Origin of the sequence: Paramagnetospirillum caucaseum, assembly GCF_000342045.1 — a bacterium.
In the GTDB taxonomy this organism is placed as follows: Bacteria; Pseudomonadota; Alphaproteobacteria; order Rhodospirillales; family Magnetospirillaceae; genus Phaeospirillum; species Phaeospirillum caucaseum.
Window position 1 is genome coordinate 1 of record NZ_AONQ01000004.1, and the last position, 111,963, is coordinate 111,963.

The following is a 111,963-nucleotide window of genomic DNA, read 5'->3' on the forward strand; positions in this document are numbered from 1 at the left end:
GGGGGCGTTGAAGAATGCGGCCTGGGCAGAATGCTGCCGGATCGAACCGGGGCAGGGCATAACCTGAATGATGCCGTTTTTGGATGATATCTGTTTAGTTTCATAGATTTACCTGGGAAAAGCCAGAAACCCCTCTGGTCCCTTCCTAATGGACAAGAACGGAATTAGTTAATGAGTTCGTATCTGTTTAAAAGAACTGTTCCAATTGAGAATGGTAGCTGAGGAGCGAAGCTGCGTATGACATTGAATTGCATCCTGCATTTAACTTGATTGAGATCAATGTAGATAATTCTAATTGTACACTTGATTGAATACGCATTGGTATAAACTACATCCCAATTTGGAGGAGCGAGGGGCGACATTGGATTATACCAATACAGCGTTACAGTAGTTCAATCCAACATCGCCAGCATCCGCTTGACTTGAACGGCTTGCCATTTTGCGCCGTTCGATGTTGGGATGCCTCGTTCATTCAGGGCCCTGGCAATGCCACTGAGACTGGAAACACCACTGGCCCGAATTGCAGCAACCTCAGGCATTAAATCCAGTCGCTTGGCCTTCTCCCGCTTCGCCTGGGCCGCCTTGGCCCGATCATCCTCGGACGGCACGTAGCCTCGGAAACCTCCGAGAACAGCACCACGGGCTTTGGCAGCGGCTAGGGCCGCCTTTGTCCGGGCGCTGATCCTTTCCGCCTCGTCCTCCGCTACCAGGGCCATGATGCCCACCGTAAGCCGGTTGGCGTCGGACATATCGCAGGCGACGAACTCCACACCTGCGTCCCGAAGGTTCAGCAGGAACGCGGCGTTACGGGCCAGCCTGTCCAGCTTGGCGATAACCAGGACTGCCTTGTGGAGGCGGCAGGCGGCCAGGGCAGCGGCAAGCTGCTGCCGGTCGGATTTCTTGCCGCTCTCGACTTCCGTGAACTCAGCCACTGGAGGCCAGCCCTTGGCAGCCAGGAAGGACCGAACAGCCTCCCGCTGGGCTTCCAGGCCCAAGCCAGACCTGCCCTGTTTGTCGGTGGATACCCGATAGTAGGCGACGTATCGCATAGCCTTACACACCTCTCAATGTTCGTTGAGTGATGTGTAATGCTCGCAGGCGGGTGCTGTCAACCTACCGCGCTGGTGCTGGGGACAGCTGGAGCAAGCCCCTCTTCTCGATCCCACTCATCCCGCGACATCGGCGGGCACCAGCCTTCGCACTGTTTGACATAGGCGGAATACCGCTCGTCTGCCGTTTCCCGCCTCTGCTTCTGCAAACGCTCCTGTTGCTCCAACCGCTCCAGAAACTCAGCCGTTTCCCGCTTCTGCCTTTTATCGCGGTTGTGGGCAAGCCAAAGCCCAACGCCAATGGCAGCAACCACTATGGCATTCAGGCGGGAGCTAAGAATAGCATCAGCGATTTGACGCAGTTGGCTCGCCACGAAGAGAATTCCGAAGCCGATGGCGAGATAGCGCAAACCCTTGCTCACTGGCGACCGTCACAAGGGAATTTCTCCTGCATCGCCTTGGAGAAGGTAATTGACCATAGATCGTGGAGAAATTCCGGATGCCGTTTGACGTACTGAACGAATATACGCACCTGCATCTCAGTAGTTGACCCGCCAACAACACAACCAAACTGCGCGGGGAATGAACTTGCCGCAAGGTTTTTATCGACACCAGAGGCGACAATGGAGCCTATGGCGGCAGCAAACCCTTCACTTAGGCCTGTAATTCTTGCTACGCATCCTTGTGCATCGACCCTGGCGCTCCAGACAGCAGGCGGCCACTGTTCGGATGCACTGTATGCATCGTCAAAGAACTTTTCGGCCTGGATACACTGGTCAAACACGCGCTTGGTGGAATAGAGCGGATAATCGGCTGCGACGGCAGAGGATGCGGCTAGCGCCAGCAGGGTGGCGGCAGGCAAGGCCAAACAACGCATGAGCATGAGAACTCCCCCCAGGACGGTGGACACGACAGGCGGAAAGCCGCTCGCCAAACTAGCAACAAATATCGTTTTACTACGCGCCAGATTGCGCAGTCAACGCGCTGGCTCTTGCCGAATGCGCAGCACTTTACTATTCAGTTGCGTAGAAAAGTGGCCCTGCAAATCTCCGCCCCATAAGGCAGGAGACGCCAAATGTCACATCCACCCGCCGCAATCGGCCAGAGACTTCGTAAGGTTCGGGATGACCTGGGACTTACGCAAGTCGAGATGGCAAGCCGGGTGAGAGTTGCGTCTCGCACTTGGCAAAGTTGGGAACGTGCAGAATACTACCCCACTGCCGAAGCACTTGGCTTCCTTGCCGAGCAAGGAGTTGATATCAATTGGATGCTCACTGGCAACATGACAGCGCCCACCCAGACCTCCACGCAAAATGCTGCATCATCAAGCATCGTGGTATCTGCCAAGGACCGTGCCCATGTTGATCCAGGTGAACTTGTCATAGACATTCTCACGCCACTACTGCGTCAAGCAGTGGAGGACGCGAAGAAGGTTGAAGACATTGATTGGTTGGGTACGGCGACGAAATTCGCCTTGCAATATTCCCTGAAGTACGCCGAGCGGCAGCGCCGATAGCCCTTGCCCCGATCAACCGCCTCGGAGCGCCACAGGCAGCCCCTTCCCCTGCGGGAGGCAACGGAATAGCTTTGCCCGTCTTACGGCCCGGAAATCGCCCTTGGCTTGGACGGCCTTAACGGCTATCAGTGGAACATGGAAGGGGAACACGACGCTCCCCTCCCGCCTAGGGTTTCCAAGGTTTCTGCGACTTTGCTAATGTGGTGGACGCTCCTGCCGGGCCCGCCAAATTCCTCCCGATGATGAATTCCGGCGCCGTCTTTAGCGCGGCGCCGAGAAATCGACCGGTACCGCCGGCCCGCCTGGTTCGGCGGGCATGGCGGGCCATACCGGGTCGTGGGCGGCCATGGGCGGGCTGGGCAATTCCCAATAGGCCCGCGTCTCTTCGAAACGGGCGACTGGCCCCAGGAAGCCCAGGCGGCCTTCCGGGGCGTCGCGGGTCAGCTCCAGGGCGCGGATGGTCTCGGGCGGCACGGTGATGCCGTCCGGCCTGGGGCTGATCCGGCCCAGGGACTGAATCCACATGGCGGTGCGCGACAGCGAGACCCGCACATGGTAGCTGCCGCCCTCGGCCGCCCGGCGCAGCAGCGCCACCGCCATGCCGTAGGCCGCCAGATAGCCGGTGACGTAGTCGTTGGGAATCACCGGGCTGACCCGGGGTCCGGCCAGCGATCCGTCGGCCACCGCCATGCCCGAGGCCGCCTGGGCCAGTTGCTCCCAGCCCCGCCGGTCCCGCCACGGGCCGCCGTCGCCATAGCAGCTGAGCGACATGCAGATGATGCCGGGCCGCAGGCGCGCCGCCTCCTCTACCGGGAAGCCCAGCCCGGCCACCGCGCCGGGGCGGTAGTTCTGGGCGAAGATGTCGGCCTCGGCCAGCAGGGCGCGCATGCGCGCGGCTTCGGGCTGGCGCTTCAGGTCCATTACGGTGGACAGCTTGCCGTGGCCGGTGTCCAGGATGAAGGCCGGGATGATCGGCCGGTCGGGCGGGCGGATGCGCAGCACGGTGGCGCCCTGCTCCGCCAGGGTGCGGGTGGCGGTCGGTCCGGCCAGCACGTCGGTGAGATCGACCACCCGGATGCCCGACAGCGGCCGGGCGGCGGGCCGGAACGGTTCGGGCGGGCTGTCGCCGACGCGCTCGACGGTCACCAGCGGCTGGGCGGCCAGCCAGGCTCCCTGGGGATGGGCCCGCCATTCCTCGGCGCTGCGGCCCACAGCGCCGCACAGGCCGCGTCCGGCGACGGCGTCCTCCAACTCGAAGGCGTCCCACTCGGCGATCCTGGCGCGGATGCGCTCCAGGGAATTGGGACAGTCCAGCAGGTCCAGCAGGCCGTTGCGCAGGTGCGGATAGCCGGCATGGAGGTGGATGGAGCGGCCATGGCGGCAGGGATGGAAATTGGTCAGCGGGTAGGCGAGGTCGGTATAGGGCACGGGATAGCCGCGCCGGGTCAGCAGCAGCACCGATTCCAGGGACAGCGCCGCCGCCCCGGCATCGACCTCGACGCCTTGGCGCCGGCCGCTGCGCCGGCGCCATATCTCGGCGATGGCGGCGCCGTGGGCGGCCAGGACGGCGGCGGCGGCATCCCCCACCCGGTGGGTGGTGGGAAAATAGGGGTCGCCGCCGGTCATGCGCACCGGGCCGCCCGGACGTTCCGCCAACCCGCCCAGCGCCAGCAGTTCGTCCAGGGCCTTGGCCGAGGGAGGGGCTGCCTGCACCGACATGACGTTGTTCTCCGCACGCTAGGCAACTAAGAATAACTCATACGCCGTTCGTACGTATCAGTTATATACACTCCTTACCCTATCGCTACTTTAGCAGAAATAGAAGGGCCTGATGCGGCCAGACATCCATCCGGCCGCATCCAATGGCTGTTTGCGGCGAGGGATGTTCTCAGGTTTTGACCGCAAGGTTCAGCAGGCGGCCCAGATTCCTGGGGTCGAAATCCTTGGGATAAAGGCCGCTGGCGCCGGCATTCATGGCGTTCTGGATGGCGTCGGCATCGTCGGAGGCGGTGAGCAGCAGCAGGGGAATGCGTGAGATATAGGCCTTTCCGCTGCAGCGCAGGGCCCCGGCCACGGCGGCGCCGTCCATGGGCTCCATCTCCAGGTCGCAGAACACCAGGTCGGGAACCGGGTCGCCGAAGGCCAGTTCCAGTCCTTTGAAACCGTCCGCCGCCTGCAGCACCCTGGCGGCGCCCAGGCCGGTCAGCAGCTCGGCCAGCCTTGTCCGGCTTTGCGGATCGGGGCCGATGATCAGGGCGGCCAGATCGGGCGAGGCCAGCCGTTCCGCCGCCGCCGGTTCCTTGGGGGCGGCCACCCAGTCGCGCATGCTGGTGTCATACTTCTTGACGTGGCCGATCAGCCAGGCCTTGAGCAATTCGTTGACCTCGGTCACCGAGGCTTGGTTCAGCGGCTTGGTCTTGGCGATGAAATAGGTCCTGGCGATCTCGCGGACCTGATCCAGCAGGGATTTGTGCTCGTGGTGGTGTCCCTGCTGGTGGGGGTAGAGGCATTGGCGCTGGATGCGCTCCTCGCGCGCGAAATGGTCCCTTCCGTAGGCCAGCAGGGATTTCAGGGTCTCGTGCAGGACCTGGGAGTTGTTCTCCGTCTTCGAATGCTCGAGGAATTCGTTGATGATCTCGATCAGGCGCTGGTGATCGGCATCAATCACCGGGTGGCCGATGCGCAGGTCGTCGGTCAATTCAAGCATCGGCTCTTCCCCCGGAACGCCATAATTCCATGGTCATATATAACACGCTCCGGGGTGGGAGCTAATAGGCATAGCCGATCTTCAGCATGGTGAGCCAGTTGTCGGCGCTGGACGCATTGCCCACCCGCTCGTTGCCGGTCCACTGATAGCGGCTTTCCAGGCCGACCATCAGCTGGCCCGCCGTGTAATAGGCGCTGGCCCCCAACTGGGCGGTCCACATGTCGGGGCTGGGTCCGCTATCGCTGTGGGTGAAGATCCAGCCGACGCCCGGACCACCGCCGACCCACAGATTCTCGACGATGGGGATCATGTAGTGGGGATTGAGCTCCAGGGTCTGAAGCTCCAGGCCGCCGTGGTCGAAGCGGTTGTAGCTGAACTGGTCGCGGATCTTGCCGTAGGGCAGCTGGAACAGCGGATCGTCGATGGCGACCTCGAAGCCGCTGGCCAGGCCAGAGCCGGCCGAGGAATCGGGAACCATGGCCCCCATCTTGAGGGCGACGGTGGTGTTGGCGGACCAGCCGGGCTGCGATGCGGCCGGGAAGGCCCATTCTCCGCCCCACGCGGGCAGGGCGAAGGCCGTCAGGGCGAGGGTGGCGGCGACGAGAAGGCGTTTGCGCATGGCGGACCTCCCTGCTGCGGGTGGAACGCGCTCCTATCCATGGAGTCTGGGCCTTGCCGGGGTCCGCTTCAATGACCGGCCTCACACAACCGCATTGCAGGAATAGCGGGAACCGCCGTTGCGCCGCCCGGCCGGTTCGGCCAATATCCGCCTCATGTCCGATCCCTTCGCCCTCGACGACGAGGCGCCGCCCGCGCCGCCTTCGCCCCGTGCCGCCGGCCCCCGTGCTTCCGAGCCCAGGCCGGTGCCGCCCGACGCCCCCTGGCTGAAGGGCCTCAACCCCGAGCAGTTCCAGGCGGTGACCGCCACCGACGGGCCGGTGCTGGTGCTGTCGGGGGCGGGAACCGGCAAGACCAAGGTGCTGACGTCGCGCCTCGCCCATATCCTGGCCTCCAATCTGGCCCAGCCCTGGCAGTGCCTGGCGGTGACCTTCACCAACCGCGCGGCGCGCGAGATGAAGGAGCGGGTGGGCCAACTGGTCGGCCCGGTGTCGGACGGCATCTGGCTGGGCACCTTCCACTCGCTCTGCCTGCGCATCCTGCGTTCCCACGCCGAGGCGGTGGGGTTGGGCGGCGACTTCACCGTGCTGGATTCCGACGACCAGACGCGGGTCCTGAAGCAGGTGATGGCCGAGGCCCACATCGATCCCAAGGCCACGCCGCCCCAGGGGCTGATGGCCGTCATCCAGCGCTGGAAGGACCGCGCCGTCACTCCCGACAAGGCCGCGTCCGAGGGCGGGGCCGACGGGCAGGCCAAGGCGCTGTACCGCGCCTACCAGGAGCGGCTGCGGGCGCTCAACGCCTGCGATTTCGGCGACCTGCTGCTGCATGTGCTGACCGTGTTCCTGTCCGATCCGCAGGCGCTGGCCCGCTGGCAGGGCCGCTTCCGCTACCTGCTGGTGGACGAGTACCAGGACACCAACGTCGCCCAGTATCTGTGGCTGCGCCTGCTGGCCCAGACCCACCGCAACATCTGCTGCGTCGGCGACGACGACCAGTCCATCTATTCCTGGCGCGGCGCCGAGGTCGGCAACATCCTGCGCTTCGAGAAGGACTTTCCCGGCGCCAGGGTGGTGCGGCTGGAAAGCAACTACCGCTCGACGCCCCACATCCTGGCGGCGGCCTCGGCGCTGATCGCCAACAACGAGGGACGGCTGGGCAAGACGCTGCGTCCGGGCCTTGTCCACGATGCCGAGGCCGTCGAGAAGATCCGCACTATGGCGGTGTGGGACGGCGAGGCCGAGGCGAGGCTGGTGGTCGAGGAGATCGAGACCCTGCAGCGACGGGGCGAAAGGCTGGCTTCCATGGCCATCCTGGTCCGCGCCGGCTTCCAGACCCGCGAGTTCGAGGAACGCCTGATCACCACCGGTATTCCCTACCGCGTCGTCGGCGGCCCGCGCTTCTACGAACGGCTGGAGATCCGCGACGCCATGGCCTATCTGCGCCTTGTGGTGTCGGCCGCCGACGGGCTGGCCTTCGAGCGCGTCGTCAACACGCCCAAGCGCGGCCTGGGCGAGGCGGCCGTCCAGACCATCCACATGGCGGCCCGCGCCGAGCGGGTGCCGCTGCTGGAGGCGGCCCGGCGGCTGGCCGGCACCGACGAACTGAAGCCCAAGCCGCGCCAGGCACTGGCCAAGTTCGTCGAGGATGTGGACCGCTGGCGCTCGTTGCTGGATTCCATGCCCCACGCCGAACTGGCCGCCACCATCTTGGATGAATCCGGCTATGTGGACATGTGGAAGGCCGACAAGTCGGCCGACGCGCCGGGGCGGGTGGAGAACCTGAAGGAATTGGTGGCGGCGCTGGAGGAATACGAGTCGCTGGCCAGCTTCCTCGAGCATGTCGCCCTGGTCATGGAGAACGATTCCTGCGCCGAGCAGGACAGCGTGGTGATCATGACCCTGCACGGCGCCAAGGGGCTGGAATTCGACTCGGTGTTCCTGCCCGGCTGGGAGGAGGAGGTCTTCCCCCATGTCCGGGCGCTCTCGGAATCCGGCACCAGCGGGCTGGAGGAGGAGCGGCGCCTGGCCTATGTCGGCCTGACGCGGGCCAGGAAGCGGGTGCTGGTCACCTTCGCCGCCAACCGCCGCATTTACAACCAGTGGAAGTCGCAGCTTCCCTCGCGCTTCGTCGAGGAACTGCCCGAGCCCCACGTGGAGCGTTCGGGCGAGCGCGGCCTTTACGGCGGCGGGCTGGGGGAATCCAAGGCGGCCTGGAACGATCCCGCCTGGAGCCGCGCCCGTTTCGGCCAGAACCGGCCGGCCGCTCCCACCAGTTGGAGCCAGCCCAAAGCGCGCGAGAGCGAAGGCGGCTTCACGGCGGGCGCCCGCGTCTTCCACGATAAGTTCGGCAACGGCACCGTGCTCGCCATCGACGGCAACAAGCTGGAAATCGCCTTCGACAAGGCGGGAACCAAGAAGGTGCTCGACAGTTTCGTTTCGGCGATTTGATAAGTATGAATGTGTCATGCCCGGACTTGACCCGGGCATCCATGGACCCCCGGATCAAGTCCGGGGGTGACGATGATGAAACCGAGGGATGTGGCAAACATCCACATGGAGATCAACCATGCCCCCCGTCTTCCCCGATATCTGGCGCCTGCGCCTCACCGTCTCCATGGAGACCCTTCCGGTGTTCGAGGAGGTGTTCGAGCGCCACGCCGAGGCGGTGACCATGTTCATGGAGGACCGCTCCGGCATTTCGGACGGTGAGTGCGACTGGTTCCTGGAAGGCTTCTCCCGCACGCCGCCCGAGCGGGCCGCCATCGTCGCCGCCCTGGCCGCCATGGCCGCCGCCAACGGCATCGATTCGCCGCCGCTGGAGATCGAGATGCTGCCCAACGTGGATTGGGTGCTGGAGAACCTGCGCGACTTCCCACCCATCGCCGCCGGGCGCTTCTTCGTTCACGGCTCCCATTGGGAGGGCAGGCCGCCGGTGGGCGCCATCGGCATCGAGATCGACGCCGGCACCGCCTTCGGCTCGGGCGAGCACGCCACCACGCGGGGCTGCCTGCTGGCGCTGGATTCCCTGGCCAAGAAGCACCGGCGCCGGCACGTGCTCGATCTGGGCTCGGGCTCGGGCATTCTCGGCATCGCGGCGGCCAAATGCTGGTCCGCTATGGTGGTGTGCACCGATATCGACCCCTCGGCGGTCAAGGTTCTGGCCGGCAACGCCGCCAATAACGGCGTCGCCCGCTATGTCACCGCCGTGGTCAGCGACGGCTACCGCAATCCGGTGGTGGGCCGCGGCAAGCCCTACGACCTGATCTTCTCCAACATCCTGGCGCGGCCGCTGTGCCGTTTCGCCCCCGACCTCGCCACCCATCTGGCTCCTGACGGGCTGGCGGTGCTGTCCGGCCTGCTGGAGCGGCAGGAACGCATGGTCATGGCCAATCACGAACGCCAGGGGCTGACGCTGAAGCGGCGGATCGTCATCGATGGCTGGGCGACCCTGATCATCGGGCGCTAGGATCGGGTCCATACCTTAGACCGTCAGACATAGTATGTATGACCTGAGAATCGGTCATACGACGACATACTTGTCCTGAATCGTTTCCCGTTTTGGGGAGGGGTTCATGGGTACGATTCATCTGTCGCTGAAGATGAGGATTTTCGCCGCCGTCGGGCTGGTGGGGCTGGCGGCGGTGGCCATGGCCCTGCTGGGCATCCGCTCCATGGCCACCTATCACCAGCATGTGGTGGAGATGCAGAGCGCTTCGCAGCGGGCGGTGATCGGCGAGAAGGTCAACGGCCTGATCAATGCGGTGGTGATGGATTCGCGCGGAATCTACATGAGCCGCGACGCCAAGGAGGCGGAGAAATTCGCCCCCGCCATCCTGAAGAACGTGGCGGAGATCAACCGGCTGATGGGCGAGTGGGCCACCCTGGTCCCCGAGGCCGAGCGCGCCGCCTTCAAGCCGGCCGCCGAGCACGCCGCCCAGTTCGCCGCCTTCCGCAGCGAACTGGTGCGCCTGGGGCGCGAGGTCGGCACTGTCGAGGCCCGCCTGTTCGGCGACAACGACGCCAACCGCGCCAACCGCCAGGCGCTGAACAAGCAGATCGAGACCCTGGCCGCCGCCAACGCCGCCAAGGTCACCCAGGTGGTCAAGGGCCTGGACGAGTTCTACGAAAGCCGGCTGCAGGCCATGATCTGGCTGGCGGTGCTGGGGCTGGCCGCCGGCATCGGCTGGGCGGCATGGACCGCCTTCAAGCGGGTGTCGCAGCCCATCAACCGCATCACCGCGACCATGCAGGACCTGGCCGGCGGCAATCTGTCGGTGGGCATCCCCTCGGTGGAGGCCCATGACGAGATCGGCGACATGGCGCGCGCCGTCCAGGTGTTCCGCGACGCCATGCGCGAGGCGGAAGCCCTGCGCGCCGCCCAGGAAGGCGAACGCGAGACCGCCTATGCCGAACGGGTCTCGGCGCTGCAGAACATGGCCGAGACGGTGGAACTGGAAACCCGCGCCGCCGTCGAGCAGGTGGCCAGTCAGACCGCGCTGATGGCCGACAATGCCGGCCAGATGGCCCATTCGGCCGGAGCGGTGGGCGGCAGCAGCCAAAGCGTCGCCTCCGCCGCTACCCAGGCGCTGACCAATGCCCAGACGGTGTCGGCCGCCGCCGAGCAGCTGTCAGCCTCGATCCGCGGCATCGGCGAGCAGATCGCCATCGCCGGCCGGGTGACCGGCGGCGCGGTGAATGCCGCCGGCAGGGCCCAGGACACCATCACCCGCCTGTCGGCGGCGGTGAACCGCATCGGCGAGGTCGCCAACCTGATCCAGAGCATCGCCAGCCAGACCAACCTGCTGGCCTTGAACGCCACCATCGAGGCGGCGCGGGCGGGCGAGGCCGGAAAAGGCTTCGCCGTGGTCGCCAACGAGGTCAAGAACCTCGCCAACCAGACCGCCAAGGCCACCGAGGAAATCTCGTCCCAGATCGGCGAGGTCCAGGCCAGCACCGCCGATGCCGTCGCCTCGGTGACCGAGATCACCGGGGCCATCAAGGAGGTGGAGGGCGTTTCGGTCAGTGTGGCCGGCGCCATCCGCCAGCAGGATTCCGCCACCCAGGAGATCGCCCGCAATATCGCCCAGACCACCCAGGCCGCCCAGGAGGTGGCCGAACGCATCGCCGAGGTCTCGGCGGAAGCGGGCATCACCGGCGAGCGCGCCGCCCGGGTCAACGACATCTCGCTGGACGTGGCCCGCTCCATCGAAAGCCTGAAATCCGTGCTGATCCGGGTGGTGCGCACCGCCACCAAGGAGGTGGACCGCCGCAACGTGCCGCGCTACGCCCTGGGGGTGAAGGGCTCGGTCGATCTGGACGGCCAGGAGGTCCCGGTGGTGTTCGACGAGGTTTCCGAGCAGGGATTGACCATCCAGGGCGACGTCTGCCCGGTGGGCAAGGGCATGCGGGTCAATGTGCGCATCGAGGGCTGCTCGATGGCGCTCGCCATGGTCGGCCGCGAATGCGAGAACGGCCGCCTGCACGGCAATCTCGAACTGACCCCGGAGGTGGAGGACCGCTGGCAGCAGGAGTTCCAGCGCCTGATCGCCGGCCGCCGCCCCATCCGCGACGCCGCATGAGCGGGGCGGTGAAGCGTCATGCTTCGCCCTGCTCCGCCACAATTCGTTGCGTCCCGTCGAAATGTTGGACAGGGCTGCTCTTGATGAGTATCAAGGACGTGGGGAGTAGGGCGTTGACCTGATGTATTCCGGGGGGAAATGGACAACGTGAAGATCAAGGCCAGGATCAGCATCACCCGCGTGGTGTTTCTGCTGTCCCTGACGGCCACCGTGCTGGCGCTGGGCGTGGTCGTCCTCATTTCCGGCCATGTGCGCGAGAAGTCGGTGCACGACCTTGCCCGCGACGAGGCGCGGCAGACCTCGACCCTGGTGTTCGAGACCCTGTACGCCGCCATGCGCAAGGGCTGGAGCAAGGACGAGATCGGCGACGTGATCACCCGCCTGCAGGCGGCGCTGCCCGACCTGTCCATCCATGTGATCCGCGGCCGTCCGGTGATCGAGCAGTACGGCGAGTACGCCAACGACGCCGCCATCGTCCGCCACGACCCGCTGCTGCAGGAGGTGTTCGCCTCCGGCAAGGAAACCCTGCTGCCCAGCCCCACCGGCATCCGCTACCTCTATCCCCTGGTGGTCAAGGAGGAGTGTCTGGCCTGCCATACGGTGGCCAAGGTGGGCGACATCAACGGCGTCATCGACATCGTCTATCCGGTGCATGCGCTGAAGGTGTCCCTGGACTACGTGCTGAACACGGTGTTGGCTTATTTCTTCGCCATCCTGCTGCTGCTGTCGGCGGCGCTGTACTTCAAGCTGAAGATCTTCGTGGCGCGCCCCATCACCAACATGGTGGGGCTGATGCAGGAGATCATCCAGCACACCGACCTGTCCCGGCGGGTGGAGACCAACGGCATCATCGCCGAGGTGGCCGACCTCTCCGACTACTTCAACAAGCTGCTGCGCACGGTGGAGGACTACCAGCACCGGCTGGAGGACCTGTCCATCCGCGACCCGCTGACCCGGCTGTACAACCGGCGCAAGTTCGACGAGTTTCTTGACCACGAGATCGACCGCGCCCAGCGGCACGGCCATCCGTTCTGCGTCGCCCAGATCGATCTCGACGATTTCAAGAACATCAACGACACCTTCGGCCATCCCATCGGCGATCTGGCGCTGAAGGAACTGGCCAGCGTGCTGTACCGCGAGGTGCGGCGCACCGACGTGGTGGCGCGGGTGGGCGCCGACGAGTTCTCGGTGCTGCTGCCCGAAACCACCATGGAGGAGGGCATCGCCGCCGCCGAGAAGCTGCGCCAGGCGGTGGCCGATTGCCAACTGGGCCTGCCGGTGGGCGGCGTGCGCATCACCGCCTCGGTCGGGCTGGTGAGCTATCCCGACAATGCCGACGACGCCCAGAAACTGGCCATCGCCGCCGACGTGGCCATCTACAAGGCCAAGCGCTCGGGCAAGAACCAGGTGGCGGTGATCGGCGAGGGCGAGGACGCCACGGTGGCCATCTTCAGCCAGGGCGAGATGGTGCGCAGCGCCCTGGCCGAGGGGCGGCTGGTGCCGTTCTACCAGCCCATCGTCGCCGCCCAGGACGGCTCCGTCGCCGCCTACGAGGTGCTGGCCCGCGTGGTGGACGGCGATCAGGCGGTCTGTGCCGGCGACTTCATCGAATCCGCCGAGGAACTGGGGCTGGCCGGCGAGATCGACGCCGCGGTGTTCGACGGCGCCCTGGCCGCCATGGCGGCGGGCAAGCTGGGCGACGCCAAGATCTTCGTCAACCTGTCGGCCAAGAGCCTGACCGACCGCGAGCGCATGATGGCCATCCCCCGCCGTCTGGCCGAGGCCGGGGTGGCCGCCGACCGGGTGGTGCTGGAGATCACCGAGCGGGAAGCCCTGCCCCATTTCGGCGACATCGTCGCCATGATCAACGAGTTGCGCAGCACGGGGCTGGGCTTCGCGCTGGACGATTTCGGCTCGGGCTTCTCGTCGTTCCTCTATCTCAAGTACATCACCGTCGATTACGTCAAGATCGAGGGCAGCTTCATCCGCCATGTGGTCACCGACGAGCGCGACCGCATCATGGTCGAGCACATCCACTCCATGGCGCGGCGCTTCGGCATGATCACCATCGCCGAGTTCGTCGAGGACGAGGCCACCATGGTGCTGTTGCGCAAGATGGGGATAAATCTCTGCCAGGGCTTCCACATCGCGGTGCCCAAGCCCATCGACAGGCTGTGATGACGGCGGCCACGCCCGACGACCTGTTCGCCCTGTTCGACCGCCTGGACATCCGGGCGGTCACCCACCGGCATGACCCGGCCTTCACGGTGGAGGAAGGGCACCGGGTCTGGGGTTCGATCCCCGGCGTCCACTGCAAGAACCTGTTCCTCAAGGACGGCAAGGGGTGGCTGTGGCTGGTGGTGGCCCCCGCCGACCGGCGCATCGATCTCAAGACCCTGCCGGGGCGGATCGGTTCGGCGCGACTGTCCTTCGGTTCGGCGGCGCTGCTGGCCGAGGTGCTGGGCATCGAGCCAGGCTCGGTGACCCCCTTCGCGGTGATCAACGATCCCGGTCACCGGGTCACGGTGGTCCTCGATGCCGGGATGATGGCCGAGGAGCGGATCAACTATCATCCGCTGCGCAACGACATGACCTCGACGCTGAGTCCGGCGGAGTTGCTCCGCTTCCTCGGCCATACCGGCCATATGCCTCTGCTGGTCGAACTATAGCCGGGGTATTGCCCCGCCTCCCCGGTTTGCGCTATTTCCTTTGCGGGAACTAGGTATTTCGACAGGGGATGTGTCCGAAAATGGCGATGACCTCCTTGCTGCGCGTCGCGACGGCTGTGGTGCTGGCACTGGGGGTGGTCCTGGCGCCCGCCGCCGGCCGGGCCGCCGATGTGGAACTGGGGCGCAAGACCGTGCAGGCCGCGGTGGACGAGGGGATCTCCACCTTCGTCGGCCAGAAGCGCCCGCTGTCCGAGCGCAGCCGTCTGCTGGACGACCTGCTGCGCCGCTACGTCGATCCGCCCATGCTGTCGGCCAGTATTCTCGGGCGCTATTGGGGCAAGATCAGCGCCGCCGAGCAGGTCGCCTTTTCCGAGCTGTTCGTCCGCTATCTGGTGACGTCCTACGTGGGCATCCTGGGCCGCGCCGAACCGGGCACCACCCTCAAGATCAATGACGGGCTGGACCTGGGCGGCAAGGTCAAGGTGCTGTCCACCGCCTCGCTGCCCTCCCAGCCGGGCGAGCCCATCCCGGTGGAGTGGGAGGTGGCGACCACCGCCGAGGGCAAGCCGGTGATCATGGACCTGACCGCCCAGGGCGTCAGCCTGATCCGCGCCATGAAGGACGATTTCGCCTCGGTGCTGCGCTCGTCGGGCGGCAAGATCGAGCCGCTGATGGAGGCCCTGCGGCGCAAGATCGAATCCAACGAAAAGGTCAACGCCGCCCAGGCGGGGTGAGGGGGCGCCGCTTCAAGATCCCAGATAGACCAGCCTCTCGCCTTCCTTGAAGTCGCCCGAGGCGGCCAGGTCCTTGAAGAAGTCGGCCACGGCGCGGGCCGGGCCGGTCAGAGCGTTGATGGGGCCGGGCTTCAGCCCCAGGCCGTGAGCCTTGAGCAGGCGCGGCTCGACCTCCTTGGTGGCGAAGAACAGCGCCACGTCGTCGCCCTTGGGCGCCGCCATCAGGGTCAGGCGGGCGGCGTCGGCGTACTGGACCAGGAACAGGCCGGGGGCCAGGCGGGCGGCGCGGGCCTTGCCGGTGGGACCGTCCTTGGTGGCCACGTCGTATTGCTTTTCCGCCGCGTTCCAGGTCACCCGTACCTCTACCCCGTCGGGGCGGCGGTAGCGGCCGTCCTTGACGCCGTCCACCCGGATGGAGGCCGCGGCCGGAACGGTGTCGCCTTCCACCTGATAGCAGGCGGGCAGGAGCAGCAGGAGCAGCAAGGCGGCGAGACGGCGCATGGATAATCCTTCCGGCGGAATTCGTCAGGACCCTATCACCGCCGGGTGGCGTGTGAAATTGACCTCGGCCAAGTACTTGTTCCGCTCTGGACGAATCGCTAAAGTCCCGCCCTTGTATCCCCGGAGGAAGTCATGTCCGAGCGTATCCTGATCGTCGATTTCGGCTCGCAGGTGACCCAGCTGATCGCGCGCCGCGTGCGCGAGGCCGGCGTCTATTGCGAAATCCACCCCTTCAACCGGGTGAGCGTCGACAGCATCCGTGCGTTCGGCCCCAAGGGGGTGATCCTGTCGGGTGGCCCGGCCTCGGTGGCCGATTTCGGCTCTCCCCGTGCGCCGGACGGCCTGTTCGAGATGGGTCTGCCCATCCTGGGGATCTGCTACGGCCAGCAGACCATGTGCGAGCAGTTGGGCGGCAAGGTGGAGCCCGGCGACCACCGCGAGTTCGGCCGCGCCATGCTGAAGGTCTCCGGCGAGCCCTGCGCCCTGTTCGACGGCATCGCCGTCAAGGGCGACGAGGTTCAGGTGTGGATGAGCCACGGCGACCGGGTGACGGCCATTCCCGCCGGCTTCAAGGTGGTGGCTACCTCCGAGGGCGCGCCCTTCGCCGCCATCGCCAACGCCGACAAGCGCTTCTATGGCGTGCAGTTCCATCCCGAGGTGGTGCATACTCCCATCGGCAAGCAATTGCTGTCCAATTTCGTCCACAAGATCGTCGGCTGCGCCGGTGACTGGACCATGAAGGCCTTCCGTGCCCAGGAAATCGCCAAGGTGCGCGAGCAGGTCGGCAAGGGCAGGGTGATCTGCGGCCTGTCGGGCGGCGTTGATTCCTCGGTGGTGGCGGCCCTGCTGCACGAAGCCATCGGCGACCAGCTGACCTGCGTCTTCGTCGATACCGGCTTCATGCGCTCGGGCGAATCCGAGCAGGTGGTCAGCGTCTTCCGCGACCGCTTCAACATCAAGCTGGTGCACAAGGACGCCTCGGCGCTGTTCCTGGACAAGCTGGCCGGCCTCACCGACCCCGAGAGGAAGCGCAAGATCATCGGCGCCACCTTCATCGACGTGTTCGAGGAGGAGGCCCGCGCCGTGGGCGGCGCCGATTTCCTGGCCCAGGGCACGCTCTACCCCGACGTGATCGAGAGCGTCAGCTTCACCGGCGGCCCCAGCGTGACCATCAAGAGCCACCACAACGTGGGCGGCCTGCCCGAGCGCATGAACATGAAGCTGGTCGAGCCGTTGCGCGAGCTGTTCAAGGATGAGGTCCGGGCCCTGGGCCGCGAGCTGGGCCTGCCCGCCGACATGGTCGGCCGCCATCCCTTCCCCGGCCCCGGCCTGGCCATCCGCATCCCCGGCCAGCCGCTGACGCGGGAGAATCTGGACATCCTCAGGAAGGCCGATGCCATCTATCTCGAGGAAATCCGCAAGGCCGGCCTCTACGACGAGATCTGGCAGGCCTTCGCCGTGCTGCTTCCGGTCCGTACCGTCGGCGTCATGGGTGATTCGCGCTCCTACGACTACGCCTGCGCGCTCCGTGCCGTGACCTCCACCGACGGCATGACGGCCGACTTCTATCCCTTCGACATGGCTTTCATCGGAAGGGTGGCGAATCGGATCATCAACGAGGTCAAAGGCATCAACCGGGTGACTTACGACGTCACCAGCAAGCCGCCGGGGACGATTGAGTGGGAATGAGGCCGCCGGTCACTGGATGACCGCCCGGCTGCGTTCCACTTCGGCGACCAGCCGGTCGAAGCCGTGGCCGGTGCCTTCCCGCCGCGGCGCTATGTCGGGCTCGCCCCGCAGGAACACCGCCTGCTCCGTATAGAGCATCGCCGTCCCGGCCGGCGACGGGGTGAACTCCACCGTCACCATGGAGCTGGAAACCAGTTCTCCGTCGGTGCGCATGGTGAAGGCGTAGACGATGTGCCGCGCCGCGACGATGTCGAGGTAATGGGCGCGGAACTCGTGCACGCGGCCGTCCGGTGCCCGCAACCGGCTGATTTCGCCGCCGCCGTTGCGGAAGTCCAGGGATGCCTCCTCCTGCCGCCAATCGGGGTGGCAACTCGTCCACCGCCGCTTCAGTTCCGGCTCGGAGAAGAAGCGGAAGGCATGGGCGGGGCTGCCGGGCAGCGTGCGTTCGATGATGAAGGATGTGTGGCTGTACGGGCTCATGGTGCGGACGGTCCTTGCTCCGGCTCCTCGGTCATCAGCTGTTCAAGGCGGTCGAAGGCCTGTTCCAGCAGGCGCTTATGGCCGGCCAGCCAGTCGTCGATGGATCGCAGCGCCTGCGGCCGGACCTGGAAGGTCCGCACACGCCCGGCCTTTTGCGACGTCACCAGCCCGACGGCCTCGAGAATCTTCAGATGCTTCACGGCGGAGGGCATGCCCATGCCGCCGGCCTGGGCAAGATCCTTCACCGACGCCGGGCCCCGCGCCAGCCGGTCGACCATGCCGAGGCGGCGGGGGTCGGACAGCGCCTGGAAAAGCTGATTAAGCGTCTCGCCATTGGTTTCCATATATGGAAACTAACCCCGGGAGTGGCGGAGAGGCAAGGGAAAAGTTTCCGATCTGGGAAACTTTTGTCGCTGGCCGGCTCTTCCGGTTGTGGCGGCGGCGGAAAGGGAAGGCGGATGTGATCCAAGGTGATGTGCGCCCATCATCTTTCGTCAATATTATCGTTTGATGAATGAGGGCTCCACCCGATTGTCCTTATCCTTATTCCAGGTACAATTCCCTATATTCGTCACCAGGGATTCGGATAATGGGGATGCAGGATAACGGGCGGTGCGCCTTCGACAGGCTGATCGGTCTGGCCGGTGAAGCCGAACTGGCCGAGCATGCCCTGTCGGTCCTGCGCAATGCCGGCTCCTGCAGTGCCTTGCTGTCCTGCCCGCGCCGCCTGGGCTGCTCCTGGATGGCCATGATCCTGGCGACCCGGCTGTCCGAGGCGGCCATCGCCGCCGCCGAGCACGACCGGGTCTTGGCTCTGTCGGCTTAGGCTTCGGCCCCGGCGCATGATCGCCCCGCCAATCCCGCATGGAAGTTGTGGTTGAGAATCGCTCTCGCCCCCCCTATCATCGCCGTATGACGAATTGTGACCTGCCCACGGCCTGTCAAAGCAAGTTCGCGGCGACATCCAATTGCATCGAGTGTGGGATCTGGGTGGACGCCCTGGTCATTTTGGGCGATATCGCCCACTGCCCCGAGGATGCCACCTGTTCCCACCATGACGCCTGTGCGCGCGAGGTGGAACGGTGCGCCGGCGATCTGCACCAGGGGGCTCCGGTCCGCTCCCGGCTGGTGGACAGGTTGCGTCACCTGATCTCGCCGGTAACGGCCTTTCGTTAGTTTCCGATGATCCTGGGATTTCGATGGGTGCATGGAGGTGGACATGCAGGGAGACGATTTGTCCGGTCATAATGACGGGGGGCAGGCCTGCGCCGGCCATGGCGGCGCCAGCGGCCTGCCCTGTGCCGGCTGTCCCGAGGCGGTGGCCTCGGTGAGCCGCGGCGTCCACGGCAGCGACCTCAGCCGTTCCGACCATGACAATTGCTGGGTGGTGCGCATCGGCCACCTGGAGAAGCTGCGCAGCGACGATCCCTGCCTAGCCTGTTCCTTCTTCCGCAACCGGGCGCAATTGCTGGCCGGATAGAGCGGCGTGCGCCAACAGGCCCCATATCCCCATGGCGGATGGGGCTTTTCCTTGCGTCCCGGCGGCAAAGGCGTAAATTGCCGCCGTTTCATTGGAGTCGGGAAGGCGCGGCGATGATTCCTCGGCATGCGGTCATCCGGTGGGGCGATCCCCTGTTGCTGGGGGTCGGCTTCGTCGATCACGACCATTGCGAGGCGGTGGAGATGATCAACCGCCTGGCCGCCGCGGCTCCGTCCGAGCGCCTTGACCTGGCCCGGGCCTTCGCCCGCCACTGCGCCGGCCATTTCGCCCGTGAAGAGGCGATGATGGTGAAGACCGGGTTCTTCGCCCTCGACCCGCACCGCGACGAGCACCGGCGGGTGATCGCCCAACTGGACGAGGTGATCGGCGCCCTGGAAGGCGGCGATCCTTGCGAGGATTACTTCGCCGTCGAACTGCCGCAATGGTTCCTGGAGCACCGGGCGACCATGGATTACGTCACCTCGGGCTTCGCCCTCGAACACGGCTGGGCGGAATAGAGCGATATGCGCCAAGTCTGGCCCGCATCGCGATTTACGGCCATTGAGGCGCGCGCTTAGGCAGAGGGCGAGACAAGGCTACAGCGCCGCCGTCGCCCGTTCCAGCCAGTCCCGCTCCGCCGCGTCCTCCAGCAGCGGCCCGATCTCGTCCCGTACCTGGGCGTGATAGGCGTTCAGCCATTCCCGTTCCCCGGCCTCCAGCAGCTCCACCGCCACCAGGGCGCGGTCGATGGGCGCCAGGGTCAGGGTCTCGAACCCCAGCAGGTCGCGCTCGGCCCCCGCCGGGGCGGGCTGCGGCGTCACCAGCACCAGATTCTCGATGCGGATGCCATAGGCGCCGGTCTTGTAGTAGCCGGGCTCGTTGGACAGGATCATCCCCGGCCTCAGCGCCACGCTGTTGCCCACCTTGGAGATGCGCTGCGGCCCTTCGTGCACCGACAGGAAGCTGCCGACCCCGTGGCCGGTGCCGTGGTCGTAGTCCAGCCCCGCAGCCCACAGCGGCCGGCGGGCCAGCACATCCAGCTGGCTGCCGGTGGTGCCGGCGGGAAAGACGGCCCGCGCCAGGGCGATGTGGCCCCTGAGCACCAGGGTGAAGCGGCGTCGCGCCTCGTCCGGGGCGGCGTCGCCGACCAGCACCGTGCGGGTGATGTCGGTGGTGCCGTCCAGGTACTGGGCGCCGGAATCCACCAGATACAGCTCACCCGCCGCCAGGGGGCGGTTGGTCTTGGGTGTCGAGTGGTAGTGGACGATGGCGCCGTTGGCCCCCGCCCCCGAGATGGTGGGAAAGGACAGGCCGCGGAAATGTTCGCCGGGACGGCGGAAGCCTTCCAGGGCGTCGGCGGCGCCCATCTCGTCCACGCTGCCGCTCCGGGTGGCGCGGTCCAGCCAGGCGAGGAAGCGGACCATGGCGGCGCCGTCGCGGTGGTGGGCGGTGCGGGTGCCGGCCATCTCGACGGGGTTCTTGCAGGCCCGCGGCAGGGCGCAGGGGTCGGCGCCGCCCTCGACCCGGGCCCCCGCCGCCCGCAGGGTCTCCCAGACCTGGAAGGGGGCGGAGGAGGAATCCAGGCGGACCCGCTTACCGTCCCGTCCCAGCCGGCGCAGCGCCGCCTCGAACCGGGCGGGGGCCGCCGCCCGCACGCCGTCGCCCCAGCCCGCCGCCACCTGGGGGGCGATGCGGCCGGGTTCCAGGAACAGCTCCACCGAGGAATCGGCATGGAGGATGGCGAAGGCAAGCGGCAGCGGCGTGAAGGCCACGTCGTCGGCCCGGATGTTGAGCAGCCAGGCCACCGATTCCGGCGCGCTCAGCACGGCGGCGTCCAGGCGCTCGCGCGCCAGTTCGGCGGCGATGTCGCCGCGCTTGCCGGCGGCGGAACGGCCGGCGAAGGCTTCGGGATGGGCCGTCACCGGGGAGGCGGGCGGCGCCGGGCGGTCGGTCCACACGGCGTCCAGGGGGTTGTCCGGGCAGGGGACCAGGACGGCCCCCACCCGCTCGCAGGCGTTGGTCAGGATCTGGACCTGGTCGGGGGTGTGCAGCCAGGGGTCGAAGCCCAGGCGGTGGCCCTGGTCCAGCACCTCGCCCAGCCAGCGCTGGGGCGGATGCTCGGTCAGGTGCAGGGGGGCGAACAGGGTGGTGTCCACCTCGCTTAGCACCTGCAGGGTATAGCGGCCGTCCACGAAGACCGCGGCCTTGTCGGCCAGCACCACCGCCGCCCCCGCCGAGCCGGTGAAGCCGGTCAGCCAGCCCAGGCGCTGGGCCGAGGGCGGCACGTATTCGCCCTGGTGCTGGTCGGCGCGCGGCACCACGAAGCCGGTCAGGTTGCGGCGCTCCAACTCGCGCCGCAGGGCGGCGAGGCGGAGGGAAGCGGCGGCCGGTGAGTGCTGAGTGGTCATGGCGGAAATTTAGTCCATCTGCCGGGGCTCAGGTAGGGGGTATTTGGGCTCTCTAAAATTGGAACAGCTTGGGTCTGAAGATTGCGGAATATGCAAATCCCATGAATACCGCAATGCAGCATCAGTATTTGATCGGGTAAATACCCTAGCCGGAAGCCCAGTGCCCTAAGTCTTATCTTTAATAAGTGTGGAAAAGTGAGTAGCATTGGTAATAATTTTGGATGGGTAACTGCCGTATGCAAGCTCTCAAGGTGAGATGATATGGGAGCGCAGGAAACGGTGCCGGCCATCGAACCGGGCGGCGCCATGGTGCCGAGAGAACCGGGAGGCAAGCGATGCCGCAGTGTCGCGGCGGTCGCCATCCTCGCATTGACCGATATCCTGGAAGAATCGGCGGTCGACGGCACCGTCACCATGGACGATGTCCGCCGGGTCGCCAAGGCGGTGCTGGCCGCCCGCGGCCCGCTGGGCGAGCATTATTCCCTGTGGGAGGACGGCTGCGACGCCGCCTTCACCCTGCGGCGCATCGAGCAGCAGCGCACCGATTTCATGGGGCGGATCATCACCCGGCCCTTCTCCAACTGTTTCGACGACAAGAACAGCGGCATCGAGCGCAAGCATCTGCCGCAATTCTTCGCGGCGGTGCGCATGATCATCGGCGAGGAACCCTACGACCTGCTGCGCACCCGGGCCGGCAAGGCCGCCGAGCGCCACCGTCTCGAGGACGGGACGGTCGCCTGGGGTGATTTCTATGCCGACGAGGAGGTCCGCGCCATCTTCGAGGAGGTGCTGGTCACCATGGCGCGCAGCTTCCGGCGCTTCGAGCCGCGCAAGGACTGGTTCCTGATCATCATGAATTCCAGCCCGTCCTCGGTCTCCACCGCCTCCAACGCCTTCATCCCCAAGCGGCCCGAGGACAAGGTGCTGCGCGAGTTCAGCGAGGCCCACATGGTGCGGCTGTTCCAGGCCCTGTTCGCCTCCTGCCGGCCCGACGCCTTCTCGCCCGAGCGCAAGGCGGCCTTCATGGAGAAGTGGGGCAGCGAGCCGGAAAAGGTGTTCGGCACGCTGTTCGTCAGCCTGGCGGAGATGGCGCAATAGCGCCCCTTCCCCTTCCTGCCAGTGCCCCTTCCTACCAGTGCTTGTCCACGAACACCGCGATGAACAGCAGCAGCAGATAGGGCATGGAGGCGGCGAAGTTCCAGCCGGCCCAGCGGCGCGACGGATCCTTGACCAGCACCACGTTGAAGCCCAGCAGCACGGCGCCCGACAGGGCGGCGATGATGCCGTAGGCGTTGCCCAGCAGGCCCAGCCACCACGGCAGCAGCGACGAGGCCACCAGGGCGGCGCTGTTGGCCAGGATCCACCAGGCGGTGCGCTGGTTGCCCACCACCACCGGCAGCATGGGAACCCCGGCCTGGCGGTAATCGTCGGCCAGCAGGATGGCCAGTGCCCAGAAATGGCTGGGCGTCCACAGGAACAGCACCAGGGCCAGCACCATGGGCAGCATCCACTGGGTCTGGTCCACGGCGGCTGCTCCGGCCAGGATGGCGAAGCTGCCGGCGGCACCGCCGATGATGATGTTGGTCCAGTGGCGGCGTTTCAGCCAGACGGTGTAGATGGCCACGTAGACGAAGCCGCCCAGGAACAGGTGCAGCGCCACCACCCAGTTGAACACCGTGCTGGCCAGGGCCATGCCGGCCACCATCAGCACCACCGCCAGGCTGAAGCCCACCGCCGGGGTGCCGGCCCCGGTGGCCATGGGGCGGCGCGAGGTGCGGCGCATCAGCCGGTCGATGTCGCGGTCCCAGACGTGGTTGAACACCGCCGAGGCCGCCGAGCCGAGAACCATGGCCAGGGTCAGCAGCAGCATGGCCACCGGGTCGACCTTGGTCGCCACGGCGCCATAGCCGGTGATCGCGGTGAGCGCGATCATCAGCGCGATGCGCGGCTTCAAAAGCTCGATGAATTGCCTGAACGTCAAACCCGCCTCCGCGCCCGCGGTTGCTCCGCGGGTCAGGTGTATAGATGATACAGCATAAGATACACAACGATGCCGGTGATAGAAACGTAAAGCCACAGCGGCAACGTCCAGCGGGCGATTTTGGGGTGGAGGTCGAAACGGCCCCTCAGGGCGCGCAGCAGGGTCAGCGCCACCAGGGGCAGCGCCACGGCGGCCAGGATCACATGGCTGATCAGCAGGGCGTAATAGACCGGCCGCACCGCGCCGGTTCCCCGGAACACGAAGATCGGGGCGGCGAAGTGGTAGACCACGTAGAAGACCAGGAACAGGCCGGAGGCCGCCACGGCCCCCAGCATGGCCTTGCGGTGGCTGTCCTTGCGCCCCGCCCGGATGTGGACGAAGCCGGCGATCAGGAAGCCCAGCGACACCGCGTTGAGGAAGGCGGTGACGTGGGGCAGGGTGGTGGCTGCGGTCATGGGGGTCCTACCACGTCATCCAGCCGCCCAGGCGCAGCCAGGCGACGGCGAGGCCCATGGTCAGCAGGGTCATGGGAATGCCGGCCCGGGCGAAATCGCCGAACGACAGGCGGCAGCCAGCGCTGGCGGCGCGCTCGGCGACGATGATGTTGGCCATGCTGCCCACCAGCAGGAAGTTGCCGGCCAGGGTGGAGAGCAGGGCCAGCCCGGTCAGGGCGCCGGGATCGGGGGTGGGCCACACCGCCAGGATCAGCATCACGGCGGGCACGTTGCCGATGGAATTGGAGGCGGCCAGGGCCACCGGCACCATGGCCTTCAGGGTGTCGGGGAACCAGCCGTGCTCGGCCAGCCAGTTGACCCAGTGGCGCGCCATGTCGGTGTCGGCGAAGGCGCCGGTGACCACGAACAGGCAGGCGAACAGCAGCAGCAGGTGCCAGTCCACCAGGCCGATCATCTCGCGCGAGCTCATGCGGCGGCTGGCCAGCAGCAGGGCGGCGATGACCATGGCGCCCACCTCGCGCGGCAGGGGCGCGGCGAACAGCAGGGCCAGGATGGCCAGCGCGATGCCGCCCTTGACCGCCTGCCAGCGATGGCCCTCGGCCGGTGGATGGGCGGGAACCGGCACGGGCGAGGCGTCCAGTTCGCGCCGCCAGACCCAGGCGACGCAGTAATGCACCGCCACCAGCGACAGGGCGGCGGGGGCGGCGCAGGCGGCCAGGAAGTTCCAGAAATCCAGCCCGCCCACCTGGCCGATCAGGATGTTCTGGGGATTGCCGATCAGGGTGGCGGCGCTGCCGGCATTGGCGGCGCCCACCAGGCCCAGCAGGTAGGGGCGGGGGTCGAGGCCGCGCCGCCGGATGCCCTCGGCGATGATCGGGGTCATGGCGAAGCACACCACGTCGTTGGCCAGCACCGCCGACAGCCCGCCCGACACGGCGATCACCAGGGCCAGCAGCCGCCGGGCCGAACCGGGGGACTCGGCGACCCTGGTGGCCACGGCGCCATAGACCCCGGCCAGTTGGAACTGGGCCGAGACGATCATCAGGGCGAACAGCAGCAGCAGGGTCGGCACGTCGATGGAGGTGCCCATGGCCTTGACGCCCACCTTGCCCGACACCAGCAGCACCACCACCGCCAGCAGGGCGATGCCGGTGCGGTCGAGCTTCAGCCCCGGCACCGAGCCGACGGCCATGCCGAGATAGGTGAGGAAGAAGACGGCGACGACGAAACTGTCCATGCCTTCCCTTATGGCCTGTCGGCGGAGCCTGGGCAAGCCCCGGGAATTTACTTCATCGGCATTCGCGCCGCGATGCGGTCCATCCATGCGCTGGGCAGGCAGCCGGCCATGCGGGCCATGACGTGCATGGGCCAGGGAAAGGCGATGCGGCCCCGGTTGCCTTCCAGGCCGCGCGCCATGATCCGGCTGGCCCGTTCCACATCCATCAGGAAGGGCATGCGGAACCGGTTCACCGCCGTCATGGGCGTTTCGACGAAGCCGGGGCAGATCACCGAGACGCCGATCCCGGACGGCGCCAACTCGCCCCGCAGCCCCTCGCCCCACACCCGCATCGCGGCCTTGGAAGCGCAATAGGCCGGCGCGCCGGGAAATCCCCGGAAGCTCGCCAGGGAACTCATGATGCCGATCTGGCCCCGGCGGCGCGCCTGCAGCAGGGGGATGGCCGGCATGACGGTGTTGAACACCCCGTCCACGTTGACGGCGAAGATGGCCCGAACCTGTTCCGCCGTCTCGCCGCCGTCGCCGGTTCCCGCCGAGATGCCGGCATTGGCGATGACCAGGTCGAGGGGACGCAGGGCCTCGGCGGCCTCGACCCAGCGCGCGGCGGCGGCCCGGTCGGTGACGTCCAGCCGGGTGGCGTGGGCCTCGGCGCCCATGGTCCGGCACTGGCGGACGACCTCCTCCAGCCGGGCTTGGTCCCGCCCCGACAGGTGCAGGGCGATCCCCGGCGCGGCGAAGGCCCGCGCCAGCCCGGCCCCCAGGCCGGACGACGCGCCGGTGATCAGGATGGAGGAAAAGCGCGTCATCCGCCGTTGCCGTTCTTCTCGTTGAGCAGGGATTTGAGTGGCCCCAGTAGCGGCGGCAGGTCATGGCGGGCCGAATCGAAGACGATGCAGGGGTCCACCGAATGGTATTCGTGCACCAGGATGTTGCGCATCTCGGTCATGCGGTTCCACGGGATGTTGGGGTGGCGCTCCGCCACCTGGGCGGGAACGCGCTTGGCCGCCTCGCCGATGATCTCCAGGTTGCGGACCACCGCGTCCACCGTGCGGTCGTCGGCGACGAAGCGGCGCTCGTCCATGCCGTCGATATAGCGCCGGATGCGCTCGATGGCCTCGATCATGTCCTCGATGCGGACCCGCCAATCCTTGAAGGTCACGTTTACACCACTCCCTCGCCGTAGACCGGCAGACATTCGTCCAGGATGCGGCGCTGCAGCCGCGGCTTGATGTTGCCCGAGGTGATGAGGTCCACCGGGCGGCCCAGCAGACCTTCCAGGGCGTGCTTCAGATCCACGTAGGCGAACAGCCCGCCGGGCCGGCCGGGGAAGAAGTCCACCATCAGGTCGATGTCGCTGGTGGGCTTGGCCTCGTCCCTGACCACCGAGCCGAACAGGAACAGCGCCTTGACCCCGAAGCGCTCCATGATGTCGGGCCGCGACTGCAGGCGGCCGATCACCTCGTCGCGGGCGGCCGGGTTGCGGCGGCGCGAGATGCGTCCGGCATAGGCCTTGACCGCGTCGGCCTTGTCGGCCGGCACGCGCACCACGATTTCCACCACGTTGGGGCGGCCGCGCTCGGGGCGTCTTCGTTCCTTCATGGCAAGAAGGATAGTCCCGCCCCCGTCCGGGGGAAAGCACGGTTGTTGCCCCGCCCCGGCAAGGCTATAAAACCCCCAGACATTTCCGCAGGAGGTTCCCGCCTTGACCGTCGCCAGCATGACCGGCTACGCCCGCGCCGAAGGCCGTGATTCCCAGGGCTCCTGGGTGTGGGAGGGCAAGAGCGTCAACGGCCGCGGCCTGGAGCTGCGCTGCAAGTCGGCACCGGGCTATGACGGGCTGGAGGTCCACGCCCGCGAAGCGGCGGCCAAGCGGTTGAAGCGCGGCAACGTCCAGCTGTCGCTCACCGTGCGGACCGAAACCGAGCAGTCCCAGGTCCGGGTCAACGAGGCCATGCTCGAGCAGTTGCTGGGCATCTGCCGCCAGTGGCAGGGCCGCTATCCCGAGATCACCCCGGCCCGCATGGACGGGCTGCTGGCGCTGAAGGGCGTGCTGGAGCCGGCGGCCGAGGCCGAGACCGGCGATGCCGAATCGCTGCGCGCCGCGCGGGAGGAGGCTATGCGGGCCTCGCTGGAATCCATGCTCGACCAGCTGGCCGCCATGCGAAGGGTCGAGGGTGCCCGCATCGCCGCCGTGCTCGCCGCCCAGCTGGACGAGGTCGCCGCCCTGGCCGCCCGGGCGGGCAATTGCGCCGTGCTGCGCCCCGAGGCGGTGCGCGAGCGCCTGCGCGCCCAGGTGGCCCAGGTGCTGGAGGCCGCTCCGACGCTGCCTGAGGAGCGCATCGCCCAGGAAGTGGCGCTGATCGCCGTCAAGGCCGACGTGCGCGAGGAACTGGACCGTCTGGCCGCCCATGTGGCCGCCGCCCGCGACCTGCTGGCCCAGGGCGGGGCCGTCGGCCGCAAGCTGGACTTCCTGGCCCAGGAGTTCAACCGCGAGGCCAACACGCTGTGCTCCAAGTCGTCGGACGTGGAGCTGACCCGGGTGGGCCTCGACCTCAAGGCCGTCATCGACCAGTTCAAAGAGCAGGTCCAGAACATCGAGTAGGAATTATGAGCGATACCCTTCCCACCGTCAGCCGGCGCGGCCTCATGCTGGTGATGTCGTCGCCTTCCGGGGCGGGCAAGACCACCATCTCGCGCGCCCTGCTGGAGCGTGATTCCGCCATCGGTATGTCGGTGTCGGCCACCACGCGGCCGCCGCGCCCCGGCGAGGTGGACGGCAAGGATTACCACTTCGTCACCGTCGAGAAATTCCACGACATGGTGGAGAAACGGGAGTTCCTGGAACACGCCCGCGTCTTCGACAATTTCTACGGCACGCCGAGAGGGCCGGTGGACGAGATCCTGCGCTCGGGCCGCGACGTGCTGTTCGATATCGACTGGCAGGGCACCCAGCAGATGGCCCAGAACGCGCGGGCCGATCTGGTCTCGGTGTTCGTGCTGCCGCCGTCGGTGGAGGAGCTGGAACGCCGCCTCAGGGGGCGCGCCCAGGATTCCGACGAGGTGGTGCGAAAGCGCATGGCCAAGGCCGGCGACGAGATGAGCCACTGGCCGGAATACGATTACATCGTGGTCAACGTCGATCTCGACAAATCCATCGCCGCCGTCCAGGCCATCCTGGCCGCCGAACGCCTGAAGCGCGAGCGTCAGGTGGGCCTGCCCGACTTCGTCACCCAGCTGCGCGGCGGAGAGTGATGTCAGGTGCCGGGAAAGCGGGCGTCCCGCCCGCAACGGCTTCCTAGAAATCCGGCGTCGAGGCGGCGGGCGGCGGGGGAGGCGGCGGCGGCATCCATCCGCCGCGGGCTCCATGGACCGCCACGGCCGCTACCGCCAGGGCCACGGCCAGGGCCACCGCGCCGCCGCCCCGCGCCGGTTCGCCCGTCCCCGCCTTCCGGCCGGTCAGCATGGGCCGGACCAGATTCTGCTTCCTGGCGAAGGCATAGAAGGCGACGGCCGCCAGATGCAGGGCGACCAGGACATAGACCAGCTTGGACAGCAGGTGGTGGATGGCGGTCAGGCCGTTGCTTCGCGCCTTGCCGGCCAGGTCGTAGAGCGGGCCGGTGAAGGCGATGTCGTCGTTGGCGAACAGCCCGGTGGCGGCCTGCGCGATCAGCACGCCGAGCAGGCAGAACACCGAAAGGGCGCCCAGCGGGTTGTGCCCGGTTCCCTGCCACTCTCCGCGCAGATACGCCCTGATCCTGGCCGGGGTCGGGAAGAACTGGCCGAAGCGGGCATAGGTCGATCCCACCAGTCCCCAGGCCAGGCGGAAGGCCAGCAGGCCGACCACCGCCAGGCCGATGCGGCCGTGCAGGGTCATCAGGCCGCCGCCCAGCTGGCCGCTGACCGACGCGGCGACGATGGCCAGGGCCAGGAACCAGTGGAACAGGCGGGTGGGCAGGTCCCACAGGCGGTAGTCTCGGTGATCCATGGCCGGTCTCGTTCCTCCAAGCGGAACAGGCGCCCGAAGGCGCCTGTGGTGCAAGGGATTCGGGCGTTTACTGCTTGATCTTGAACTCGTCGTGACAGCCCTTGCAGGTGGCGGCCAGCTTGCCGAACTGGTCCTTGGCGGCGGCGGCATCGCCGGCGGCGGCGACCTTGGCCATCTCGTTGGCTTCCTTGTTGAAGGCGGTGGCCACCTTGCCCAGGGTTTCCTTGTTGGTCCAGAGTTCCGGCTTGGCGCGGGTCTTTTCCCAGCCGGTGCCGGTGTCGGTGCCCGGCAGGTACAGGGCGCCCATGCCGGAATTGGCGATGGCCTGGATGGCGTTGGCGGCCTTGACCACCTCTTCCTTGTTATAGGCGGCGCCCTCGACGTTCATCTTGATACGGGCCATGTTCCAGGCCATGAAGCCATAGCCGGACTGGCGCCACTTGATGGCCTCCTCCGGCTTGATCTGGGCGCTGGCGGTGCCGGCAATGGCGACGAGGGCGGCGGCGGCGATCAGAAGCTTGAACTTCATGGCGAGGTCTCCGAAGGGCTTTGGGGAAAGAGAACTTGCAGTCAGGCTAGCTAATATAACCCCTGGCGTAAATTACGTATTGGGTAACAGATTGTTTCATCCTCATTGACAGCGGAGGACGATTTTTCCCGTGGCGGCGCGGCCCTTCAGCAGGCCGATGGCCTCCGCCGCCCGGGACAGGTCCATGACCTTGGAGACATGGGGCGAAAGCTTGCCTACCGCCCACCAGTCCAGGCATTCCTGCATGGATTCGCGGACCAGGGCGGGGGCGATCTTGCGGTAGGCGCCCCAGTAATAGCCGATCACTGTGACGTTCTTGACCAGCAGGATATTGGCGGGAATCTGCTGCACCGTGCCGCCGGCGAAGCCGATGATCAGAATCCTTCCGTCGGCGGCGATGGAGCGCAAGGACGCGTCGAACACCTGTCCGCCGACCGGATCATAGACCACGTCGGCGCCCTTGCCGCCGGTCAGGGCCTTGACCCTTTCGCGGATGTCCTCGTCCTTGTAGTCGATGCCGTGGTGGCAGCCGTGCTCCAGCGCCACCTTGACCTTGTCCGGCCCGCCCGCCGTGCCGATGACGGTGGCGCCCAGCGCGCGGCCCACCTCGACGGCGGTCAGCCCGACGCCGCCCGCCGCCCCGTGCACCACTAGGGTCTCGCCGGCGCGAAGGTTTGCCTTGGCCTTGAGGCCCAGATGCGAGGTGCCGTAGGCCACCGGAAAGCCGGCGGCGGTGACGAAATCCAGGGAGTCGGGCAGCACGTAGACGTCGGTCCAGGCGCATACCGCCTCCTCGGCGAAGGCGCCGCCGGTGACGGTGGCCATCACCCGGTCGCCGGGCTTGGCTGTGGTGACCCCCGCCGCCACTTCGGTGACCACGCCGGCCAGTTCCATGCCCGGCACGAAGGGCGGCTCCATCTTTTCCTGGTACTTGCCCCCGGTGATCAGCGAGTCGGCGAAGTTCACCCCCGCCGCCTGCACGGCGATGCGCACGCCGCCGGGGATCATGGCGGGCGCGGGAAAGTCGGTGACGACCAGGTCCTGGCCGAAAGCGGGGCAGATGACGGCTTTCATGGGATCTCTCGAAGATGTCAGATGGTGGGGCGGCCGGGAGCGTGTTTCTGTGCGGCCCAAGCCCGCTTCAAGGTGGTGAACAGGACGATCTCGGTGATCTGGTCCCGCGTCATGCCACCCGACAGTTCTCCCTGGGCGTACTGGACCAGCTCCAGGGGGGCGGCGTTGGAGGCTAGCAGGTTGGTCAGCAGTTCCTTGCGCACCAGCGGCGGATATTTCAGCACCTCCTTGACCAGCGACACCTTGACCACCAGCGGGATGTTGGGGCTGACGAACAGCCGGTCGACGCACATGGCGTAGATGCCGAAATCCAGCTTGCCCGCCACGCTACGGGTGAAGTCGAGGAACTCGTCCAGGAAGGAGGGTTCGGAAATCTTCTTGTCGATCAGCAGTTTGATCACGTCGAGAAAGGCGCGGTAGCGGGTCCGCGCTGGGCCGACATTGCCGCCCAGCTCGGCGGCCAGCTCGCGGATGCGGGCCTCGCGGAAGCCGGCGGCGATCATCGCCTCGGCCGAGCCGCGCACGCCCTGGTCGAAGGCGGTCTCCTCGATCAGCTGGAACAGCTGCTCGTATTTGGGGCGGTGGCGGGGCGACACCTTGGAGGCGGCCACCGACAGGGGCAGCATGGCGGCCAGCGCCACCTGGGAATCGCGCGCCACGATGGCGGCCATGGACAGGGCGGCCACGTCGCCCACCGTGCCGTTCAGCAGGTCGTCGGTGATGACCAGGCGCTCGCCCGGCGCCAGGCTGAGATTGGTGTTGAGCGCCCCGCATTCCATGAAATGCGTCGCCAGATCGGATGGCTTGGCGGCAAGGGGATCGGCGATGGGGGCGTATGTAGTAGCCATGGTCGCATTCAGCCACAATACCGCCGGACGGGCAAGAGTCTTGGGATTCCTGCGCCTTTTCCCGGGCGCAGCAAAGTGCTAGGATGGCGAATCTGGTTCGTCTGGAATTGGCAAGAGCATGGTTGAGTCCACTCGCGGTTTCGGCTCGTCGGCATTGAACAGCGCGGTTTCGGGAATCCGCGACGTGTTCAGCCGCGACCAGCGCGCCGCCCTCGGCGCCGGCGGCGGCGAGGCGGTGACCGCCATTCAGGGGGCCACGCCCGCCGGCCCGCGCGGCCGGCGCATGCTGTCGCCCAACACCCCGATGGAAAGCCTGGACCGCAACGCGCCGCGGGGCACCTATCTCGACATTCTGGCCTGAGGTCGCATGAAGTCGTCCGGGCCGATTCTTCGTTCCATCCCCGAGGGTGATGACCGCGAGCGGCTGGTCTGCGGCGATTGCGGCTTCGTGCTCTACGAAAACCCCAAGATCATCGTCGGCGCCGTCTGCACCTGGGGCGACAGGTATCTGATGGTGAAGCGGGCCATCGAGCCCCGGCTGGGCTACTGGACTATGCCCATCGGCTATATGGAGCTGGGCGAAACCACCGAGCAGGGAGCGCTGCGCGAGGTGTGGGAGGAAGCCCGCGCCGTGGCCGAGGTGGACGGCCTGCTGGCGGTGTTCTCCATTCCCCAGATCAGCCAGGTCCACATGATCTACCGCGCCCGCATGGTGACGCCGGAATTCGCCGCCGGGCCGGAAAGCCTGGAGGCCGGACTGTTCGGCTGGGATGAGATTCCCTGGGATCATCTGGCCTATCCCAACGTCCGCATGGCGCTGGACTACGAGCGTCAGGTCAAGGGCCGCGCCGCCTTCGCTCCCATCGGGCTATAGCCCCCGCGCCTCCGCCTCGGCTTCGTCGTGGGAGGCGACGTCCCCGGCCCGCGCGAACATCTTTGCGGCGGCATGCATGGATTTGCGCGCTTCGTCACGCCGCCCTTCGCCGGCCAGGATGCGGGCCATCAGCCGGGTGCCCTTGGCCTCGCCCAGCAGGTCGCCGGCCTGGCGCAGCAGACCCAGCGCCTCCTCGCATTCGGCGCGGGCCTTGTCGGCGTGGCCGAGGGCCAGTTGGATGGCGGCCATGGCCTTCAAGGTCCCGGCTTCGCCCAGGGTGTCGGCCGAGCGCCGGTAGCAGGCCAGCGCCTCGCGGTAGCGGTCCAGCGCCCGGTCCTGGGCGCCGGCGTCGCGCTCCATATGGCCCAGCGCCCGCTGCACGTGGCCCTGGCCGGACCAGTCGGCGGCGGCCTGGTACAGGTCGAGGGCCGATTGATGGAAGGCGCGGGCGCCCGGCTCGTCGCCCTCGCGCTGGGCGAGGCGGGCCAGCCGCACCAGGATGCCGCCCTGTTCGCGCTGGTCGCCGCCGCGGGCGTAGAGCTGGCGGGCCTCCACATAGGCCTGGCGCGCCGCGTTGCCGTGGCCGGTCTCCGCCTCGATGTCGCCCATGCGGCACAGCGCGTCCGCTTCGCCCCGCGCGTCGCCGCTTTCGTGATAGAGCAGGCGGGCTCGCAGGCAGCATTCGCGGGCTCGCTGTTTTTCGCCGGAAAGCCACAGCGTCTCGGCCTCGTCGAGGACGTGATCGGCTTCGCTTCGGGTCATGACAGCCCTCCGTGCGGGATTGCGACGGGACCAGGGTAAACTTCTATCGGGTCGCTACCAAATATTCCTTTTATGTGGAGGCCGGGGGGAATAAAAATCGGATATGAGGTTGGTCTTGATCCTTGTCATTGTCGCCCTGCTCCGTCCGTCGGAGGCGCTTGCCGCCGACTGCACCCAGCCGGCGGCGCCCGGCGTGGACTGGCAGCGCTGCTACATGGACGGGCGCGACTTCACCCGGCACGATCTGACCGGCGCGCGGCTGCGGGAAACCAGCTTTCAGCGCGCCAGGCTGGGTGAGGCGGTTCTGGTCAAGGTCGATGCCTATCGGGTACGGTTCATCAGCGCCGTGCTGGCCGGTGCCCGTCTCGACGACGGCCTGTTCGCCGACGCCGATTTCACCAAGGCCAATCTCGGCGGGGCCTCGCTGGTCGGGGCCGATCTTCGCCGCGCGCGGTTCTTCAACGCCTCGTTGCGGGGCGCGGATCTGAGCGGGGCCAAGACGTTGGGGGCGGAGTTGCTGAACGCCGACCTGTCCGGCGCCCGGTGGACGGACGGAAAGACGATTTGCGCCGAGGGTTCCCTCGGCCAGTGCAATTGAGGTTCAGGTAACGATGAAAAGCCCGGATTCCCTTGATGTCGCCTCCCATTGCGCCCGGGCGGCGCTGGCCATGATGGAGCGGAACAAGGTCCCGCCGCATCCCGAGAATTATGCCATCTGGTACGCCTATGTCGCCGGCCGCAACCCGGAACTGACCGCCGCCATCGACGCCATCCTGAACGCGGGCAAGAAGTTCACCTCCAAGGTCAATGACGAGCTTTACGAGCGTTTCGCCGTCTTCCCCCAGGACACCGCCGAACTGCGCGAGGTGGGCCAGCGGGTCGAGGAGGCGGTGGGGCGCGTGCTCGAATACCTGAGCAACGCCAACCAGGGCACCACCAGTTACGGCGCGGCGCTGGAGGATTTCAGCGGCAAGCTGGCCGACGGGCCGTCGGCCGCCAGCCTGCCCGAACTGGTCGCCGGCATCCTGGCCGAGACCAAGGTGATGGCCGACCTGAACCGCCAGCTGGAGCAGCGCCTGGAGAACTCGTCCAACGAGATCGCCCGGCTGCGCAACCACCTGGACGACCTGAAGCGCGAGGCCTCCACCGACGCCCTGACCCAGCTGGCCAACCGCAAGCTGTTCGATCATTCGCTCAATCTGGCGGTGCTCGATGCCCGGGCGTCGGAGGCGCCGCTGTCGGTGCTGATGATCGACATCGACCATTTCAAGCAGTTCAACGACACCTACGGCCACCAGTTGGGCGACCAGGTGCTGAAGCTGGTGGCGCGCTCGCTGACCGAGATCGCCCAGGCCAAGGATACCGCCGCCCGCTACGGCGGCGAGGAATTCGCGGTGATCCTGCCCGCCACGCCCCTGGAAAAATCCATGGAGGTGGCGGAGTCCATCCGCAGCCAGGTTTCCACCAAGCGCCTGACCAACCGCCGGACCGGCCAGGTCCTGGGCCAGGTGACGCTGTCCATCGGCGCCGCCGTGCTGAAGGAGGCCGAGGCCCCCGATTCCCTGGTGCACCGTGCCGACGAGGCCATGTATCTGGCCAAGCGCGACGGCCGCAACCGGGTGAAGAGCGAAGCCGACCTGGAAAACCCGATCGAGACGGCGGCGAAGTAGATGATCCTGGAGCGCCGTGTCATCGTCTTTCCCCGCGCCGACTTTCTCGACGCCATCCGCCGCTATGGCGAGCGGATCGGCAAGATGCTGCCCGACACCGCGCCCGACCTTCTCGGCTTCGATCCGGCCCAGGACATCGCGCTGACCATCCGTTTTCCGGCGGTGTTCGCCGGGGCCTCGGCCAAGGATTTCGTCTTCTCGCGCGAGGATGTGGGGCAGGCGCTGACCCTTTATTGCCGGGAGCGCAAGGTGCCGCTGCCCAAGGATTCGGCCAAGCAGATCGAGAAGTTCAAGGATGGCGCGGCGCTGACCATGCAGATCGGCGGCGGCGGCCTGCACATCATGGTCATCGACGACCAGGAGGTCATGCGCAGCATCATCAAGAAGCTGCTGGGCAAGATGAACCCGGCCCAGGTCACCGAGGCCAATGACGGCCTAGTGGCGCTGGAGATGCTGCGCTCGGGCGACGTGGACCCCGACGTGATCATCTGCGACCTGCACATGGAGAACATGGGCGGCATCGAGTTCCTGCGCACGCTGCGGACCGAGAAGGGCAATCTCAACAGCCGCAAGCCGGTGCTGATCCTGACCGGCGACAAATCCGACCAGGCCCACGAGATCACCCGCCAGGTGGGCGCCTCCAAGGTGCTGACCAAGCCCATCGGCGCCGACGACCTGATCCGCCAGATCAATCTGGTGCGCGGCTATTTCGAGGCAGGGCGTCCTTAAACCCGGGGAGGCGTTGCAAGTGGGACTTTTCCGCTATTGCCGCCTGGCGCTGCGCAGCCTGCAGATTCTCATCGAGCAATTTTCCGCCTTCTGCCGCCTGTCCTGGCTGTGCATGCTGGTCAGCCTGCTGGGGGTGGCGGTGGCGGAGCGCCATCTGATCGCCGGCGGCGTCACCGAACTGCTGGCGCGCGGCGTCTTCGTGGTGGTGTGGCTGCGGCTGGTCGGGTTGGGCGAGGTGCCGTCCAGCCGCCACTATTTCCGCCTCGGCCGCCGCGAGACCTTCGGGGCGCTGTCCTGGATGATGGCCGAGATCTTCATCAACTTTCCCGCCCAGGTGGTTTCCGCCTCGCTGGCCATCGGCACCGGCATTCCCATCGCCGATTCGGTGATGATGCTGTCGGGGCTGGCCAATCTGCTGCTGGGCGGCATCTACCTGATTCCCGCCGACGCGGCGCTGGTCCGGGGCGGCGTCTCGGACGAGGTTGGCTGGCGGGTTCCCGACCTGATGATCCGCGGCGGCATGGCGCTGGGCATGGCGGTGTTCGTCTGCTGGCTGCCGTTCAACCTGCTGCAGGAAGGGGTGCGGTTGCTGCCCGAGATGGACCTGGCCGAGGGCTTCTCCCTGCGCGAGGCGGTGATGGTGCCGGTACGCTTCCTGGGGCTGGCCCTGACCTCGGGGACTCTGGCCCTGGCGTGGAACCGGCTGATGGCCGAGGAGGACGGCCGGCAGTAGATCAGCCTTCGGCCCGCATGTCCGCGATGCCCTGACGGGCCAGGGCGTCGGCCCGCTCGTTCTCCGGATGGCCGGCATGGCCCTTGACCCAGTGCCAGGACACCCGGTGGCGGGCGGCGGCCTCGTCCAGGGCCTTCCACAGATCCTCGTTCTTCACCGGCTTCTTGTCGGCGGTCTTCCAGCCGCGCGCCTTCCAGCCGCGCAGCCATTCGGTCATGCCCTTCTTGACGTATTCGCTGTCGGTATACAGATCGATGGCGCAGGACCGGGTCAGGGCGTTCAGGGCCTCCAGCACCGCCGTCATTTCCATGCGGTTGTTGGTGGTCTGGGGCTCGCCGCCCTTCAGCTCCTTCTCGGTCCCCTTGAAGCGCAGGATGGCCCCCCAGCCGCCGGGGCCGGGATTGCCGGAACAGGCGCCGTCGGTATAGATCTCGACGGATTCGGGCTTGGTTTCGGCGGCACTCATGCGATGCCGTACTGGCCGGGACCGCCGACACCCTGGTGGAAGCGGAGCTTGCGGTAGTACTCCATGGGGTCCTTGCGTTTGACCATGGCGCCGGGCGGCGTGTTCAGCCAGTCGTAGCTCCGCGTCAGCAAAAAGCGCATGGCGGCGCCGCGCGCCAGCAGCGGCAGGGCCAGCAGTTCGTCGGCCGACAGCGGCCGGACCTTGCGGTAGCCGTTGAGCATCAGGCGGGCCTTGGTGGCGTTGAAGGCGCCGTCATCCTCGAAGCACCAGGCGTTGAGGCAGATGGCGATGTCGTAGGCCAGGGCATCGGTGCAGGCGAAATAGAAATCGATGAAGCCCGACATGCGGTCGACGCCCGCCGCCCTGTCGTGCAGGAAGAACACGTTGTCGGGGAACAGGTCGGCGTGGATCAGGCCCACCGGCAGAGCCTTGGGCCAGTGGGCCTCCAGGTAATCCAGCTCGTCGGCGATGGTCTGCTCGAGATCGGCCTTGATCTCGGCGGCGCGCGGCCGGATGGACTCGAACAGCGGCCGCCAGCCGGACACCGACAGGTTGTTGTTCCGGGTCATGGGGAAATCGGCGCCGGCCAGATGCATGGCGGCCATGGCCGGACCCAGCTCGGCGCAATGGTTCAGCGTGATGCGCCGGGTCCACATGCCCTTGAGGAAACTGACGATGGCCGCCGGCCGGCCGCAGAGCGTGCGCAGCGCCGTGCCGTCGCGTCCCTTGATGGGGGTGGGGCAGGCCAGCCCGCGCGCCGCCAGATGCTCCATCAGGCCGAGGAAGAACGGCAGTTCATCCGGGTTCACCCGCTTTTCATAGAGGGTGAGGATGTAGTTCCCCCGGTCGGTCTGCAGCAGGTAGTTGGTGTTCTCCACCCCCTCGGCGATGCCCTTGCACGACACCACCTCGCCGATGTCGTATTCGGCGGCGAACTCTTCCAGGTCGTCGTCGGAAACCTCGGTGTAGACGGCCATGCTCTCTCGGCTGCTTCAGGCTGGAATCGGCGGAAGGTACGACGTTTCCGCCGACGACGCCAGAGGAGAGAGGCTATTCCGACAGGGCCTGGGGCAGCTTGAAGGTCACCGTCTCGGTGGTGACGCGGATTTCCTCGATGGTGACGTCGAAGCGCTCGCGCGCCGCCGCCATCACTTCCTCCACCAGGATTTCCGGGGCCGAGGCGCCGGCGGTGATGCCGAGGCGGTTGACGCCGTCCAGCAGGCTCCAGTCGACCTCGGCGGCACGCTGCACCAGCACCGAGCGGGCGCAGCCGGCCCGCGTCGCCACTTCCACCAGGCGCGACGAGTTGGAGGAATTGGGCGAGCCGATCACCATCAGCGCCTCGCAATGGGGCGCGATGGTCTTGACGGCGGCCTGGCGGTTGGTGGTGGCGTAGCAGATGTCTTCCCGCTTCGGCCCGACCATGTCGGGGAAGCGGCGCTGCAGCACGTCGATCACCGCCGCCGCGTCGTCCACCGACAGCGTGGTCTGGGTGATGTAGGCCAGCATGGAGGGGTCCTTGGGGGCGACCGTTTCCGCCTGTTCCGGCGTGCCGACCAGCAGTACGGCGCCTTCCGGCACCTGGCCGATGGTGCCGATCACCTCGGGGTGGCCGGCATGGCCGATCATGATGATCTGGCGGCCCATGGCGTGGTGCAACTCGGCCTCACGGTGGACCTTGGTCACCAGCGGACAGGTGGCGTCCAGCGAGGTCAGGCCCCGCCGGTCGGCCTCGGCCGGAACCGTCTTGGGCACACCGTGGGCCGAGAACACCACGGCGGCGCTGTCGGGAACCTCGTCCAGTTCCTCGACGAACACCGCGCCCTTGCGGGCCAGGGATTCCACCACGAAGCGGTTGTGGACGATCTCGTGGCGGACATAGACCGGCGCGCCGTACTTCTCGAGGGCCCGCTCGACGATGTGGATGGCGCGGTCGACACCGGCGCAGAATCCGCGCGGGCTGGCCAGCACCAGGGTCAGGGGCCTCTTGGCAACGCTTGTGGTCACTTTGTCGTTCTCCGGTTTGGCTGGGGGCGCGGGGCTGGCGGCTTGTGTCGGCGCCCCGGCTTCACTACAGTCGGGGGCACCTTTACCAGATCATGTGGCGTTTAAGGAAGTTTGGCATGAACACCCTTCGCATTGCCCGCCTGCTGTTTCTCGTCCTGGCGGCTCCCCTGGTGCTTTCGGGGTGTGATGCCATGTCCCGCATCAAGGGCAAGACGGCGCCGCCCTGCCCGCCGGTCTACATCATGTCCGACGCCGCCAAGATCACCAAGTACCGTTCCGGCGCGGGCCGCGACCTGACCGACGTTGAGATGGAAGGCGAGATCGTCGCTTTCAAGGGTGACTGCGTCTATGACGACAAGGGCGGCGAGGTGTCGCTGCAACTGGCCTTCGAATTACGGCGCGGCCCGGCAGCCCAGGGCCGGACCCTCGACGTCACCTATTTCGTCGCGGTACCCAAGTTCTATCCCGCCGCAGAAGCCAAGGGGGTGTTCACCTTTCCGGTGACCTTCCCCGATACGGCGGACCGCCTGCGCGCCACCGACGACGAGGTGGTCATGCGCCTGCCGGTCAAGACCAAGGAACTCATTGATAATTATGAGATCTTCATCGGGTTCCAGCTGACCCCCGAGGAAATGGAGATGAACCGGCGCAACAAGCGCTAGGACCTGTCCGACTCCCGTTGACTCCGCCGCCGGCCTGACTAAGATGTGCCGGCACAGATGATCCCCGTGGGAGAGATCGGCCCGTTCGCGGGCCGGCGCCGAAGGAGCAACCGCCCCTGGAAACTCTCAGGCAAAAGGACCGCGGGGGGATGAAACTCTGGAAAGCGTGCCGTCAGACCCTGTAAGGTCCGGCGGCCCACCGACGATGAAAGCCGCACTGTCCCTTTCGGGCAAGGCGGTGAATCTTTCAGGTTCCCAGACAGAGGGGGGCAAGCCGGGCGACGTCACAGCCATGCCCGGTGCCCTTCAATTCCCGCGCGGCGCGTCCGCGAAGGAGGAACCCGGTGTCCGAGTCCCATTCCGATACGCCCCTGCTGACCGTTCCCCTGGACGCCCTGCACCGTGAGCTGGGAGCCAAGATGGTGCCCTTCGCCGGCTATGCCATGCCGGTGCAGTATCCCGCCGGCGTGCTGGCCGAGCATCTGCACACCCGCTCGGCCGCCGCCCTGTTCGACGTCTCCCACATGGGCCAGGCGGAGATCAGGGGGGCCAAGGCGGTGGAACTGCTGGAGACCCTGGTGCCGGGCGACATCCAGGCGCTGGGGATCGGCAAGACCCGCTATAGCGTCTTCACCAACGACCAGGGCGGCATCCTCGACGATCTGATGATCAGCAAGCTGGCCGACGACCACCTGTTCCTGGTGATCAACGCCGCCTGCAAGCACGCCGACTTCGCCCATCTGGTCAAGCATCTGGGCGGCAAGGTGGAACTGCGGATGATCGAGGACCGTTCGCTGCTGGCGCTGCAGGGGCCCGGCGCAGCGGTCGCCATGGCGACATTGTCGCCCGAAGCGATCTCCATGACCTTCATGACCATCGCCGAGATCACGGTGGCCGGTATTCGTGTGCTGGCCACCCGTTCCGGCTATACCGGCGAGGATGGCTGGGAGATTTCCGTGGCCAATGCCGACGCGGAACGGCTGGCCCGCGCCATCCTGGGCGCGCCGGGCGTCAAGCCGGCCGGGCTGGGGGCGCGCGACAGCCTGCGCCTGGAAGCCGGGCTGTGTCTCTACGGCTCGGACATCGACACCACCACCACCCCGGTGGAAGCCAGCATCGCCTGGATCATGAGCAAGCGCCGCAAGGCCGAAGGGGGCTTCCCCGGCGCCGCGGTGATCTGCAAGCAACTGGCCGAGGGCGCCCCCCGCCGCCGCGTCGGCATCCAGCCCGACGGCAAGGCGCCGGCCCGCGCCCATACCGAGATCACCGACGAGGCGGGCAACCGCCTGGGCGAAATCTGTTCCGGCGGCTTCGGCCCGTCGGCCGGCGGCCCGGTGGCCATGGGCTACGTGCCCGCCGCCTTCGCCGCGATCGGGACCAAGTTGAAGCTGGTGGTGCGCGGCAAGGCCATGGACGCCCATGTCTGCGCCCTGCCGTTCGTGCCGCATTCTTATTTCAAAGGCTGAGGGGAAACTTCCAATGAGCAGCAAGCGTTTCACCAAGGATCATGAGTGGATCGAGGTCGCGGGCGATATCGGCACCGTTGGCATCAGCGACTATGCCCAGCACGCGCTGGGCGACGTGGTGTTCGTCGAGGTGCCCGACGCGGGCCGCGAGATCGCCAAGGGGGGCGAGGCCGCCGTGGTCGAATCGGTCAAGGCCGCCTCCGAGGTCTATTCCCCGGTGTCGGGCGTGGTGACCGCCGGCAATGCGGCGATCGTCGACCAGCCCGGCCTGGTCAACGAGGCCGCCGAGGGCGCCGCCTGGTTCTTCAAGCTGAAGCTCGCCAATCCGGTCGAACTGGACGACCTGATGGATCAGGCCGCCTACGACGCTTATCTCAAGACCCTGGAATAGGCTTGGCCGCCCGTCATGGCCGGGCCTGACCCGGCCGTGCACGGCTTAAAGTCGAATTGCTGACCTCAAGGTGACCATCCCATGCGCTACCTGCCGCTGACCGAGTCCGACCGCCGCGCCATGCTCGACGTGATCGGGGCGAAAAGCGTGGACGATCTGTTCCGCGACGTGCCCCCCTCCGCCCGGCTGGACGGGCCGCTGCCGCTTCCCCTTCACCAGGGCGAGATGGAGGTGGAGCGCGCCTTCACCCGCATGGCCGGCAAGAACCTGTCGGCGGGTTGCGCCCCCTTCTTCATCGGGGCGGGAATCTACCGCCACCACATCCCGGCGGCGGTGGACCAGTTGCTGCTGCGCGGCGAGTTCCTCACCGCCTATACGCCGTACCAGCCCGAGGTCAGCCAGGGCACCTTGCAGATGCTGTTCGAGTTCCAGAGCCAGGTGGCGACCATCACCGGCATGGACGTGGCCAACGCCTCCATGTACGACGGGGCCACGGCATGCGCCGAGGCGGCGATCATGGCCTGCCGCATCACCAAGCGGGCCAGGGTGATCGTCTCCGGGGGCCTGCATCCCCATTACGCCGAGACCGTCGAGACCTCGCTGCGCTACACCGAAATGGAAGCCGACATCCTGCCCCCCGACCCCCTGGGGATGGAGGACATGATCGGCCGGGTGGATTCCAAGACCGCCTGCGTCGTGGTGCAGAATCCCGGCTTCTTCGGTACGGTGCGCGACCTGCGGCCGCTGGCGGCGCTCTGTCGCGAGGCCGGCGCCCTGCTGGTGGTGATGGTGGCCGAACCCACCAGCCTCGGCCTGATCGAATCCCCCGGCGCCATGGGGGCCGACATCGTGGTGGCCGAGGGCCAGAGCCTCGGCATGGGCATGAATTTCGGCGGGCCGGGCCTCGGCCTGTTCGCCACCCGCGACAAGTATCTGCGCCAGATGCCCGGCCGCCTCGCCGGCCAGACCGTCGACGTGGATGGGCGCCGGGGCTGGGTGCTGACGCTCTCGACCCGCGAGCAGCATATCCGCCGCGAGAAGGCCACCAGCAACATCTGCACCAATTCCGGCCTGTGCGCCCTGGCCTTCTCCATCCACCTGACCATGCTGGGCGGCACCGGCTTCGGCCGTCTGGCCGAACTGAACCATCTGGCCGCCACCCGGCTGGAGCAGAGGCTGAAGGCGGTGAAGGGCGTGCGCGTGCTGCCGCAAAGCTATTACAACGAGTTCGCCGTCCATCTGGGCGACGACGTCGATGCCGCCCAGGTGGTCGATGCCCTGGCGGACAAGGGGATTCTCGCCGGCGTGCCGGCGTCGCGCTTCTATCCCACATGGCCGGAGCTGAAGCCGGTGCTGATCCTGGCCGCCACCGAGACCAATACCGAGGACGACATGGATAAACTTGTCGCCGCCCTGAAGGAGGCCGTGTGATGAGCGAGACCATTTCCGGCAACCGCGCCCTGCAGATCGAAGAAAAGCTGATCTTCGAGCTGGACAATCCCGGCTGCGTCGCCATCGACCTGCCCGAGCCGGCGCCCTTCGACCTGGACCGCCTGGGCGGCGCGCCGCGGCGGGGCCGGGTGGCGCTGCCCGACCTGTCCGAGCCCCAGGTGGTGCGCCACTACACCCGCCTGTCGCAAAAGAATTACGGCATCGATAGCGGCTTCTATCCCCTGGGGTCGTGCACCATGAAGCACAATCCCCGCCTGTCGGAGAAGGTGGCCCGTCTGCCCGGTCTGGCCGACCTGCATCCGTTGCAGCCGCAGAAGACCGTGCAGGGCGCGCTGGAGGTGATCGATACCCTGGCCCATTGGCTGAAGGAGCTGACCGGCATGCCGGCGGTAGCCATGAGCCCGGCGGCCGGCGCCCATGGCGAGTGGTGCGGCCTGATGGCCATCCGCAGCGCCCACGAGGACAGGGGCGAAGGGCACCGCAAGCGCGTGCTGGTGCCGGAAAGCGCCCACGGCACCAATCCCGCCTCGGCGGCCATGTGCGGCTATACCGTCGATTCCATCCCGGCGCTCGAGAACGGCAGGGTGGATCTGGCGGCGCTGAAGGCCAAGCTGGGCCCCGACGTGGCCTGCCTGATGCTGACCAACCCCAACACCTGCGGCCTGTTCGAGACCGAGATCGTCGAGATCGCCGCCGCGGTGCACGGGACGGGGGCCTATTTCTACTGCGACGGCGCCAATTTCAACGCCATCGTCGGCCGGGTGAAGATCGCCGATCTCGGCATCGACACCATGCACATCAACCTGCACAAGACCTTCGCCACGCCCCATGGCGGCGGCGGTCCCGGTGCCGGCCCCACCGTGCTGTCGGCGGCGCTGGCTCCCTACGCCCCCGTTCCCTATGTGGTGCATGGGGCGGACGGGCTGGAACTGGTGGAGGGCAAGCGCGACGGCGCCAAGCCGTTCGGCCGGGTCAAGGGCTTCCACGGCCAGTTCGGCGTGTTCATCCGCGCCTTGGCCTACATCCAGTCCATGGGGGCCGACGGGTTGCGGCAGGCGTCCGCCGACGCGGTGCTCAACGCCAATTACCTGCTGGCCTCGCTGAAGGAAGACCTGTCGGCCTCGTTCGACGGTCCCTGCATGCATGAGGCACTGTTCGACGACCGTTTCCTCAAGGATACCGGAATCACCACGCTCGACTTCGCCAAGGCGATGATCGACGAGGGCTATCATCCCATGACCATGTACTTCCCGCTGGTGGTGCATGGCGCCCTGCTGATGGAGCCCACCGAGACCGAATCCAAGGACACCCTGGACCAGTACATCGCCGTGGTGCGCGGACTGGCCGCCAGGGCCAGGGCGGGCGCCGCCGAGGACTTCAAGGCGGCCCCCCGCCTGACGCCGCGCCGCCGTCTGGACGAGACCCTGGCGGCCCGCAGCCCGGTGCTGCGCTGGAAACCCGCCGCCGAGTGACGATCCGCATGAAGGGCGGAGGGAAATCCTCCGCCCTTCATCACAATGCGCTTCGGAATCACACCAACGTTCACTTGCCCCACGCCAACCTTTGGCCTAGGCTTTCAAGCCTGAGGACGAGGGGAATGGGCATGGCGGACAAGGACGATCTCGGCCGGTCGAGCGACATGTATGTCGCCTTCGCCTTCGCGGCTGCCGACGTTCTTCTCGAACTGGATTACCAGGGCAAGACCGCTTTCGCGGTGGGCGCCGCCATGGCGCTGCTGGGACGCGGCGCCCGGGCACTGACCGGCCAGCCGCTGTCCGGCATCATCCATCCCGGCGACCACACCGCCCTGGCCCAGGCCCTGAAGCAGATGGCCGGCGGCGAGCGGGTGCGCAACGCCATGCTGCGCGTGCTGCGTCCCGACGGCAAGAATTCCGAGGTGACGCTTTCCGGCTACCGCCACCCCAGCACGCCCGACCGCCTGATGGTGGCCTTGGGCCATCCCGGCGGCTTCCACGCCCACAAGGAGGACCGGGTGGGCGAGACCGGGTTGCTGGACAAGGACAGCTTCCAGGCCATGGCGGCCAGCCTGCTGGAAAGCGCCGCGCCGGACGAGCCCTACCAACTGACTCTGGTCGAGCTGCCCAAGATCGACGCCCTGAGCGGCAATGCCGAGGCGCAGGAAGCCTTGAGCACCGAACTGGGCAACCGGTTGAAGGCGCTGTCGGTGGGCGGCGACGGCGTCGGCCAACTGGATGACGGCAAGTTCGGCGTGCTGCATTCGGCGGCGGTGTCCGCCGATTCCATCAGCCAGTCGGTGACCCAGGCGGCGGCCGTGGTGCTGCCCGATTCGCCGCCCATCCATGCGACCCTGGCCACCTTGATGCTGGACGTCGCCGACGTGCCGCCGGAGGAGGCGGCCCGCGCCCTGACCTACACGCTCAACCGCTTCGCCATGGAGGCGGAGAACGGCGGCAACCTCGCCGACCTGATGAAGGATCTGCAGCCCCGCCTGTCGGCGACGGTCAAGCAGATGAACGACGTGCGCAACACAGTGACGGGCGGCGATTTCGACCTGATGTTCCAGCCCATCGTCGATCTGTGGACCGGCGTGGTGCACCATTTCGAGTGCCTGGTGCGCTTCAAGGGCGAGGACAACAAGTCGCCCTACGAGACGGTGACCTTCGCCGAGGACACCGGCATGGTCGGCATGCTGGACATGGCGCTGCTGGAGCGCGCCATCAAGTTCATGCGCTCCAACGTCGCCAATACCGAATCACTCAAATTCGCCGTCAACCTGTCGGGCTATTCCCTGTCCGATCCCACGGTGGTGCGGCGCTTGAAGGAAATCCTCACCACCACCAAGGATCTCAGGAAGCGCCTGGTGTTCGAGATGACCGAATCCGCCCAGGTCCGCGATCTCAAGGCGGTCAACGACGTCATCCAGGCCATCCGCCAGCAGGGCCACGAGGTCTGCCTGGACGATTTCGGCGCCGGCCACGCCGCCTTCCACTACCTGCGCGCCCTGAAGGTGGACAACGTCAAGATCGACGGCTCCTACATCAAGGACGCCATGCGCAACAACGAGGACGTCTCGTTCATCAAGGCCATCGTCGGCCTGTGCACCGAACTGGGCGTCACCACCACCGCCGAATACGTCGAGGACGCCGAGACCGCCAACCTGCTGAAGCTCTTGAAGGTCCGCTTCGGTCAGGGCTGGTATTTCGGCAAGCCGCTGCGCCCGTCGTCGGAGGACATCCGTACCGCCTGGCGGACTCCGACGCTGGGCTGGAACAAGGGGCTGCTCTACTTCACCAAGGGGTGAGCTTCCCCATTTCCTCCCGCCCGGCTTTGGGATAAGCATGGGGGATGAGTTCGTCCCAGACCCTGCAGGGTGACATTCCGGTCGGCAACTGGATCGACCGTCACGTCCCCGCCGCCGCCCGGCCCTATTTCCGCCTGATGCGCCTCGACCGGCCCATCGGCACGTGGCTGCTGCTGTTCCCCTGCTGGTGGAGCATCGCCCTGGCCGGGGAGGGCTGGCCCGACCTCTGGCTGTTCGCCCTGTTCGCCGTGGGCGCCGGGGTGATGCGCGGGGCGGGCTGCACCTTCAACGACTGGGCCGACCGCGATTTCGACGGCCGCGTGGCGCGCACCGCCGGACGGCCCATCCCGTCGGGCGCCGTCAGCCCCACCCAGGCCCTGGCCTTCCTCGGGCTGCAATTGCTGATCGGCCTGGGCGTGCTGATGCAGCTCAACAACTTCGCCGTCGCGGTGGGCATCGCCTCGCTGCTGCTGGTCTTTCCCTATCCCTTCATGAAGCGCATCACCTACTGGCCGCAGGCGTGGCTGGGGCTGACCTTCAATTGGGGGGCGCTGCTGGGCTGGGCGGCGGTGAGCGGCCACATGGGCCTGCCCGCTTTGCTGCTCTACGCCGCCGGGCCGTTCTGGACGCTGGGCTACGACACCATCTACGCCCACCAGGACAAGGAGGATGACGCCCTGATCGGCGTGAAGTCCACCGCGCTGCGCCTGGGCGACGATACCGTCCGCTGGCTGTGGCTGTTCTATCCCATGACGCTCGCGCTGATCGGCGCGGCCGGCTGGGCGGCGGGCCTGTCCTGGGCCTTCTGGCCGGGGTTGGCCCTGGCCGGCTTCCACCTGCTGTGGCAGATCAGGACCGTCGATATCCACGACGGCGCCGATTGTCTGGCCAAGTTCAAGTCCAACCGTCACTTCGGCTGGCTGGTGCTTCTGGCCATCGTGGCGGGGAAGGTGCTGTGACCCCCGTTTCCGCCACCTTCGAGGCCGCCAGCGCCTTCATCCAGGCCAACACCGAGGTTTCCCACCCGCCGGCCTGTCCCGAGATCAAGTTGTGGACCGCCACCGAGGTGACGCCGCTGTGGGAAGCGACGGAGGAGGCGCTGCTGCGCGTCAACCTGCCGCCGCCCTATTGGGCGTTCTGCTGGGCGGGCGGACAGGCGTTGACCCGCTGGGTGCTGGACCATCCCGAGCTGGTGGCCGGCAAGCGGGTGCTGGACTTCGCCGCCGGGTCGGGGGTGACGGCGCTGGCCGCCGCCAAGGTTGGCGCTGCCAAGGTCGAGGCCGCCGAGATCGATCCCATGGCCTGCTACGCCATCCGCCTCAACGCCGAGCTCAACGGCGTCGACGTGGAGGTGCTGGCCGACGACGTGGTGGGGGCTCCCTGCCGCTGGGACGTGGTGATGGCCGGCGACGTCTGCTACGAGGCGCCCATGACGGCCCATATCTGGCCGTGGCTGGTCAGGCTGGCCGCCGAGGGCGCCATGGTGGTGATGGCCGATCCTGGCCGCGCCTACCTGCCCAAGACCGGCTTGCTGCGGGTCGGGCAGTACACGGTGGTCACCAGCCTGGACCTGGAAGACAAGGCCCAACGCGACGTGGGCATCTACAGGATCGTCGGCTGAGCCCTATTCCCCCACGTTGAGCAGCGCGCCCCGCACCCGCGCGCCGTGCCACGCCCACAGGAACAGGCCGGCGCCGAGGGCGAGGTAGAGGGCGTTGAGCGCCAGGGCCGAGGCCAGCAGGTCGAGGCGCATATCGCCCTCGAACACCACGGCGCGCATGCCTTCGAAGACGTGGGCGGGCGGCAGCGCCCAGGCCACCGGCTGCAGCCAGGCGGGCAGGGTGGAGATGGGGTAGTAGATGCCGGCCAGGGGGGCCATGGCGAAGATCAGCACCCAGGCCAGGCTCTCGGCCCCCAGGCCGAAGCGCAGCACCAGGGCGGACACCGCCAGGCCCATGGCCCAGCCGCTGACCATCAGGCAGAACCAGAAGGCCACCAGGGGCGCGCCTAAGGTGAAGATGGAATAGTGGTAGAGCGGGATGGCCAGCAAGGCGGCGGGCAGCACGCCGATCACCGTGCGGATCAGGCTCATGGTCAGCATGGAGATCACCAGTTCGTGGGGGCGCAGCGGGCTGACCGACAGGTGCCCCAGGTTGCGCGACCACATCTCCTCCAGGAACGACAGCGCCACCCCCAGATTGCCGCGGAACATCACGTCCCACAGCAGCACCGCGCCGATCAGGATGCCGCCCGCCTGGGCCACCCAGGTGGAATGCTCGGCGAAGAAGCGGTTGGTGAAGCCCCACACCACCATGTTGACGGCGGGCCAGTAGGCCATCTCCAGCAGGCGCGGCCACGAGCCCTTGAGGATGTAGAGGTGCCTGAGACACATGGCCTCGATGCGGCGGGTCGAGAGGGTCATGGCGCGGCCTCCCAGCCCCTGTCATCCCGAGCGCAAGCGAGGGATCTCCGCCTGGAGTGATGGTGCCGATTCTGAAATGCCGGACCAGAAGGAGATTCCTCCTCCCGATGGTCGTCGGAATGACAGGGAGGATGAAGGCTCATGACGTTGCCTCCGGCCGTTGCCGGTCCCGGGCGATGTCGAGGAACACCTCTTCCATGCTGGCGCGGCCGAAGCGTTCGATCAGGGCGGCGGGCGAGCCCTGGTCGACGATGCGCCCCTGCTTCATCATCAGCACCCGGTCGCACATGCGCTCGACCTCGGTCATGTTGTGGGACGCCAGCACGATGGTGGCGCCGGTACGCTCGCGATAGGCCTGGAAATAGCTCCGCACCCAATCGGCGGTGTCGGGGTCGAGCGAGGCGGTGGGCTCGTCGAGCAGCAGCAGGTCGGGCTTGTTGAGCAGGGCCTTGGCCAGGGCGACGCGGGTCTTCTGCCCCGCCGACAGCTTGCCCGCCGGGCGGTCGATGAACTCGCCCAGTTCCAGCTCGTCGGCCAGTTCGGCGATGCGGTCCTTCAGGTGCTCCACCCCATAGAGGCCGCCATAGACCTTGAGGTTCTGGCGCACCGACAGGCGGTGGGGCAGGTCCACATAGGGGCTGGAGAAGTTCATGCGCGGCAGGACGCGGTAGCGGTGCCGCACCATGTCCTCGCCCAGCACGGTGATGGAGCCGGACGTGGGCAGCAGCAGGCCGAGCAGCATGGACAGCGTGGTGGTCTTACCCGCCCCGTTGCCGCCCAGCAGGGCGGTGGTCGAGCCGGCGGCGATGGTGAAGTCGAGGCCGTCCACGGCCTTGACCGGGCCGAAGCTCTTGAACAGGGACCGGACCTCGACGGCGTTCAACCTCGGGGACGCGCCCTGAGGCCCCGCTTGCGCGGGTCGCCCTGCACCATGGATTCGATGTGGCGGCCCTGGAACAGGGTGATGCCCACCGAATGGCCGTATTCGATGCCGGCCTGGTTGTCGCAGCGGCATAGGATGATGCGGGTGACGCCGATGCGGCGCAGCGCCTCGGTCTTCTTGTCCTTCTCCTCGGTCAGCGAGGGGTCCCACACCAGCTTGATCAGGTCGGCGCCCAGGCGCTCGCGGTCGACGAAGGGCAGCTGGGAATAGGTCAGGCCGTCGATACAGATGCGGTAGCCGCGGTCATGGGCGAAGTCGCGCGCGAAGAGATAGCCGCCCAGGTCGGCGAAGATGTCCACCTTTTGCAGTTCCAGAACGATGGTGCCGCGCATACCCGCCTTGACGTTGTCGTCGAACACCAGGAATTCCGGCGACAGGATGGTCGAGACGTTGAGGTTGATGCTGATGTCGCCTTCCAGGGTGCGGTCGTCGTGCTTGTTCAGCATGGACAGCACGCGGCGGTCGAGCGTCTCGGTCAATTGCTGGAACAGCCAGGGGCTGGAATTGACGTTGACGCTGGGGAACAGGGTCTGGCGCAGGTCGGCGATGGAGATGAACAGCTCGTGGAACACCGGGGCGGGCGGCGACTTGCCGACCACGGCGCACACCGCCTGGCGGCGCATCAGGTTGGCGAGGTCGGCCTGGCCCAGCGATGATTCCACCCGGTGCAGCAATTCCGGGGTAAAGGGGCTGCCCTTGGGCTTGTTCGCCTGGAGCTTGGCGTCCTGGGCGTTCTTTTCCGAGGTGGCGTTGCGCTTGGCGTTCTCGTCCTGGACCATCTTCTGGGCCAGGGCCAGCAGCATGTCGTATTCGCGGTCCAGGGAATACCAGGTGCAGAACAGCGCCTGGCGGGTCCGCTGTTCCTCGATCACCAGGGGGTCGTCCGAGAACAGGAAGCGCAGCTTGACCACCGCCGCCTCAACCTCGTCCTGGGCCTGGGCCTTGTAGATGACCATCAGATCGGCGTTGGCCAGGGTGAACACCTGGGCCTGCATCAGTTTGACCAACTGCTCGAAGGTGTTGCCGGCGATGCGGGTGTGGTGCTCGCGCCGGTTCTGGGCGGCCAGTCCCGACAGGTGGACATGCACCGCCCGGCGGTCGTGGCGGTGGCGCTCCAGCCGGTGGATGTAGTCGAGCAGCAGGCTTTCCTGGCTGTTGGGCCGGGGCATGCCGGCGGAAGGCGGAGCGTTCATCATCAGCGCAGCGCCTTGAGCACGGGGAACAGGTCCAGCATGTCGTTGTTGCCGCATTCGGCGCGCGGCCGGCCGTTGATGACGGCGTGGCGGTGGGTGCATTGCTGCAGCGTGCAGGCCGACGACTTGTCGCACTGGGCCATGGTGACGGCGGAGATCATGGAATCCAGGAAGCGGCCCTGGAACATGCGGATGCCCTGGGCCAGACCCCACGACACCGAGGTCTCGGAATCGCAGCGCGACAGGATCACCCGGTCGAAGCCCACCGGCCCCAGGGCGGCCAGCAGTTCGGCGGTCTTGATGTCGTCGAGCATGTCGTTGCTCCACGCCACCTTGACGTAGTCGGTGTCGTAAAGCTCGGCGTCCATGAACTGCAGCGTCACCGGGCTCATGCCGTCCAGCACCGAGCGGTGCCCGCGCGAGCGCAGCAGGTCCCGCGTGCGGAAAAAGCCGTCCAGGTCGTTGAAGATGTCGAGCAGCTGGAATTCCACCACCAGCCCGGCGCGGCCCCGGATGCTGGCCTCGAACTGCTGGAACACCGGCGTCTGCACGGTGGCCATGTTGAGGTTGACGGAAAAGGCGCTGGGCATCTTGCGGAAGCCCACGTCCTGCAGCACCGACAGCACGCGCAGGTCGAGAACCTGCGACAGGTGCTGGAACAGCCAGCGGTTGGACAGGATGTTGACGTCGGGGGCCAGGGCCTTCTGCAGGTCCATGATGGACATGAAGAATTCCTGGAAGGCCACCTCGGCGTGCATGTTCTCGTTGATGCGGATACAGGCCTGGCGCCGCACCACGCCGGCGATGTCGGTGGCGCCGATGCGTTCCAGAACCCGGGTGAGGTTCTTGGCGTCCAGCGGCTGGATCTGCGGCGCGGTGCGCTGGTCGGCCACCGACTTCTTGGCGTCGATCACCATCTGCCCGCACAGCGAGAAGAAGGAATCGTAATCGGCTTCCAGGTCGTAATAGCTGACGAAGCGGTCCTGTCCGTCGGGGGATTCGGCGTAGGTCAGCGGGTCGGTGGAGAACAGGGCGCGCAGCTTGTAGACGATGGCGTCCAGGTCGGCGAAGCGGGCATCCTTGCAGATCAGGATGATGTCCGAATTGGTCATCAGGAACATCTGGCCGCGATAGGCGTCGACCATGGATTCGAACATGCGGAAGGCAATGCGGATGCGGCCCTCCTCCCGGTTGGCCGGGAGAAGGCGGGACAGGTGCAGGTGCAGCCCTACCCGGCCCTCGCGGATTCTGCCGACCCGTTCGGCAGCATCGTAGAGAAGGCTTTCCGGCGTGACGACTTCCTGCTGTCTTCCTCCGAACGCGCCTGCGTTCATTCGCACCCCGATCTCAACGCGCCGCTATTCCCAAAAGTCGGTCGCAACCCCCACTGTGATCCGCCATATATAAAGGCCCGGTTACCTGGGTGCAAAAAAGTATCATCGGCGAGGCCCCGGCCCTAGTGGAAATGACAGACCAAACCCATAACGTGCCGCCCGGCACCCGCGACTACGCCATCGGCGACATTCACGGGCGGCTCGACCTGCTGGACCGCCTGCTGGCCGACATCGCCGGGGACGTCGCCCGCTTTCCGGCCGGGCGGGTGGTGGTGGTGTTTCTCGGCGACCTGATCGACCGGGGGACGGAATCCCGCCAGGTGATCGAGCGGGTGTGCGGCGGCCCGCCGGCCGAGGGGCCGCTGGCCGGGGCGCGCTATGTCTGCCTGCGTGGCAATCACGAAGATATCCTGCTGCAGTTCCTGGCCGATTTCTCCGTCGGGCCGCGCTGGTTCCGCAACGGCGGGCTCGAGGCGGTGCGCTCCTATGTGGGCGAGGTGGATGCCAGGCTGGCCCACGACCATCCCCGCCTGCAGAAGCTGCTCTACCGGGCGCTGCCCACCCATCACCTGCGCTTCCTGTCGTCCATTCCCACCCGGCACGAGGAAGGCGACTATCTGTTCGTCCATGCCGGGGTGAGGCCGGGCATCGCCCTGGACCGCCAGGACCCCTTCGACCTGATGTGGATCCGCGAACCCTTCCTCAGCGCCCGCGAGGCGCGTTCCAAGATGGTGGTGCACGGCCATACCGTGGTGATGGACCCCGAACTGCGCCCCAACCGCATCGGCATCGATACCGGGGCCTGGCGCACCGGGCGGCTGACCGCCCTGGTGCTGGAAGGCGGCGGGCGGCGCTTCCTGTTCACCTGATCCCCCCTTTTGTCTTGCATGGCGCAAGCGGTTGGGTTAGCAGGCATCAGGCCACCAAGGACCGGGATGCCATGACCGAACTTTCCGCCCTCGTCGAACGCGTCGAAAAGCTGCGCGGCACCATGGTTCTGTGCATCGGCGATGCCATGCTGGACCGCTTCGTCTACGGCTCGGTGGAGCGCATCTCCCCCGAGGCGCCCATTCCCGTCCTGTGCATCGAGCGCGAGACCGCCATGCTGGGCGGGGCCGGCAACGTGGTGCGCAATCTGGTGGCGGTGGGCGCCGCCCCGGCCTTCGTGTCGGTGGTGGGCGACGACACCGCCGGGCGCGAGGTCACCCGGCTGGTGGGCGAGCACGGCGAGATCGACCCCTGCATCGTGGTCGAGCCCGGCCGCCAGACCACCATCAAGACCCGCTTCTTCGCCTCGCACCAGCAATTGCTGCGCGCCGACCGCGAGTCGCGCAGCCCGGTGGGCGACGCCATCCGCGACCAGCTGCTGATCCGGGTCGAGCGCCTGTTGCCCAAGGCCGGGGTGGTGGTGCTGTCCGATTACGGCAAGGGCGTGCTGGCCGAGCCCATCGCCGCCGAGCTGATCCGCCGGGCCAAGGCGGCGGGCAAGCAGGTGATCATCGACCCCAAGGGCACCGACTACACCATCTATGCCGGGGCCACCCTGGTGACGCCCAACCGCAAGGAACTGCACGAGGCCACCGGCATGGCGGTGGACAGCGACGAGCAGGTGGTGGCGGCGGCGCGCCAGTTGATCGAGGCCTGCGGCTTCGAGGCGGTGCTGGTCACCCGCAGCCAGGACGGCATGACCCTGGTCCGCGCCGACGGCCAGATCAACCACCTGCCGGCCGAGGCGCGCGAGGTGTTCGACGTGTCCGGCGCCGGCGACACCGTGGTCGCCACCCTGGCCGCCGCCCTGGCCTCGGGGGCCTCGCTGCCCGAGGCGGCCCATCTGGCCAACGTGGCCGCCGGCATCGTGGTCGGCAAGGTGGGCACCGCCGTGGCCTATGCCAACGAGTTGGTGGTGGCGCTCCACCACGAGGACCTGACCCTGGGCGAATCCAAGATCGTGCCGGTGGACGTCGCCGCCGAACTGGTCGATCGCTGGCGGCGCAAGGGCCAGAAGGTGGGCTTCACCAACGGCTGCTTCGACCTGCTGCATCCCGGTCACGTCTCGATCCTGGCCCAGGCCAAGGCGGCCTGCGACCGGCTGGTGGTCGGCCTGAACTCCGACGCCTCGGTGCAGCGGCTGAAAGGTCCGACCCGCCCGGTGCAGTCCGAGGCGTCGCGTGCCACCGTGCTGTCGTCGCTGGCCACCGTCGATCTGGTGGTGATCTTCGGCGAGGACACGCCGCTGGAGGTGATCTGCGAACTGAAGCCCGACGTGCTGGTCAAGGGCGCCGACTACACCATCGACAAGGTGGTGGGCGCCGACGAGGTGCAGTCGTGGGGCGGCAAGGTGGTGCTGGCCGAACTGGTCGACGGCCAGAGCACCACCAACACCATCAGGAAGATGAACGGGAACTGAGATGGGAACCGGCACGGAGCATCTTACCCAACTCGGCCAGGCGGCGGCGCTGCCCGACAGCCCTGACGCGGCGGTACTGGAAACGGTGCCCAATCCCCATCCCGGCACCCTCTATCTGGTGCGCTTCACCGCGCCCGAGTTCACCTCGCTGTGTCCGATCACCGGCCAGCCCGATTTCGCCCAACTGGTCATCGACTACGCCCCCGAATGCGCGCTGGTGGAGAGCAAGTCGTTGAAGCTGTTCCTGGGGTCGTTCCGCAATCACGGCGCCTTCCACGAGGATTGCACCATCGCCATCGCCAAGCGGCTGGTGGCGGCCTGCCAGCCGAAATGGCTGCGCATCGGCGGCTACTGGTACCCGCGCGGCGGCATTCCCATCGACGTGTTCTGGCAGACCGGCGCGGCCCCGGACGGGCTGTGGCTGCCCGACCAGGGCGTGGCCGGCTATCGCGGCCGGGGATGAGTGGGACGGACGTCAAATCCCTGATCCGCGCCAAGGCCCTGGAGCTGGGCTTTTCCGACGTGGGGTTCGCCCGCGCCCAAGGCTTGCCGGAATGGAAGGCCAGCCTCGACGCCTATGTGGCCGAGGGCCGCCACGGCACCATGGAATGGATGGCCGAGACCGCCGAACGCCGGGCTGATCCCCAGGTTCTGTGGCCCGAGGCCCGCTCGGTGATCGTGCTCGGCACCAATTACGCCCCGTCCGGCGATCCGCTGAAGCTCACCCGCCTGCCCGAGCGCGGCAACATCAGCGTCTATGCCCGCAACCGCGACTATCACGACATGGTCAAGCGGCGGCTCAAGGCCCTGGGCCGCTGGATGGCCGAGGCCTGGGGCGCCCAACTGAAGGTGTTCGTCGATACCGCCCCGGTGATGGAAAAGCCCCTGGCGGTCCAGGCCGGGCTGGGCTGGCGCGGGCGGCACACCAACATCGTGTCGCGGCGCTTTGGTTCGTGGCTGTTCTTGGCGGAAGTGTTCACCACAATGGAGATCGAGCCCGACGCGCCGGAGGCCGACCGGTGCGGCTCGTGCCGGGCCTGCGTCGAGGCTTGCCCCACCCATGCCCTGGACGGCGAGGGGCGTATCGATGCAAGGCGCTGCATCTCCTATCTCACCATCGAGAGCAAGAGCCCCATCCCCGAGGATCTGCGGCCGGACCTGGGCAACCGCCTGTATGGCTGCGACGATTGCATGGCGGTCTGCCCGTGGGACAAGTTCGCGCCGCCGACGCGCGAGGCCGACTTTCTGCCCCGCGTCGAACTGACGGCGCCGAAGCTGGCCGATCTGGCCCGGCTGGACGAGGAGGGATTCCGCGAGGTGTTCACCGCGTCGCCGGTGAAGCGGGCCGGCTACGAGCGCTTCATGGCCGGGGTGATGATTGCCATCGGCAACAGCGGCCGTCATGATCTGGCCCGCGAGGCGGAACGGCGGCGGGATGACCCGTCGCCGCTGATCCGCGATGCGGCCCGGTGGGCCGTTTCAGTCCTCGGCGGCCAGGGCCCGGGCAAGCTGTGACAGGGCTTCCTGGTGGCGTTCGTTGGTGATGGAGGTGAAGTTGCGCGCCAGTTCCAGGCACATGCGCTGGCGGGCGTTCAGATCGCTGGCCCGCCGGTTGTCCAGGCCTTCGTAGAAGAAGCCCACCGGCACGCCCAGGACCTGGGCGATCTCGAACAGGCGCCCGGCCGAGATGCGGTTGATGCCGCGCTCATATTTATGGGCCTGCTGGTAGGTGACGCCGATCAGGTCGGCCATCTGCTGCTGCGACAGACCGAGCATGATGCGCCGCTCGCGGATGCGGCTGCCCACATGCTTGTCGGTATCGTTGGCCCGGTTCATGGGGCGGGCGGGTTTTGCTCCGGCACGTATCGGCATGGCGTTCAGTTGGTCTCTGGCTAAACCGCGTTCAAGCCGCGATTGCTTCGCTGTATCAGGCATGGCTACCCTTCCCCGTGCATAGTCGGAATTGATAAGGCAAGCAACCCGAAACTCCGAAAGTATCGGAAACCCGAAACCTATATTTAATCGGTCGAGTATAAGATTTTAATTTACTGTGTATATGTCTTGGTGTGTCGCGCAACCGGGGCGCTCCGGCCCTCCGCCCCGAGGGGTGCCCGAAGCCATTCCGACGAGACAGCCTCGTCGAATGCATATGGCGACGGTCACATGGAGCGACCAGATAGAAACGAAAGAATAGGGCTGAAGGCCTAGCCTATACGGTCAGGTCGACGCCCCGCCCGGACGAGGCCGCGGGATTGGGCGACAGGACCTCGAACTCCACCCGGCGGGAACGGCCCGACAGGGTCGAGGCGCGGTCCACGGCGTCGGCATAGGCGGTGTTGCCGTAGGCGGCGCTGCCGGCCACCGTGGCGGATACCCTTTCCGAGGTTTCCCCGTCCTGCTCCTGGGCCAGGGCCTGGGTCAGGAAGGCGGAAGAGGGGCGAGGAGTGGAGGCCTGCTCCTGCTCGCGGCGGTCGCTGTCGAGGGTCTGGCGGCGCTGCTCGGTCTTCGCCTCGGCAGCCTGTTGCTGCTGGGCGGAGGATTGCTCCTCGACCTGGGTATTGTCCCTGGGGTCGAAGCGGTTGCTGACCGCCTGGGTCGCCGCCACGTTGCCGGCCCGCAACGCCCTGATCGCGTCGATCAGGTTCGCTGTGCTGCTTGAGCCGGTGATGGCGCCGATGGACAACGGTTCCGCTCCGCCGAAGGGTTAAGAAATCGATAATACCCATCGGCGGAGGATTTTCGCAATCGGGTGGAGGCCCGGTGCGCGATTATTTTGCCGCGCCGTGCGCGCGGTTATTTCCCCGGGCCGTGCATGCGCTCGTGCATGGCCCGGTGGTCGGGGTCCCGCATGTGCTCTTCGTGCATGGAGCGGTCGGCCGGGTCCTTCATGTGCTGGTCGTGCATGGCCGGGTCATGGGCGTGGCCGTCGGGCATGGCGGGTGCGGCGCCGGGCGGCGCGGCGCCCTGGGCGACCACCGTCACCGGGACGGTGACCGGCGGGGCCTTGGCGAAGGTCAGCGTCAGGGGAAGGCTCTGGCCGGCGCCGAGGCGGGCCTTGAGGCCGTCCAGCATGATGTGCAGGCCGCCGGGGCTGAAACGAAGCGCCGCGCCGGGGGCAAGCTCGATGGAATCCTGCCGCTGCATCTTCATGGCGCCGTCGGCGTGGACGTGGCGGTGGAATTCCACCTTCGCGGCGGCGGGGCTGCTGGCGGAAACCAGCCGGTCGGCCTCGGCCCCCGTATTGGTCAGCGTGATGAAGACCATGCCCACCCTGGTGTCGGGGCCGGTGGCCCGCGCCCAGGCATCCGCCGTGCTGATCTGGGCTTCGGCGGCGCCGGCCGCCTGTCCCCAACCGAGAGCCAGGGCGAGGGCAATTCCCAGAACGGTCTTCATCTGCGATGATCTCCGGCAAGACGGGGGCGCGACAAGGCGCCATTGAACTCCGGGGGGACGGGGAAAGCAATGAACGAAAAGCCCGAAACGGCCGCCGCCGCCCTGCCCGCCAACAACCGCGCGGCGCTGCGCCGGGTGGCGCGGGCGGTCCGCAAGGCGGCGCTGGCCACCAGCCTGGCCGAGGGCAAAGACAGCCGTCCCTATGTTTCGTTGGTCACCCTGGCCTTCGATCACGACCTGTCGCCCATCCTGCTGCTGTCGCGGCTGGCCGACCATACCCGCAACCTGCTGGCCGACGGCCGTGCCGCCCTGCTGCTCGACGGCACCGACGGCCATGCCAATCCCCAGACCGGGCCGCGCGTCACCCTGACCGGCAGCGTGGCGGAGAACGACGATCCCCGGCTGCGCCGCCGCTTCCTGGCGCGGCATCCCGGGGCGGCGCTCTATGCCGGCTTCGGTGATTTCGCCATCTGGCGGATGAGTGTCGAGCGGGCCCATTTCGTCGGCGGCTTCGGCCGTGCCGTGTGGTTCGACGCGCCGCTGGTGGCGCCGGAGCAGGCGGCCCTGATGGCCGGGGCCGAGGATTCCGTCCTGGAGGCTGTCAACGGCGGCCGTCCCGAACTGGTCGCCGCCCTGGCCGCGCGGGCCGGCGGCGTGGCGGGATGTGGCTGGCGGCTGGCCGGCATCGATCCCGACGGCTGCGAGCTGGAGGCCGGCGAGACGCAGCTGCGTCTGTCCTTCGATCTGGGTCCCGACGAAGCGCGTCCCCCGCTTTCCTGCCTGCAAACCCTGGCGGAGAGCCAATCAAACTGATGCGTCGTCGATGCGAATCTGTATCGCTTCAATCCTGCCGTTCTTAAGAATCAGTGAATTTTTCCCACCAAGAGCATTGCTCCTGGGACGGCGGGCGGCTATCTTCGCGTCCTCTTTCGCGGCGGCGGCGCAATCCTCAGAAAAAGCGCCTGACCGGCGGCCGGTCCAAGGAAGGCCCGATCGCTTCGGGGGTATCGTCCCCCGGGCGGCGGGAGGATCGGGTCCTCCGGTCTTTAACGGAGTAGGATGGAAATGACCAAGAGCGGTATTCCTGGCGGAACCACCATGAACGCCAAATTGCTGGCGTGGGTCGACGAGATGGCGCGGCTGTGCCGTCCCTCCGGCATCCACATCTGCGACGGTTCCCAGAAGGAATACGATGCGCTGTGCGAGATGATGGTCGCCGGCGGCACCATGATCAAGCTGAACCCGGCCAAGCGTCCCGGTTCCTATCTCTGCCGTTCCGACCCCCGCGACGTGGCGCGCGTCGAGGACCGCACCTTCATCTGCTCGCACAACAAGAACGACGCCGGCCCCACCAACAACTGGGTCGATCCGCGCGAGATGAAGGCGCGCATGACCAAGCTGTACGACGGCTGCATGAAGGGCCGCACCATGTACGTGGTGCCGTTCTCCATGGGCCCGCTGGGCTCGAACATCGCCCATATCGGCGTGCAGATCACCGATTCCGCCTATGCCGCCGCCAACATGCGCATCATGACCCGCATGGGCCAGCCGGTGCTGGACATCCTGGGCGCCGATGGCGATTACGTCGAGTGCCTGCACTCGGTGGGCCAGCCCCTGGCCGAGGGCGAGAAGGACGTCGCCTGGCCGTGCAATCCCGACAACATCACCATCGCCCACTTCCCCGAGGACCGGCAGATCTGGTCGTTCGGCTCGGGCTACGGCGGCAACGCCCTGCTGGGCAAGAAGTGCTTCGCGCTGCGCATCGCCTCGGCCATGGCCCGCGACGAGGGCTGGCTGGCCGAGCACATGCTGATCGTCGGCGTGGAAAGCCCCCAGGGCGAGAAGACCTACGTCGCCGCCGCCTTCCCCAGCGCCTGCGGCAAGACCAACTTTGCCATGCTGGTGCCGCCCAAGGGCTTCGAGGGCTGGAAGATCTTCACCGTCGGCGACGATATCGCCTGGATCAAGCCCGGCCCGGATGGCCGCTTCTACGCCATCAATCCGGAAGCCGGCTTCTTCGGCGTGGCGCCGGGGACCGGCGCCACCACCAATCCCAGCGCCATCGCCGCCTGCGCCAGCAACTCCATCTTCACCAACGTCGCCCTGACCGATGACGGCGACGTGTGGTGGGAAGGCCTGACCGACGCGCCCCCCGCCCATCTGATCGACTGGAAGGGCAAGGACTGGACGCCGGACTCCAAGGACCCGGCCGCCCATCCCAACGCCCGCTTCACAGCGCCGGTCAGCCAGTGCCCCAGCGTCGACCCCGATTGGGAGAACCCGGCCGGCGTGCCCATCTCGGCCTTCATCGTCGGCGGCCGCCTGTCCAAGAACGCCCCGCTGGTCACCCAGGCCTTCAACTGGGCGCACGGCGTCTATCTCGGTGCCACCATGGGCTCGGAAGCCACCGCCGCCGCCGTCGGCCAGGCCGCCATCCGCCGCGATCCCTTCGCCATGCTGCCGTTCTGCGGCTACAACATGGCCGACTACTTCAACCACTGGCTCAACATGGGCCGCACCGTGAAGAACCCGCCGCCGATCTTCCGCGTCAACTGGTTCCGCCGCGACGAGAACAACAAGTTCATGTGGCCGGGCTACGGCCAGAACATGCGCGTGCTGAAGTGGATCGTCGACCGGGTCCAGGGCAAGGCCCGCGCCGTGGAAAGCCCCATCGGCCTGGTCCCCAAGTACGAGGACCTGGAGTGGAGCGGGCTGGACTATCCGCGCGACAAGTTCAAGGAACTGATGCGCATCGACCGCGAGGCCGGCGTCGCCGACGCCCGCAGCCAGGAAGAGCTGTTCGACAAGTTCTTCGACCGCGTGCCGAAGGAGATGCTGTTCGAGCGTGAACTGCTGAAGTCGCGCCTGTGGCGCGCTCCCGCCGTGTGGGAGATGGCCAGCGAGGAAATCTAGTTGGCCGGACCCGGCTGACCGGAGCTTTCGGCCCCCTGCCCGGAAACGGGCGGGGGGTCTTGCTTTTCGGAGGGCGCTTTGCCGGCATAGGGCGAGACCGCATGGCCGATATTGCGCATCTGCTTGGTGCTGTCGCCCGACCAGGAATGGAAGCGCAGGGTGCCGTCGGGGCTGAACATCAGCCCGGCCTCACCGCTTTTCACGTCCCAGCCGCCCCAGACATGGGAGGCCACCGGGACGAAATTGACCATCCGCGGGCCGGAGCGTTGCGCCACGTAGGTCAGCATGCGCGAGCCGTCGGACAGGACCTCGTCGCGGTCGGGCGAGCCCAGCAGGGCGACGGCCTCGTCCACGGTGGACTTGCCGCTCTGCAGCCGGGCCAGCTTGTCGGGATTGGCGCCCGAGCATCCCGCCAGCATCGCCACAGCCGCCACCGTCGCCAAAAATCGCATGGAACCGCTCCCCATCTGATCGCGGCCCATCATGGCCCAAGCCGGCGGATCGGGCAATCGTGGGAGCGGTTCCCTACGCCAAAGGTCCGGGATGAGGGCGGGGCCGGATTGGGGGGTTGCCTTCAAAGCCGCCTTCGCCTAGCCTTCGCGCCTACACGGAGTCGCATAATCTTTAATGGCGGCGCCGGAAGAAGGGGAAGAGATGGTGACCATGAACGGATTGGACCGGCGGGCGATGGCGCTCGCGGTGATGGGATTGCTTGCGCCTGTCGCGGGGGCCTTGGCGGAGGAAGAGGTCGTCGACACCGTGGTGGTGTCGGATACGGCCGGACGCAGCGCCAAATCCGCCGTCTCATCCTCGCCGGAAGCCTTGCCGGCCTCGGTGACGGTGATGACCGCCGAGGAGATCGGACGCCGTCCGGTCAGCCACTACACCGACCTGTTCCGGCCGGTGGCCGGCATGGCCATCGGGCGGTTCCAGCCCGGCGGGCTGGCGGTGGGCATCGCCATGCGCGGCTATTCCTCCGGCAATCACGGCCGCGAACTGGCCCGCGTGGTGGACGGCATGCCGCTGTCCACGGTGGGCAATATCGGTTCCGCCGATCTCAACTGGATCATGCCCGAGATGATCGAGCGGGTAGAGGTGATCCGCGGCCCGTTCAGCGCCGAATACGGCGAGGACGCCCTGGGCGGGGCCATCGCCATGATCTCCAGGCGGGCCGGGGCCACCCCCATGCTGGCCCTGTCGGGCGGCTCGTCCGCCACCAAACGCGGCATGGCGTCCTACAGCCGGGCCGGGGCGGTCCTGCCCGGCGGGCTGGTTCCCTACGTGGCGGCCGAGGCCTTTCAGACCGAGGGCTGGCACGACAATTCCGCCTATCTGCGCCGGAACGGCTTCGCCAAGCTGTCCAAGGATCTGGACGGCGGCATCCTGTCGGTGCGCCTGCAGGCCTCGGACGGCGATTGGGGGGCGCCCAACTACTTCCCCATCGCCGCCTACCGCAACGGCACGGTGTCGGAACGCGCCGCCGTCAGTCCCAGCGATGGCGGCCTGAGCGGCCTGCGCATGGCGGTGCTCAACTGGATGCCCGCCAACGCGGATCAGGGATGGACGGCCAATGCCTACGCCTACAACAATGAGTTCGTCCGCTACGCCACCACCTATGCCACCGGCCAGCAGGTGCGCACCGCCGACCGCCGCAACGTGGGCGGCGCCACCGTCAAGCGGAGCTGGAGCGGCGAGGTGGCGGGCCTGCCCGGTCTGCTGCTGGTGGGCGGCGATCTGCGCCACGACGACGCTTCCACCGCCCGGAGCAACACCACTGCCCGGAATTTCCAGTCCTGGGTCTATGACGTGGACTACGGCCGTACCCTGCTGGCCGGCTTCACCCAGGGACAGGTCAAGCCGCTCCGCTGGGTCAAGCTGACCCTCGGCGGGCGCTACGATCAGGCGTGGTTCGACGTGGACGACAAGCGGGTCTCGGCCGCCTCGGGAGAGCAGGAGACCGGCGCCTTCAGCCCCAAGGCGGGCATCACCGTCACGCCGCTGCCCGGACTCGACCTGTTCTTCAACCATGGCCGGGGCTTCCGCATGCCCAACGTGCCCGACGAATTGCGCACCAACCTGGCCATGAAGGCTCAGAAGCTGACCAGCCAGGAGGCCGGACTCCAGGTGGAACTGCCCCTGGACGCCACCTTGCGGGGGACGGTCTGGCACACCACCCAGGATTCGGAAATCCGCTCGGTGGGGGGGATCTACCAGAATCTGGGCGCCTCGCAGCGCGACGGCATCGACCTGGAGGCCCGCATCCATCTGGTCAAGGACAGGGACGACCTGCTCGGCCTCCATGCCTCGGCCACCCGCGTCGTGGCCAGGCTGCTCGACCGGGCGCCGTCCACCAAGGTCACCGACGTGCCCGACTACATCGTCAATGTGGGCGCCGAGGGACGCCACGCCTTCGATGACGGCGATTATCTGGCCGGCTCGCTCAATATCCAGGTCAACGGCCGCAAATACGCCAGCGACACCGCCAGCTTGCGGACCAAGCCCTACGAGGTGGTGCAGTCGCGCCTGGAATACGGCTTCGCCTCGGGCCTGTCGGTATTTGCCGACGGAACCTGGGTCCTGGGCGACCGCTACGCCGAACTGGCCTCCGCCACCATCATCGTCCAGCCGGAATTCACCGCCATGACCGGCATCGTCTACCGTTTCCAGTGAGGATCGCCATGAAGAGATTGCTCGTTTCCGCCCTGACCCTGCTGGCCGCCGTTCCCGCCCTGGCCCACGACCTGTGGCTGGAGCCCGATCCCGCCGGGGTGCGGGCGGTCTACGGCCATACCGGCGAAGGCGGCGGCGCCGACCGTTCCCGCCTGTTCGAGGTCAACGCCCGGGCGCCGGGCAACCGCACGGTCTCGCTGCTCGACGCCGTCAGGCCCGGTTCCGACACCATGCCGCCGCTCGCCATTCCGTCCGCCGCCGAGGGGGCGAGGGTGGCGGCGGCCCGCTATGACGGCGGCTTCTGGGTCAAGACCGCCCTGGGCAGCCGCAACACCAACCGGCTGAACGTACCCGACGCCCAGGACAGCCGCTGGTCGCAGAAATTCGCCAAGCTGGTGCTGCCCGGCGCCCAGCCCCTGGGCGGCGCGGTGGGGCATCGGCTGGAGATCGTTCCCCTGGCCGATCCCTACCGGCTCAAGACCGGCGAGCCTCTGACGGTCCGCGTCGATCTCGACGGCAGGCCGCTGGCCGGCGCGTCCATCGCCGTCGGCGATCCCAGGAACGAGGCGGTGGTCAAGATCGAGGCCGACGGCGCGGGCCTCGCGGCGATTCCGTCCCGGCCGGGCCTCACCCTGCTTTCCGTCTCGCGGAAGCTTGCCGGGTCGGCGCCGCATCTGGCGGCGGAGGACGCCCTGGCGGCGACGCTGGTGTTCGGCCGCTGAAGCCTGCATTGGTGATAGAACATTGTCGCCCTTGACTCGCGGGGGGCGGGGACCCAAGCATGGTGTCTCCGCCTTTTCCGGTTTGGGGCTCCCATCATGAAACTGCGTTATTCCACCACCTCGCCCTATGCCCGCAAGTGCTGGGTGGTCGCCGCCGAGACCGGGCTGGAGCCCCGGCTCGACTTCGTGCTGACCAATGCCTGGTCGCCCGACACCGATCTGCCCCGGGACAATCCCCTGGGCAAGGTGCCGGCCCTGGTCACCGAAGGCGGCGAGGTGCTGTTCGATTCCCCCGTCATCTGCGAGTACCTGGATTCCCTGCATGACGGACAGAAGCTGTTCCCTGTCTCGGGCGGGGCGCGCTGGGAACAGCTGCGGCTGGCCGCCCTGGCCGACGGCATCCTGGACGCGGCGGTGACCAAACGCATCGAGATGACCATGCGGCCCGAGGACAAGCGCTGGGGCGACTGGATCGACCGGCAGAGCCGCGCCGTCACCCGGGGGCTGGACGCCATGGAGGAGGAATGTGCCGGCTGGGGCCGCGATTTCCTGATCGGCCAGATCGGCGCGGCGGTGGCGCTCGGCTATCTCGATCTGCGCTTCGCCGCCGAGGACTGGCGCGCCGCCCATCCCGCTTTGGCCGGATGGTACGCCGAGGCGGCCAAACGCCCCTCCATGGTCAAGTCCGAGCCCCGGGACTGAGGATGCAGACCGCCGAAGCCATCATCGCCCGGCTGGGCCTCGCACCCCATCCTGAGGGCGGCCACTACGCCGAGACCTGGCGCCATGCTCCCGAGGGTGGCGGCCGCGGGGCGGGTACCGCCATCTATTACCTGCTGCGGGCCGGCGAGCGCTCCCACTGGCACCGGGTCGACGCCACCGAGATCTGGCACTACCATGCCGGCGATCCGCTGCGTCTGCTGCTGTCGGCGGACGGGCGGAGCCAACGGACCGAGATGCTGGGCCCCGATCTGGCCGCCGGCCAGTCGCCCCAGGTGATCGTGCCGCCCTTCTGCTGGCAGGCGGCCGAGCCGGCCGGGGCCTGGACCCTGGTGGGCTGCACCGTGTCGCCGGCCTTCGAGTTCGCCGGTTTCGAAATGGCCCCCAAGGGATGGAGCCCGGGACGATGACCCTGCGCGCGCTTGCCGTCGCCCTATCGCTTTCCGTCCTGGCCGCCTGCGCCGGGTCGGATGCCGTGAGCAACCGCCCGCCGCCCGGCTTCGTGGCCAATGCCGCCGAGATCGTCGCCGCCACCGATTGGGCGGCGCCCGAGGAGGTGCTGGTGACCATCGACGGCCACGCCTTCCAGCCGGCGGAATGGACCTTCCGCCGCGACCGGGCCACCCGGCTGGTGCTGGTCAACGCCACCGGGTCCGACCATGGCCTTTCCGCCCGGCAGTTCTTTGCCGACATCGCGGTGGAGAGCGTGCGCGGCGGCGGCCAGACCCTGAAAGGGCCGTGGATCGAAAGCCTGTCCATCCCGGCGGGCCAGACCAAGGAATTGTGGTTCGTGCCGGCCCGCTTCGGCGCCTACACCTATGAATGCTCCGCCATCGGCCACCCGTCCCTGGGCGAGCGCGGCGTCATCGACGTGGTGCGCTGACGATGATGACCCGGGTCGCCGCCCTGATCTTCGACGTGGACGGTACCCTGGCCGAGACCGAGGAGGCGCATCGCTACGCCTTCAACCGCGCCTTTTCGGAAACCGGGCTCAGCTGGACCTGGAACCAGGCCATCTACCGCCATCTGCTGAAGGTGTCGGGCGGCAAGGAGCGCATCCTGGCCTTCGCCCCCGACGCCTCGCCCGAACTGGTGGCCGCGCTGCACGGGCGCAAGAACCAGATCTACACCAAGCTGGTGGCCAGCGGGCAGGTGTCGTTCCGCCCCGGCGTGGAATCCCTGATCTCGTCGGCGCGGGCCCAGGGGCTGAAGCTGGCCATCGCCACCACGGCGGCGCGGGTCAACGTCGAGGCGCTGCTGGGCGCGCGCAAGGCCTTCTTCCACACCATCGCCTGCGCCGAGGACGTGCGGAAGAAGAAGCCCGACCCGGAGGTCTACGCCCTGGTGCTGAAGCGCCTGGATCTGCCGGCCGACAAATGCCTTGTGCTCGAGGATTCCTCCAACGGGCTGGCGGCCGCCACCTCCATCGGCCTCAAGGTGGTGATTACCCCCAGCCTTTACACCAGGGGACAGAATTTCGACGGCGCCCTGGCGGTGCTGCCCGATCTGGGCGGCGTCAGCCTAGCCCGGCTGATCGATCTCAAGGGATGAGCGGGGGGCTGGACGCACTGGCGGCCCGCATGCGGGCCTGCCGGGTGTGTGAGGCCCATCTGCCGCTCGGCCCCAATCCGGTGTTCCGTCTGTCGGCCACCGCCCGGCTGCTGATCATCGGTCAGGCGCCGGGCACCAGGGTGCACGCGACGGGTATTCCCTGGAACGACCGCTCCGGCGATCGGCTGCGTCAGTGGCTGGACCTGGGCCGCGACGGCTTCTACAACGCCGCGCGCATCGCCATCCTGCCCACCGGCCTGTGCTATCCCGGCCGCCTGCCCCGCGGCGGCGACCGGCCGCCCCGGCCGGAATGCGCGCCGCTGTGGCACCAGGCGGTGCTGGAGCATCTGCCCGATCTCGGCCTCGTCCTGCTGGTGGGCTCCCACGCCCAGGCCCATCACCTGGGGGCGCGGCGAAAGGCCACCCTGACCGCGACCGTGGCGGCGTGGCGCGACTATCTGCCGCGCTTCCTGGTGCTGCCCCATCCCTCGTGGCGGACCATCGCCTGGGAGGCGAAGAACCCCTGGTTCGCCGCCGAATTGCTGCCCGAGGCGCGGCGGCTGGTGGCGGGGATCGCCGGCTGATTTTCGCACTCGTTCACCCGGCATTAGGAACTTGGGGGGCATAAACGAGTCTGCCCCCGTCCGGTTCCCGCCGCCCTCGCGCCGGAGCCGTGGCGGGCCCATATGTTCGAAGGCGTTTCTCGAAAAAGGGCTCGACCCGCGCGGTGAAATCCGCGCCGACATGCTGAAAGAATTCCATCATGGCCGAATCCATCGACATCCTGTTCATCAATCCCGGCGACCGCAAGCAGATCTACCAGGACCTGGGCGACGAGTTCTGCGGCATCGAGCCGCCGGTCTTCGCCGGTCTGTTCGCCACCTATGCCCGCCAGAAGGGCGCGTCGGTGGCCATCTACGACACGCCGGCCATGATGGTTCCCGCCGCCGAGGCGGCGCGGGTGGCGGTGGAGGAGTACAGCCCCAAGCTGGTGGTGATTCCGGTCTACGGCTTCCAGCCGTCGGCCTCGACCCAGAACATGGGTTCGGCGGGCAAGATCGCCCGGCTGATCAAGGAGGCCAAGGGCGACGTCAAGATCCTGATGACCGGCACCCACCCGGCGGCGCTGCCCCGGCGCACCATGCAGGACGAGGCGGTGGATTTCGTCTGCGACCTGGAAGGCCCGGTGACCATCTGGAAGACGCTGCAGGCGCTGAAGGCCGGGCAGGACGGCTTCGCCAACGTGCCCAGCCTGTGGTGGCGCGATGCCGAGGGCCGCATCCAGGCCCCCGCCGAGCGCGAGCCGCTGGTCACCGACCTGGACGGCGAGATGCCCGGCATCGCCTGGGATCTGCTGCCCATGGACCGCTACCGCGCCCATAACTGGCACTGCTTCACCCACATCAACGAGCGCCAGCCCTACGCCTCCATGCATACATCGCTGGGCTGCCCGTATCATTGCAGCTTCTGCTGCATCAACGCCCCGTTCGGCAAGCCCAGCTACCGGCTGTGGAGCCCGCAGGTGGTGGTGTCCGAGATCGATTTCCTGGTGGAGCGCTACGGCGTCAAGAACATCAAGTTCGTTGACGAGATGTTCGTGCTCAACAAGCGCCATGTGGCGGGCATCTGCGACCTGCTGGCGGCGCGGGACTACGAGGTCAACATCTGGGCCTATGGCCGCGTCGACACCATGCACGACGAGTTGCTCGACAAGCTGAAGGCGGGCGGCGTCAACTGGATCTGCCTCGGCATCGAGAGCGCCAGCGATTATGTGCGCGACGGCGCGGAAAAGGTGTTCAGCAACCAGGACGTCATCGACACGGTGCGCCGCATCCAGTCGGCGGGCATCCACATCATCGGCAATTACGTCTTCGGCCTGCCCGACGACACCATGGGCCGCATGCAGCAGACCCTGGACCTCGCCCAGGAGCTGAACTGCGAATTCGCCAATTTCTACTCGGCCATGGCCTATCCCGGCTCCAAGCTCTACGACATGGCGGTGGAGAAGGGGCTGGAACTGCCGCACGAATGGCATCATTTCTCCCAGCACGGCTACGAGACCCTGCCGCTGGCCAACGACGCGCTCAGCGCCGCCGATATCCTGGGCTTCCGCGACAAGGCCTGGACGGACTATTTCACCAACCCGAAATACCTGGACATGGTGCGCGACGTGTTCGGCCAGGAGGTGGTCGATCATGTGGGCCGCATGACCCAGGTGCCGATGAAGCGCAAGATCCTGGGGCAGTGATGACGCCTCCCAAGCCGCCGGCCTTCCGGGTGGCGTTCGCCACGCCGTTCTTCTCCATCGAGGAGACGGCGGCGGAACGGCCGGGCGAGCTTCCCCATTACCGTCTGGTGGCGTCCGACGGGGCCATCTGCCTGCCCTTCACGCCCCAGGGCGACGTGCTGCTGGTGCGCCAGTACCGCCATTGCCTGGGCCGCCAGACCCTGGAGGTGCCGTCGGGTGGGGTGGACGGGGGCGAGGGCTGCGCGGCGGCGGCGGTGCGCGAGATCGCCGAGGAGACCGCCCACGCGGTGTCCGGCGTGCGGCTGCTGGGCATCGCCCGGCCGCAGCTCAACCGCAACACCCAGCGGGAATTCTTCATGCTGGCCTTCGACGCGACCCCCATTCCCGGCGCGGCGCCCGAGGCGGGCATCGAACTGGTGCGCATGACGCGGGGGGAACTGGCCCGGGCCATCCGCACCGGCGAACTGGAGCAGCCGGCGGCCATCGGCTTCATCGGGCTGGCATCGGTCAAGCTGGGCCTCGACATCCTGTCGGCGCCCATGGACGAGATCAAGGCGAGGGCGGAGACCCTGCCCAAGGGAGAGAACGAACATGAAGGTTGAGGTACAGAAGACCGCCCTGGACGGCGTGCTGCTGGTCACGCCCCCCACCATTTTCGAGGATTTCCGGGGCCATTACATCGAGACCTATAACCGCGAGCTCTATCACGCCGCAGGCATCGACGTGGACTTCGTCCAGGACGACATCTCGGTCTCGCAGCACAACGTGCTGCGCGGCATCCACGGCGACGGCGGCACCTGGAAGCTGGTGTCGTGCCTGCACGGCCGCTTCTATCTGGTGGTGGTCAACAACGATCCCGCCTCGCCCCAGTACCGCCAGTGGACCAGCTTCACCCTGTCGGACACCAACCGGCAGCAGGTGCTGATCCCGCCGAAATTCGGCAACGGCCATCTGGTCCTCTCCGACTGGGCCATCTTTCACTACAAGCAGAACAGCCAGTACGACCGCGCCTCCCAGTTCACCATCCTGTGGAACGACCCGGCCTACGGCCTGTGGTGGCCGCGCACCGATCCCATCCTGTCGCGCCGCGACCAGGGGCTGGACTGACCGCCCGGCCATCAAGGGAAGGGGATAAGGACATGGCGAAGAAGCGCGCGCTGATCACCGGGGTCACCGGCATGGTGGGCTCCCACATGGTGGACTTCCTGCTGGAACACACCGACTGGGATATCTGGGGGGCCTGCCGCTGGCGCAGCCCGCTGGACAATCTGCGGCACCTGATGGGGCGCGTCAACGCGCGTGACCGCCTGTTCCTCACCGATTTCGAGCTGCGCGACACCATTTCCATGATCCACATGGTCGACGAGGTGAAGCCCGATTACGTCTTCCACCTGGCCGCCCAGTCCTATCCCAAGACCAGTTTCACCGCGCCGCTGGACACCCTCGACACCAACATCATGGGCACCGCCCGCCTGCTGGAGGCGCTGCGGCCCCTCGGCGCCGCGCCGGTGATCCATGTCTGCGCCTCGTCCGAGGTGTTCGGCCGGGTGCCCGCCGAGAAGCTGCCCATCGACGAGGAATGCACCTTCCACCCGGCCTCGCCCTACGCCATCTCCAAGGTGGGCACCGATCTGGTGGGGCGCTATTACGCCGAGGCCTACGGCATGCGGGTGATGACCACCCGCATGTTCACCCATACCGGTCCCCGGCGCGGCGACGTCTTCGCCGAATCCACCTTCGCCAAGCAGATCGCCATGATCGAGGCCGGCATCCTTCCGCCGGTGGTCAAGACCGGCAATCTCAAGTCCATGCGCACCTGGGCCGACGTGCGCGACGCGGTGCGGGCCTATTACCTGCTGGTCACCGTCGATCCCCAGCCCGGCGCCTATTACAACATCGGCGGCACCTTCTCCTGCACGGTGGAGGACATGCTGAACCACCTGCTGTCGCTGTCCACCCGCAAGGACATCACGGTGGAGACCGATCCCGGAAGGGTGCGGCCCATCGACGCCGATCTCCAGGTGCCGAACACCGGCAAGTTCCGGGCCCATACCGGCTGGGAGCCGGTGATCCCCTTCGAGACGACCATGGCCGATCTGCTGGAATACTGGCGCGACGCCATCCGGTCCGGCCGCACCTATCCCAACCGATGAGCATGGAGGACCTTTCCGCCATCGTGCTGGCCGGGGGGCGGGGCACCCGCATCGCCGGGCTCTATCCCGACATCCCCAAGCCGATGATCCCCGCCGCCGGCCAGCCCTTCCTCCATTGGGTGACCGAGTGGCTGCTGCGGCGCGGCATCACCGACATGGTGCTGTCGGTGGGGCACATGGCCGGGATCGTCGAGGACTGGGCGGCGGCCCGCCAGGCCGCTCTGGCCGGGCGGGCCCGCCTGTCCTGCGTGCGCGAGGTCCGGCCGCTGGGCACCGGCGGCGCGGTGATCGCCTGCCTGGATTTCTGCCGCGATTGGGTGCTGGTGATGAACGGCGATTCCCTGCTGGATGCCGGGATCGGCCCGCTGTTCCACCGGGTGCGCGACGGCGGGCTGGACGGGGCGGTGATCGGAGTCGAGGTGGCCGACGCCGCGCGTTTCGGCTCGCTGGAGGTGGGGGGCGACGGCCTGCTGCGCGGCTTCACCGAGAAGCGGCCGGGTGCCGGACTGATCAATGGTGGCGTCTATATCTTCCGCAAGTCTATTTTTGATAAATTTGCAAGAAACAAAATGATGAGCATGGAGACTGATATATTTCCGGCGCTGCTGGCGGATGGTGCTTCCATGGCTGTCGATGTGTGTTCTGGATCATTTCTTGATATAGGAACGCCGGACTCTGTTGTTCTTGCTGATGATTTTGTTGCTGCTTTATTCTGATCCGGTAATGGTTTATTAACGCTCTCATTTTATCATTTTACCCTGCATCTTGATGCTTGGCGTCCCCGGCACGGAGCCGATGCGGATTCGGGCGGGGTGGGGTTGCGATCGATGTCTTTCGTGGTGACGAAAACGCCGTTCCGGGTATCGTTCTTCGGGGGAGGAACCGATTACCCGGCCTGGTATCTGGCCAATGGCGGCGCGGTATTGTCCTCGGCCATCCGCCAGTACTGCTACATCACCTGCCGCTATTTCCCCCCCTATTTCCCCCATATGCACCGGATCGTCTGGTCCCATATCGAGGTGGTGCAGTCCATCGGCGAGATTCTGCATCCGGCGGTGCGCGCCGCCCTGCCGGTCTACGGCTTCGACGACCGCCGGGGGGTGGAGATCCACCACCAGGGCGACCTGCCGGCCCGCACCGGCATCGGCTCCAGCTCCTCTTTCGCGGTGGGACTGATCCAGGCCCTGAAGGCCATGCGGGGCGAGGCCATCGGCAAGCACGAACTGGCCCTGGCCGCCATCGACCTGGAGCGCAACGTCCTGGGCGAGGCCGGCGGCTACCAGGACCAGGTGGCGGCGGCCTATGGCGGGCTCAACGTCATCCGCTTCAACACCGACGGGTCCATCCGGGTGGAGCCGCTGGGGCTCTCGGCGGAACGCCAGGCGGCGCTGGAAGGCCGCCTGATGCTGTTCTACACCGGCATGAACCGCTTTTCCGCCGAACTGGCCAGGAAGATCATCGGCAACATGGAGGCCAAGAACGACCGGCTGCGCCGCATGCATGCCATGGTCGACGAGGCGGCGGCCATCCTGCGCCACGGCGACCTGGACGATTTCGGCCGCATGCTGGACGAGACCTGGCGCCTGAAACGCGGGCTGGAAAGCGGCATCACCACCTCGGTGGTGGACGAGGTCTATGAAAAGGCCATGGCGGCCGGCGCCCTGGGCGGCAAGCTGCTGGGGGCCGGCGGGGCCGGCTTCATGGTGTTCTACGTGCCCGAGGGCGCCGCCGATGCGGTGCGCCGCGCCCTGGGGTCGCTGATCCACGTGCCGTTCGAGATCGACGAGGAAGGGGCCCGCGCCATCGAGGATGGGCGGGCCTAGTGCCCTGCCCCCGGATTCACGCCACGGATTTCGGGGATGAACAGGCCGCTGACGTATGAAGTGTGCGCCGAGGAGGACTGGAGCCCCGATGAGTGCCGTCAAGAGGATTCCCTTTCCGCTCCGCCTGCCCAATGACCGCCTCGAGGCGGTTCATCCGTCGCTGGATGCCGCCTTCGCCGCCCACGACTACGTCTATGTCGCCCGCTTCGGGGCCGGGCGGCCCGAGCTGCGCGGCTGCGCGCTGATCCTGCTGGGCAACCGGCTGGGGGGCGAAAAGGTCCTGGACCGCCACGGGGTGGACAGCGCCTTCGTCTGCCTGTACCGCGCCTATGGCGCCTGGCGCGACGGCGACGAGGCCGCCGCCAAGGGCTGGATCGCCCAGGGGCTGGCGCTGGGCGGCGAGGACGGGCGGCTCGAGCGCCTGGAGGCCCTGATCGCCCGCAAGTCCTTCCGCGTGGTCTTCCATTCCGATTTCGGCCGCCCCGAACGGCTGAGCGGCTTCTTCGAGGTGCCGGGCGTCGAGTTGATCCTCACCTCGCACATGCTGGGCGACGAGGCCACCTCGCTACCCATGGGCGCCCCCCTGTCGAGCAAGGTGCCGCCCGGCCCGCCGGTGGATCTGGTGCTGATCGACGACTTCAAGATGATGCCGGTCGGGCTGCGCGAGTTGGGCGCGCCGGTGGTGGTCAATCCCCATGACCACGAGTGGTATTACGAGATGCTCGACGAGGTGATGCCCGAGGTGGACCTGGTGGTCAATCTCAGCACCTGGGAAGAGATCGAGCTGAACCGGGCCTTCGGCGTCCAGGGCACCACCTTCTTCTATCCCCTGTCCCTGAAGGTGCCCCAGGTGAGCGGCCTGAAGACGGCCTTCGACGACAAGCGCGAGCGCAAGTGCGATATCGTCTTCACCGGCGGCGTGACCCACGACTTCTATCGCGACAAGCGCCAGCGCATCGTCTCGCTGGCCCGGCTCGATCCCAAGTTCGACGTGCGGGTGGTCGAGGGCTACCTGGATTACGGCCATTTCTACGGCCTGCTGTCCAATTCCCGCTTCACCATCAACAGCGTGCGCGCCACCAATTCGCTGAGCATCAGGCCGTTCGAATCCCTGGCCCACGGCGCCTTGCAGCTGGTCGAGGAGGAAAGCGGCGTCCCCTACATCTTCAGCGAGGATTTCGCCTGCTTCCCCCGCTACCGGCTGGAGCACTCGGTCGCTGACATCGAGGCCCATCTCGGCAATTACGACGCCATCCTGGCGGAGTTCCGGCCCCAGACCGAACGGATGGAAGCCGAACTGAACGACCTGATGCCCGATGCCGAGAACCTGCGGGCCATGCGCTTCCTGCGCCATCTGTTCTTCATGACCGAGGTGGAGATGGGCGGCATCCGCAAGGCCGACCAGCCGCTGGCCGCGCCGGTCCGGCGCGAATGGGTGGGCATCACCGAACCCTGGCTGCTGTCCCAGCGCCCCGATCAGGCCCGGCGGGTGTTCGACCAGACCCGGTCGCCGTTCTGGGTGCGCCGGGCCATCGTGTCCACCGTGGCCTTCGCCAATGACTGGATCGGCCACCTCTACGACGCCATCGTCCAGGGACAGGCGGAATTTCCCGAGTCCCTGGGACTGGAATACACCCGCGCCCTGTGCCTGCGCCTGGGGGGCTTCACCGAGGTCGCCGAGCACGCCTTCAAGCGGGTGGCGGACGGCGGCCTGACGCTGCGCCCGAACGAGAGCTTTCCCCGCCAGATGGACCGCCTCAACGGCTTCTACTGGCTGGCCGACGCCAAGGTCCGCGACCGTTGCCCCGATTTGGCGCAACTGGTGCCGGAGGAGGCGGTCTGGCGCAGCTATGCGCTGAACCATCGGGCCGAAATGGCCATCGAGCGCGCCCGCACGCTGTCGGGCAACGACGCCCTGGTGGAATACGCCCGCGCCGCCGCCCTGGCCGACCGCTCGCTGACCCTGTTCGCCGTCAACGAAAGCGCCCAGCGGCTGTATGTCCGCGCCGCCTTCGGCCTGGCCGACAACGGCCTGGAAGAATGGTTCGAGGTCTTCCGCGACAATCTGGCCGCCGCCATCGACAACGACTACACCGCGCTCCACGACCTGTCGCCCCTGGCCGTCCATCTGCTGATGGAGCGCGGCCGGGTGGCCGAGGCCCAGGTGGTGATCGACCGGCTGGGCATGTACCTCAAGCGCACCGCCGTGAACGCCGAACTGTGTCCCGAGGCGACGGAACTGGCCCGGCGCTATGGATTGCCCTTGCGCGGCGTGGACCTCGCCGCCGCCGCCTGAGTTGTACCGCCACCACCCGGCCGCCAGAAACGCGGCGGACGCCAAAGGAGAAGCCATGAGTCCCCAGACCCTTCGCTACGGAACCGCCGAGATCGCCTCCCATTTCGGCGTGGCGCCGTCCGAACTGCCGCCGCCGGTGGTGAAGCTGGTCGAGGCCGCCGACTTCTCCCACCACCGTTTCGAGGGCGAGGACCGCGACCGCCTGATCCTGCGCATCCTGCGCGAGCTGGAGCGGCCGCTGGAGGCGGCGGGCAAGCACCGCCACGCCCGTTGGGAAGCCGGCTGGAGCGAGAATCTCGAGGATTTCCGCAAGTCGAATTTCGACCTTTCCGCCCTGGTGCCGCGCTTCGTGCGCCGGGGCGAGCCGGTGCGCATGCTGGGCGACTACATCCAGCCCCATTCCCGCGAGTTCGACGTGGACTACATCCGCGTCCTGGTGACCTTCATCCTCAGCTATTACTTCGCCGACGCCAGCGAGATCCACGAATTCGGCTGCGGCACCGCCCAGAACCTGGTGCCCGCCGCCCGGCTGTTTCCCGGCCGGCCGCTGTTCGGCTACGACTGGGCCTCGGCCAGCCGCGAGATCATCGCCGAGATGGCCCGGCACCACGGCTTCAACATCCAGGGCCGGGTGCTGGACATGTTCCGGCCCGGCGACGAGGTGAGGCTGGGCGAGGGTGCCGGCGTGCTCACCGTCGGCTCCCTGGAGCAACTGGGTACCGAGTTCAACGCCTTCCTCGACTTCGTGCTGGCTCAGAAGCCGCGCATCGTCGCCAACCTGGATTGCTTCAACGAGCTGCACGATCCCGAGCGCCTGCCCGACGTGCTGGCCGAGCGCTACGACCGCAAGCGCAATTACCTGTACGGCTGGGTGACGCGGCTGCGCGCGCTCGAGGCCGAGGGACGGGTTGAAATCCTCGGTTTCCGGCGCACCTATGGAAGTCTGTTCCATGACGGCCACAGCTTCGTGGTGTGGAGGCCGAAATGAGCGCCAAGCGGCGGGTTTATTTCAACGAATTCAACCTATTGATGGGCAATACCACCTATCTGCCCCTGGTGTCGGGCCTGCTCAAGGCCTATGCCCTGACCCGGCCGGCCCTGGCCGATGCCTATGAATTCATGCCCTTCAACTTCCATATCGAGGCTCCCGGCCCCATCGTCGACCGGCATGACGCCCCCTTCGTCGCCGCCTTCTCCCTGTCGCTGTGGAACGAGCAGCTCAGCCTGGAGGTGGCGCGGCGGGTCAAGGAGCGCTTCCCCGCCTGCACCATCGTCATGGGCGGCGCCCAGGTGCCCCACCGGCCCGAGGCCTTCTTCGCCGCCAACCCCTTCCTCGACATCGCGGTGCGCGGCGAGGGCGAGGAGGCGTTTTCCGACATCCTGGAACGTCTGGCCGAGGGGCGGCGCGACATGGACGGGCTGGGCGGCACCGCCTGGCGGGCGCCCGACGGCGAGATTCGCATCGACCATTCCGAGCGGCCCTTCCAGCGCGACCTGGATTCCTACCCCTCGCCCTATCTCACCGGCCTGTTCGACGATCTGTTCGTCACTCATCCCGACAAGAATTTCCAGGCGATCATCGAGACCAACCGCGGCTGCCCCTTCCACTGCACCTTCTGCTACTGGGGCAAGGGCGGCCTGAGCCGCAAGTACCGCTACACCAGTCTGGAACGGACCTTCGGCGAGATCGAGTGGATGGCCAGGCACCGTATCCGCTACCTGTTCAACGCCGATTCCAATTTCGGCATGCACCGCCGCGACATCGAGATCGCCCAGAAGATCGTCGAGACCAAGCAGGCCATGGGCTTCCCCGAGGCCTTCCGCTCCTGCTACGGCAAGAACACCGACGAGAAGATCCTCGAGATCGGCCGCCTGCTTCACCGGCACGGGCTGGAGAAGGGCATCACCATCAGCTACCAGAGCATCTCGCCCGAGGTGCAGAAGAACATCAAGCGCGACAACATCAAGCTGTCGGTGGCCGAGGGCCTGCAGCGCGCCTTCAACGAGGCGGGGGTGCCGGTCTATACCGAACTGATCCTGGCCCTGCCGGGCGAGACGGCGGACAGCTGGGTCAAGGGTATCGACACGGTGCTGGAAGCCGGGCTGAAGAACCAGCTGTACCTCTATATCTGCCAGGTGCTGCCCAACACCGAACTGGCCGATCCCGACTACATGGCCCAATTCGGCATCCGCACCCACCGGGTCAAGGCGTTGCCGGTGCACGGCAGCGTGACCGATCCCGACTGGGTCACCGAGTACGAGGACATCCTGATCGCCACCGACACCCTGTCGGTGGAGGAATGGCGGCGCATGCTGGCCTTCTCGTGGGCGGTGATGCTGCTGTTCAGCCTGAAGGCCGGGTTCTTCGTCATGACCTGGCTGTCGGCCCGGCTGGGCGTTCCCTATTCCGCCTTCCCCCTGTGGCTGGCCGACCGGCGCTACGACGCCGGGCGCACCCCGCTGTTCGCCGACATCGTCGCCGGCTTCTGGGCCAAGACCGATGACCTGCTGGCCGGCGGCGGACGCGGCACCGAGGTGGAGGGCACCGGCGGCATCTACTGGGAGGAGGAAGAGGCCGCATGGCTGAAGCTGGCCAAGGACCCGGCCCGCGCCTTCGCCGAGATGGGGGATCTGCTGGCCGAGTTCCTGGCCGGGCGGGGCGTGGATTTCGACGCCGAGGAACTGGCCGAGGTGGTGCGCTACCAGAGTCTGGCGGTGCCGACCCTCAACATCGCGGCGGCGGCGGGCGCCCATGACTTCGTCTTCAACCTGCCGCAATGGTTCGAACGCTTCTTCGACGCCGACCGCCCCGACCTGACCCGCGGCGGCGGCCGCCTCCGGGTCGATCCGGTGGACTATGCCGGCGACCTGCCCCGCCTCGCCCGCGAGGTGCTGCTGTGGGGCCGCAAGAGCGGCCGCCTGCTCAACCAGACGGGGACGTGATCCCATAAACGAAGGGCCCGCCGGATCGCTCCGGCGGGCCCTTTTTCTTTCCCGTGGGCTCAGCCCTTGGCGAAGCCGATCAGGGAGTCGATGATCTGCTCGGCGCCGATGCCGTACCAGTTGTGCAGGGCGTCGCGGCCGCCATAGGTGTAGCAGTAGCCCTTCTCCACCGGCAGGCCCAGACGCTTCAGCGGCAGGGTCGAGCCGGCGTCGGCCAGAACCTCGGCCACGGCGCTGCCCATGCCGCCCGGCAGGAAGTGCTCCTCCAGGGTGGCGACCTTCTTGGCGCCCTTGACGGCGTTCAGCAGGGCGGGGGCGTTGACCGGCAGGCGGTAGAGATCGACCACGCCGGCGTCGATACCCTTCTTGGACAGGATTTCGGCGGTCTCCAGCGCGGCATGGGTCATGATGCCGGTGCCCACCAGCATGATGTCCTTGCCGGGCCGCAGCACGTCGAGGCCGGGGCGGAAGTCGTGGCCGGTCTTGTACAGGTCGGGCAGGGTCTGGCGGTCGAGGCGGACGTAGTTGATCCGCCGCTCCTTGATGGAGCGCTCGGCCACGTCGGCGGCCATCACGCTGTCCGAGACGCTGTCGATCTCGATGGTCGGGAAGGCCCGCATCACGGCGATGTCTTCCAGCATGTGATGGGTGGGGCCGGAATCCTGGTAGCCGAAGCCGGCGCCGACGCCGACCAGGGTCAGCGGGATCTTCATCATGCAGTTGTTGACGCGGACCTGTTCCAGGCAGCGCAGCGTGATGAAGGGGGCGATGGCGTAGGCGAACACCTTCTTGCCCGCCATGGCGAGGCCGGAGCCCACCACGATGGCGTTCTGCTCGGCGATGCCGGCATTGATGAACTGGTTGGGCAGGTCCAGGCGGATCTTGTCGAGCGCCGGAGCGCCCATATCCGCCGAGATGATGATCACGTCACGGTCCTGGCGGGCGATCTCGTAGACCCGGGTCCAGAAGGCGTCGCGCTGGGGAAGGTTCGAAGTCACGGCGCTCATCGCAGGAAGCTCCTTTCCAGGTCGGCCCTTGCCTTTTCAACCATGGCCCCGGTGGGGGCGGCGCCGTGCCAGATGGGTTCGTTGGCCATGCATTCGATGCCCTGGCCCTTGACGGTGTCGGCGATGATCACCAGCGGCTTGGTCGAGCGGCGCGAACGGGCATAGCCCAGCACGTCCATCAGCGCGTCGGTGTCGTGGCCGTTGATGCGCTCCACCGCGAAGCCGAAGGCGGCCCACTTGTCGGCCAGGGGCTCGAGGCGGATCAGGTTCTCGGTGAAGTCGGTGGTGCACAGGTAGTTGCGGTCGACGATGGTCACCAGGTTGTTCAACTGGTGATGGCCGACGAACATGGCGGTTTCCCAGATGGAGCCCTCGTAGAGCTCGCCGTCGCCCAGCAGGGTGACCACCAGGTTGTTCTTGCGGTCCATGCGGTTGGCCAGCGCCAGGCCGGCGGCGGAGCCGAAGCCCAGGCCCAGCGAGCCGGCGGTGGTCTCGACACCCGGCACGGTGTGCTGCAGGTGGACGCCGAAGATGCCCTCGGCCTGGGCGAATTTCTCCAGTTCCTTGGGGTCGAAGAAGCCCATGTCGGCCAGGATGGCGTAGAGCGCCGGGCTGGCCTGGCCCTTGGACAGGATGAAGCGGTCGCGGCCTTCCCATTGCGGGTTCTGCGGATCGACCCGCAGGATGCCACCGTGATAGAGGGCGACCAGGATCTCGATGCAGGACATGCACGAGGTCACATGACCGGTCCGGGCCTTGATGCAGGTCTCCAGGGTCATTCGCCTCAGTTTCTCGGATTTCTCCACAAGGTCGGGAGCGCGGCTATTGGAGCCGGCGGTGGTCTTGGACATGGTCCGAAATTCTCCTTCTGAGAATGAATGGCGGGTCCCGCGGGGCTGCTCCCGGTGGGAGCTCGGCGCGACTGCGACCGACGTCGCACCAGTTAGTCACTGGCCTGCTTTATATTTCCTTACCCGCCGCAAAAAATCGTCAGGCCGGGGAAAGGGGGGCGGTCACACCACGCCGGCCGCCTTGAGCCGCGCCATCTCGGCGGCGTCCAGGCCCAGCAGATCGGCCAGCACCTCGGCGGTGTCGGCGCCCAGCAGGGGGGGGGCGCGGCCGGAGACAGCCTGGGCGCCGTCGAGGCGGATGGGATTGGCCACCAGATCGATGCCGCCGGCCAGGGGATGGTCCAGCCGGGTCCTGAGGCCGCGGTGGATCACCTGGGGATCGGCGAACACGCCGGCGAGGTCGTTGATGGGGCCGCAGGGCACGCCGGCGGTTTCCAGCGCGGCGATCCACTCGGCCGAGGACCGCGCCGCCAGCAGGGCTTCGAGCGTCGGCACCAGCTCGGCGCGGTTCCGGACCCGCTCCACATTGGTGGCGTAGCGGGGATTGCTCCCCAGGTCGGGCCGCCCGGCGGTCTCGCAGAAACGGCGGAACTGGCCGTCATTGCCCACCGCCAGGATGATGTGGCCGTCGGCGGTGGCGAAGGCCTGATAGGGGACGATGTTGGGGTGGGCGTTGCCCAGGCGCCGCGGCACCGTGCCGCCCACCAGGTAATTGGCCGCCTGATTGGCCAGCACCGCCACCTGGACGTCGAGCAGCGCCAGATCGATGTGGCCGCCTTCGCCGGTGCGGTCGCGCCGGGCCAGGGCGGCCAGCACCGCGAAGCCGGCATACATGCCGGTGAAGATGTCGGTCAGCGCCACGCCCACCTTCATGGGCTGGCCCTCCGCCTCGCCGGTCAGGCTCATCAGCCCGCCCATGCCCTGGATCAGGAAGTCGTAGCCGGCACGGCCCGCATAGGGGCCGTCCTGGCCGAAGCCGGTGATGGAGCAATAGACCAGATCGGGCTTCACCGCCTTCAAGGCCGGGTAGTCGAGGCCGTACTTGGCCAGCCCGCCCACCTTGAAGTTTTCCAGCACCACGTCCGACCGGGCGGCCAGCCGGCGCACCAGCGCCTGGCCCTCGGGACAGGTGAAGTCGATGCTCACCGAGCGCTTGCCCCGGTTGGCCGACAGGAAATAGGCGGCCTCGCCGGTGTCGTTGCCCTCGCCGTCCTTGAGGAAGGGCGGCCCCCAGCCCCGCGTGTCGTCACCCTCGCCCGGGCGCTCCACCTTGATCACCTCGGCCCCCATGTCGGCCAGCAACTGGCTGGCCCAGGGCCCGGCCAGCACCCGGCTGAGGTCGAGAACGCGAAGATGCGAAAGCGGTCCGGTCATGGAGCGACATCACTGCGGTTGGCGCGACACGCAGAAGCTGTCCTGAATCTCGGCGAAGATCAACATCAGTTGGCGCTGCACCCAGTCGATGAATTCGTGCAGGCCGAGATCGATGACCTGATCGATGGTCTGATCGGTCAGCGCGGCCCGCAATTCGTCGAGCAGTTCCAGGGCCTTGACCCCGCCGCGCAGGTGGTAGCGGGTGCGCAGTTGCGACAGCAGCCAGTCCATCTGCCGCACGCACAGGATCACCGAGCGCGGGAAGGAATCCGAGAACAGCAGGAAGGCCGCCACCGAGCGCGGCGTGATCTTGCCCGCCATCACCCGGCGGGACGCCTGATAGCCGGCTACCGCCTTCAGCAGGGCGTTCCAGTGGCTGATATCCAGCGCCGAGCCCACGTCCTCGGGGCGGGGCAGCAGGGTGTGGTACTTGATGTCCAGCAGGCGGGTGGTCTGGTCGGCGCGCTCCACCGACTTGCCCAGGTGATAGAAGTAATGGGCCTGGTCGCGGTAGAAGGTGCCCTCGGTGATGCCGACGTGCAACTGGCAGGCCTCCTTGATCTCCTCGCACAGGGCGGCGAGATTGGCCGGCCCCACCGCGTTGGCCGACAGCCCCGCCATCCAGCTGTTCATGCGGTTGATCTGGCGCCACATCTCGATGGAGATCATGGGACGCAGCGTGCGGGCGTTCTCGCGCGCCGACTTGACCGAGGACAGGATCGAGTTGGGATTGTCCGGGTCCAGGATATAGAAGTGCGGCACCGTGCGGGCGTCGGCCTCCCGGTGGCGGGCGAAAAAGCGCTTCTCGTCGGCGTTGATCTGCACCACCGCCAGCCAGTTGCGCCCGGCCCGGTCGCGGGCGAAGGTCTCGGCCACCCCCAGGATGCGGGCCAGGTTCTCGGCCCGCTCCATGTAGCGGGCCAGCCAGACGATGCAATCGGCGTTGCGGGCAAGCAATTCGGTCATGTCACGCGCCCTCCGCCAGAACCCAGGTGTCCTTCGACCCGCCACCCTGGGACGAGTTGACCACCAGCGATCCCTCCTTCATGGCCACCCGGGTCAGGCCGCCGGCCAGTACCCGGGTCGAGGCACCGGTCACCGCGAAGGGGCGGAAGTCCACGTGGCGCGGCTGGGTGCCCTTGCCGGTCAGGGTGGGCGACACCGATAGGCCGATCATCGGCTGGCTGATGTAATTGGCCGGGTCGGCCTTCAGCTTGGCGCGGAACTCGTCGATCTCGGATTTGGTGGCCTTGGGGCCGAGGATCATGCCGTAGCCCCCCGATTCGCCCACCGGCTTGACCACCAGGTGCTCCAGGTTGTCGAGGGTGTATTGCAGCCCCGCCGCCTCGCGGCAGATGAAGGTTTCGACGTTGGGCAGGATGGCGTCCTCGCCCAGGTAGTACTTGATGATGCGCGGCATGTAGGCATAGACCGCCTTGTCGTCGGCCACCCCGGTGCCCGGCGCGTTGGCCAGCGACACGTTGCCCTTGCGGTAGGCCTCCATCAGCCCCGGCACGCCCAGCATGGAATCGGGGCGGAACACCTTGGGGTCCAGGAAGAAATCATCGATGCGGCGGTAGATGCTGTGCACCGGCGCCCGCCCGGCGGTGGTCAGCATGTAGACCCGGTCGTTCTCCACCACCAGGTCGCGGCCCTCCACCAGGGGGACGCCCATCTCGCGGGCCAGGAAGACGTGCTCGAAGAAGGCCGAGTTGTAGATGCCCGGCGACAGCAGCACCACGGTGGGCTCGTCCACGCCGGCGGGCGCGATCTCCTCCAGGGCGCGGCGCAGCATCAGGCCGTAATCGTCCACCGCCCGCACCCTTGTGCCTTCCATCAGATCGGGGAAGCATTGCAGCATCAGGTTGCGGTTCTCGACCACGTAGGACACGCCGGACGGGGTGCGGGCGTTGTCCTCCAGAACCCGGAACAGGCCGTCCTGGTCGCGGATCAGATCGATGCCGCATACATGGGAATAGGTGCCGCACGGCACCTTCATGCCGCGCATGAACGAATGGAAATTGACGTTGCCCAGCACCAGGTCGGCGGGCACCACCTTGTCGGCCAGGATCTTCTGGCCGCCGTAGAGGTCGGCGAGGAACAGGTTGATGGCGGTGACCCGCTGGACGATGCCGGCCTCGAGGCGCGTCCACTCGCCCGCCGTGATGACGCGCGGCAGCACGTCGAAGGGCAGGATGCGGTCGATGGCGTCCTTGTCGGAATAGACGGTGAAGGTGATGCCCAGATCGAACAGCTCCTTCTCGGCCCGGGCGGTGCGGTGGCGCAGATCGTCGGGGTCCAGCGCGTTGAGGCGCTGGGCGATGGCCGCCAGTTCGGCGGCGCCGTCGTCCCTGGCCGACAGCGCCTCGCAGAAGAATTCGGCGGGATCGTAGCCCGACAACAGGCCGGGGGCGGGCAGGGCGAGTCTAGGCCGGGTCATGGATGGTCCCCCTTTCGGCGCCTGTTCCGGGTGGCGCGGCGTGCAGTTTATCGCGGCATCTTGAATTGATCAAATTTAAGGCAGGCATGGCAGCATGCTGAATTTGGGGGCTTTTATCCATAACAACCCGATGGGGGTGTGCTACCCTGGCTACCTCGTCTCGCCACTTTCGTCCGGATGATCATGGGCATTCACGTCAAGCTGCGCCACACCACCAGCTACAAGTATGACCGACCGGTCGTTCTATCGCCGCAGGTGGTGCGGCTGCGCCCGGCGCCCCATGCCCGCACCCCGGTGCTGTCCTATTCCCTGAATGTGGAGCCCAAGGGACATTTCATCAACTGGCAGCAGGACCCCCAGGGCAACTGGCTGGCCCGGCTGGTCTTCCCCGACAAGGTGGATTCGTTCACGGTGGATGTGGATCTGGTGGCCGACCTGTCGGTGGTCAATCCCTTCGACTTCTTCCTGGAGCCCCAGGCCGAGCACTTTCCCTTCGCCTACGATCCGACCCTGGATCACGAGCTGAAGCCGTTCCTGCTGTGCGACGCGGCCGGGCCGCTGCTCACTGATTACGTCGCCTCCATCGATATCGGCCGTCCGACCCAGACCGCCGATTTCCTCGTGGCCCTGAATCAGCGGTTGCAGGACGACATCAGCTACACCATCCGCATGGAGCCGGGGGTGCAGACTCCGGAACAGACCCTGGGGCTGAAGAAGGGCTCGTGCCGGGATTCCGCCTGGCTGCTGGTGCAGATCCTGCGCCGCCTGGGCCTTGCCGCGCGCTTCGTGTCGGGCTACCTGATCCAGCTGGTTCCCGACGTCAAGCCGCTGGACGGCCCGGCCGGGGCGGCGGAGGATTTCACCGACCTGCACGCCTGGACCGAGGTCTATCTGCCCGGCGCCGGCTGGATCGGTCTCGACCCCACCTCGGGCCTGTTGACCGGCGAGGGGCATATCCCGCTCGCCGCCTCGCCCGATCCCACCAGCGCGGCGCCCATCACCGGCGCGGTCGAGCTGTGCAAGGTGGATTTCGAGCATTGCATGGCCATCACCCGCGTGATGGAGACGCCGCGCGTCACCAAGCCCTATACCGACGGGCAATGGCAGGCCGTGCTGGCGCTGGGCGATCTGGTGGACGAGAAGCTGAAGCAGGGCGACGTGCGCCTGACCCAGGGCGGCGAGCCCACCTTCCTCGCCACCGCCGATCCCGATGGGGAGGAATGGAACACCAGCGCCGTCGGCCCCACCAAACGGGCCTTCGCCGATACCCTGATCCGCCGGCTGCGCGACCGCTTCGCGCCGGGCGCGCTGATCGCCTATGGCCAGGGCAAGTGGTATCCGGGCGAAAGCCTGCCGCGCTGGGCCTTCTCGCTGATCTGGCGCGACGATGGCGAGGCGGTGTGGCGCGACCCCCGGCTGATCGCTCTGGAGGCCGAGGACAACTCCCCCACCCATGAACAGGCCCGCGACTTCTCGCAGGCGCTGTGCCGCCATCTGAACGTCGATCCCGATTACGCCATGCCCGCCTGGGAGGACCCGGCCTATTACCTGCTGCGGGAACAGGCCCTGCCCATCAATGTGGACCCCATCGATTCCAAACTGGAAAATCCCGAGGAGCGCGCCCGGCTGGCCACGGTGTTCAAGCGCGGCTTAGGGATGCCCACCGGCTACGTCCTGCCGCTGCAGCCCTGGCAGGCCAGGGACACCTTCCGCTGGATCACCGGGCCATGGCCGACCCGGGACGGCAAGCTGCTGACCATTCCCGGCGATTCGCCGCTGGGCCTGCGCCTGCCGCTGGAATCCCTGCCGTGGATTTCCGCCGACGCCTATCCCTATCACCATGAACGCGATCCCTTCGAGCCGCGGGGCCCCATGGCCCCGGTCCGGCGCCAGCGCGCCCAGACCGAGCGGGTCCCGGGATCGGGCGCGCCCAAGGCCACGGTGCTGCCGCAGATTCCGGTGGACCTGCGGCCCGTGGAGACCGCCAAGGGGCTGGTTTCGGAAAACGTGCGCACCGCGCTGTGCGTCCAGCCCCGGGACGGCCGTCTCAACGTCTTCCTGCCGCCGGTGGAAACCGCCGAGCAGTATCTCGACCTGATCGCGGCCGTCGAGCTTGCCGCCGCCGAGTTCGGTACGCCCGTCCATGTGGAAGGCTATCCGCCGCCCAACGACCCCCGCCTGAAGATCATCAAGGTCACCCCCGATCCCGGCGTCATCGAGGTCAATGTCCATCCGGTGGAGCACTGGCGCGAACTGGTGGCCAGCACCGAGATTCTCTACGACGAAGCCCATCAGGCCCGCCTGGGGACCGAGAAGTTCATGGTCGACGGCCGTCATGTGGGGACGGGGGGCGGCAACCACATGGTGCTGGGCGGCTGGACCCCCGCCGACAGCCCGTTCCTGCGCCGCCCCGATCTGCTGGGCAGCCTGATCCGCTTCTGGCAGAATCATCCCAGCCTGTCCTATCTGTTCTCGGGCATGTTCATCGGCCCGACCAGCCAGCATCCCCGCGTCGACGAGGCCCGCGACGACACCTTGTATGAACTGGAGATCGCTCTCGGCCAGTTGCCGCACCGGGGCACCGGCAGCGTGGCGCCCTGGGTGGTGGACCGGGTGCTGCGCAACGTGCTGATCGACGCCAGCGGCAATACCCACCGCACCGAGATCTGCATCGACAAGCTGTATTCCCCCGACGGTCCCACCGGGCGGCTGGGGCTGGTTGAGTTCCGCGCCTTCGAGATGCCGCCCCATGCCCGCATGAGCCTGGTGCAGCAATTGCTGCTGCGCGCCCTGGTGGCCCGCTTCTGGGACGAGCCCTATGTCGAGAAGCTGGTGCGCTTCGGCTCCTCCTTGCGCGACCGCTTCATGCTGCCCCACTGGATCGAGAAGGATCTGGACGAGGTGCTGGAATGGCTGGAAGCCGGCGGTCTTCATTTCGACCGGGCGTGGTTCGCCCCCCATCTGGAATTCCGCTTCCAGGCGGTGGGCGCCGTCACCCATCGCGGCGTGCGCCTGGAACTGCGCACCGCGCTGGAGCCCTGGCACGTCATGGGCGAGGAGCCCGGCGCCGGCGGCACGGTGCGCTATGTGGATTCCTCGGTGGAGCGGCTGCAGGTCAAGGTCGGCGGGCTGGTGGGCGACCGCTACGTGGTGACCTGCCATGGCCGCCGTCTGCCGCTGGCGCCCACCGGCGTCTCGGGGGAATGGGTGGCGGGCGTGCGGTACCGCGCCTGGAAGCCGGCGTCGTGCCTGCATCCCACCATCGGCGTGCATACGCCCCTGGTCTTCGACCTGGTGGATACCTGGACCGGCGAGGCGGTGGCGGGCTGCACCTATCACGTCGCCCATCCCGGCGGGCGCAGCTACGACACCTTCCCGGTCAATGCCTACGAGGCCGAGGCGCGGCGCCGCGCCCGCTTCTTCGCCTTCGGCCATTCCCACGGGCCGATGCGGGTGGAGGCTGGCGCGGTGCATCCCGACTACCCAAATACACTGGACCTGAGGCTACAATAGGCGCTAACACCGTCGCGACTTGGGGGAGGGGAAAATTCCGCGTCGCCTGCGCTCCCGCGTGGAAGGGCCCGCCTGGACCTTCGATGCCGTCTACCGTCCGCCGCCCGGAGCCCATGACGAGGTGATGGCGCCGGGGGTGGGCGTTCGCCCCCATTGGCAGGGCTTCATCGAGGGCATGAACCGCCTGGGCCTCGACGAGCTGACCCGGCGCTGGGATCTGGGCCAGCGGCTGATCCGCGACAACGGCGTCACCTACAACGTCTATGGCGACCCGGCTGGCCTGGACCGCCCGTGGCGGCTCGACCCCCTGCCGCTGATCCTGTCGGCGGAGGAATGGGCCGGACTGGCCCGGGGCATCGAGCAGCGGGCCGCCCTGCTGGATGCGGTGCTGGCCGATCTCTATGGCGAGCGCTCGCTGATGGGGCGCGGCGTCATCCCGCCCTCGGCCCTGCACGCCAATCCCGCCTTCCTGCGGCCCTGCCACGGCTGGATTCCGGCGGGCGGCCACTGGCTGCAGCATTACGCCGCCGATCTGGTGCGCGGCCCCGACGGCCAGTGGCGGGTGTTGAGCGACCGCACCGAAAGCCCGTCGGGCGCCGGCTACGCCCTGGAGAACCGCTCCATCGTCAGTCGCGTGCTGTCGGAATTCCATCGCGCCCTGCAGGTGGAGCGGCTGTGGCCGTTCTTCGAGGCGCTGCGCCGCACCCTGCAGGGTCTGTCGGTGCGCCACCGCGACGATCCGCGCATGGTGCTGCTGACCCCCGGCCCCTACAACGCCACCTATTTCGAGCATGCCTTCCTGGCCCGTCAGCTGGGCATCACCCTGGTGCAGGGCGAGGATCTGACGGTGCGCGACAACACCGTCTATCTGAAGGCGCTGACCGGGCTGCAGCAGGTGGACGTCATCTTGCGCCGCACCGGCGGCACCTGGTGCGATCCGCTGGAATTGCGCGGCGATTCCCAACTGGGCGTGGCTGGGCTGCTGCAATCGGCGCGGCGCGGCAACGTCGCCCTGTTCAACGCCATCGGCAGCGGCCTGCTGGACGGCGCCTCATTGCTGGGCTTCATGCCGGCCCTGGCCCGGTCGCTGCGGGACGAATCCCTGCTGCTGCCCTCGGTGCCCAGCTGGTGGTGCGGCGAGCCCGCCGCCCTGGAGCATGTTCTGCGCAACCTGGAGCGGCTGGTGATCCGCCCGGCCTTCGGGCGCCGCGACCAGCCGGTGATCGGCGCCGCCCTGTCCGGGGTCCAGGCCGCCGAGCTGCGCGCCGCCATCGCCGCCCGCCCCTGGGACTGGGTCGGCCAGGAGGTCAAGGCCACCTCGACCCTGCCGGTATGGGCCGAGGGCCAACTGGAACCCCGTCATTGCGTGCTCAGGGTCTTCGCGGTGCGGACGGAAAAGGGCTGGCAGGCCATGCCGGGCGGGCTGGCCCGGCTGTCGTCCGAGCGCGACCTGCTGGCATCGCGGCTGCAGACCGGCGGCGGCGGCAGCAAGGACGTGTGGATCGCCTCGCCGCCGCAGAAGCTGACGGTCACCGCGCCCCGCCCGCAGGCGCCGCCGGTGCGCCTGACCCGCGAGAACCGCGACCTGCCGTCGCGGGTGGCCGACAACATGTTCTGGCTGGGCCGTTATCTCGAGCGTTGCGAGGCGACCACGCGGCTGCTGCGCGCCGCCCTGGTCCGCATCGAGGATTCCCTGGCCGAGGGCGATTCCGTCCAGGCCCTGGCCATGATCCGCACCATGGCCGCCCTCGGCCTGCCGGTCCCGGAAGAGACCGGCGACGAGCCGGTGGAGGGGCTGGCCGACCGGCTGGTGGCCCATCACCTGGCCGCCGAGGGCGCCGGGCTGGCCGGCTGTGTCGAGCGTTTGCTGCGCATCGTCGTCCATCTGCGCGATCGCCTGTCCAACGACACCTGGCGCGCCCTGCACCTGCTGCGGGACGAGATCGGCCTGCTGGCCGCCGAGACCGGGGGGGGCGACGTGCTGGGCCGCCTCAACGCCATGGTGCTGACCATGCAGGCGGTCAGCGGCCTGGCCATGGAGAACATGACCCGCGGGCCGCAATGGCTGTTCCTCGATTCGGGCCGCCGCGCCGAGCGGGCCATCGCCATGGTCGAGATGATCAGCGGCGCCCTGTCCGACGTGGAGGGCGAGGCAATGGTGCCGCTGGAGCTGCTGCTGGAGACCTGGGACAGCGTGATGACCTATCGCTCGCGCTATCTTTCCACCCCCCGTCTGGCCGGGGTTCTCGACCTGCTGCTGTGCGACGAGGCCAATCCCCGCTCGCTGGGCTTCCAACTGGCCCGCCTGGAGGGCCACATGAACCGGCTGGCCACCATGGGCGAGCATTCGGGCTTCTACAAGCCGGAGCAGAAGCTGATGACCGTGCTGTGCGGCACCATCCGCACCACCGACGTCATGGTGATCTCGCGCTACGACCGCGACGGCGGCTATCACGACGCCCTGCGCCTGCTGGACATCCTGCGCTCGCGCCTGTGGGAACTGTCCGAGCAGATCAGCCGCGCCTATTTCATCCATGCCCAGTGGCGGCTGCCCACCGCGCCCATGGAGGAACCGGCGTGAAGTTCAGGGTCCGCCACACCACCACCTACAAGTACACCGAGCCGGTGCAGCTCTCCCACCATGCCGCCCATCTGCGGCCGCGCACCGTGGACGGCCAGATTGTCGAGCAGGTCAAGGTGGCCATCCGCCCGACGCCGGAGGTGCTGCACGAGGGCGGCAGCGACTATTTCGGCAATCCCATCACCTTCTTCACCATCCAGAGCCCCCATTCCACCCTGGTGATCGACGCCTCGTTCATGGTGGAGACCGCCGGCCAGCCGCTGCTGCCCCAGGTGGCGGTGCCGGCTTGGGATTCGGTGCGGCTCAACACCTGGTCGGGGGCGCGCGGTATCGACGAGGCGGTGATGGATTTCGTCTTCGCCTCGTCCCAGGTGCCGTCTTTGCCCGAGGCCGAGCGCTACGCCCTGCCCAGCTTTCCCGCCGGCCGCCCGCTGAACGAGGCGGTGATGGACTTGAACCGTCGCATCCATGCCGACTTTACCTTCGACCCCGAGGCCACCACCGTCGGCACGCCCCTGGCCAGCGTGTTCCAGCAGCGCCGCGGCGTCTGCCAGGACTTCGCCCATGTGGGCATCGCCTGCCTGCGCGCCATGGGGCTGGCGGCCCGCTATGTCAGCGGCTATATCCGCACCAAGCCGCCGCCGGGCAAGGAAAAGCTGGTGGGCGCCGACGCGTCGCACGCCTGGCTGTCGGTCTACCAGCCAGGCTGGGGCTGGCTCGACCTCGACCCCACCAACGACATGGCCGCCGGCCAGGACCACATCGTGGTGGCCTGGGGCCGCGACTACGACGACGTCACCCCGGTGCGTGGCGTGGTGCTGGGCGGCGGCGAGCATCAGGTGCTGGTCGCCGTCGACGTGCTGGAGATGTGATCCGGCGGGTTCCGGACTCGGCGGCTTCGGCCATTCAAGGTGAATCAGGCGGCGATTGAGAACACCCAAATCATGGTTCCGTCACGAGAAGCGCAAAACCGGTTAAAACGCACCGCTTCGTCGGTTCGGCAATCTGTCGGGCGTTCTAACGAAGCCCTAATTGAATCGAATGCCCTCCTCGCCTCCCTCGCCCTGCGGACCTTCCGGGGCGAGCTATGACCGGACCCGTCCCCTCCCGGCGCCGTAAACTGGGATGGAGGGCCGCGCTGGTCTGCGCCGTGCTTGGGGGCGTTGCGCTGCTTCTCGCCTGGCCGCGCCCGGAGGAAGACATTCACCGCGAAATCATCGCTGCCCTCCGGGCCGAACTGACTCCCGCCATGATCGCCCAGGCGCTGGATGCCGGGGATGCGGACGGAGCCGAGTTGCTGGCTGAGGCGGCGGAACTGGCCGGTATCGGCGTTCCCAAACCCATCGCCGATCGTCTGGCGGCAGAGATGGCCCCATGGAAGCAGGCCGCCCGCAAGGCCGCCGATTGCGGCAAGGGGGCGGTGCTTGGCCGGGCCGCCGGTGTCGCGGGGATCGCCTGCTCGGTGGTCGCCGACATGACCCTGCTGGGCGACGTCAGGGACGCCACCGTCGAACTGAGCAAGCCGTTGCGGGGGGAGGAGCCTGACTCCCTGATCCTCGGCCTTGCTGCCGCGGGGCTGGTGCTGGAGGTGGCGGCCCCCGCCACCGGCGGCGCTTCCCTGGGCGCCAAAGGCGGAACCGCCGTGCTGAAGGTGGGGGCGAAAAGCCGGTTGATCGCCCGCCGCCTGCTGGACGAGGTGGGTGGGGTTCTGTCCTCGGCGATCCGTCCTGGACCGCTCAAGGCATTGGCGCCCGCCGATCTGGCCGATGTTCCCCGCCTGCGCCGCGCCATGGGCGAATCCGTCGATCTGCGGCGTCTCGCCCCGCTGACCGAGGCGGGAACCTCCTTGGCCCGCATCGCCGAGAAGGGAGCCCTGGGCGATGCGGTGATGGTCGCCAGGACCGCCCGCACCCTGGACGATGTGAAGACGGCGGAAAAGCTTGCCTCGGTCTTCGGCAAGCGCACCGGCGCGGTGCTGAAGGTGTTGGGAGCCAAAGCCTTCGATCTGGTCGCCCTGGCCGTGCGTCTGGTCTGGGCGCTTCTGGGGCTGTGCTTCGGGGCTCTGTGCTGGCTGGTGGCCGGGCTGATCGCCCTGCGCGGCATGGTCCGCCTGATCAAGCGGCTGTTCCGGCCCTCCTCCCTCGTGGGCTCATAGCATATCCCGGTGATCGCAACCGATCCCCGGGACCGCCCTCAGATGGCGGGCGGCGCCTTGCGCCTGACCAGGTTCCGATGAGTCCAGCCCATCGGAACCTGATATCACCCCGTCTCAGGTTCCCGCCGCTCGGCGCAAAGGCTCGGCGATCTCTTCCACCAGGAAGTCGAGGAACGCCCGGACCTTGGGGCTCAAGCCCCGGCTGCTGGGAAACAGCGCGTGGTACTCGGTGACCGGCGGCGCCCATTCGGGAAGCAACCGGACCAAGCGTCCCTGCCGCACATCCTCGGCCACCAGCAGCGGCGGCAGCCAGGACAGCCCCATTCCGGCCAGCACGGAATCCCGCAGCACGCCGGGATCGTTGACCGCAAGGCGGGGATGGAGGGTGACCGACATGTCGCCCTCGGGACCGCTCAGCCGGCGGGTCACCGCCCCCACGGCGGCGGTCAGTTCCAGCATGTCGTAGCCCGGTAACTCGCGGGGGTGGGCCGGCGGCATACCCCCCTTCAGATAAGCCGGGCTGGCGCACAGCCAGGGGCGGTTGCTGCCGAGCTGGCGAACCATCAGGCTCGACGGAACCAGCGGCCCCACCCGCAGGGCCAGGTCGAACCCCTCTTCCACCAGGTCCACCATGCGGCCGGTGAGGTCCAGCACCACCTGCACCTCGGGGTGACGGCTCAGGAAGCGGGGCAGGGCCGGTCCCAGGAACAGCATGCCCAGGGTGTAGGGCGCGGTCATCCGCAGCACCCCGCGCGGCTGGCCGTGGAAGGCGGCCAGCTCCTGTTCCGCTTCCTCCACGTCGGTGACGATGCGCTGGGCGTGGCGCAGGAAGGTCTGACCCTCGCCGGTCAGCGACAGCCCGCGCGTGGTGCGATGGACCAGACGCAGTCCCAGCCGTTCCTCCAGTTGCGACAGGGTCCGGCTGACCGTGGATTTGGGCAGCGACAAGGCGCGTGCCGCCGCCGAGACGCCCTTGAACTCGGCGACCTTGACGAAGATGCGGATGGCGGCCAGTTCCACGCTATCGTTCCATATTTGCTAACAGATTTGCCAATATTAGCTGAATAGTACGAATTTTGGAACGACGCTACTGTGCCTGCAAGCCCTGAGGTCCCCTGGGGCATCGCGAACACGGAGCAACCACCATGACCAAGGATCTCTTCCAGCCCCTGCGCCTGGGCGACCTTACCCTGCCGAACCGCATCGCCATGGCCCCCATGACCCGTTCGCGCGCCGACGACGACGGCGTGCAGCCCGACATCGCCGCCACCTATTACGGCCAGCGCGCCGGGGCCGGCCTGATCATTTCCGAGGGCATCTACCCCTCGGCCATGGGCAAGGGCTATGTCCGCACCCCGGGCCTTCACACCGACGCCCAGGTGGCGGCCTGGAGCAAGGTCACCCAGGCGGTGCATGCCAATGGCGGGCGCATCTTCGCCCAGCTGATGCATACCGGCCGGGTCGCTGTTCCCGCCTTCCTGCCGGGCGGCATGCTGCCCGTGGCGCCCTCGGCCATCCGCGCCGAGGGGCAGGCCTATACCGACCAGGGCATGACGCCCATGGTCACGCCGCGTGCCCTGGAGACTTCGGAAGTGGCCGGTGTGATCGACGAATACCGCCAGGCGACCCGCCGCGCCCTGGAGGCCGGATTCGACGGCGTCGAACTGCACGCGGCCTCGGGATACCTGCCGGAACAGTTCCTGTCGTCCAAGAGCAACCGGCGCACCGACGGCTATGGCGGGTCCATCGCCAACCGCGCCCGCTTCGTGGTCGAGGCGTTGCAGGCCATGGCTGCGGTGGCCGGTCCCGGCCGCGTCGGTATCAAGGTCTCGCCGGAGATGAACTTCAACGACGTGGCGGACGAGACCCCGCAGGAGACCTACAGTCACCTGGTCGAGCGTATCGCGCCCCTGAACCTCGCCTATCTGCACGTGGCGCTGTTCGGCACCCCCACCGACTATCACGGCCTGCTGCGCCCCCTGTTCCGGGGGGCCTATCTGGCCGGCGGCGGCTTTACCGGAGAAACCGCCGAAGCCGCCCTGGCCCAGGGCGGCGCCGACGCCATCGTCTTCGGCGCCGCCTTCATCGCCAACCCCGACCTGCCCAGGCGGTTGGCGGAAGGGTTGCCCCTGGCCGAGCCGGACAAGGCGACCTTCTACGCGCCGGGACCGACGGGCTACATCGATTACCCGGCTGCGATCTGAGGAACGTGGGATGACCGCCTGCGACGTTTACGCAGGCGGTCGGCTCATTTTCCATCGTAACCTCAAAGCCTTCTCCTGCCGCATCAGCGATATGCGGGCGCGAGTCCAGGCGTGCATCGGCATCGGCCTTGCGGTCAAAGGTCTTGGATTGGGGGGGAAGCCGTTGCGGTTGAAGCGTTTGGCGATGGTCGCCATTGAGGAACGTGCCGGGACAGCGCCTAACGGCTCAGTATCCCGCAAATTCAATGTCTGGTCTGGGTTTGCTTCGCGGACCCATCGACAAGCCGCAGAGTTCTGCGGCTTGTCGATGGTCGGAGTGAGAGGATTCGAACCTCCGGCCCCTGCCTCCCGAAGACAGTGCTCTACCAGGCTGAGCTACACTCCGGTCGCCTGCGAGGCGCCTCTTATAGCGCCAACGTTGCGGCGGCGCAAAGGGATTTTGCGCCGCCGCGAGGTGCTGGAAAACAATCAGATTTCCCGGCCGATCAGGGCGTCCGCCGAGAAGCGGCCGCCGCCCCGGATGACGAAGGCCACGGCGACGATGCCCCACATCAGCGGGTATTCGTAGCCGCCGCTGGTCCAGAAGAAGCCCTTGCCCAGATGGACGCCGAACACCGCCGCCGCCATCAGGCCGGCCACCAGGGCGGCGACGGGGCGGGTGAGCAGGCCGGCGGCCAGCATCAGGCCGCCGGCGAACTCGATCAGGCCGGCCAGCAGGGCCAACCCGGCCGGCAGGCCCAGCTTGGCGGCGAAGAACTGGCCGGTGGCCTCCAGGCCGTAGCCGCCGAACCAGCCGAACAGCTTCTGGGCGCCATGGGGCACCAGCAGCAGGCCGGCGGTGACCCGCACCATGGGCTCGGCCAGGGGCGACAGCGCCGCGGTGATGGGGGCGACGGCGGGAAGCAGGGGCTTGGCGGAAGAAGCGGAAGAAAGGGAGAGGGTGGACATGGCGGACCTCGTCGGTGAAGGGCTTGATCTGGGGCCGACTCTACGCCCGCCGCTTTGATGGCAACAATCGCCTGATTATTCACATGGCTGTTTCGCCATGCGAAACGACAGATAGGGATACCGCTTCCGGCTGGAAAAAGCCGCCCGGATGGGATATCGGGAAGCGTGCTCACATTTTCCGGTGGATCAAACCCATGTCCAAGGCCAAGAAGACCGCTGTCACTCCCACCCGCGAGGAGAACTTCCCCGAATGGTACCAGCAGGTGATCAAGGCCTCCGACATGGCGGAGAATTCGCCGGTCCGCGGCTGCATGGTCATCAAGCCCTGGGGCTACGGCATCTGGGAATCCATCCAGCGCGACCTTGACCGCCGCATCAAGGAGACCGGGCACGAGAACTGCTATTTCCCGCTGTTCATCCCGCTGTCGTTCCTGGAGAAGGAGGCCGCCCACGTGGAGGGCTTCGCCAAGGAGATGGCGGTGGTCACCCATCACCGCCTAGTGGCAGAGAACGGCAAGCTGGTGCCATCGGGCAAGCTGGAGGAGCCCCTGGTGGTGCGCCCCACCTCCGAGACCATCATCGGCGACGCCTTCGCCCGCTGGATCCAGTCCTACCGCGACCTGCCCATGCTGGTGAACCAGTGGGCCAACGTGGTCCGCTGGGAGATGCGGCCGCGCATCTTCCTGCGCACCGCCGAATTCCTCTGGCAGGAGGGCCACACCGCCCATGCCACGGCGGAAGAGGCCATGGAAGAGACGCTGCGCATGCTCGACGTCTACCGCGCCATGTCCGAGGAGGTGCTGGCCATGCCGGTGATCGTCGGCGAGAAGCCGGCGCACGAGCGTTTCCCCGGCGCCGACCGCACCTATTCCATCGAGGCCATGATGCAGGACGGCAAGGCGCTGCAGGCCGGCACCTCGCACTTCCTCGGCCAGCATTTCTCCAAGGCGCAGAACATCCGCTACCAGACCGCCCAGGGCGGCGAGGAATTCTGCTACACCACCTCGTGGGGCGTCTCCACCCGCCTGATCGGCGGCGTGATCATGAGCCACGCCGACGACAACGGCCTGCGTGTCCCGCCGCGCATCGCGCCCAAGCAGATCGTCTTCGTGCCCATCACCCGGGCTGACGGCGACGAGGCGCTGATCGAGGACTTCCTGGCCCCCATCGTCAAGGAACTGTCGGCCCAGAGCTTCGGCGGCGAGCGCCTGCGGGTGCATGTGGACCGCCGCCCCATCGCGCCGCCGGAAAAGCGCTGGGAATGGGTGAAGAAGGGCGCCCCCATCATCTGCGAGGTCGGGCCGCGCGACGTGGCCGGCGGTTCGCTCGCCGTGATCCGCCGCGACGGCGAACTGAAGGGCCAGATCACTCCCCGGGACGAGTTCGTCGCCCGCGCGGCTTCCGTCCTGGAGGACATCCAGAACAGCCTGTTCACCCAGGCGGCCACCGCCCTGAGGGACCGCACCGTTACGGTGGACAGCCTGGACGACTTCATCTCGGTGTTCGCCGACGACACCACCTTCGGCCGCAAGTTCGTGCGCGCCAAGTGGTGCGGCGACGCCGACACCCTGGCCAAGCTGGACGAGTGGAGCGTCACCGTGCGCAACGTGCCGTTCGACCAGGACGGCGCGCCGGGCAAATGCGTGCTGAGCGGCCGCCCGGCGACGCAAGAGGTGATCTTCGCGAAGTCCTACTGACCCGGATGAAGGCCCAGGCAGCCGTAATAGGCGGCCAGGGCCTGGCGGGTGGCCGGCAGGTTGTAGCGGTCGGCCACCTTCTGCCCTTCCTCCCGCATGGCATCGATCCATGCCTCGCCGGCCCCGATGCCCTTGACCAGGGCGTGCAGGGCGTCGGCCACGCTCTCGTGCTCGTCGGCGCCGAACCAGAACCCGTTCTCCGGCCGGGCGTATTCCAGCCCGCCATGGCCGTGGTAGCCGGCGACCAGGCAGCCCGAGGCCATGGCCTCGATGGGGATGAGACCCAGCCCCTCGAAATGGCTGAGCGACAGCAAGATGTCCGAGGCCCCCAGGGTCTCGGCCAACTGGTCCTCGGTGAAGTTCTCGATCACCACGAACGGCACGTGGCGGGTATCGGGGTACTTGGCCTTGAACATGAAGGCGATCATCGAGGCGTGGCGGGGCATCTTGCGCGGGATGGCGGCGATCTGCAGCCGTTTGGCGCGCGGCCGGAATCTCTCGCGGTCGATGTCGTAGGGGATCAGCGCCACGTCCTTGAGGCCCAGCACGCTTTCCAGCATGCGCTTGATCGGCCCGCACGAGCAGAACACGTCGCGGAAGCCCAACTGGGCATAGGTGGTCTTGGGGATCAGGTCGTTGAAGACGTAGTACTGGTTCTGGCAGAACAGCAGCTTGGTGCAGGGGCGGCGGGTGTGGAGCAGCGGCGCGAATTCCGGGAAGCCGATGACCTCGGGAAACACCAGCACGTCGTCGGGGCGCAGCGTCTCCTCGGAAAAGCCGTCGATCAGCCGACCCTCTGACCTGAACCAGAACGGATGCCCCGCGGGCTGCCAGACCCAGGCGTCGTACCCCATCTCCACCAGCAGTTCCACGTGGCGGTAGGCCGTCTTCACCCCGCCGGTGATCACATCGGCGGGAAACGGGCACAGATAGATGATGCGGCTCATGGGGCTTATTCGACCGTGAAGTACTTGTGCAGCTTGGCCACCTTCATCAGGTTCTCCACCTGGCCGGTGGCGCCCTTCAGGATCACGTCGCGGCTCTGCTGGACGGCGGCGTCGCGCACGATCAGCAGCATGCCCAGCGCCGAGGAATCCATGAACTCCACCCGCGACAGGTCGAAGCGCACCCTGGCGGTCCCGGCATTGCCGATATGGGACAGGATGTCGCGGAACGCCTTGTGATCCTTGTGGGTCATGCGGCCGCTGACCTTGATGGTCAGGCCGCCGTCGCGGGATTCGAATTCATGCTCCATAATGCCCCCGTTACTCCGTCAGCCCTTGCGGGCATTCCCATACGTTAGATTTGCCTTAAATTCTCGCCGGAGCAAGGAACAATGACCATCGTCGCCGTCATGGATGGTATCTCGCCCCAGGCCGAGGAGCATCTCCGCCTGCTGGGCTGGCCGGTGGCGGCGGAGCCCGGGGATGGCCACGGCGCGGTGATGGTGCGCGAGCGCTTTCCGGCCGGCGACCTGGCCGGCTGCCTGTCGCCGCCCTGGGCCGGCGGCATCGAGGTGGGCGGCACCGGGCTGCATCCGGTGGGCTCGTGCTTCCGCCGCCATCTGGCCGAAGGCGGGCTGGGCCTGTCGCTGCGCTCCGACACCGCCTATGGCGGCGATGTCGCCCTTCCCTTCGCCCAGGCCGTCGGCCGGCGTCTGGCCGAGCCCGAAGGCGGCGCGCTGGAGTTCATCATCCAGGAAATGGTCACCAACGCGCTGCTGCACGGCAATCTGATGGTCGGCGGCATCGACAGCGACGGCGGCGGCGGGCTGGACGGCTTCGGCGAGCGCATCGAGGCGGCGCTGGCCGATTCCGAGCGCGCCGGGCGGCGGGTTCAGCTGTCCGCTTCGCTGGTCGGTGACCGCCTGGAACTGGCGGTGGAGGATGACGGGCCGGGCTTCGACCATCCCGATTCCCATGCCAATTCCCGCCGCCCCCATGGCCTGGCCCTGCTGGAATCCATGGTCTCTGACCTGCGGATCGAGGAGGGGGGGCGGCGGACCGTCGCCACCCTGGTCATCCCCACCCGCCAACTGCGGCCCGAGCCGCCGGGCCTGGAGAGCGTGCGGGTGCTGGTGGTGGACGACAACCTGATGAACCGGGTGCTGATGGAGACCCTGCTGCTCCGCATGGGGGTCGGCCGGGTGGAAACGGTGGAATCGGGTGAGAAGGGGTTGGCCGCCATCGCGCGCGAGAAGCCCGACCTGATCCTGCTCGACGTGATGATGCCCGGCATGGACGGCTTCGAGATGTGCCGCCAACTGCGGCGGCGGCATCCGCTGACCGAGTTGCCGGTGATCTTCGTCACCGCCCTGGACGGCCCTGCCGACCGCACCGCCTGCTTCCAGGCCGGGGGCAGCGACATGGTCACCAAGCCCATCGACGCCCACGAGGTGGCGGCGCGGGTGGGGGTGCACCTGCGCCTCGGCCAGGCCATGGACGGCCTGAAGGCCTATCGCGAGCGGGTCCACGAGGAGTTGCGGGCCGCCCGCGCGGCGCAGGCCGCCCTGATGCCGACCTCGGCGGAGCTGTCGGCCATCCGCGGCCGGCTGGGGCTGGTGGTGGACGGCCGCATCGAAAGCTCGTCCGAGCTGGGCGGCGATTTCTGGACGGTGCTGCCCGCCGGGCCGAACCAGATGACCCTGCTGGTGGCCGACTTCACCGGCCACGGCCCGGTGGCGGCCTTCAACGTCTTCCGCCTGCATCTGCTGCTGTCGCGCCTGCCGCGCCAGATGCCGTCGCCCTCGGCGCTGCTCGGTCATCTCAATCTGGAACTGAAGGCGGTGCTGCGCCCCGGCCAGTTCGCGGCGGCCTTCGCCGCCCTGATCGACGTGGAGGCCGGCACCCTGACCTATGCCGGAGCCGCCTCGCCGCCGCCGGTCCTGGTAAGCGGCGGCGCGGCCCGCTTTCTCGAGGCCGACGGGCCGCCGCTGGGCGCCTTCGCCGACGCCGAGTACGAGGAGACCCGTATCGGCCTGCCGTGCGGCGCGGCGCTGCTGGCCTATTCCGACGCCCTGGTGGAAAGCCTGGGCGACGACGGGGCGCTGGCCTGCGACCAGGAAAGCCTGCGCGAGTGGGTCCAGGGTGTCCGGGCCGGCCATTCGCTGGCCGACGAGGTGTTGGCCCGCTTCCGGGAAAAGGTGCCGGGCGAACCGCCGGATGACCTGACCCTGGTCTGCATCCGGCGGCCGTGAAGGGGGGCGGCCGGGACGGCCGCGCTCCAGGGCATCCTGCCCGCTTTCTCAGCTGAAGGCGTTGGCCAGTTCGTCCAGCAGGCCCTGTACTTCCTGCGACGGGTCCTCGATGGCCTCGACGGCGTCGACGGCGCCGTCGAAATCGTTGTCGCGGAAGCGCCGGGCCGCCTCGATGCCCAGCTGGTGGACCTTCTCGTGCGGGGCTTCCAGGGCGCGGAAGGCCGGGTGGCTCCTGATCTTCTCGTCGGTGACCGAGTAGTACCACTTGCCCAGGCGGCAGCTCTTGTGGTTGGCCAACTCGTCGGGGTTGATGGTGGTCTTCTCGGCCAGCATCTCGGCCAGGCGGCGGCGCCAGATCATGTGGTCGGACTTGGCCAGGTGGATCACCGCGTTGCGCATCTCCACCAGGTTCATCTCGTTCAGCATCTCGGCCAGATTGCCGCTGGCCTTGGACGAGATGTCGATCACCGTGTTGATGGCCTTGGTGTCGTCCACCGAGCGGGCGGCGGCGGCCTCCAGGTTGTCGGCGATCTCCTGGGCGGCCTCGCGCTGCTGGGCCAGATGCTCGGAGATTTCCTGCATCAGGGTGGTGACGTCGCGGATCTCGTGGCTGACGGTGCGCATCTTGTCCACCGAGCCCAGCACCACCTGTTCGCCTTCGCGCACCGTTTCGGCGCCCTTGCCCATGCCGGTCAGGATGGCGGCGGTTTCCTCGGTCAGCATGTCGATGCGCGCGCGGATTTCCTGGGTGGCCTGGCCGACCTGGTTGGCCAGGTTCTTGACCTCGGTGGCCACCACGGCGAAGCCCTTGCCGAACTCGCCGGCCCGGGCCGCCTCGATGGTGGCGTTCAGCGCCAGGATGTTGGTCTGCCGGGCGATCTGCTCGATCTGCTTGACGCTGGTTCCGATGGAGGACGACGCCTCGGTCAGGCGCGAGACGCGGGCGGTGGCGTCGTTCACCGTGGTGACGATGCTCTGCATGGTGCTGACCACCGCCTCGGTGCTGCGCGCGCCTTCGTCCGAGACGTCCTGGACCGAGCGGGCGTTGGCGGCGGCCAGTTCCGAGGTCCGCGCGATGGCCTGGACGGTGGAGACCAGTTCCTCGGTGGAGGCCGAGATGGTGGCCATGCGGCGGCTCATCTCGCGGATGGAGCGCAGCGTGTGCACCGCCTGGGTCACCGTGCCGTTCAGGTGGATGGACATGCCCACCGACTGCACCAGCAGCGAGCGGGAGCGGTCCTCCAGCTTGCCGGCCAGGGTCTTGAGCTTGTCGGCCAGCGGACCGCCGGTATCGGGCAGGGAGCGGTAGCCGCCCTCGATCAGGCGATCAACCATGGCCTCGAACTCGGGCATGGAAATATCCTGGGAATCCGCCACGCTAGTCCCCCTTTTTGAAATTCCCATCGAGAATATAAGGTCTTGTACCGTGTCGCAAGATGATGGGATGGCGCCGGGGTTGAAACGCCGCGCCCCCTTCCGTATCCTCCGGGCCAATCCGGAAAAAAGCCGAGGTTCCGCCATGCCCTCCTTCGACGTCGTTTCCAAGACCGACCTTGCCGAGGTCGACAACGCCCTGGCGGGCATCACCCGCGAGGTCGCCCAGCGGTTCGACTTCAAGGGCTCGAAGTGCTCGGTGGAGCGCAAGGACCAGATGATCACCGTCCTGGCCGACGACGATTCCAAGCTGAAGACCATGCACGAGCTGCTCAGCGTCCACTTCACCCGGCGCAAGGTCGATCCCAAGGCGCTGGAGTACAAGAGCGTGGAAAAGGCCTCGGGCAACACCGTCCGCCAGGAAGTCCGCATCAAGGACGGAATCGAGACGGTGTTGGCCAAGCGGCTGGTCAAGGAGATCAAGGATGCCAAGCTGAAGGTCCAGGTCGCCATCCAGGGCGACGAACTGCGCGTCACCGGCAAGAAGCGCGACGACCTGCAGGAGGCCATCGCCCTGTTGCGCAAGCTGGAGGTGGATCAGCCGCTGCAATACATCAACTTCCGCGACTGATTTTCTTCCAGCCATGCATCCCGGGCGGGGCGCCATGTCGCGCCCGGGTGCGGTTTCCCCCGCTGCGTAAATGACTCCGTAAGACAATCCGGTCTATGCTGCACTGCATCATCCGGGATGGCGAGTGTGTGGAGTCCATGATGAAACCGTCCTTCGGCCTTCGTTTCGTCCATGCCAGCCTGATCTGCGAGGATGCCCTCGCGGTGGGCGAGAACAAGCAGGCCCTGTGCGAGATCACCCGCGTCGCCGACGATATCGTCTGGTACGCCGTGCTGGGCCGCAACGGCGGCACCGTCAGCCGCGAGTGGATCGAGGCGGCCCGCTTCCCCGACATCTTCGTCCAGGCGGCCTGAGCCGGCCAGGCCCGTGAACGTCTTCTTCCTCGACCGCGACCCGGTGGCGGCGGCCCGTCTGCATTCCGACCAGCATGTGGTGAAGATGGTGCTGGAAACGGCGCAGATCCTCTGCGCCGTACTGCACCGCCACGGCATCACCGCTCCCTACCGCCCGACCCATGCCCGGCATCCCTGCGTGCTGTGGACCGGCGACAGCCTGTCCCATTGGGAGTGGGTGCGGCGGCTGGGGCTGGCGCTCGGCGCCGAATACACCTTCCGGCGTGGCCGGGTGCACGCCTCGGCCGAGGTGATCGCCGCCCTGCCGCCGGTGCCGCCCATTGCCGACCTGGGCTGGAGCGATCCGCCCCAGGCCATGCCCGAATCCTATCGCGGCCCCGATCCGGTGGCGGCCTACCGGCGTTATTACCGGGCGGAGAAGTCGGTGTTTCCCGGCAAGGGGCCCGCCACCTGGAGCCTTCGGGAAACGCCGGATTTCATGATGTAGGCTCGGCCAGGGCCTTGTCGATGGCGGCGCGCAGGCGGCCGGAATCGGGGGCGGTGGTGCTGGCGAACCAGTCCACCATCCTTCCGTCGCGGCCCACCAGGATCTTGTGGAAGTTCCAGCGCGGCACGCCCAGCGGCCCGGTGCGCTCCGCCGCCCAGCGGTAGAAGGGATGGGCGTCCGTCCCGGTCACCGCCTGCTTTTCCAGCAACGGAAAGTCCACGCCGAAATTGATCTCGCAGAAGCTGGCCACCTCGCTGTTGGCTCCCGGTTCCTGGGAGCCGAAATCGTTGGACGGCACGCCCAGGATCAACAGGCCGCGCCCCCGGTACTCGCGCCACAGGGATTGCAGCCCCTGGTATTGCGGGGTGAAGCCGCATTTTGAGGCGGTGTTGACCACCAGCACCACCTTGCCCTTCAGGGTGTCGGCCTCGATGCGCCCGCCGCTGATGGCCGGGAGCGGCAGCGACGACCACTCGAGCCGCTCGCCGGCCGGTCCGGCGGCGACGCTGCCGGCCAGGCCGATGGCCGCCAGCATCGAGGCCAGGACGGCGCCGAGGGGATTGGCGGGAAGGAAACGATGCATCTGGACCTCCTTGCCCCCTTGAGAGGTGGGGATGCCGCCGCATGGGTCAAGGACCCCATGGGGATGCCACCTATGGACGAGAATGGCCGGACCACGTAATCTGAAGACCGCCCAACCGAAAGGTATAGGGGGCCGCTTGATGCTTCGACTGGATGTGGGCACGTTGGCGTTCACGGCGGCCATGACCTCCATGGCCGGCGGCTTCGTCTTCGCCGCCTATGGGCTGACCCGGCACGGCGACCGCCGCTGGAGCAGCTTCAGCCTGTCGGGGCTGTCCTACGGCCTGGGGCTGCTCCTGGTCCTTCATGTCGGCACCCTGACGCCGGTCCTGTCGGTGGTCGGCGGCAACCTGCTGCTGGCGGTGGCGGCCATGGCCATCCATGCCGGCTGCGCGCTGCTGACCGGGCGGCGGCTCCGTCCGGCCGTCTATCTGGGCTTTCTCGCCGCCTACATGTCCGGAGCCTTGTACTTCCTGTACGGGGAGGACAGCATCGGCGGCCGCATCGCCTCGGCCTCGCTGCTCCGCGCGCCGCTGTTCGCCCACGCGGCGCTGATGGTCCACGGCCTCCGCCGGGTGGAGACCGGGACCGGGATGCTGCTGCTGGAGGCTGTCCTGGCCGGCTGGGCCTGTCTCCTGCTGGCCCGCGGCCTGGGGGTGGCGGCGTCCGGCCCCATCCGGGACCTGATCGTCCTGGAAGGCTTCCATGCCGCCTATTACACCATGGCGGGGCTGGCCTATGTGGCGGTGGTGATCGCCCTGCTGCTGATCGACGCCGACCGCCTGACCGCCCTGCTGGGCAAGGAGGTCTCGCGCCAGGCCGAGGCCCTGGGGACCCATATCGCCCGCCAGATCCAGACCCAGGACGACCTGCGCCGCTCCGAGGCCGATCTCAGGGCCATTCTCGACAACATGCCCGACATCTTCTACCGCACCGACCGCGAGGGGCGGCTGCTGATGGTCTCGCGCTCGGTGGAAAACCTGCTGGGCTATCGGGTGGAAGAGGTGCTGGGGCGGGATGCCGCCTTCTACCACGGGGTTCCCGAGAGCCGCGCCGCTCTGGTCGCCGCCCTCGAGGCGGCGGGCGGCTCGATCATCGATTACGAGCTGCAGCTGCGGCACAAGGACGGCCGCGCCCTGTGGGCCTCGACCTCGTCGCGCTTCTATTACGATGCCGGCGGCGCGCGGGCGGGGACCGAGGGGGTGGTGCGCCTGATCGAGGAGCGCAAGCGCACCGAACTGTTCATCCGCGAGAATCAGGCGCTGATCCAGGCCATGCTGGACGCCTCGTCCGACGCCATCATGCTGTTCAAGGCGGACGGAACCCTGCTGGCGGTCAACGAGGTGATGGCGGAGCGCTTCGGCCGGCGGGCGTCGGAACTGACCGGCTCCTGCCTGTGGGACATGTTCCCGCCCGACGTGGCCAAGGCCCGCCAGGCGGCGGTGGGCCGCGTGGTGGAGACGGGCCTGGCCATCCACTACCTGGACCGGCGCGGCGAGCTTTATCTCGACAATTCCATCTATCCCGTTCCCGGGCCGGAGGGCCGTCCCGACAAGGTGGCGGTCTATTCCCGCGACATCACCGCCCAGACCCTGGCCGAGGCCAAGGTGGCCACCTATCTGACGGAGCTGGAGCGCTCCAACGCCGAATTGGAGCAGTTCGCCTACGTGGCCAGCCACGACCTGCGCGAGCCCCTGCGCATGATCTCCAGCTATCTCTCCCTGCTGGAACGGCGCTACGGTTCCAGGCTGGAGGGCGACGGGCTGGAATTCCTGGCCTTCGCCCGCGACGGCGCCCGGCGCATGGACCATCTGGTGCTCGACCTGCTGGAATTCTCGCGCATCGACCGCAAGGGCTCGCCCATCATCGCCATGGAGGTGGAGCCGGCCTTGACCCAGGCGCTGCGCCATCTGGCGCCGGCCATGGACGAGAGCGGTGCGGCGGTCGAACTGGCCGGCGGCGGCGATCTCCCCTGGGTGATGGGCGATCCCGACCAGATCATCCGGCTGTTCCAGAACCTGATCGGCAATGCCGTCAAGTACCGGGCGCCGGATCGCCCGTCGCGCATCCGCGTGTCGTGGCGTCGCCAGGGGGGCGAGTGGCAATTCACCGTGGCCGACAACGGTATCGGCATCGAACCTCAGTATTTCGAGCGCATCTTCCGCATCTTCCAGCGGCTGCACACCGCCGACCGCTACGAGGGCACCGGCATCGGCCTGGCCGTCTGCAAGAAGATCGTCGAACGCCATGCCGGGCGCATCTGGGTTGAATCGGTGCCGGGCGAGGGTTCCGCCTTCCACTTCACCCTGCCGGCGGCGGGATGAGTCCTCACCCCAGATAGGCGTCGATCTCCACCGCGTCGATCTGTTCCGGCTTCAGGAAGCGCTCGGCGTAGCGCAGATAGACGCCCGAGGTCAGGAACAGGTCGAACAGGTCGGGGTCCACATGCTTGTCCTTCTTGAAGAAGCTGAGGATCTTGACGCATTCCGACAGGGTCTTGGCCTTCTTGTAGGGGCGGTCCGAGGCGGTCAGCGCCTCGAAGATGTCGGCGATGGCGGTGATGCGGGCCGGGATGGACAGGTCCTCGGCCGCCAGTTTCTTGGGATAGCCGGTGCCGATCAGGGTCTCGTGATGGGTGCCGGCGTATTCCACCACCCGCGACAGGTGCTTGGGGAAGGGCAGGCGTTTCAGCATGATGATGGTCTGGATGATGTGCTCGTTGATCTTGAAGCGCTCTTCCTCGGACAGCGTGCCGCGTCCCACCGACAGGTTGTAGACCTCGCCGAAATTGTAGAGATTGTCGGGGACCTTGGTCTTGAAGCCGTAGGCCGGGTCGAACAGCGCCGAGTCCTTCGGGCGGGGGATGACGTGCTGCGGCTTGTCCGACAGCAGGCTTTCCACGGCCGGCAGCGGCGCCGGTTCGCCCTCGTAGCGGCGAAGTTCCTCGTGGGCGAGGCCCAGGCGGTCGTCGAAATGGCGCATCCAGGTGCGGGTGGCGATGGCCTTCAGGCGCTCCACCTTCTCGGGCGCCATGAACTCGCCGCCCAGGTTGCATTCGGCGATGAAGGCGAAATCGTCCAGCAGGGCGGCCTTGGCGGCCTCGAACATCGTTTCCGCCTCGTCGGCCGGCGTGCCGGCGACCATGGACTCCAGCATGCGGATGCGCTCGTCCCTGAGCAGCACCTCGAAGCGGGTGCGCACCTCGTGGATGCGGTTGTGGATGGTCTCCAGCTTGGTGGCCTTGTCCACCACGTATTCCGGCGTGGTGACCTTGCCGCAATCGTGCAGCCAGGCGCCGATCTTGAATTCGCGCCATTCGTCGGGGGTGGTGAAGGCGAATTCGGCCAGCGGGCCCTCGGTCACCTTGCAGGCTTCCTCGGCCAGCATCAGCGACAGTTCGGGCACGCGCTCGCAATGGCCGCCGGTATAGGGGCTCTTGGCGTCGATGGCGCCGGCGATGATCTGGATCATGGCGTCCATCAGCCGCTCCTGCTGGTCCAGCAGGTCGCGGTTGTAGAGCGCGGTGGCGGCCTGGGCCGCCAGGGCCTCGACGAAACGCTGGATCTCGGGCGAGAACGGCACGATCGCGCTGCCGCCATGGGGGCGCGAGTTGATCAGCTGCACCGCGCCGATGATGTCGCCGCCCCTGGGCTTCAGCGGCACGGTCATGAACGAGACGGACTTGTAGCCGTTGCGCTCGTCGAAGGCCTTGGTCCCCGAGAAGTCGAAGCGGGTCTCGTCGTAGGCGTCGGGGATGTTGACGGTGGCCTGTTCGTGCACCGCGTGGCTGACCACGTTGTTGTGGTTGGGCTTGCCGTCCCTGAACATGGGCACCGGCGGCAGCGAGGGCGGGTCCTCGTGGGCGCCGCCCATGCGGATGCTCAGGGTGTCGTTGCGGATGATCTGGAAGCGCAGGTTGTTGTCCGCGTCGCGGATGTACAGCGTGCCGCCGTCGGCGTTGGTCAACTCCTTGGCGCCCATCAGGATCATTTCCATCAGCACGCCGTGGTCGCGCTCGGCCGACATGGCGATGCCGAGGTCCACCACCCGCTCCAGCCGTTTCTGGGCGGCGGCCAGGTCCTCGGTGCGGCCCTGGATGGTCTGCTTCATCAGGCCGAAGGCCTCGGACAGGTCGTGGAACTCGGTGATCAGCGAGGCATGGGGCGCGGTGCCCGAAAAGTCGAACTCGCGCACCCTGGACGCCTCGGCCACCAGATGGCGGACCGAGCGGGCGATACGCCGGGCGAACAGCATGGCCAGCGGCACCACCACCAGCAGAACCAGCCCGGCGGCATTGAGGATGCGCGCCTGCATGTCCTGGATGGGGCCGGTGAAGTCGTCGAACGGGGCGGCCAGCCCGATGCCGATGGCCTGGCCGCTGCCGTGGCGCCATTCGGTCATCTGCACCAGCACCTCGCCGGCCGGCGAGGCGACCAGATGGGCCTCGCCCGGCGTCACCTCGCCCAGGACGCGCAGCATGGGGGCGTCCACCGAGGCCAGCTCGGCCAGGGCGCCCGGTTCCTTGCCCGCTCCGGCCAGCAATTGCGGCGCGGCGGCCAGCATCCGGCGCTTGAGGTCGAGCAGGACCACGCCGCCATGGGGGGAGACATTCTGCTGGGCAGCGAAGTCGGACAGGCCCTTCAGGGCGATGTCCACGCCGAACACCGTTCCCTCGCTGCCGGCGCGGCGGGACGCGGTCAGCCCCGGGGCCTGCAGCGAACTGAACACATAGGGCTCGGACAGCACGCTGGACGCGCTGACCGCCGCCGTCTTGTACCAGGGGCGCAGGCGGGGGTCGTAGGCCGGGTCGTCCTTGGCCGCCGATCCCAGGCTCCTGGCTGCGGAATCGAGGAAAATCCAGGATTCCCGGCGCTTGCCGTTTTCGCCCGTGGCGATGGCCCGGATGATGAAATGGGTGCCGTCCGGCGCCTGTCCGGCGGCGGCGCGGATGCGCTGGTCGTCGCGCGCCGCGATGACCTGCAGGAAGCTGCCGTCCATCTGCCCGACATAGGCGGCGTAGAGGCTGGAATTCTGCTCCAGCAGGCGCAGCATGAAGGGAACCAGCGGATGGCCGGCGCCGTCGCCGCTGACCGGCACGCCGGCGGCGGGCAGGGCGGCCCCCAGCCCGGCCAGGTCCAGCAGGTCGCCGATCTGGCCGTCCACCCGGTCGGCCACCTTGGCGGTGATCTCGCCGAACAGCCGCCGCGCCCCTTCGCGGGCGGCGCTGGTACTGGCGAAATAGATACTGCCCGCCGTGGTCACCGTCAGGCAGACCACGACGAAGGCGATGATCAGCACGATGCTGAACTGCAGCCCGAGGCGCACTTGGCCCGCCATTTATCCCCCTATCGGCCTCGCCCTTTCGACGGGGCGCAGTCTGCACGAGAATCGGAAGAATGAAAGAGGGTAATCACCTTATCACCCGGCGGTTTGCGCGCCGCAGGAATGCCCTTCATATCGGGACGCGGCGGGGCGGTGAAAAGGGGAGGGTCAGACTCCCCGCTCGCGCCGGTTGACGCGGGCCATGGACAGGCCCAGGCATAGCCCGGCCCAGGCCAGGGTCACCGCCAGGGACAGCAGATAGGAGCCGTCGGCGAACAGGGTGGCGGGGCCGCCGTAGAACGGGGCGCGGATGATCACCAAAGCGTGGCTGACCGGATTGGCCAGCATCACCGCCTTCATCCAGCCGGGCACGTTGCCGATGGGGAACAGGGCGCCCGACAGCATCCACAGCGGCATCAGGAACACCATCATCACCGCGTGGAAGGCCGAGGTGGACTTCATCCCCCAGGCCAGCAGGAAGCCCAGCGCCGAAAAGCCGATGCCGGTGAGCAGGAACCCCATCAGCAGCAGCACCAGCGCCCCGGCCCCCAGATGCAGGCCGAGGAACGGCGCGGCGACGGTGAAGATCAGGGTCTGGATCATGGCGATGGAGGTGGCGCCCAGCACCTTGCCCAGCACGATGGCCAGGCGCGAGACCGGGGCGACCAGCACGCCCTGGAGGAAGCCGGCGTCGCGGTCCTCGATGATGGTGATGGACGAGAAGATGGATGCGAACAGCATCATCATCAGCATCACGCCGGGATAGAAATATTCGAGATAGGTGACGTTCTCCATGCCCTCGGGCCGGAACGAACCGCCGAAACCGGCCCCCAGGAACAGCCAGAACAGCAGCGGCTGGGCCACGGTGCCGGCCACCCGCTGGGGCTGGCGGATGAAGCGGGTGAACTCGCGCTTGGCCAGCGAGAAGGCGACGGGGGCCATGGCGGTCATGATGCCGCCTTCCGCAATTCCAGGGCCAGGGCATGGTCGGGGACCGCCTTGCTGGTGACGTGGACGAAGACGTCGTCGAGGCCCGGCTGCTTGATGGCGATGGCGGCGATATCGGGACGGTAGCGGTCGAGGATGCGTTCGAGCAGCGGCAGGCTCTCGCCGTTCTCGGTCTCCTCCAGGCGGACCTCGTCGCCGATGCAGCGCACGGCGAGACCCATCTCGGCGCGCAGGCGGGCGGCCAGTCCCTCGGCGTCACGGGCCTGGACCACCACCATCTCGGTGCCGATCATCGCCTTCAAGGCGGCGGGAGTGTCGTAGGCCAGCAGCTTGCCCTCGCGCATGATGGCCACCCGGTCCACGTCGTCGGCCTCGGAGAACACGTGGCTGGTCATCAGCACGGTCATGCCGCGTTCCTTCTGCAGCTTGTGGAGCGCCGCCAGGAAATTGCGCCGCGACATGGGGTCCAGCCCGGTGGTGGGTTCGTCCAGCAGCAGCACCTTGGGATCGGTCATCAGCACCTTGGCCAGCTCCACCTGCCGCGCCAGACCACCGGACAGGGTGTCGACCTTCTGGTCCAAGCGGCCGTCCAGATCGGTCCAGCCCAAGGCCTCGTCGCGGCGGCGGGTGAAGTCAGCGCCCCTGATTCCATAGAGATCGGCGTGAATCTTCAGGTTCTCGCCCACCGACAGATGCTTGTCCACGGCGGGGCTCTGGAACACCACTCCCATGATCCCGCGTACCTTGGCGGGATGGGCGAACAGGTCGTAGCCGCCGATCCGCACCATGCCGCCGCCCGGCAGGGTCATGCCGCACAGGATGCGGAACAGGGTGGACTTGCCGCTGCCGTTGGGGCCGGACAGGATGACGAACTCCGCGTCCCCCACCGCCAGGGTCAGGTCCGAGATGGCGGTGCGGGGCGGCATCTTGCGCGTGCCCGGATAGGTGTGGCTGAGATTTTCGATGGTGATCATGGCCGGGCAATGTTCCATAGCCCGGCGGGTGGGTAAAGGCCCGCCTTATTAAAAAACATCAATGCTGCCCCGCTTTGACCGCGCGTCCGTTTTTATCGGGCGCCCGTTCTTTATCGCACGTACGAACGCCACGAACCGCGGCGCCCAGGGATTGGCGCCGACGGACCGCATATGGGCATAGGTGGCGAGGGTGTTGGCGATTATCAAGCCGTCCTGTTTCTCGGCGATGCCGGTACCGCGAATCACCTGATAGGCGAAGCGCGGCGAGCCTTCCATATTTTCCAGGCGGGAATGGTGGAATTCGTGGGCGGGCAGCACGCCGGGGCCGTCCTCCAGGCGGGGCCAGGGAAAGGCGGCGGTCTCGCGCAGCCGCACATAGCCGCGCCCCTGGGGAGCCTTGTGCATCACCGCGTCGGCGGGGATCAGCCCGACCATGGCGCGCCTCTCGCCCTTCCAGACGATGGCGCGCGACAGATACATCAGCCCGCCGCATTCGGCGTAGATGGGCAGCCCGGCCAGCCCCTTGTCCCGGATTTCGGCCCGCAGCGAGGCATTGGCCTCCAACGCCTCTCCTTGCGTCTCGGGAAAGCCGCCGCCGATGAACAGCCCGTCCAGGCCGGGCGGCAGATGCGGATCGCGCAGGGCGTCGAACGGCGCCAGTTCGGCCCCGGCGGCTTCCAGCGCCTCGAGATCGTCGCGGTAATAGAAGCCGAAGGCGGCGTCCTTGGCGATGCCGATGCGCAGGGAGGCAGTGGGCCGGGCCGGAACGGCGCGCTCGATCACCTCCACCGGCGGAGCCGCGTCGGCCAGGGCGACCAGGGCGTCCAGGTCCACCTGGGCCGACACCGCCCCGGCCAGCCGGGCGATGGCCGCCGCCGCCGCTTCGGCCTCGTTGGCGGGAACCAGCCCCAGGTGGCGCTCCATGATCTCCATGTCGGGGCCGCGATGGACGGCGCCGAGGACGGGAATGCGGGTGTAGTGGGCCACTACGTCCCGCAGCTTCTTCTCGTGGCGGGGGCCGCTGACCTTGTTGAGGATGACGCCGGCGATCTTCAGCGTCGGGTCGAAGGCCTGATAGCCGATCAGCAGCGGTGCGATGCCCCGCGTCATGCCCTGGCAATCCACCACCAGCACCACCGGGGCCTCCAGCCACTGGGCCAGCATGGCCGAGGAATTGGCGCCCTCGAGATCGACGCCGTCATAGAGTCCCTTGTTGCCCTCGATCAGGCTGATGTCGGCGCCCCGGGAATCCCGTTCGAAGGTCTCGCGGATCAAAGCGGGCGGCTGGGTGTGGAAATCCAGGTTGCGGCAGGCCCGCCCGCTGGCGGCGCCCAGCCACAGGGGGTCGATGTAGTCGGGCCCCTTCTTGAACGGCTGCACCGTCAGGCCGCGCGCCGCCAGGGCGGCGGCCAGGCCCACCGTCACCGTGGTCTTGCCCGACGATTTGTGGGCCGCCGAGATCAGCAGGCGGGGGGCGGGGCGGGTGGTCACGCCTGCCCCGGGACCGTGCTCTTGTCGCGCTCGCGCCACAGCACCTGGGCCATGCCCTCGGCCTCGTC

General features: G+C 67.5%; 109 protein-coding genes, 1 tRNA gene and 1 riboswitch (1 of these 111 only partly in view). Of the genes, 61 read left to right on the plus strand and 49 right to left on the minus strand.

Features of this window, described 5'->3' with window-relative positions; all coding sequences use genetic code 11:
* Window positions 1-392 precede the first annotated feature (392 nt).
* The 3 genes from H261_RS02370 to H261_RS02380 are packed head-to-tail and all read right to left on the minus strand — an operon-like array spanning window position 393 to window position 1,926.
* Window positions 393-1,049 (minus strand): recombinase family protein, encoded by a 657-nt coding sequence (locus H261_RS02370; RefSeq protein WP_008613937.1) that lies wholly within the window; start codon window positions 1,047-1,049, stop codon window positions 393-395.
* Window positions 1,050-1,108: 59 nt separating this feature from the next.
* Entirely contained in the window at window positions 1,109-1,459 is a 351-nt protein-coding gene (locus tag H261_RS02375) for a hypothetical protein (RefSeq protein ID WP_152426658.1), read from the minus strand.
* An 8-nt stretch (window positions 1,460-1,467) separates the two neighbouring features.
* The gene (locus H261_RS02380) at window positions 1,468-1,926 is read right to left on the minus strand and encodes a hypothetical protein (protein WP_152426659.1); all 459 of its coding nucleotides are present in this window, start codon (window positions 1,924-1,926) and stop codon (window positions 1,468-1,470) included.
* A 198-nt stretch (window positions 1,927-2,124) separates the two neighbouring features.
* Here H261_RS02380 and H261_RS23735 point away from each other — a divergent pair, with 198 nt between their 5' ends.
* Window positions 2,125-2,565, plus strand: a complete 441-nt coding sequence (locus H261_RS23735; RefSeq protein WP_081608838.1) for a helix-turn-helix domain-containing protein — start codon at window positions 2,125-2,127, stop codon at window positions 2,563-2,565.
* A 261-nt stretch (window positions 2,566-2,826) separates the two neighbouring features.
* On the opposite strand, the gene H261_RS02385 is transcribed toward H261_RS23735, so the two are convergent.
* From H261_RS02385 to H261_RS02395, 3 genes are all read right to left on the minus strand, one after another.
* Window positions 2,827-4,284, minus strand: a complete 1,458-nt coding sequence (locus H261_RS02385) for a CoA transferase (RefSeq protein ID WP_008613941.1) — start codon at window positions 4,282-4,284, stop codon at window positions 2,827-2,829.
* Window positions 4,285-4,453: 169 nt separating this feature from the next.
* On the minus strand, window positions 4,454-5,272 hold the full coding sequence (locus H261_RS02390) for a bacteriohemerythrin (RefSeq protein WP_008613942.1): 819 nt from the start codon (window positions 5,270-5,272) through the stop codon (window positions 4,454-4,456).
* A 61-nt stretch (window positions 5,273-5,333) separates the two neighbouring features.
* On the minus strand, window positions 5,334-5,891 hold the full coding sequence (locus H261_RS02395) for a hypothetical protein (RefSeq protein ID WP_008613943.1): 558 nt from the start codon (window positions 5,889-5,891) through the stop codon (window positions 5,334-5,336).
* A gap of 154 nt (window positions 5,892-6,045) precedes the next feature.
* Between H261_RS02395 and H261_RS02400 the strand changes: the two genes are divergently transcribed.
* The 6 genes from H261_RS02400 to H261_RS02425 all read left to right on the plus strand — a co-directional run bounded on the left by H261_RS02400 (window position 6,046) and on the right by H261_RS02425 (window position 14,874).
* Window positions 6,046-8,340 (plus strand): ATP-dependent helicase, encoded by a 2,295-nt coding sequence (locus H261_RS02400; RefSeq protein WP_040475624.1) that lies wholly within the window; start codon window positions 6,046-6,048, stop codon window positions 8,338-8,340.
* 118 nt (window positions 8,341-8,458) lie between these two features.
* Window positions 8,459-9,358: a 50S ribosomal protein L11 methyltransferase gene (locus H261_RS02405; RefSeq protein ID WP_008613945.1), complete on the plus strand. Its 900-nt coding sequence runs from the start codon at window positions 8,459-8,461 to the stop codon at window positions 9,356-9,358.
* A gap of 106 nt (window positions 9,359-9,464) precedes the next feature.
* A complete protein-coding gene (locus H261_RS02410) occupies window positions 9,465-11,471 on the plus strand; it encodes a methyl-accepting chemotaxis protein (RefSeq protein ID WP_008613946.1) in 2,007 nt (668 codons plus the stop codon).
* Between the two features lie 138 nt (window positions 11,472-11,609).
* Window positions 11,610-13,649: a putative bifunctional diguanylate cyclase/phosphodiesterase gene (locus tag H261_RS02415; protein WP_008613947.1), complete on the plus strand. Its 2,040-nt coding sequence runs from the start codon at window positions 11,610-11,612 to the stop codon at window positions 13,647-13,649.
* Window positions 13,649-14,140 carry a prolyl-tRNA synthetase associated domain-containing protein gene (locus tag H261_RS02420; protein ID WP_008613948.1) on the plus strand — a complete coding sequence of 164 codons (492 nt, stop codon included), beginning with the start codon at window positions 13,649-13,651 and terminating at the stop codon, window positions 14,138-14,140. Before H261_RS02415 ends, H261_RS02420 begins: the two co-directional genes overlap by 1 nt.
* Before the next feature lie 80 nt (window positions 14,141-14,220).
* Window positions 14,221-14,874, plus strand: coding sequence for an MlaC/ttg2D family ABC transporter substrate-binding protein (locus tag H261_RS02425; protein WP_235062851.1), 654 nt, complete (start codon window positions 14,221-14,223; stop codon window positions 14,872-14,874).
* A gap of 12 nt (window positions 14,875-14,886) precedes the next feature.
* Here the strand turns inward: H261_RS02425 and H261_RS02430 are convergent, their stop codons facing one another.
* Window positions 14,887-15,375, minus strand: a complete 489-nt coding sequence (locus tag H261_RS02430; RefSeq protein WP_008613950.1) for a hypothetical protein — start codon at window positions 15,373-15,375, stop codon at window positions 14,887-14,889.
* A gap of 132 nt (window positions 15,376-15,507) precedes the next feature.
* Between H261_RS02430 and guaA the strand changes: the two genes are divergently transcribed.
* Window positions 15,508-17,064: a glutamine-hydrolyzing GMP synthase gene (gene guaA / locus H261_RS02435; RefSeq protein WP_008613951.1), complete on the plus strand. Its 1,557-nt coding sequence runs from the start codon at window positions 15,508-15,510 to the stop codon at window positions 17,062-17,064.
* 9 nt (window positions 17,065-17,073) lie between these two features.
* Here the strand turns inward: guaA and H261_RS02440 are convergent, their stop codons facing one another.
* Window positions 17,074-17,544: an SRPBCC family protein gene (locus H261_RS02440; RefSeq protein WP_008613952.1), complete on the minus strand. Its 471-nt coding sequence runs from the start codon at window positions 17,542-17,544 to the stop codon at window positions 17,074-17,076.
* Window positions 17,541-17,888: an ArsR/SmtB family transcription factor gene (locus H261_RS02445; RefSeq protein WP_008613954.1), complete on the minus strand. Its 348-nt coding sequence runs from the start codon at window positions 17,886-17,888 to the stop codon at window positions 17,541-17,543. Before H261_RS02445 ends, H261_RS02440 begins: the two co-directional genes overlap by 4 nt.
* A gap of 245 nt (window positions 17,889-18,133) precedes the next feature.
* On the opposite strand from H261_RS02445, the gene H261_RS02450 reads away from it, so the two are divergent.
* The 3 genes from H261_RS02450 to H261_RS02465 all read left to right on the plus strand — a co-directional run bounded on the left by H261_RS02450 (window position 18,134) and on the right by H261_RS02465 (window position 19,542).
* The gene (locus H261_RS02450; protein WP_152426660.1) at window positions 18,134-18,370 is read left to right on the plus strand and encodes a hypothetical protein; all 237 of its coding nucleotides are present in this window, start codon (window positions 18,134-18,136) and stop codon (window positions 18,368-18,370) included.
* Window positions 18,371-18,763: 393 nt separating this feature from the next.
* Window positions 18,764-19,024 carry a hypothetical protein gene (locus tag H261_RS02460; RefSeq protein WP_152426661.1) on the plus strand — a complete coding sequence of 87 codons (261 nt, stop codon included), beginning with the start codon at window positions 18,764-18,766 and terminating at the stop codon, window positions 19,022-19,024.
* A 113-nt stretch (window positions 19,025-19,137) separates the two neighbouring features.
* Entirely contained in the window at window positions 19,138-19,542 is a 405-nt protein-coding gene (locus tag H261_RS02465; protein ID WP_008613964.1) for a bacteriohemerythrin, read from the plus strand.
* A gap of 78 nt (window positions 19,543-19,620) precedes the next feature.
* On the opposite strand, the gene H261_RS02470 is transcribed toward H261_RS02465, so the two are convergent.
* Complete coding sequence (locus H261_RS02470) at window positions 19,621-21,432, minus strand: aminopeptidase P family protein (RefSeq protein ID WP_008613965.1); 1,812 nt, start codon at window positions 21,430-21,432, stop codon at window positions 19,621-19,623.
* Window positions 21,433-21,693: 261 nt separating this feature from the next.
* On the opposite strand from H261_RS02470, the gene H261_RS02475 reads away from it, so the two are divergent.
* Window positions 21,694-22,530 carry a hypothetical protein gene (locus H261_RS02475; RefSeq protein WP_008613966.1) on the plus strand — a complete coding sequence of 279 codons (837 nt, stop codon included), beginning with the start codon at window positions 21,694-21,696 and terminating at the stop codon, window positions 22,528-22,530.
* Between the two features lie 31 nt (window positions 22,531-22,561).
* Here H261_RS02475 and cyoE read toward each other — a convergent pair whose 3' ends face one another.
* From cyoE to H261_RS02505, 6 genes are read right to left on the minus strand one after another with little or no spacing between them, the layout of a single operon-like run.
* Entirely contained in the window at window positions 22,562-23,413 is an 852-nt protein-coding gene (cyoE, locus tag H261_RS02480; RefSeq protein WP_008613967.1) for a heme o synthase, read from the minus strand.
* Between the two features lie 32 nt (window positions 23,414-23,445).
* Window positions 23,446-23,868 (minus strand): DUF420 domain-containing protein, encoded by a 423-nt coding sequence (locus H261_RS02485; RefSeq protein ID WP_008613968.1) that lies wholly within the window; start codon window positions 23,866-23,868, stop codon window positions 23,446-23,448.
* Between the two features lie 7 nt (window positions 23,869-23,875).
* Window positions 23,876-25,105, minus strand: a complete 1,230-nt coding sequence (locus H261_RS02490; RefSeq protein WP_008613969.1) for an anion transporter — start codon at window positions 25,103-25,105, stop codon at window positions 23,876-23,878.
* 47 nt (window positions 25,106-25,152) lie between these two features.
* Complete coding sequence (locus H261_RS02495; RefSeq protein WP_008613970.1) at window positions 25,153-25,911, minus strand: SDR family NAD(P)-dependent oxidoreductase; 759 nt, start codon at window positions 25,909-25,911, stop codon at window positions 25,153-25,155.
* Window positions 25,908-26,264 (minus strand): HepT-like ribonuclease domain-containing protein, encoded by a 357-nt coding sequence (locus H261_RS02500; protein ID WP_008613971.1) that lies wholly within the window; start codon window positions 26,262-26,264, stop codon window positions 25,908-25,910. The genes H261_RS02495 and H261_RS02500 overlap by 4 nt, the downstream gene beginning before the upstream one ends.
* A gap of 2 nt (window positions 26,265-26,266) precedes the next feature.
* Window positions 26,267-26,704, minus strand: coding sequence for a nucleotidyltransferase family protein (locus H261_RS02505; RefSeq protein WP_008613972.1), 438 nt, complete (start codon window positions 26,702-26,704; stop codon window positions 26,267-26,269).
* 103 nt (window positions 26,705-26,807) lie between these two features.
* Here H261_RS02505 and H261_RS02510 point away from each other — a divergent pair, with 103 nt between their 5' ends.
* Entirely contained in the window at window positions 26,808-27,707 is a 900-nt protein-coding gene (locus H261_RS02510) for a YicC/YloC family endoribonuclease (protein WP_008613973.1), read from the plus strand.
* A gap of 5 nt (window positions 27,708-27,712) precedes the next feature.
* The gene (gene gmk, locus H261_RS02515; protein ID WP_008613974.1) at window positions 27,713-28,357 is read left to right on the plus strand and encodes a guanylate kinase; all 645 of its coding nucleotides are present in this window, start codon (window positions 27,713-27,715) and stop codon (window positions 28,355-28,357) included.
* A 43-nt stretch (window positions 28,358-28,400) separates the two neighbouring features.
* Here gmk and H261_RS02520 read toward each other — a convergent pair whose 3' ends face one another.
* From H261_RS02520 to H261_RS02535, 4 genes are all read right to left on the minus strand, one after another.
* The gene (locus tag H261_RS02520; RefSeq protein ID WP_008613975.1) at window positions 28,401-29,090 is read right to left on the minus strand and encodes a cytochrome b/b6 domain-containing protein; all 690 of its coding nucleotides are present in this window, start codon (window positions 29,088-29,090) and stop codon (window positions 28,401-28,403) included.
* Between the two features lie 67 nt (window positions 29,091-29,157).
* Entirely contained in the window at window positions 29,158-29,619 is a 462-nt protein-coding gene (locus tag H261_RS02525; protein ID WP_008613976.1) for a c-type cytochrome, read from the minus strand.
* Between the two features lie 102 nt (window positions 29,620-29,721).
* A complete protein-coding gene (locus H261_RS02530; protein ID WP_008613977.1) occupies window positions 29,722-30,693 on the minus strand; it encodes an NADPH:quinone oxidoreductase family protein in 972 nt (323 codons plus the stop codon).
* A 17-nt stretch (window positions 30,694-30,710) separates the two neighbouring features.
* Complete coding sequence (locus H261_RS02535) at window positions 30,711-31,541, minus strand: hypothetical protein (protein WP_008613978.1); 831 nt, start codon at window positions 31,539-31,541, stop codon at window positions 30,711-30,713.
* A 118-nt stretch (window positions 31,542-31,659) separates the two neighbouring features.
* Here H261_RS02535 and H261_RS02540 point away from each other — a divergent pair, with 118 nt between their 5' ends.
* On the plus strand, window positions 31,660-31,902 hold the full coding sequence (locus H261_RS02540; RefSeq protein ID WP_152426665.1) for a hypothetical protein: 243 nt from the start codon (window positions 31,660-31,662) through the stop codon (window positions 31,900-31,902).
* 6 nt (window positions 31,903-31,908) lie between these two features.
* Window positions 31,909-32,415: an NUDIX hydrolase gene (locus tag H261_RS02545; RefSeq protein ID WP_008613981.1), complete on the plus strand. Its 507-nt coding sequence runs from the start codon at window positions 31,909-31,911 to the stop codon at window positions 32,413-32,415.
* On the opposite strand, the gene H261_RS02550 is transcribed toward H261_RS02545, so the two are convergent.
* Window positions 32,410-33,177 (minus strand): tetratricopeptide repeat protein, encoded by a 768-nt coding sequence (locus H261_RS02550; protein WP_008613982.1) that lies wholly within the window; start codon window positions 33,175-33,177, stop codon window positions 32,410-32,412. The two genes, H261_RS02545 and H261_RS02550, sit on opposite strands and share 6 nt — an antisense overlap.
* A gap of 103 nt (window positions 33,178-33,280) precedes the next feature.
* Between H261_RS02550 and H261_RS02555 the strand changes: the two genes are divergently transcribed.
* From H261_RS02555 to H261_RS02570, 4 genes are read left to right on the plus strand one after another with little or no spacing between them, the layout of a single operon-like run.
* Window positions 33,281-33,775 (plus strand): pentapeptide repeat-containing protein, encoded by a 495-nt coding sequence (locus tag H261_RS02555; RefSeq protein WP_008613983.1) that lies wholly within the window; start codon window positions 33,281-33,283, stop codon window positions 33,773-33,775.
* Window positions 33,776-33,788: 13 nt separating this feature from the next.
* The gene (locus H261_RS02560) at window positions 33,789-34,847 is read left to right on the plus strand and encodes a GGDEF domain-containing protein (RefSeq protein WP_008613984.1); all 1,059 of its coding nucleotides are present in this window, start codon (window positions 33,789-33,791) and stop codon (window positions 34,845-34,847) included.
* Window positions 34,848-35,576, plus strand: a complete 729-nt coding sequence (locus H261_RS02565) for a response regulator (RefSeq protein ID WP_008613985.1) — start codon at window positions 34,848-34,850, stop codon at window positions 35,574-35,576.
* 19 nt (window positions 35,577-35,595) lie between these two features.
* A complete protein-coding gene (locus tag H261_RS02570; protein ID WP_008613986.1) occupies window positions 35,596-36,309 on the plus strand; it encodes a hypothetical protein in 714 nt (237 codons plus the stop codon).
* 1 nt (window position 36,310) lies between these two features.
* Here H261_RS02570 and rnhA read toward each other — a convergent pair whose 3' ends face one another.
* The 3 genes from rnhA to ispH form a co-directional block, all read right to left on the minus strand.
* Complete coding sequence (gene rnhA / locus H261_RS02575; protein WP_008613988.1) at window positions 36,311-36,775, minus strand: ribonuclease HI; 465 nt, start codon at window positions 36,773-36,775, stop codon at window positions 36,311-36,313.
* Complete coding sequence (locus H261_RS02580; RefSeq protein ID WP_008613989.1) at window positions 36,772-37,752, minus strand: homoserine kinase; 981 nt, start codon at window positions 37,750-37,752, stop codon at window positions 36,772-36,774. The genes rnhA and H261_RS02580 overlap by 4 nt, the downstream gene beginning before the upstream one ends.
* Before the next feature lie 73 nt (window positions 37,753-37,825).
* Window positions 37,826-38,782 (minus strand): 4-hydroxy-3-methylbut-2-enyl diphosphate reductase, encoded by a 957-nt coding sequence (ispH, locus tag H261_RS02585; RefSeq protein WP_008613990.1) that lies wholly within the window; start codon window positions 38,780-38,782, stop codon window positions 37,826-37,828.
* 116 nt (window positions 38,783-38,898) lie between these two features.
* On the opposite strand from ispH, the gene H261_RS02590 reads away from it, so the two are divergent.
* From H261_RS02590 to H261_RS02625, 8 genes are all read left to right on the plus strand, one after another.
* A complete protein-coding gene (locus tag H261_RS02590) occupies window positions 38,899-39,444 on the plus strand; it encodes a hypothetical protein (RefSeq protein ID WP_008613991.1) in 546 nt (181 codons plus the stop codon).
* A gap of 57 nt (window positions 39,445-39,501) precedes the next feature.
* Window positions 39,502-39,596, plus strand: a riboswitch (glycine riboswitch).
* 192 nt (window positions 39,597-39,788) lie between these two features.
* Window positions 39,789-40,910, plus strand: coding sequence for a glycine cleavage system aminomethyltransferase GcvT (gene gcvT / locus H261_RS02595; protein WP_008613992.1), 1,122 nt, complete (start codon window positions 39,789-39,791; stop codon window positions 40,908-40,910).
* Between the two features lie 13 nt (window positions 40,911-40,923).
* Window positions 40,924-41,301, plus strand: a complete 378-nt coding sequence (gene gcvH, locus H261_RS02600) for a glycine cleavage system protein GcvH (protein WP_008613993.1) — start codon at window positions 40,924-40,926, stop codon at window positions 41,299-41,301.
* An 81-nt stretch (window positions 41,302-41,382) separates the two neighbouring features.
* Entirely contained in the window at window positions 41,383-42,732 is a 1,350-nt protein-coding gene (gcvPA, locus tag H261_RS02605; RefSeq protein WP_008613996.1) for an aminomethyl-transferring glycine dehydrogenase subunit GcvPA, read from the plus strand.
* Window positions 42,732-44,225: an aminomethyl-transferring glycine dehydrogenase subunit GcvPB gene (gene gcvPB / locus H261_RS02610; protein WP_008613998.1), complete on the plus strand. Its 1,494-nt coding sequence runs from the start codon at window positions 42,732-42,734 to the stop codon at window positions 44,223-44,225. Before gcvPA ends, gcvPB begins: the two co-directional genes overlap by 1 nt.
* Before the next feature lie 131 nt (window positions 44,226-44,356).
* The gene (locus H261_RS02615; RefSeq protein WP_152426666.1) at window positions 44,357-46,036 is read left to right on the plus strand and encodes a sensor domain-containing phosphodiesterase; all 1,680 of its coding nucleotides are present in this window, start codon (window positions 44,357-44,359) and stop codon (window positions 46,034-46,036) included.
* A gap of 44 nt (window positions 46,037-46,080) precedes the next feature.
* On the plus strand, window positions 46,081-46,995 hold the full coding sequence (ubiA, locus tag H261_RS02620) for a 4-hydroxybenzoate octaprenyltransferase (RefSeq protein WP_008614003.1): 915 nt from the start codon (window positions 46,081-46,083) through the stop codon (window positions 46,993-46,995).
* Window positions 46,992-47,657: a class I SAM-dependent methyltransferase gene (locus H261_RS02625; RefSeq protein ID WP_008614004.1), complete on the plus strand. Its 666-nt coding sequence runs from the start codon at window positions 46,992-46,994 to the stop codon at window positions 47,655-47,657. Before ubiA ends, H261_RS02625 begins: the two co-directional genes overlap by 4 nt.
* Before the next feature lie 3 nt (window positions 47,658-47,660).
* On the opposite strand, the gene H261_RS02630 is transcribed toward H261_RS02625, so the two are convergent.
* From H261_RS02630 to H261_RS02645, 4 genes are all read right to left on the minus strand, one after another.
* The gene (locus tag H261_RS02630) at window positions 47,661-48,458 is read right to left on the minus strand and encodes an ABC transporter permease (protein WP_008614007.1); all 798 of its coding nucleotides are present in this window, start codon (window positions 48,456-48,458) and stop codon (window positions 47,661-47,663) included.
* A 139-nt stretch (window positions 48,459-48,597) separates the two neighbouring features.
* Window positions 48,598-49,341 (minus strand): ABC transporter ATP-binding protein, encoded by a 744-nt coding sequence (locus H261_RS02635; RefSeq protein ID WP_008614011.1) that lies wholly within the window; start codon window positions 49,339-49,341, stop codon window positions 48,598-48,600.
* Window positions 49,338-50,597 carry an EAL domain-containing protein gene (locus tag H261_RS02640; RefSeq protein ID WP_008614013.1) on the minus strand — a complete coding sequence of 420 codons (1,260 nt, stop codon included), beginning with the start codon at window positions 50,595-50,597 and terminating at the stop codon, window positions 49,338-49,340. The genes H261_RS02635 and H261_RS02640 overlap by 4 nt, the downstream gene beginning before the upstream one ends.
* Complete coding sequence (locus H261_RS02645) at window positions 50,597-51,928, minus strand: hypothetical protein (RefSeq protein ID WP_008614014.1); 1,332 nt, start codon at window positions 51,926-51,928, stop codon at window positions 50,597-50,599. Before H261_RS02645 ends, H261_RS02640 begins: the two co-directional genes overlap by 1 nt.
* Window positions 51,929-52,059: 131 nt before the next feature.
* Here H261_RS02645 and H261_RS02650 point away from each other — a divergent pair, with 131 nt between their 5' ends.
* The 4 genes from H261_RS02650 (at window position 52,060) to queG (ending at window position 55,850) form a co-directional block, all read left to right on the plus strand.
* Complete coding sequence (locus tag H261_RS02650; RefSeq protein WP_040475615.1) at window positions 52,060-52,797, plus strand: metallophosphoesterase family protein; 738 nt, start codon at window positions 52,060-52,062, stop codon at window positions 52,795-52,797.
* A gap of 71 nt (window positions 52,798-52,868) precedes the next feature.
* Window positions 52,869-54,335, plus strand: a complete 1,467-nt coding sequence (gene rfaE1, locus H261_RS02655; protein WP_008614020.1) for a D-glycero-beta-D-manno-heptose-7-phosphate kinase — start codon at window positions 52,869-52,871, stop codon at window positions 54,333-54,335.
* A 1-nt stretch (window position 54,336) separates the two neighbouring features.
* Window positions 54,337-54,798 carry a preQ(1) synthase gene (gene queF, locus H261_RS02660; RefSeq protein WP_008614043.1) on the plus strand — a complete coding sequence of 154 codons (462 nt, stop codon included), beginning with the start codon at window positions 54,337-54,339 and terminating at the stop codon, window positions 54,796-54,798.
* Window positions 54,795-55,850, plus strand: a complete 1,056-nt coding sequence (queG, locus tag H261_RS02665) for a tRNA epoxyqueuosine(34) reductase QueG (protein WP_008614048.1) — start codon at window positions 54,795-54,797, stop codon at window positions 55,848-55,850. The genes queF and queG overlap by 4 nt, the downstream gene beginning before the upstream one ends.
* Here queG and H261_RS02670 read toward each other — a convergent pair.
* From H261_RS02670 to H261_RS02680, 3 genes are all read right to left on the minus strand, one after another.
* Window positions 55,815-56,171 (minus strand): helix-turn-helix domain-containing protein, encoded by a 357-nt coding sequence (locus tag H261_RS02670; protein ID WP_008614052.1) that lies wholly within the window; start codon window positions 56,169-56,171, stop codon window positions 55,815-55,817. The two genes, queG and H261_RS02670, sit on opposite strands and share 36 nt — an antisense overlap.
* A 373-nt stretch (window positions 56,172-56,544) precedes the next feature.
* Window positions 56,545-57,018 carry a hypothetical protein gene (locus tag H261_RS02675; protein ID WP_040475617.1) on the minus strand — a complete coding sequence of 158 codons (474 nt, stop codon included), beginning with the start codon at window positions 57,016-57,018 and terminating at the stop codon, window positions 56,545-56,547.
* 110 nt (window positions 57,019-57,128) lie between these two features.
* The gene (locus H261_RS02680; RefSeq protein ID WP_008614054.1) at window positions 57,129-57,728 is read right to left on the minus strand and encodes a copper chaperone PCu(A)C; all 600 of its coding nucleotides are present in this window, start codon (window positions 57,726-57,728) and stop codon (window positions 57,129-57,131) included.
* A gap of 69 nt (window positions 57,729-57,797) precedes the next feature.
* Here H261_RS02680 and H261_RS02685 point away from each other — a divergent pair, with 69 nt between their 5' ends.
* Together H261_RS02685 and H261_RS02690 are read left to right on the plus strand one after the other, a co-directional pair.
* On the plus strand, window positions 57,798-58,541 hold the full coding sequence (locus H261_RS02685; protein ID WP_008614056.1) for a HugZ family pyridoxamine 5'-phosphate oxidase: 744 nt from the start codon (window positions 57,798-57,800) through the stop codon (window positions 58,539-58,541).
* A 246-nt stretch (window positions 58,542-58,787) separates the two neighbouring features.
* A complete protein-coding gene (locus H261_RS02690) occupies window positions 58,788-60,641 on the plus strand; it encodes a phosphoenolpyruvate carboxykinase (GTP) (protein WP_008614058.1) in 1,854 nt (617 codons plus the stop codon).
* Here H261_RS02690 and H261_RS02695 read toward each other — a convergent pair.
* Window positions 60,638-61,093 carry a hypothetical protein gene (locus tag H261_RS02695; RefSeq protein WP_200860223.1) on the minus strand — a complete coding sequence of 152 codons (456 nt, stop codon included), beginning with the start codon at window positions 61,091-61,093 and terminating at the stop codon, window positions 60,638-60,640. The two genes, H261_RS02690 and H261_RS02695, sit on opposite strands and share 4 nt — an antisense overlap.
* A 211-nt stretch (window positions 61,094-61,304) precedes the next feature.
* Here H261_RS02695 and H261_RS02700 point away from each other — a divergent pair, with 211 nt between their 5' ends.
* The 16 genes from H261_RS02700 to H261_RS02775 all read left to right on the plus strand — a co-directional run bounded on the left by H261_RS02700 (window position 61,305) and on the right by H261_RS02775 (window position 77,767).
* On the plus strand, window positions 61,305-63,311 hold the full coding sequence (locus H261_RS02700; RefSeq protein ID WP_152426668.1) for a TonB-dependent receptor: 2,007 nt from the start codon (window positions 61,305-61,307) through the stop codon (window positions 63,309-63,311).
* 8 nt (window positions 63,312-63,319) lie between these two features.
* Window positions 63,320-64,033 carry a DUF4198 domain-containing protein gene (locus tag H261_RS02705; RefSeq protein WP_008614062.1) on the plus strand — a complete coding sequence of 238 codons (714 nt, stop codon included), beginning with the start codon at window positions 63,320-63,322 and terminating at the stop codon, window positions 64,031-64,033.
* A 96-nt stretch (window positions 64,034-64,129) separates the two neighbouring features.
* Window positions 64,130-64,735, plus strand: coding sequence for a glutathione S-transferase (locus H261_RS02710; protein WP_008614063.1), 606 nt, complete (start codon window positions 64,130-64,132; stop codon window positions 64,733-64,735).
* A gap of 2 nt (window positions 64,736-64,737) precedes the next feature.
* Window positions 64,738-65,163: a cupin domain-containing protein gene (locus H261_RS02715; RefSeq protein ID WP_008614064.1), complete on the plus strand. Its 426-nt coding sequence runs from the start codon at window positions 64,738-64,740 to the stop codon at window positions 65,161-65,163.
* Window positions 65,160-65,636, plus strand: coding sequence for a cupredoxin domain-containing protein (locus H261_RS02720; protein WP_008614065.1), 477 nt, complete (start codon window positions 65,160-65,162; stop codon window positions 65,634-65,636). The genes H261_RS02715 and H261_RS02720 overlap by 4 nt, the downstream gene beginning before the upstream one ends.
* Before the next feature lie 2 nt (window positions 65,637-65,638).
* A complete protein-coding gene (locus tag H261_RS02725) occupies window positions 65,639-66,304 on the plus strand; it encodes an HAD-IA family hydrolase (RefSeq protein ID WP_152426669.1) in 666 nt (221 codons plus the stop codon).
* Window positions 66,301-66,888: a uracil-DNA glycosylase family protein gene (locus tag H261_RS02730; protein ID WP_008614067.1), complete on the plus strand. Its 588-nt coding sequence runs from the start codon at window positions 66,301-66,303 to the stop codon at window positions 66,886-66,888. The genes H261_RS02725 and H261_RS02730 overlap by 4 nt, the downstream gene beginning before the upstream one ends.
* 179 nt (window positions 66,889-67,067) lie before the next feature.
* On the plus strand, window positions 67,068-68,552 hold the full coding sequence (locus H261_RS02735) for a B12-binding domain-containing radical SAM protein (protein ID WP_008614068.1): 1,485 nt from the start codon (window positions 67,068-67,070) through the stop codon (window positions 68,550-68,552).
* Complete coding sequence (locus tag H261_RS23175) at window positions 68,552-69,154, plus strand: NUDIX hydrolase (protein ID WP_008614069.1); 603 nt, start codon at window positions 68,552-68,554, stop codon at window positions 69,152-69,154. The genes H261_RS02735 and H261_RS23175 overlap by 1 nt, the downstream gene beginning before the upstream one ends.
* A complete protein-coding gene (locus H261_RS02745; RefSeq protein ID WP_008614070.1) occupies window positions 69,144-69,659 on the plus strand; it encodes a dTDP-4-dehydrorhamnose 3,5-epimerase family protein in 516 nt (171 codons plus the stop codon). The genes H261_RS23175 and H261_RS02745 overlap by 11 nt, the downstream gene beginning before the upstream one ends.
* A gap of 32 nt (window positions 69,660-69,691) precedes the next feature.
* Window positions 69,692-70,705, plus strand: coding sequence for a GDP-mannose 4,6-dehydratase (locus tag H261_RS02750; protein ID WP_008614071.1), 1,014 nt, complete (start codon window positions 69,692-69,694; stop codon window positions 70,703-70,705).
* 2 nt (window positions 70,706-70,707) lie between these two features.
* Entirely contained in the window at window positions 70,708-71,421 is a 714-nt protein-coding gene (locus H261_RS02755; protein ID WP_008614073.1) for a nucleotidyltransferase family protein, read from the plus strand.
* Window positions 71,422-71,532: 111 nt separating this feature from the next.
* Window positions 71,533-72,528 (plus strand): GHMP family kinase ATP-binding protein, encoded by a 996-nt coding sequence (locus H261_RS02760; RefSeq protein WP_008614075.1) that lies wholly within the window; start codon window positions 71,533-71,535, stop codon window positions 72,526-72,528.
* Between the two features lie 88 nt (window positions 72,529-72,616).
* Window positions 72,617-74,824, plus strand: coding sequence for a glycosyltransferase family protein (locus H261_RS02765; protein WP_008614091.1), 2,208 nt, complete (start codon window positions 72,617-72,619; stop codon window positions 74,822-74,824).
* Window positions 74,825-74,879: 55 nt separating this feature from the next.
* Entirely contained in the window at window positions 74,880-75,812 is a 933-nt protein-coding gene (locus H261_RS02770) for a class I SAM-dependent methyltransferase (RefSeq protein WP_008614093.1), read from the plus strand.
* Complete coding sequence (locus tag H261_RS02775; protein WP_008614094.1) at window positions 75,809-77,767, plus strand: B12-binding domain-containing radical SAM protein; 1,959 nt, start codon at window positions 75,809-75,811, stop codon at window positions 77,765-77,767. The genes H261_RS02770 and H261_RS02775 overlap by 4 nt, the downstream gene beginning before the upstream one ends.
* 59 nt (window positions 77,768-77,826) lie before the next feature.
* Here H261_RS02775 and H261_RS02780 read toward each other — a convergent pair whose 3' ends face one another.
* The 5 genes from H261_RS02780 to H261_RS02800 all read right to left on the minus strand — a co-directional run bounded on the left by H261_RS02780 (window position 77,827) and on the right by H261_RS02800 (window position 83,439).
* Complete coding sequence (locus H261_RS02780; RefSeq protein WP_008614096.1) at window positions 77,827-78,774, minus strand: transketolase family protein; 948 nt, start codon at window positions 78,772-78,774, stop codon at window positions 77,827-77,829.
* Entirely contained in the window at window positions 78,771-79,625 is an 855-nt protein-coding gene (locus H261_RS02785) for a transketolase (RefSeq protein ID WP_008614099.1), read from the minus strand. The genes H261_RS02780 and H261_RS02785 overlap by 4 nt, the downstream gene beginning before the upstream one ends.
* Before the next feature lie 162 nt (window positions 79,626-79,787).
* Window positions 79,788-80,999: a CaiB/BaiF CoA transferase family protein gene (locus H261_RS02790; protein WP_008614101.1), complete on the minus strand. Its 1,212-nt coding sequence runs from the start codon at window positions 80,997-80,999 to the stop codon at window positions 79,788-79,790.
* A 9-nt stretch (window positions 81,000-81,008) separates the two neighbouring features.
* The gene (locus tag H261_RS02795) at window positions 81,009-81,965 is read right to left on the minus strand and encodes an alpha-E domain-containing protein (RefSeq protein WP_008614103.1); all 957 of its coding nucleotides are present in this window, start codon (window positions 81,963-81,965) and stop codon (window positions 81,009-81,011) included.
* A gap of 1 nt (window position 81,966) precedes the next feature.
* The gene (locus H261_RS02800) at window positions 81,967-83,439 is read right to left on the minus strand and encodes a circularly permuted type 2 ATP-grasp protein (protein WP_008614120.1); all 1,473 of its coding nucleotides are present in this window, start codon (window positions 83,437-83,439) and stop codon (window positions 81,967-81,969) included.
* Window positions 83,440-83,622: 183 nt separating this feature from the next.
* Between H261_RS02800 and H261_RS02805 the strand changes: the two genes are divergently transcribed.
* From H261_RS02805 to H261_RS02820, 4 genes are all read left to right on the plus strand, one after another.
* Window positions 83,623-86,952 (plus strand): transglutaminase family protein, encoded by a 3,330-nt coding sequence (locus H261_RS02805; RefSeq protein WP_008614141.1) that lies wholly within the window; start codon window positions 83,623-83,625, stop codon window positions 86,950-86,952.
* 58 nt (window positions 86,953-87,010) lie between these two features.
* Complete coding sequence (locus H261_RS02810) at window positions 87,011-89,533, plus strand: circularly permuted type 2 ATP-grasp protein (RefSeq protein WP_008614143.1); 2,523 nt, start codon at window positions 87,011-87,013, stop codon at window positions 89,531-89,533.
* A complete protein-coding gene (locus tag H261_RS02815; protein WP_008614157.1) occupies window positions 89,530-90,405 on the plus strand; it encodes a transglutaminase family protein in 876 nt (291 codons plus the stop codon). The genes H261_RS02810 and H261_RS02815 overlap by 4 nt, the downstream gene beginning before the upstream one ends.
* A gap of 215 nt (window positions 90,406-90,620) precedes the next feature.
* Window positions 90,621-91,688, plus strand: a complete 1,068-nt coding sequence (locus H261_RS02820) for a hypothetical protein (RefSeq protein WP_152426670.1) — start codon at window positions 90,621-90,623, stop codon at window positions 91,686-91,688.
* Window positions 91,689-91,802: 114 nt separating this feature from the next.
* Here the strand turns inward: H261_RS02820 and H261_RS02825 are convergent, their stop codons facing one another.
* On the minus strand, window positions 91,803-92,708 hold the full coding sequence (locus H261_RS02825) for a LysR family transcriptional regulator (RefSeq protein WP_008614160.1): 906 nt from the start codon (window positions 92,706-92,708) through the stop codon (window positions 91,803-91,805).
* A gap of 125 nt (window positions 92,709-92,833) precedes the next feature.
* Here H261_RS02825 and H261_RS02830 point away from each other — a divergent pair, with 125 nt between their 5' ends.
* Complete coding sequence (locus H261_RS02830; RefSeq protein WP_008614161.1) at window positions 92,834-93,892, plus strand: alkene reductase; 1,059 nt, start codon at window positions 92,834-92,836, stop codon at window positions 93,890-93,892.
* Between the two features lie 308 nt (window positions 93,893-94,200).
* Here H261_RS02830 and H261_RS02835 read toward each other — a convergent pair.
* Together H261_RS02835 and H261_RS02840 are read right to left on the minus strand one after the other, a co-directional pair.
* A tRNA-Pro gene (locus H261_RS02835) sits at window positions 94,201-94,277 on the minus strand.
* Window positions 94,278-94,360: 83 nt separating this feature from the next.
* Complete coding sequence (locus H261_RS02840; RefSeq protein WP_008614162.1) at window positions 94,361-94,840, minus strand: DoxX family protein; 480 nt, start codon at window positions 94,838-94,840, stop codon at window positions 94,361-94,363.
* 194 nt (window positions 94,841-95,034) lie between these two features.
* Between H261_RS02840 and proS the strand changes: the two genes are divergently transcribed.
* A complete protein-coding gene (proS, locus tag H261_RS02845) occupies window positions 95,035-96,537 on the plus strand; it encodes a proline--tRNA ligase (protein ID WP_008614163.1) in 1,503 nt (500 codons plus the stop codon).
* Here the strand turns inward: proS and H261_RS02850 are convergent.
* Both H261_RS02850 and H261_RS02855 read right to left on the minus strand, forming a co-directional pair.
* Entirely contained in the window at window positions 96,531-97,484 is a 954-nt protein-coding gene (locus H261_RS02850; protein ID WP_008614164.1) for a glycosyltransferase, read from the minus strand. The genes proS and H261_RS02850 overlap by 7 nt on opposite strands.
* A 5-nt stretch (window positions 97,485-97,489) precedes the next feature.
* The gene (locus H261_RS02855; protein WP_008614165.1) at window positions 97,490-97,792 is read right to left on the minus strand and encodes an STAS domain-containing protein; all 303 of its coding nucleotides are present in this window, start codon (window positions 97,790-97,792) and stop codon (window positions 97,490-97,492) included.
* Window positions 97,793-97,873: 81 nt separating this feature from the next.
* Between H261_RS02855 and H261_RS02860 the strand changes: the two genes are divergently transcribed.
* Complete coding sequence (locus H261_RS02860) at window positions 97,874-99,733, plus strand: SpoIIE family protein phosphatase (RefSeq protein ID WP_008614166.1); 1,860 nt, start codon at window positions 97,874-97,876, stop codon at window positions 99,731-99,733.
* 48 nt (window positions 99,734-99,781) lie between these two features.
* On the opposite strand, the gene H261_RS02865 is transcribed toward H261_RS02860, so the two are convergent.
* Window positions 99,782-101,110 (minus strand): methyl-accepting chemotaxis protein, encoded by a 1,329-nt coding sequence (locus H261_RS02865; protein ID WP_152426671.1) that lies wholly within the window; start codon window positions 101,108-101,110, stop codon window positions 99,782-99,784.
* 142 nt (window positions 101,111-101,252) lie between these two features.
* Between H261_RS02865 and H261_RS02870 the strand changes: the two genes are divergently transcribed.
* The 3 genes from H261_RS02870 to H261_RS02880 all read left to right on the plus strand — a co-directional run bounded on the left by H261_RS02870 (window position 101,253) and on the right by H261_RS02880 (window position 102,578).
* Entirely contained in the window at window positions 101,253-101,738 is a 486-nt protein-coding gene (locus tag H261_RS02870; RefSeq protein ID WP_040475621.1) for a YajQ family cyclic di-GMP-binding protein, read from the plus strand.
* A 137-nt stretch (window positions 101,739-101,875) separates the two neighbouring features.
* Complete coding sequence (locus tag H261_RS02875) at window positions 101,876-102,091, plus strand: hypothetical protein (RefSeq protein WP_235062852.1); 216 nt, start codon at window positions 101,876-101,878, stop codon at window positions 102,089-102,091.
* A 13-nt stretch (window positions 102,092-102,104) separates the two neighbouring features.
* Window positions 102,105-102,578: a pyrimidine dimer DNA glycosylase/endonuclease V gene (locus H261_RS02880; RefSeq protein ID WP_008614182.1), complete on the plus strand. Its 474-nt coding sequence runs from the start codon at window positions 102,105-102,107 to the stop codon at window positions 102,576-102,578.
* Here H261_RS02880 and H261_RS02885 read toward each other — a convergent pair.
* Window positions 102,568-103,161, minus strand: a complete 594-nt coding sequence (locus H261_RS02885) for a glutathione peroxidase (protein ID WP_008614183.1) — start codon at window positions 103,159-103,161, stop codon at window positions 102,568-102,570. The genes H261_RS02880 and H261_RS02885 overlap by 11 nt on opposite strands.
* A gap of 139 nt (window positions 103,162-103,300) precedes the next feature.
* On the opposite strand from H261_RS02885, the gene H261_RS02890 reads away from it, so the two are divergent.
* Window positions 103,301-105,484 (plus strand): sensor histidine kinase, encoded by a 2,184-nt coding sequence (locus tag H261_RS02890; RefSeq protein ID WP_235062853.1) that lies wholly within the window; start codon window positions 103,301-103,303, stop codon window positions 105,482-105,484.
* 4 nt (window positions 105,485-105,488) lie between these two features.
* Here the strand turns inward: H261_RS02890 and H261_RS02895 are convergent, their stop codons facing one another.
* The 5 genes from H261_RS02895 to H261_RS02915 all read right to left on the minus strand — a co-directional run.
* Window positions 105,489-108,497 (minus strand): HD domain-containing phosphohydrolase, encoded by a 3,009-nt coding sequence (locus H261_RS02895; protein ID WP_008614186.1) that lies wholly within the window; start codon window positions 108,495-108,497, stop codon window positions 105,489-105,491.
* A gap of 153 nt (window positions 108,498-108,650) precedes the next feature.
* On the minus strand, window positions 108,651-109,433 hold the full coding sequence (locus tag H261_RS02900; protein WP_008614187.1) for an ABC transporter permease: 783 nt from the start codon (window positions 109,431-109,433) through the stop codon (window positions 108,651-108,653).
* Entirely contained in the window at window positions 109,430-110,404 is a 975-nt protein-coding gene (locus tag H261_RS02905) for an ABC transporter ATP-binding protein (protein WP_008614188.1), read from the minus strand. Before H261_RS02905 ends, H261_RS02900 begins: the two co-directional genes overlap by 4 nt.
* A 48-nt stretch (window positions 110,405-110,452) precedes the next feature.
* Window positions 110,453-111,895: a cobyrinate a,c-diamide synthase gene (locus H261_RS02910; protein WP_008614189.1), complete on the minus strand. Its 1,443-nt coding sequence runs from the start codon at window positions 111,893-111,895 to the stop codon at window positions 110,453-110,455.
* A protein-coding gene (locus H261_RS02915; protein WP_008614190.1) for a glycosyl transferase family protein crosses the window boundary here: on the minus strand, window positions 111,892-111,963 show its 3' end. It continues 930 nt past the right edge of the window; the window shows 72 of its 1,002 coding nt (coding positions 931-1,002); its start codon lies off the right edge, out of view; its stop codon occupies window positions 111,892-111,894. Before H261_RS02915 ends, H261_RS02910 begins: the two co-directional genes overlap by 4 nt.

Coding starts and splice junctions, on each gene's coding strand:
- H261_RS02370 (WP_008613937.1), bottom strand. CDS start 1,049: ATGCGATACGTCGCCTACTATCGGGTATCCACCGACAAACAGGGCAGG.
- H261_RS02380 (WP_152426659.1), bottom strand. CDS start 1,926: ATGCGTTGTTTGGCCTTGCCTGCCGCCACCCTGCTGGCGCTAGCCGCA.
- H261_RS23735 (WP_081608838.1), top strand. CDS start 2,125: ATGTCACATCCACCCGCCGCAATCGGCCAGAGACTTCGTAAGGTTCGG.
- H261_RS02385 (WP_008613941.1), bottom strand. CDS start 4,284: ATGTCGGTGCAGGCAGCCCCTCCCTCGGCCAAGGCCCTGGACGAACTG.
- H261_RS02390 (WP_008613942.1), bottom strand. CDS start 5,272: ATGCTTGAATTGACCGACGACCTGCGCATCGGCCACCCGGTGATTGAT.
- H261_RS02395 (WP_008613943.1), bottom strand. CDS start 5,891: ATGCGCAAACGCCTTCTCGTCGCCGCCACCCTCGCCCTGACGGCCTTC.
- H261_RS02400 (WP_040475624.1), top strand. CDS start 6,046: ATGTCCGATCCCTTCGCCCTCGACGACGAGGCGCCGCCCGCGCCGCCT.
- H261_RS02405 (WP_008613945.1), top strand. CDS start 8,459: ATGCCCCCCGTCTTCCCCGATATCTGGCGCCTGCGCCTCACCGTCTCC.
- H261_RS02410 (WP_008613946.1), top strand. CDS start 9,465: ATGGGTACGATTCATCTGTCGCTGAAGATGAGGATTTTCGCCGCCGTC.
- H261_RS02415 (WP_008613947.1), top strand. CDS start 11,610: ATGGACAACGTGAAGATCAAGGCCAGGATCAGCATCACCCGCGTGGTG.
- H261_RS02420 (WP_008613948.1), top strand. CDS start 13,649: ATGACGGCGGCCACGCCCGACGACCTGTTCGCCCTGTTCGACCGCCTG.
- H261_RS02425 (WP_235062851.1), top strand. CDS start 14,221: ATGGCGATGACCTCCTTGCTGCGCGTCGCGACGGCTGTGGTGCTGGCA.
- H261_RS02430 (WP_008613950.1), bottom strand. CDS start 15,375: ATGCGCCGTCTCGCCGCCTTGCTGCTCCTGCTGCTCCTGCCCGCCTGC.
- guaA (WP_008613951.1), top strand. CDS start 15,508: ATGTCCGAGCGTATCCTGATCGTCGATTTCGGCTCGCAGGTGACCCAG.
- H261_RS02440 (WP_008613952.1), bottom strand. CDS start 17,544: ATGAGCCCGTACAGCCACACATCCTTCATCATCGAACGCACGCTGCCC.
- H261_RS02445 (WP_008613954.1), bottom strand. CDS start 17,888: ATGGAAACCAATGGCGAGACGCTTAATCAGCTTTTCCAGGCGCTGTCC.
- H261_RS02450 (WP_152426660.1), top strand. CDS start 18,134: ATGGGGATGCAGGATAACGGGCGGTGCGCCTTCGACAGGCTGATCGGT.
- H261_RS02460 (WP_152426661.1), top strand. CDS start 18,764: ATGCAGGGAGACGATTTGTCCGGTCATAATGACGGGGGGCAGGCCTGC.
- H261_RS02465 (WP_008613964.1), top strand. CDS start 19,138: ATGATTCCTCGGCATGCGGTCATCCGGTGGGGCGATCCCCTGTTGCTG.
- H261_RS02470 (WP_008613965.1), bottom strand. CDS start 21,432: ATGACCACTCAGCACTCACCGGCCGCCGCTTCCCTCCGCCTCGCCGCC.
- H261_RS02475 (WP_008613966.1), top strand. CDS start 21,694: ATGGGAGCGCAGGAAACGGTGCCGGCCATCGAACCGGGCGGCGCCATG.
- H261_RS02485 (WP_008613968.1), bottom strand. CDS start 23,868: ATGACCGCAGCCACCACCCTGCCCCACGTCACCGCCTTCCTCAACGCG.
- H261_RS02490 (WP_008613969.1), bottom strand. CDS start 25,105: ATGGACAGTTTCGTCGTCGCCGTCTTCTTCCTCACCTATCTCGGCATG.
- H261_RS02495 (WP_008613970.1), bottom strand. CDS start 25,911: ATGACGCGCTTTTCCTCCATCCTGATCACCGGCGCGTCGTCCGGCCTG.
- H261_RS02505 (WP_008613972.1), bottom strand. CDS start 26,704: ATGAAGGAACGAAGACGCCCCGAGCGCGGCCGCCCCAACGTGGTGGAA.
- gmk (WP_008613974.1), top strand. CDS start 27,713: ATGAGCGATACCCTTCCCACCGTCAGCCGGCGCGGCCTCATGCTGGTG.
- H261_RS02520 (WP_008613975.1), bottom strand. CDS start 29,090: ATGGATCACCGAGACTACCGCCTGTGGGACCTGCCCACCCGCCTGTTC.
- H261_RS02525 (WP_008613976.1), bottom strand. CDS start 29,619: ATGAAGTTCAAGCTTCTGATCGCCGCCGCCGCCCTCGTCGCCATTGCC.
- H261_RS02530 (WP_008613977.1), bottom strand. CDS start 30,693: ATGAAAGCCGTCATCTGCCCCGCTTTCGGCCAGGACCTGGTCGTCACC.
- H261_RS02535 (WP_008613978.1), bottom strand. CDS start 31,541: ATGGCTACTACATACGCCCCCATCGCCGATCCCCTTGCCGCCAAGCCA.
- H261_RS02540 (WP_152426665.1), top strand. CDS start 31,660: ATGGTTGAGTCCACTCGCGGTTTCGGCTCGTCGGCATTGAACAGCGCG.
- H261_RS02545 (WP_008613981.1), top strand. CDS start 31,909: ATGAAGTCGTCCGGGCCGATTCTTCGTTCCATCCCCGAGGGTGATGAC.
- H261_RS02550 (WP_008613982.1), bottom strand. CDS start 33,177: ATGACCCGAAGCGAAGCCGATCACGTCCTCGACGAGGCCGAGACGCTG.
- H261_RS02555 (WP_008613983.1), top strand. CDS start 33,281: ATGAGGTTGGTCTTGATCCTTGTCATTGTCGCCCTGCTCCGTCCGTCG.
- H261_RS02560 (WP_008613984.1), top strand. CDS start 33,789: ATGAAAAGCCCGGATTCCCTTGATGTCGCCTCCCATTGCGCCCGGGCG.
- H261_RS02565 (WP_008613985.1), top strand. CDS start 34,848: ATGATCCTGGAGCGCCGTGTCATCGTCTTTCCCCGCGCCGACTTTCTC.
- rnhA (WP_008613988.1), bottom strand. CDS start 36,775: ATGAGTGCCGCCGAAACCAAGCCCGAATCCGTCGAGATCTATACCGAC.
- H261_RS02580 (WP_008613989.1), bottom strand. CDS start 37,752: ATGGCCGTCTACACCGAGGTTTCCGACGACGACCTGGAAGAGTTCGCC.
- H261_RS02590 (WP_008613991.1), top strand. CDS start 38,899: ATGAACACCCTTCGCATTGCCCGCCTGCTGTTTCTCGTCCTGGCGGCT.
- gcvH (WP_008613993.1), top strand. CDS start 40,924: ATGAGCAGCAAGCGTTTCACCAAGGATCATGAGTGGATCGAGGTCGCG.
- gcvPA (WP_008613996.1), top strand. CDS start 41,383: ATGCGCTACCTGCCGCTGACCGAGTCCGACCGCCGCGCCATGCTCGAC.
- gcvPB (WP_008613998.1), top strand. CDS start 42,732: ATGAGCGAGACCATTTCCGGCAACCGCGCCCTGCAGATCGAAGAAAAG.
- H261_RS02615 (WP_152426666.1), top strand. CDS start 44,357: ATGGCGGACAAGGACGATCTCGGCCGGTCGAGCGACATGTATGTCGCC.
- ubiA (WP_008614003.1), top strand. CDS start 46,081: ATGAGTTCGTCCCAGACCCTGCAGGGTGACATTCCGGTCGGCAACTGG.
- H261_RS02630 (WP_008614007.1), bottom strand. CDS start 48,458: ATGACCCTCTCGACCCGCCGCATCGAGGCCATGTGTCTCAGGCACCTC.
- H261_RS02640 (WP_008614013.1), bottom strand. CDS start 50,597: ATGATGAACGCTCCGCCTTCCGCCGGCATGCCCCGGCCCAACAGCCAG.
- H261_RS02645 (WP_008614014.1), bottom strand. CDS start 51,928: ATGAACGCAGGCGCGTTCGGAGGAAGACAGCAGGAAGTCGTCACGCCG.
- H261_RS02650 (WP_040475615.1), top strand. CDS start 52,060: ATGACAGACCAAACCCATAACGTGCCGCCCGGCACCCGCGACTACGCC.
- rfaE1 (WP_008614020.1), top strand. CDS start 52,869: ATGACCGAACTTTCCGCCCTCGTCGAACGCGTCGAAAAGCTGCGCGGC.
- queF (WP_008614043.1), top strand. CDS start 54,337: ATGGGAACCGGCACGGAGCATCTTACCCAACTCGGCCAGGCGGCGGCG.
- queG (WP_008614048.1), top strand. CDS start 54,795: ATGAGTGGGACGGACGTCAAATCCCTGATCCGCGCCAAGGCCCTGGAG.
- H261_RS02670 (WP_008614052.1), bottom strand. CDS start 56,171: ATGAACCGGGCCAACGATACCGACAAGCATGTGGGCAGCCGCATCCGC.
- H261_RS02680 (WP_008614054.1), bottom strand. CDS start 57,728: ATGAAGACCGTTCTGGGAATTGCCCTCGCCCTGGCTCTCGGTTGGGGA.
- H261_RS02685 (WP_008614056.1), top strand. CDS start 57,798: ATGAACGAAAAGCCCGAAACGGCCGCCGCCGCCCTGCCCGCCAACAAC.
- H261_RS02690 (WP_008614058.1), top strand. CDS start 58,788: ATGGAAATGACCAAGAGCGGTATTCCTGGCGGAACCACCATGAACGCC.
- H261_RS02695 (WP_200860223.1), bottom strand. CDS start 61,093: ATGCGATTTTTGGCGACGGTGGCGGCTGTGGCGATGCTGGCGGGATGC.
- H261_RS02700 (WP_152426668.1), top strand. CDS start 61,305: ATGAACGGATTGGACCGGCGGGCGATGGCGCTCGCGGTGATGGGATTG.
- H261_RS02705 (WP_008614062.1), top strand. CDS start 63,320: ATGAAGAGATTGCTCGTTTCCGCCCTGACCCTGCTGGCCGCCGTTCCC.
- H261_RS02710 (WP_008614063.1), top strand. CDS start 64,130: ATGAAACTGCGTTATTCCACCACCTCGCCCTATGCCCGCAAGTGCTGG.
- H261_RS02715 (WP_008614064.1), top strand. CDS start 64,738: ATGCAGACCGCCGAAGCCATCATCGCCCGGCTGGGCCTCGCACCCCAT.
- H261_RS02720 (WP_008614065.1), top strand. CDS start 65,160: ATGACCCTGCGCGCGCTTGCCGTCGCCCTATCGCTTTCCGTCCTGGCC.
- H261_RS02725 (WP_152426669.1), top strand. CDS start 65,639: ATGATGACCCGGGTCGCCGCCCTGATCTTCGACGTGGACGGTACCCTG.
- H261_RS02730 (WP_008614067.1), top strand. CDS start 66,301: ATGAGCGGGGGGCTGGACGCACTGGCGGCCCGCATGCGGGCCTGCCGG.
- H261_RS02735 (WP_008614068.1), top strand. CDS start 67,068: ATGGCCGAATCCATCGACATCCTGTTCATCAATCCCGGCGACCGCAAG.
- H261_RS23175 (WP_008614069.1), top strand. CDS start 68,552: ATGACGCCTCCCAAGCCGCCGGCCTTCCGGGTGGCGTTCGCCACGCCG.
- H261_RS02745 (WP_008614070.1), top strand. CDS start 69,144: ATGAAGGTTGAGGTACAGAAGACCGCCCTGGACGGCGTGCTGCTGGTC.
- H261_RS02750 (WP_008614071.1), top strand. CDS start 69,692: ATGGCGAAGAAGCGCGCGCTGATCACCGGGGTCACCGGCATGGTGGGC.
- H261_RS02755 (WP_008614073.1), top strand. CDS start 70,708: ATGGAGGACCTTTCCGCCATCGTGCTGGCCGGGGGGCGGGGCACCCGC.
- H261_RS02760 (WP_008614075.1), top strand. CDS start 71,533: ATGTCTTTCGTGGTGACGAAAACGCCGTTCCGGGTATCGTTCTTCGGG.
- H261_RS02765 (WP_008614091.1), top strand. CDS start 72,617: ATGAGTGCCGTCAAGAGGATTCCCTTTCCGCTCCGCCTGCCCAATGAC.
- H261_RS02770 (WP_008614093.1), top strand. CDS start 74,880: ATGAGTCCCCAGACCCTTCGCTACGGAACCGCCGAGATCGCCTCCCAT.
- H261_RS02775 (WP_008614094.1), top strand. CDS start 75,809: ATGAGCGCCAAGCGGCGGGTTTATTTCAACGAATTCAACCTATTGATG.
- H261_RS02780 (WP_008614096.1), bottom strand. CDS start 78,774: ATGAGCGCCGTGACTTCGAACCTTCCCCAGCGCGACGCCTTCTGGACC.
- H261_RS02785 (WP_008614099.1), bottom strand. CDS start 79,625: ATGTCCAAGACCACCGCCGGCTCCAATAGCCGCGCTCCCGACCTTGTG.
- H261_RS02790 (WP_008614101.1), bottom strand. CDS start 80,999: ATGACCGGACCGCTTTCGCATCTTCGCGTTCTCGACCTCAGCCGGGTG.
- H261_RS02795 (WP_008614103.1), bottom strand. CDS start 81,965: ATGACCGAATTGCTTGCCCGCAACGCCGATTGCATCGTCTGGCTGGCC.
- H261_RS02800 (WP_008614120.1), bottom strand. CDS start 83,439: ATGACCCGGCCTAGACTCGCCCTGCCCGCCCCCGGCCTGTTGTCGGGC.
- H261_RS02805 (WP_008614141.1), top strand. CDS start 83,623: ATGGGCATTCACGTCAAGCTGCGCCACACCACCAGCTACAAGTATGAC.
- H261_RS02820 (WP_152426670.1), top strand. CDS start 90,621: ATGACCGGACCCGTCCCCTCCCGGCGCCGTAAACTGGGATGGAGGGCC.
- H261_RS02830 (WP_008614161.1), top strand. CDS start 92,834: ATGACCAAGGATCTCTTCCAGCCCCTGCGCCTGGGCGACCTTACCCTG.
- H261_RS02840 (WP_008614162.1), bottom strand. CDS start 94,840: ATGTCCACCCTCTCCCTTTCTTCCGCTTCTTCCGCCAAGCCCCTGCTT.
- proS (WP_008614163.1), top strand. CDS start 95,035: ATGTCCAAGGCCAAGAAGACCGCTGTCACTCCCACCCGCGAGGAGAAC.
- H261_RS02850 (WP_008614164.1), bottom strand. CDS start 97,484: ATGAGCCGCATCATCTATCTGTGCCCGTTTCCCGCCGATGTGATCACC.
- H261_RS02855 (WP_008614165.1), bottom strand. CDS start 97,792: ATGGAGCATGAATTCGAATCCCGCGACGGCGGCCTGACCATCAAGGTC.
- H261_RS02860 (WP_008614166.1), top strand. CDS start 97,874: ATGACCATCGTCGCCGTCATGGATGGTATCTCGCCCCAGGCCGAGGAG.
- H261_RS02870 (WP_040475621.1), top strand. CDS start 101,253: ATGCCCTCCTTCGACGTCGTTTCCAAGACCGACCTTGCCGAGGTCGAC.
- H261_RS02875 (WP_235062852.1), top strand. CDS start 101,876: ATGATGAAACCGTCCTTCGGCCTTCGTTTCGTCCATGCCAGCCTGATC.
- H261_RS02885 (WP_008614183.1), bottom strand. CDS start 103,161: ATGCATCGTTTCCTTCCCGCCAATCCCCTCGGCGCCGTCCTGGCCTCG.
- H261_RS02890 (WP_235062853.1), top strand. CDS start 103,301: ATGCTTCGACTGGATGTGGGCACGTTGGCGTTCACGGCGGCCATGACC.
- H261_RS02895 (WP_008614186.1), bottom strand. CDS start 108,497: ATGGCGGGCCAAGTGCGCCTCGGGCTGCAGTTCAGCATCGTGCTGATC.
- H261_RS02900 (WP_008614187.1), bottom strand. CDS start 109,433: ATGACCGCCATGGCCCCCGTCGCCTTCTCGCTGGCCAAGCGCGAGTTC.
- H261_RS02905 (WP_008614188.1), bottom strand. CDS start 110,404: ATGATCACCATCGAAAATCTCAGCCACACCTATCCGGGCACGCGCAAG.